Here is a 115,343-nt window from a genome sequence, read left to right on the forward strand (position 1 = left end):
CCAGGACGAGACGCGGCGACTGCGGCTCCAGCGCATCTTCAGACTCGGAGGGCGCGGAGACCTGGCACGCCAGCGCCATCAAGAGGGGAACCACGAACAAGGACAACCCGAGCGCGCGGGCAGGCCGGGGAGAGCGGAAGAAGGGGGGCATGGTGCCCGCCAAGGTGCGTGCTCTTCTCTTGCTGCCTAGGGGCCCGGAAGCATGGCGTGGCTGCTCACGGGTGAGCGCAATCAGTGCGCTTCCAGTCGCTCGCGCAATCGGGCGACCACCTGCGCCTGCGAGGCGCTCAGCGCGGGACTCACGTCCACCGGGTAGGGAGGACGTGCCGGCTCCAGCCGCCGCATCTCCCGTGGCAGGCGTGCCAACTCCTCCCGCGCGTGAGCCCGGAGCGCCGTCAGCGGTGGAGAGGCGCCCTCCTGCCGCAGGCCCGCGTGCATCACCCGCCGCAGCAGGGGACGCCCCGGGAGCACTTCGTCATGACACGCGAGCACGTCCCGCCTCGCCACGCCGTCCTGCTCCTCGCGGAACACCTGCTTGCGTCCGGGCAGCAGCACCTTGCCCGGTGACAGCTTGAGCCGCCCCCGGCCCGCGTACTCCACCAGCTTGTAGGCCATGTCCAACGCGGGCGCGTCCTCGGACACCCCCATGGCCGTTCCCACGCCGAAGGCGTCGATGGGCGCCTGATGCGACAGCAGCCGCGCCACTTCGTCCTCGTCCAGACCGCCGCTCGCGAAGATTCGCACGTGTTGCAAACCCGCGGCGTCCAGCAGCGCGCGGGACTGGTGCGAGAGCGACGCCAGATCCCCTGAATCCAGCCGCACCGCTTGCACGTGGAAGTCCGGCCCGAGCTCCCGCGCGAGCGCCACCACCTTCCGTACTCCTTCGAGCGTGTCGTACGTGTCCACCAGCAGCGTCGTGTCTGGGAAGCGGTGGACGTAGGCCCGGAAGGCGGCGAGCTCGTCGTCGTGCGCTTGGATATAGCTGTGCGCCAGGGTGCCCGACACAGGGATGCCATAGCGCTGCGCGGCTTGGAGGTTGGAGGTGGCGCTCACCCCAGCGACATAGGCGGCACGTGCCACCTTGAGGCCCGCGTCCTCGCCATGCATGCGCCGCACGCCGAAGTCCACCACGGGCCGGTCACGCGCGGCCTCCACCACCCGCGCCGCCTTCGAGGCCGCCAGCGTCTGCAGGTGCACCTGGTTGATGAGATACGTCTCCACGAGCTGCGCCTCTGGCAGGGGCGCCACGACCTCCAGGAGCGGCTCCTGCCCGAAGACGGGCGTGCCCTCGGGCACGGCGTGAACGTCGCCGGTGAAGTGGAAGTGCTCCAGCCAGTCCAGCAGCCGCCGGGAGAAGCGCCCCAGTGACTCCAACCAGGCGAGCTCACCGGGAGAGAAGCGGAGTGTCTCCAGATAGGTGAGGGCCTGCTCCAGGCCGCACGCCAGCAGGTAGTTCCGGTGCGCGGGCAGGCGGCGGACGAAGAGGCTGAAGGCCGCCTCCTCGTGGAGCCCCTCCGCGAGGTAGGCGTCCACCATCGTGAGCTCATAGAGGTCCGTGAGGAGCGCCGGCACCATGGGTTTCCCTCCCTCCGCGCACCGTCATGAAGGTATTGCCGCGCGCGCCGAGGAGAGCGCACGGACTCGATGGCGCTCCCAAGCCGGTCTCCCCGCAGGCCGGAGGACACCGACACGGCGAACCGCGCCGTCCCGGTGTCCCCTGGATGCGACCTTTCAGCCCGCGCACAGCACTGGCGCGCGCACCCGCACCCGGTGAGGCAGGGTGCGCCTCACGGCGTGTAGACCTCCGCGGACTCCTCATCGATTTCGGTGTTGGGAGGCGTCCCGGCGATGAGCGCCCTGCCGTCAGGCAGCGCCGTCACCGTGTAGCCAATGCGAACGATGGCCGGCGCGGGGGCCATGCTCCACGTGCCCGAGTCCGGCGCATACAGCTCCGCCAGCGACGGGGCCACGACGAGCACCCTGCCATCGGCCAGCCGCACCGCCGGGCCTCCGATGGGTTCGAGGGGGGCGCCCGTCAGGCACCAGGTGTTCAGGAAGGGGTCATACAACTGCGCCGTCTTGCCCCCCGCGACGAGCACCTTGCCATCGAACAGCACCACCGGTTCGCTCCCCACGGGCGCGAGCGGAGGATGGGCCAGGCTCCAGGTTCGCGTGGCCGGGTCATACAGCTCCGCCTCGGTGACACCCACGGCGAGCACCTTGCCCGTGGGCAGCAGCGGCGCGGTGGAGAAGTGGGGTTCGGCCATGGCGCCCGCCGGGCTCCAGGTTCCCGTGGCCGGGTCGTATACCTCCGAGGACGTGAGGTAGCCGTTGATGTCCTCGCCTCCCGCCACGAGCACCTTGCCGTCCGGCAGCAGCGTCGCCAGTTGCCTGGAGCGGCCCTGGGCCATCGAGCCTGTCCGGGTCCAGGTGTTCGTGGTGGGGTCGTACAGCTCCGCCCCATTGGAGAAGCCCTCGACGCCCTCCAAGCCTTCGCCTCCCGCGACGAGGACCCTGCCGTCGAGCAGCAGGGTCGCTGAGTGGAAGAGGCGGCGCGCGTTCATGGGCGCGCCCGCGCTCCAGGTGTTCGTGGCCGGGTCGAACAGCTCCGTCGTGTCGAGGTAGAAGCTCCGTTTCTGCGCGCTTCCTCCCGCGATGAGCACCCTGCCGTCCTGAAGCAGCGTCGCGGTGTGGCCCCACCGGGGACCGCCGCCCATGGGGCCGGTCGGATCCCAGTGGCCCACGAGCGTGCAGTCCGGCAGCCCCTCCACCGTGAAGCTCCGGCTGGTCGTGAGGTCAAAGGCATTCGTCACGGTCACGGTCACGGTGGGAGTCGTGCCCGGGCGGATACACGTGGGCGCCGTCCAGGTGACGCGGCTGTGGGTGCCCAACTGCACGGGAGTGCCTGTCGTGCCGACACTGGAGTCCCACGCGAAGCTGAGCGTGGAGCCCTCGGGGTCGCTGGCCACCACTTCATACGTGAGCACCTGGTCCGGGCTCGCCGTGTCCGAGGAGCGGTAGGAGCGGACGATGACGGGCTCGAGGTGGTTGACCGGGGGCGTGCTGGTGACGCACAGGGCGACGGTGCCCGTGTTGTGCCCGCCACGTCCGTCGGACACGGAGACGCTCAGGCGGCAGTTGTTGCAGGCCTCGGCCGGCGCGAGCGAGGGCGTGAAGCGAGCGGTGCTGGAGACCGCGTCGGTCCAGGTTCCCGCGCACGACGCGCTCCAGGCGTACGAGAGCGAGTCCCCGTCCGGATCCGACGCCGTGACGGACACCGTCGTCGGTTGTCCGACGACGAGCTGCGTGGGCGCGGCGTCGAGCGAGGACACCTCCGGTGCGCTGTTGAAGGAGATGGACAGCTCGGCTTCGCCCTCGCCTTCGGGCAGGACGTTGACGACCAGGATCGCGCTGGAGGCCAGGCCGCGCGAGTCCGTCACGGTGAGCGTCAGCGTCTGGATGCCGGTGGACATGGGCGCCGTCCACGAGGTGAAGCGCTCGGTGGTCGACGCGAACGTGCCCGCGGTGGCGCTCCAGGCGTAGGCGATCGTGTCACCCGGGTTCGGATCCTGCGCTGAGGAATGCAGGGAGACGGTGCCTCCGGCAGTCACGGTGCTGGGGTAGGCCACCACGAACTCGATGACGGGCGCTTCGTTGTCGAAGGGCGGCGGAGGATGGAGCTGCTGGAGGGTGATGGCGACGAAGGTCGTCTGGTTCGCCAGGATGGTGACTCCGGAGGCGGAGCCGGAGAAGAGCAGGGTGCCGGAGGCGTCATAGGCCCGCGCGGCGAAGGCGCGGTCGGTGCCCGCGGGGATGTTGCCGATGGTGCCGCCCCACACGCCGTTCGTGGGCGCCAGATCCACCCAGACAGAAGGAATGTCCGGCCCTCCCGAGGCGACCGCGACGCGGGCGATGGTGGAGGAGAGGGATTGGGGCACCGAGACGGCGAACCGCGCCGTCCCGGTGTCCCCCGCGGAATTACCACAGCCCGCGCACAGCGCTGCCGCGAGCACCAGTATCAGGTGAAGGCCTGCTCTTTTCATGTTCGTCCCCCTCGCCGCGAGCGTGAGGCTCGCGAAGCAGTCGCGGTGGATGAGAGGACTTGGGACGGAGATGCGAGGAGTCTCACCCTGCCTGCGACCGGATCGACTATCCAGGATGGATGGCATTGCCGCCATGACCCGGACAGGTGGTTCACCGTCCTTGGGCTGACGACCAGAGCGCCTTCGCGTGCATCTGGCGCGGCGTGTCTCAGGACGTCGTCAGTGGGAAGCGCAGATCAGGCCCACGCAGTTGCCCGCGCCATTGTCTCGCGCGACGTTTCCTCCTCCGTCGAACGCGGTCGGCGCGAAGAGGCCATAGCCCGTGTTGCCCAGGGCGACGTTGCTGCGCACCGTGGGCTTGCCGGGCACCTGGACCCGGAGGCCATCGCCGTCGTTGCTCAGGAACTGGTTGCCGCGGATGATCCCCGTGAGCACGACGGGGACCTGCCAGTCGCGGCCGGACAGCGTCAGGCCGTCCGCGTTGCCGAAGAAGGTGTTCCCGTCGAGGTAGACCGTGTCGGCGGCCGCCTGGAGACCCGACCCGTTGTTGACGACCTGCGAGTCGATCATCGAGAGCTTTTGCGGCTGCCACACGGGCACCTCCGGCGGCGCGAGCGCGGTGTTGTTCGAGATGAGCGTGTTCTCGAACCGCATCTCGTCGCATTGGCGGAAGCCGCCGTCGTTCGGGATGGTGCTCACGGAGGCATTCCACGCGATCGTGCTCGACCTGACGCGGACGCGGCCCTGCCGGCAGAAGACGGTCAGCTCGTTGGACGTGAAGGTGGAGTCGAGGACGTCGAGGTCATGGAAGTCCACGTACATCGCGGTCCCGTTCTGGGTGAAGACGGAGGACCGCACGTCGAATAAACCGGTGGATCCGTCGGGTTCACCGTCCAGCCCGACCAGGTTCCCCCTCAGGCGGCATTCCGTGATGAGGAACCGCATCTCGGTGACGCCGTTGTAGATGGCGGCTCGGTTGTCCACGAGCTCCAGTTGGTGAAGACGCAGGTTCCGCACTCCCGAGGATTCGGTGGTCGCGACGCCATGGCCGAAGCCCTCGATCGTGCCATTGCGCACCGTGCTGTTGGTGTCGACCGTGATGCCGACAGACTCAATGTTCTCCGGTCCGGTGCGGCGGATGGTGTAGCCGCCCAGGTCGAGGACGACGCCTTCTCCGGAGACCCGGAGCGCGTAGGGGGCCGTGCCCGGACAAGAGAGGTTGTGCGTGAGCTTCGTGTGATGGGTGATCGTGTCACCGCAATGAATGGTGGTGCCGCCGCTGGCCTGGACGGCGGGCGCCCCCATGATCAATGTGGCCGTGGCGACGGCGACGACGAATCCATGCGTCCGCTGCATGTTGCCTCCCTTGGCCGGAGGAGTCCGGCCGTAGGCGGACAGGCTAGGCATTGCGCTTCCGATGGCGTCCCGCCCGGCAGTGGTGGCGCGACCGCCGCGGAGTAACGGTCTGCCTGCGTGGGAGGGTGGGGCGGCGCGGGCACGGACCGCGAAAGGGGGCCAGGAGGCAGGCGTGACGCCGTGAGGCCGCGCTTCCCCGGAGGGCTCCCTTGTGTCCCGCCCCCGCCATTTCCATCTCAGATGGGATCCCATTCGCGGAGAGCGCCATGCGCAGGTTCTTCGTCCCGATGTTGCTCATGCTGAGCCTGCTCGCTGCTCCGGCGCTGGCGGGTGACGTCGTCCATCAAGAGACGGGGCTGACCTTCTCGCTGCCTGAATCGTGGTCGGCCGGCCAGGACGGCGACGTGCTCATCGCCACGAGTCCGGACCAGAAACTCTCCATGGTCTTCATGGTGACGGACATCCGCGCGACGGAGGACCTGGTGGCGGACGTCACCCGGGAGATGGGCGGGAAGCTCCGCGATGTCGTTCTCCTGAGCGAGCCCGAGGCGCGGCGGGTCAACAACCTGATTCAGACCCATGCCGAGGGCACGGGCACCTGCTCCGATGGAACGACGTGTGACTGGGACCTCACCCTCGTGTCCGGCGCCCGGCGCAACCTCCTCGTGATGACCCTGGGGGACCTCACTTCCCGGGAGGCGACCGTCCACGAGGTGTACGAGTCCATCCGGACCGAGATGTAGCGCGCGAGGGGCTTCCGAGCCTTCCTGCCCCCACGCGGACCCATGAAGATCCATCACCTCACGGTGGCCGAGTGCCTGCACAGCCTCGACAGCCGCGAGGAGGGGCTGGCCAGCCCGGAAGCGGCGCGCCGCCTGCACGAGTTCGGTCCCAACCAGGTCTCCCATGCCCGGCAGGAATCGCTGGTGCGCCGCTTCCTGCATCAGTTCACCCACTTCTTCGCGCTCGTGCTCTGGGCGGCCGCGGCCCTGGCCTTCGTGTCCGCGTGGCAGGAGCCCGGCCAGGGCATGGAGACGCTGGGGGTCGCCATCCTGTGCGTCATCTTCGTCAACGGGGTGTTCTCCTTCGTCCAGGAGTACCGCGCGGAGCGGGCGCTCGCGTCGCTGCGCCGGCTGCTGCCCGCTGAGGTGAAGGTGCTGCGCGACTCACAGGTCGGTCTGCTGCCGGCTTCCTCGCTCGTTCCTGGTGACGTGCTCCTGCTGGACGAGGGCGACCAGGTGCCCGCGGACGCGCGCGTGCTGGAGACGCATGGCGCGCGGGTGAACAACGCCACCATCACCGGGGAGTCCGTGCCGGAGCTTCGCGAGGCCGGGCCCAGCGGTGAGGAGGAACTGGTCCACAGCCCGAACGTGGTGTTGGCGGGCACCTTCCTGACCACCGGGCGGCTGCGGGCGCTCGTCTTCGCCACCGGCATGCAGACGGAGTTCGGCCGCATCGCCCACCTCACGCAGGCGACGCCCGCGGAGCTGTCCCCACTTCAGCGGGAGATCGTCCGGCTGGGCCACATCGTCGCGGTGCTGGCCATGGCGCTCGGTGGCGTCTTCTTCCTCATCGGCCGCGCGCTGGGACTGCCTCCGTGGGAGAACCTGCTGTTCGCCATTGGCATCATCGTGGCCAACGTGCCCGAGGGGCTCCTGCCCACCGTCACGCTGGCGCTGGCCATGGCGTCGCAGCGCATGGCCCGGCGCAACGTCGTCGTGCGCGACCTCGTCTCCGTGGAGACCCTGGGCTCGGCGACCGTCATCTGCACCGACAAGACGGGCACCCTCACCGAGAACCGGATGGAGGCGCGCGCCCTGTTCGTCGCCAGTGGCCGCCATGACGCCTCGCCTCAGGCGCTGGTCTCGCTGGGTGCCTCGTACCCGCGCCTCTTCGAGGGCGCACGGCTGTGCCACATGCTCCAGGAGGTGCGTCGTGACGGGGCGCCTGTGCTGGCGGGCGATCCGATGGAGGTCGCACTGGTGCACATGGGCGCACGCGCGCGGCCGGGCCCGCTGGAGGCGAGGCGCGAGGACGAGCTGCCCTTCGACCCCGAGCGCAAGCGCCTCTCCACCGTGCACCGCATGCCGGAGGGGCGCTTGCTCCACACCAAGGGCGCGTTGGAGTCCGTGCTGGCGCTGTGCCGGGAGGTAGAGACGGAGCAGGGCGTGCGCCCGCTGACGCCAGAGTTGGCTGGACGATTCCGCGATGAAGGCGAGGTGCTCGCACGCGAGGGGTTGCGGGTGTTGGCCTTCGCGTACCGGCGTCTGCCGGATGGGGTGTCGCCGTCGCACTGGGAGGAGGGGCTGGTGCTCTCCGGGCTGGTGGGCCTGGAGGACCCCTTCCGCCCGGAGGTGCCGGCGGCCATCCAGCGGTGCCGCGAGGCGGGCATCCGCGTCATCCTCGTCACGGGGGACCATCCGCGCACGGCGGAGGCGGTGGCGCGGCAGGTGGGGTTGGTGCGGACGGAGCGGCCGGTGGTGCTCACGAGCGCGGAGCTGCGGAGGCTTTCGGACACGCAACTGCAACTGGCGCTGGACGCGCCCGAGGTGCTCTTCGCCCGCGTGGCCCCGGTGGACAAGCGGCGCGTGGTGATGGCCCTCAAGCGCAAGCGCGAGGTGGTGGCCGTCACCGGAGACGGCGTGAACGACGCGCCCGCATTGAAGGAGGCGCACATCGGCATCGCCATGGGACTGGCGGGCACCGACGTGGCTCGCGAGGCCGCGGACGTGGTGCTCGCGGACGACAACTTCGCCAGCATCGTGGCCGCGGTGGAGGAGGGGCGCGCCGTCTACTCCAACATCCGCAAGTTCCTGACGTACATCCTCACGTCCAACGTTCCGGAGATCGTCCCCTACCTGGCCTTCGTGCTGCTGCGCATCCCGTTGCCGCTGAGCATCCTGCAGATCCTCGCGGTGGACCTGGGCACGGACATGCTGCCGGCGCTGGCGCTGGGCGCGGAGCCGCCCCATGCCCGGGTGATGCACCAGCCGCCTTCGGACTTCCGGAGGCGGCTGCTAGATGCGCCGCTGCTGCTGCGCGCGTACCTCTTCCTCGGGGTGATGGAGGCAGCGGCGGGCATGGCGGCCTTCTTCTTCGTGCTGGGGCGCGGCGGATGGAGCTACGGCGAACCGCTGGCGTGGAACGCACCGCTGCACCTGCGGGCCATGGCCGCATGCCTGGGGGCCATCGTCGTGATGCAGGTGATGAACGTGCTGTTGTGCCGGACGGAGCGCGCGCCCACGTTCTCCGTGCGGCTGCGGGACAACCCGCTGCTCTTCGTGGGCGTGGCGGTGGAGCTGCTGCTGCTGGGCTTCATCGTCTACACGCCGTGGGGCAACCGCGTCTTCGCCACGGCTCCGCTGCCTGGTTCGCTGTGGCTCTTCGTGCTGCCGTTCGCTGTTGGGATGCTGGCGCTGGAGGAGGCGCGCAAGGCGTGGACTCGCCGCGTCCGGTGGCGCCGCGGCGGCAGGGGAGGGCTCCCACGCCGGGCGGTGAAGTCCCCTGTCCGCGCCCATGCGTAGATCTCCAACACAGGGCCTCAGGAGGAACCCACCATGAGCACCGCCGCCCCCGCTCCCGCGCCCCATCGTTTCGGTGGCCGCTTCATCATCGCCTTGGGCTTCATCACGCTGGGCGTGCTGTTCCTCCTCTCCCAACTGGGGGTGGGGGGCCTGGGCTGGTTCCTTGGCACCTGGTGGCCGCTGCTGCTGGTCGTTGTCGCCGTGGGCAACCTCGTATCGAGCGGCGGCAGGAGCCTGGGCGCGCTCATCCTGCTCATCGTCGGCGTGACGCTTCAGCTCGACGCGCTCGACTGGTTCTCGGTGAACGTCTGGTCGGTGGCCTGGCCGATCCTCATCGTGGCCATCGGGATCCGCATGCTCGTCGAGCCGCGCCTGCGCAACCAGCCGGCTTCGGGCGCAGTGGCCTCCAATACGCGGACCGTCGTGACAGGCGAGCGGGCCTCCGTCGTGGCCATCATGGCCGGGCGCAACGAGCGCGTCCTGTCGAAGGCGTGGGCAGGCGGTGAGGTCACCGCCGTCATGGGCGCCGCGGTGCTCCACCTGGAGGGGGCGCTGCCGGTGGAGGAGGGCGCCCACCTCCGGACCACCGCCGTGCTGGGTGGCATCGAGATCTTCGTGCCCCGGCACTGGGAGGTCGCGGTCCATGGCACGCCCCTGCTTGGAGGCATCGACGACAAGCGCCACCCGGAGCCTCCGGCGGAGGGCATGCCACGCCCGAGGCTCATCATCGACGCCACGGCCGTGATGGCTGGCGTCGAGATCAAGGACGCGTGACCCCGGGTGTCACGCGGAGGGGAATCCCGTCACCTTGCTCGCGGGAAGGGCTTCCAGAGGTAGGCCTCCAAAGCCATCAGGAGGTCGTCCGCCATTTTCAGGGCGTCGGGCCGCCAGGGGGTGGTGAAGCGCGCGTCCATGCTCGTCTGCCGGATGTGAGTCAACCATGTATGCACGTCCCGCTCCGGATAGCCCGCTCCCATCGCGGCCTCGTACAGGAGGGAGTACTCCCGGAGGAGGTAGGTGCTGAAGGTGAGGGGATCATCCGAGCCCACCGCGATGGGCACGGGAGGTGGCGCGCCTTCCTGCACCTGCGGTGGAAACAGTCGCAGGATGGGGTGGTTGCGCAGGTCCATCAGGTTGCCGATGAGCAGGTTGCTGGACGGGTTCACCTCCACGACGATGCCCCGGGCGCCCACGCCCCGGCGCATGCCGTCCTGGACGGCGCGCAGCGCCTGCACCTCCGAGGAGTCCAGGGCAACGTCGACCAGGTGCTGCCCACGCCGGTAGACCGCTTCATCCTCACGGTAGTGCTCGAGGAGGTGGCAGACATGGACGGCCTGGTGCACTTCGTGCCAGCGCAGGCGCCCGAGCGCGCGGGTGAAGGTGGTCAGCCCCAGGTCCCGGTCCTCTCTTCCCACGGGCCAGCACCAGAGCTGATGCAGGACATGGTGGGCCTCGGCGAGCACCGCGGGTGGGATGGCTCTTCCGAAGATGAACTCGGACAGATCCCGGAGGGTGTTCTCCACCTTCGGAGTCCGAGAAGGGGGCGCCTCCGCGCGAAATTCCGGCGGCATCCGGTACTGGCTGTACAGCCGCCACTCGAAGACCAGGTCCCACAGCCGGTCCTCGGCGGGCATCATCACGGTCCCCACGGATTCGGCCCATTGCTGGGGCTCGAGCCCCAGCGCGATGGCGTGGCCCAGGCGCCCACCGGTGCGATCCAGCAAGTACTGGGTGCACTCGTAGATGCGGCGCAGCCCCTCCATGAGGTGGCGGAAGTCTTCTCCCACGTGGGCGGTCATTCGCAGCGGTGGAGGGTGGCGCGCGTGGGCGAACCCGGGGGCGCATGCGGCTCCCCGGCGAACCGCGCGGTACAGGGGCGCGAGCACCCAGGTGGGCACGCTCAGCTCATCCGCGGCCACGTCCAGCCCGCGCACCAGCCACGGCAGCTTGGGAATCCTCCGCAGCAGCTCCACCAGCGAACGGACGTGCGCGGACTGTTCGACGAAGTAGCCCGCGAAGCGCCCGCCCAACTGGCGCGGGTGGAGTGCCTGCGGCTCGGCATGGGTCTCCATGCCATAGGCGAGCGGGCGGCCTTCCTCCCAGGCATGTCTGGGGTCCCGCTCCTTCTTCAGGAGCACGACCACGCCGAACTCGGGTGGGCTCCCCGCGGTGTTCCCGCTGCTCAACTTCTCCAGCACACGCCGCCAGGAGTAGGTCAGGGCCCACAGCTCCTCGGCCAGGAGGGAGGGAGTCTTCCTGGAGCCCGTGCGTATTTCGAGGGAGGCAATGGACTGGCCTCCTCCCGCCACGTCATAGGACGCCTCGGAGCGAACGGAGCGCAGCGGGCCCGTCGCCAGATGCAGTCGCCCGGAGAAGCGGATGAACCACAGCAGGCCCGCGGTCATGGGCCGCTGCACCAGGCTGCGGTAGGTGATGCAACGGATCCGCATCACCTGCCAGAAGAGTCGGGTGAAGGCGTCGTCCTCCGGGGCCTCCGGCTCGTGGGCACGGGTGTCGAGCCGGGCCAGGCCATGGCGTATGAGCCATCGCTCCCCGCCATTGGGGGTTCGCAACCGCAGCCGGACGGCGATGGGGTCGCACCGCCTCCAGACGTCCTCGATGGTCGGAGGAGGCTCGACGTTGTTCTGGAGCGCCATTGGGTGGAGGTCCGCGTAGAGGCTCCGCAGGGGCTCTAGGTCCGGCAAGAGATCCTGGGAGCCGCTCGCCAGGGAGTCCAGCGTCCGCACCAGCACCCGCCGCCGCTGGTACTGCCAGGCCGACGCGCTCGCCAGCTCCCGCAGGAACTCCGGCAGGGATCTGTTCTGGCCGCGCAGGAGGTACTCAGCAAGCACGCAGCGCGCCACCGCGGCGGCCAACAGCCATCGCAGGAACAGCGTTCCATCACCAAAGGGGAGGTTCGGCCCCCGCAGCACCTCGTGCTCCAGCGAGGGGTTCCCCAGCGCTGACAGCAGGGCGGCCCACAGGAGGGGAAAATCCATGCCCGCGCCGATGTGGTGGTGGATCTCCGCAACGCCCCGGTCCAGCAGTTGGCGTATCAGGAGGGGGGGATCGATGTTCACCCGAAGCGGAGGAGGTTCCTCCCGCACCGCGGAGAGGAGCAGATCCTCCGGCATGGCGAAGAGGAGCCAGCGATAGTGGGTGAGGGCATCCACCGCATCGACATCCGTGCGCAGAGCGATGTCGGTGACACCGGGACGGCGCTCCAGATGTGCCTCGGCCAGGGCACGCAGGTAGCGGGCCATGGGCACGCGGTGCAGGCCGCGCCGCCCCTGGTCCCGGCTGGACGTGGCGAACCAGAACTCGTCTCGCAGGGCGACGAGCCGGTCCAGGGACCAGCCGCTGGCATGTTCCGAAAGGCGCTGCTCGCACTCCCGCCACAGGTCCGAGGTCCGCTGTCTGTCCTTCCGGGAGTCCGGCGCGGGCTCCAGCGTGATCAAGCCATCCGTAAAGGCCTTCTCGCTGGTCAGTGGAAAGCTCGCCACTTCGGCTCGCATATAGGCTTCGGGAATGCTCCGTGGCGCTACCGCGCCCAGTGTCCTGCCCTGTCCGGAGTGCATCATGGCGGCTCCGCTTCCTGGGCGAGTTCCTGCTTCCAGTTTTCATCCCTGGGCATCAGCTCCTGGAGTTCATGGGGTGTCAGCAACTGGAGCACTTCGAGCTTGCGACCTTTGCGGTAGTTGTCGTGGTCCACGGTCCTGAACCAGGCCCAGAGCACCTGATTCAACCACTGGCGCTCCCGGAACCTTGGCCGCATGGGCCGTCCGGTTTCCTTGAACAGGCGTTCGTAGGAGGCGGAGCAGGTGGCCCGCTCACGCACCAGGAGCTCCCGGTTCCGGGTCAGAAGATGAAGGTGGTTCTCCCAGAAATTCAGCAACGAGTTCCAGCCCGTGTCGTTCATTCCACCCCCATCCCACGCCAGCAGGCGTGAGAGCAGGGGGGATGGCGCGAACTCCGGAAGCATGAACAGGGGAAGAGACTCTTCCAGCCATTGCCCCCCGATCCAGCTACGGTCGTAGTGTCTGCATTCAGCTTGAACGAACCGGTAGAACTCGCCCACATGACGGCGGACGCGCTGTTCGTAGGCCTCCAGCGGATTCGTCTCAATCCCCCCCTGTTCGGTCAGGGCGTCACTTGCGAAGAGGGTCCCCTTCCAATCCCACTTCCCCCGTTGCGGCCCCGCGATCGAGCAGAGGTTGTCGACCCATGCCGCCTGGACGAAGCGGAAGCATGACTCCGCGAAGCGGAGATGGGACCTGTCCGTCCGCGCGAAGGCCTTCTTCGCCCTGAAGAGCGCGGCCTTCCACTGCACGGTGAAGAGCATGAAGTCGAAGTAGGTCTCCCATCTGGGAAGAGTCCATGGAAACTCAATCTGCACGTGGGGTTCGAGAGCGGAGTGCTCCACCCAGAGCTCATGCAGTGTCACCACGAGGTCGGGAGTCATCTCCTGGGCGCTCGCGGTTTCGACCAGGACCCGGGGCTCCTCCTCCTCCGACAACATCAGCACGTCGTGCAGGAGCATGAACCAGCCCGCGACATCCGGAGGGAGCGGGACGGAGCGACCGGGCGATTCGAGGTCGTCCAGCCTGAGGATGAGGTCGCCGAAGCGGCGCAGGTGGAGTTGACGGCTCAACACCCTGCTGCTGGACAGGTCCTTCTTCCAATTGCGACTGCCATCCAGCCGTACCTCCTCTTCCTCCCAGCGGGGCCACTCCACCACGTCCGCCAGGGTGGTGCGTTTGTCCTTGCGAACGGGTTGCCCGGTGAGATCCAGGAAGATCTTGTGCCGGTTGTTCCGCCGGATGATGCGGTTATGCAACTGCTCGCTTGCCCAGGCTGGCAAGTCGCTCTCGTCAATGGCACGGCGAAGCATGAGGGTCGCCACCGTGACTGCCCCATCCCCCGCCTCGCCCCCATCGTCTTCCTGGCGCCGCCACTCGCGGTAGAGGGCGTGCCAGAGGTCTTGCAGGGTGCGCGCTGGGATTGAAAGCGCCAGCCTGGCTGCGTACGTGAGAACAGGCGCCTCTATTTTCTGGCCTTCTTGAGGGGTCGGGGACTGTTCTTCCAGGCTTCGGTCTGCATCCTTGCTCTTTTCCCTGAGGTGGGTGTCTTGCTCATTGACCTGGAGGGACTCGTGGTATGCCTTTGACACCTCGCCATCGAGCCGTTTGTGGATATCGAAGAGCGCGGAGAAGTGCTCCAGTTGTTCCCCCCGGCTGGACTCTTTCCTATGTGGCAGTTTGAGCCCATCCAGCAGCTTATGGAGGCTCGGCCGCGCATCAGAGTCATGTGTCTGATCGCCGGGACCGTATGGATACCACCAGGCGCGATCCGGGCTGACGGTGTCGAGTTCGATCCGATAGCTGGGGGGGAGTGCCCGGCGGAGCGTGGTGGCGGCCTGGCGACGGGCAATGGCGATTGATTCCGCTTCCCCGCTTGCACCAATGCCTGTCTGGCCCAAGGTGATGAGCTCCTTCTGGAAGGAGCGCTCCATGAAGAGCTGGAACTCCTCCGCGCCAGCCGCCAGGACGAACCAGATCCTCCGGCTGGAGACCATCCGGGTGAGCTTCACGATGCTGTAGAGGTGATCGATGCTCCGGTCCACATTGTCGATGGGGAGCACGAGGAGCACCTGCGGGCCGCCCGCGGAACCGAAGCGGGGGATCGACAGTGTGCGGGACACCTCCTCCATGGCCATGCGGAAGTGTGGCTGGAAGTCCGTGAAGGTGTCGGACGACTTGATCTGCAGCTCCGCGCGCGTGCGGTCATCCGTGGACCGGATGGCCTCCCACATGAGGGTGGCGTCCTGGACGAGCCGGTCCAGTTGGCCCCACGCCTCCTCCGCACTCTCCTCGAGGAGGGAGGAGTGAGATGACGACGTGCCTCCGTGGACGGAGCCGCCGGTTTCGGACTGGCCGAGCGCGGCGCTCACGCGGACCAGGAAGGTCGCCAGCAGGTTGGCGTCCGCGTGAAGCGGCTCCAGATCGAGTGGATCCAACCAGATGACGCGCTTTTCGATGTCCTGGAAGAGCTGCGCCAGAGGATCCAGCTCCGGCTTCACGTCCTCCAGCTTGCGACTCCCGTAGAGAAAGGTCCGCCAGTCCTGGAGCGCCTGCGCGGCGCTGAGCAGGACGGTGGTCTTTCCAGTACCGCGTTCGCCGGAGATGAGAAGGCTGGTGGAGAGGTGCTCGTCCTGGTTGGGTTGGGTGCTGGTGTCGCAGGCGGCCCTCAGCCACGCGATGAGATCACGGAGGGCATCCTGCGTTGGAGGCAGGAGCTCGTCCCATCGGTAGGCCTTGGCCTCGGGGATGGGGGTAGGGCTGAACAGAGAGGACGGTCGGTTCTTCTTTGGATCCGGTGCCATGCAGGAACCATGGCAAGTGGTGCAACCCCGTGAACCAAGCGGGGAGTAGGGCGAAGCTAGGAACGCCCGGAGTTGGAATACCCATGCGTTCCCTGCCAGGGGCGCTGGCGAAAGTCGCGGGTTCCCCTGTTCGAAGCCAATGGCTACTCAAGGGCTGTCCAGCGAGGGGCCGCTCACCCAGGAGCAGTCCTTCATCCTCCAGCAGTGCATCCAGAGGTTGACGCGGGCCTGGGTAAGCATTGACCGCCCCCCGAGGCAGCCCTGAATACAGTCATCCAGGTCATGAGCGCTGTGATGCTGGTGTTCATCTTCGGAATAGCCCTGGGCCGCTACCAGAGCTACTTCAGGGACATCAACGAAGGCAGCATCCTGCTCTTCAGCCTGCTGGGCGCGGGTGGGGCCATCATCTCCAACATGATGACGAAGGATCCCTTCATCTTGTCCGTGGGGCCCACGACGCGATACTTCGTCTACTACCTGTTCGCCAAGCCGGTATTGGGTGGCTTTACCGCTGCTTTCATCTATCTCCTGGTCAAGTCCGGGGATTTCCTCGCGAAGCCGCCCTCGCCGTTCCTCATGGGCTGCATCGCGGTGGCTGCGGGCTTCTCCGGCGACCGGCTCCTTGGCGCGACCATGGACAAGGTGATGGCGAACCTCTTCAAGTCCTCCGAGAAGGCGCTCGTCAAGCCCGAGGCATTCGCCAAGGGCGAGTAGCGCCGCGTCAACCATCCGTTTCTCGCAGTCTCATGGATACAAACTCAGGAGGAACGGGTCGTAGGTGTCCGGCGTGGTGGGCTGGAGCGTCCCCGTGCCGAAGTCCACCGGGCCACGGAAGCCTCCTGTCACGGCGACCTCTCCCTCGCGCGAGACGCCCAGGCCCGTGAAGAGCGTGGTCTCCTCCGGGAAGGTGCGCACCCAGTCGCGCGCTCCCTCCACCCGGTCGTACTTGTTGACGAAGGCGTACAGGGAGGAGTCGGGGGGCAGTGGGCCCGAGCCCACGTTGTCTCCCGGCATGGCCGTACCGAGCACCGTGACGCGATCCTCGTGGTCGGAGCGCACCTGGGAGACGAGCCAGCCCAGCTTGTGGCCCCAGCGGTCGTCTCCGTCGCGCGTCATCGCGAGCACCATGCCCGTGCTGCCCACCGCGCGCCCGATGAAGGTGCGCCCGTCGAACGTGAAGCGGCCCGTGAACCGGCCCACGGGCATCACTCGGTTGCCGTGCACCGCGATGTCGTTGAACCGGGTGAGGGCGGTCGCGCCCTTGAGCGTGCGCGACCAGACATGCCGCCCTGACGCGCTGAAGCGGGCCACCACGGCCGTCTCCACGCCCGGCGCGGACGGCCGCAGCGCGCCGCCTCCAAAGTCCGTCGCTTCGTCGAAGGAGCCGGCGATGTAGAGGTCGTCCTGCTCGTCGGTGGCGACGCCCCCCAGGAAGGCGGTGGCCGGCGAGGCGAAGACGCGGTCCCACAGCCAGGCCCCGTCGCGGGTGTACTTCACCAGGAAGGCGGAGACAGGCCCCGTGCTGCGCGGGCCTCCACCGAAGTCCGCTGGCCCCTCCACGGCGCCCGCGAGGATGACCTGGTCCTTGCTGTCGACGGTCAGCCCGGGCGCCCCGTCGTAGTTGCCTCGCAGGGTCCGCACCCAGCGCACCTCTCCGTCGCGCGTGAACTGCGCCAGGAAGAAGCCCGTCACCGTGACGCCTCCGAGCACCACCGGGTGGGAGGTGTTTCCTCGCACGGTGATGTTGCGCTGATGGTCCGTGGCGGCGACCTCGAAATAGGTGTCCGGGAAGAGGGCTCCCTCCGCCGCGCCATAGCCGTGGGACCAGAGCAGCCGCCCATCGCGCGCGTACTTCACGATGAAGGCGTTGTGCCCGGACTCCGCGGCGACCGCGGGCAGCGCGCCGCCGCCGAAGTCCGGTGCACCTTCGTACGTGCCGACGACGATGTTGGCGCCGTCCCGGTCCGTGGTGACGTCACCCGGCAGGACGTTACCTCCCGGTGAGCCCACGCCCCGGCGCACCCAGCGCGTCTGGCCCCCGGCATGCCGCGTGTCCAACGAGGCCTCGGAGCTCCGGGCCCGGGCCGTTTCCACGGGCTCCAGACCACACCCCGTGGCCAGCGTCACGCCCAGCCCCCACCCCATGATGACCCACGCCCTCATGCCCGTCATCGTCGCCTCCGGACCGCTGGTACCCGCGCCCGTGGCGGGCGCGGTGCGGTAAGGAGGGTTGGCAATGCCAGCCGCCCTGGACACCCGTGCGGAGGTCGCACGGGCGTGTTGGCGTGCCTTGAAGGCGGACGGGGATGTCGGGCCGCTTACGCCTTGCCCTTCGTCGCGCCCCCACCAATCTGGATGCGTTTGGGCTGGACCTCGGGACGCTTGGGGATGTTCAGGGTGAGCACGCCGTCCTTCAGCTCCGCGTTGACGTGGTCCACGTCCACACCCTCCGGCACCGTGAAGGTGCGGCTGAAGCTGCCGTGGCTGCGCTCGTAGGTGAAGAAGCGCTCGCCCTCCTCGCGCTTCTCCTCCTCACGCTTGCCGCTGATGGTCAGCCGCTGTCCGGTGACGGAGATCTCCACGTCCTCCTGCTTCATGCCCGGCAGGTCCGCCTTGAAGACATAGGCGTCCTTCGTCTCCTTCACATCGAAGTCCGGGGTGAGCGCCCAGCCCTCCTCACCTCCTGGAATCATCCTGCGCAGCAGCGCCGCCGGCTCCCCGTGGAGCAACTCGTGCATCTGCGCGAACGGGTCCCACGTCTGCTCGCTGCGCGCGAGCTCCCGCGCACGCCGGATGGGAAGCAGTGCCATGACTCATCTCCTCGCTCATGCCGTACGCCGCGCGGCATGCGCGGCGGGCCTCATGCTCCACGGAAACGATGAATCGCCACGTCCGTGATGCAACGGGGTGGGGCGGCTTCGCCCGGCGCCTGGTCCTCGCGCCGCCCACAGAGGGGCTCATCCCCACTGGAGGACGAGTGCCTCCTCTCCCTCCAGCACCACCCGCGTCCGGGGGCCCAGCCGGCGTGCCTCCCGGTCCATGACGCCACACAGCCATTCGGCGTCTCGCAGTGCGGCGCGGTGGGGCCGGAGTTGACGCAGTTGCATGGGACGCATGCGCAGGCTGACGAGCTGGCCGCTCATCGGGTCCACCGACGCCAGGTACATCAAGGCCAGGTCGGGTCGGTAATCCTCGTGGCCGTGGATGCCCTCGTAGTCGTTCAGGAAATCACCGCACCCATGGAGGATGAGCTTGCCCTGGTGGACCTCGATGCCTCGGGGGTGGTGCGAGGAGTGACCGTGGACGACGTCCACGCCGGCCTCCTCGATGAGCGCATGGGCGAAGGCCCGCCGGACCTCCGGCACCGTGTAGCCCCAGTTGCCGCCCCAGTGGATGGAGGCGATGACGACGTCTCCCTTGCGCTTGATGGACGCCACCCGTTCGCCCAGACGCCGCGCCGTCGCGAGGGACAGGTCGGGCAGCAGGTCCACGCCCGGCCTGTCCCTCCCCGCCGCCCATTCCGGCGGAATGCCGCTGCTGTCGTCTCCGCACGAGAACACGACGACCCGCCTCCCAGGTCCCACCTCCAGGCAGGCGGGCCGACGGGCCTCCTCCAGGTCTTCCCCCAGCCCCGCGGTGGCGACTCCCAGCTTTCGGAGCGTGGCGAGTGTCTCCGTCAGCCCCGGGTAGCCCCAGTCGAGCACGTGGTTGTTCGCCAGCGCGCAGCAGTCGATCCGGGCCGCCGTGAGACAGGCGGCGTTCTCGGGGTGCATCCGGTAGTGGATGCCCTTGTCGGGCCACCACTGCTCGCTCGTGGTGATGCTTGTCTCCAGGTTGATGAGCCGGATGTCGGGCGCGGCCGCATCCAGTGCGGCGAGCGCTTCCCCCCAGATTTCTCCGAAGCCGACGGGCTTGCGGATGGGGCCGCTGTGCTCCTCGGCCAGCGCGACGTAGTCCCGGGCGTCTTGGAGATAGGACTCGTGGATGCCGGGTGGAGCGGGGTGGGGCAGGACCTGATCAACGCCCCTGCCGGTCATCACGTCGCCGCACAGGAAGAGAGAGATCGCCCGAGCTGGCTGGAAGTCCGCGTCCATCTTTCGCTCCATCACACGCTTCCCCTGGAGAACGATGCGGCCCGCGACCGACAGCGGACAGGCCCAGGCAAGGGCTGGCGGGGCCTGGGCGTTGCGCCGCCTGGTCAACAGGTGGGCGGCCCACGGCCTGGCTCCAGCTTCAGACCTCGCCGCCTTGAATGCCCAGCTCGCGGTACAGCGGCGCCAGCGCCTGCTCCAGCAGGGCCTGGTGCTCCGGGTCGAGCGCGCCCTGACCGCTGCCCACCTTCCCCTCGCGGATGAAGCTGCCACGCTCCGGCCTGCCCCGGAGCGGGTCGAAGCGGTGTGTGTTCCGCTTCATGTAGTCGAAGCTCGTCTTCTCCAGGATGCTTGGAAGCCACGCGTCCTCCAGCCGCAGGCCCAGGAACGTGGCGATGCGCCGGCACTCGCGCTCCCGGTTCGCGACCAGGTCCGCGTAGCGCACGTGCAGGACGTTCGGGTCCTGGCGGTGCGGCCACCACGACCGCAGATGCGATGACCAGCCGTTGTGCCGCAGCGCCCCCTGGAGGTACTGCGCGAAGTCCTGGCTCCCTCCCTGACGGAGGACCTGCTGGTGGTAGTAGGAGAGCAGGCTGTCGGAGGCCGCACGCGTGACGTAGAGGATCCGGCTGCTGGCCGGGGGCCTCAAGAGCGCGTGGTTCTGGTGCGTCTTGATGATCCGCGGCGACGGCAGCGCGGCCAGCAGCGCCCGGCCCTCCGGCTTCGTCCCCAGCGTGTCCAGGAAGGGGGAGACGTCCTGGATGTGTTCGAACTCGCCGCGTCCCTCGTGCAGCAATTGAAAGACAATCTGTTGCATCCACGTCGTCCCGGCCTTCGCCGCGGTCGCGACATAGATGTCGCCGGGCAGCGGCTTGAGCAGGACGTACCGCGCCCGGAACCACGCGTAGGCCCCCCGCAGGCCCGCCCATTGGTACTTCAGCCGGAGCCTCCACCCAGGCTTTGTTCGGGAAGCGCGCGGCTTGGCGATGTTCACTCGGTCCCCCTGGCAAGTGTTCCGGATAATCTAGATAAACTTGTTTAGTTGGCGTTGTTGGATTTTGTTGATTTGTCTCCCAGCCACCAGTCAGGATGGCGCCTCTCCGGAGACACGAAGCCATGCCGATGGATCCCCGAGCCGCGAGTTTGATGGCGCTGAAGAACTGGGCGCAGCAGCGTGAAATCGAGCCCGCGAAGATCGCGCGTCTGGTGGAGGGGCTGTCCTCGGCGGAGGTCCGCGGCGCGCCGCTCCAGAACCCCGTGATGATGTGCCCGGGGCTGGAGGCGAAGCCTTGGCACGACCCCCAGCGCTACGCCTTCGTCGCGGCGCTGGAGCAGGCCTTTCCCGCCATCCGCGCGGAGCTGCTGGAGCAGTACGGCAGCCTGAGCACCCACCCCGAGTCCCGCATGCTCGCGGTCCGCGGCAAGTGGGACACGTTCTACTTCTTCAACACGGGCCACCGGTTCGCGGAGAACCAGGCCTCGTGCCCCAACACCACCCGGGCGCTCTCGCACGTGCCGGGCATCGAGGTGGCGGGGATGGCCTACTTCTCCGTCATGGCCCCGGGGACGCAGGTGAAGCCCCACTGCGGCTTCACCAACACCCGCATCCGGTGCCACCTGGGGCTCGTCGTTCCCCCGGACTGCGAGATGCGCGTCGGCAGCGAGACGCGCGGCTGGGAGGAGGGGCGTTGCATCGTGTTCGACGACTCCTTCGAGCACGAGGTCCGCAACGACTCCGACCGCTTCCGGGCCGTCCTCCTCGTCGACACCTGGCATCCGGACCTCAGCGAGGTCGAGCGTCAGGCGCTCACGTTCCTCATGTCGTCCTGGAAGGCCTTCCTCAACTGAGCGGAGGGCCGGCGCCGCGCTCAGGCCGGCTGACGCCGGCCCGGCATGCGGTTCGCCACGAGGAAGAGCGGGTCGATGCTCCGCACCCGCTCCTCCGGAGGCAGCGTGCGCAGTTGGCGCGTGACGAGGTGCAGCTCCGTGCAGCCCGCGATGAAGCCGTCCACGTCGTGGGTGCGGACCAGCCGCTCGCACAGCGCGGTCGCCTCGGTGGCGTCCCCGTGCTTCTTGAGCCGGTAGATGACCTCGTGCAGCTCCGCCTGCTCCTCGGGGGTGGTCCAGTGCAGGTGCGGCTCCGCCGCGCGCCAGCGCTCGTTGCGCTCGAAGACGCGCGCGGTGCGCGTGCCCTGGCTGGAGAGGATGAGCCAGCGCTTCCCGGACGCGATGACCTCGTCGAGCACCATGTCCACGAGGGACACCGTGAGCTCACGCAGCGCGGGGGAGACGTATCCCAGGAAGTGATGCATGGTGACACATGCAATCACGATGCGCTGGGCGCCGAGCGACCGCAGCCGGCCCATGACGCCTTCGAGCCACCGCACGACCGCCGTCTCCTCGCCTCGCAGGATGGCCTGCGTGCGATCCGGCACGTTCGGGTAGGACAGGAGGATGCACGCGGGCCCCTCCTGCTCCAGCTCGAAGGGGTTCTCCTCGTAGATGGTCTTCAGGAACTCCGCGGAGGCCAGGGGCCCGAGTCCTCCGACGATGCCCAGCAGCTCCCTGGGAGCCGGGACCCCGTCGACGTCCCAGGCCGGTGTGCGGATGGGCTGAACTGGCGCGATGTCCAAGGAGTGGCTCACGGGAGATCCTAGCTGGCTTGTTTTACAATATTTCCAAGATAAAAGCACCTGATAAACCGGATTGGGCGTTCTCACGCCCGAAAGTGCTCCATGGCCACCATCGTCCTCGCGCCCCTGCCCGTGCCGGGTCACGTCAATCCCAGCCTGCGAATCGCCCGGTCGCTCCAGGGGCGGGGGCACCGGGTGCACTACCTGGGCATCCTGGAGCTGGAGGACGAGGTGCGCGCGGAGGGCTTCGAGTTCACGCCCCTGTTCGCGGACGTCTTCCCCAAGGGGAAGCTGAGCGAGCTGCGCGCGACGGCGGCGCGGCTGAAGGGCCCCCGGCTCTTGTGGTTCCTGCGCACCCAGGCCGCTCGCTTCAACCAGGCCCTCCAGCGGATGGTGGACGGGGAGGTGGATGACACCCTGCGAGCGCTGCGGCCGGACCTGCTCATCTGTGACGAGAAGCTCCGGCACCTGTCCGTCATCGGGCATGGCCTGGGCATCCCGGTGCTCCAGATGAACGTGACGATTCCTCCGGAGCTCATCCCGCGCGAGGCCGGGGCGGAGCGGGGGCCGGGGCGCGGCGGCGCGATGCCGGGCGAGCGGCTCCTCACGGCGCTCGGGTTCTTTCCGCGCCTGCGCCCCTCGCTGCTGGCGCTCGCGCGCAAGCACCACTATCCGCTGAAGGAGGCCCGGGGCATGCCCGCGCTGGATCGCGCGCTGTCTCCGGAGCTGCTGCTGTGCCCGCGCGAGTTCGCGGAGGTCCGCGTGCCGAGCGCCCCGGGCGAATACTGCTACATCGAGCCGTGCATCGACCGCGACCGCCGCGAGCCCGACTTCCCCTGGGAGCGGTTGAGTGGGGAGCGTCCGCTGGTCTTCTTCGCGCTCGGGACGCTCGCGGCGACTTCCGCGCACAACCTGCGCATCCTCCGCGAGGCCTTCCTGGCGGCGGGGCGGCGTCCGGACCTCCAGTTCGTCATCGCGGTGGGTTCGTCGATGGAGCCGTCGATGTTCGACGTGCCTCCCGGGGTCATCGCCGTGAAGGTCGCGCCGCAACTGGGGCTGCTGCGCAAGGCGGCGGTGATGGTGAACCACGCCGGCACGAACAGCGTGAAGGAGTGCATCGCGTTCGGCGTGCCCATGGTCTCCATCCCGCTCCAGTTCGATCAGCCGGACATCGGGCGGCTGGTCGAGCTGCACGGGGTGGGCCGGACCATCGCGCCCCGCGACTTCACCGCGGATCGCCTGCTCGCCGCGCTCGATGGCGTCCTGAAGGATCCGGCCTGCAAGCAGGCCTGTGAGCAACTGCGGACGCACTTCCTCCACTCCGAGCAGACGCGCGAGGCCGCGGGCCCCATCGAGGCGTTCATCGGCCGGCGAGCGCATGGAGGGCCGGCTGCCTCGGCTCAGCCCCAGGCAACCGGGAGCTGACACCTCACTGTCACAGAACCCGGAGTTGCGGAATCACGACATTCCAATATCGTGATGCCGTCATGTCGGCCGCCATCACGTCCTTGGAGGTCCGTTCCGCCACCCGCCTCTTCAAGGCGCTGGGGGACGAGACGCGCCTGCGCATCGTCGCGCTGCTCAGCCACGGGGAGCTGTGCGTCTGCCACTTCGAGTCTGCTCTCGGTCTGACGCAGTCGAACACCTCCCGCCAGCTCGCCGTGCTCAAGAACGCTGGCGTCGTCGAAGCGCGCCGTGACGCGAGCTGGGTCTACTACCGGCTGGCCCCGCAGATGGACGAGGTGTGCAAGGCGCAGCTCAAGGCGCTGGTCGCCGCCTTCTCCAGGCACGACGTGCTCCGCGAGGACGTGGCGCGCCTCCTCAAGACCCGCGGCCCCAACGCCTGCCGGTAGCTCACGGACCTCTTGCCCCTTTGCCCCTGTTCCCCATGACCGCCGCGCCCTCTTCCAGCATCGTCAAGAAGCTCTCCGTCATCGACCGGTTCCTGCCGGTGTGGATCTTCGCCGCCATGGGCCTGGGCATCGGTCTGGGCCGCGCCTTTCCGGACCTGGGTGCCCGGCTGGACAAGGTGAAGCTGGACACCGTGTCGCTGCCCATCGCCATCGGCCTCTTGTGGATGATGTACCCGGTGCTGGCGAAGGTGCGCTACGGCGAGCTGGGCCGGCTGCGCACGCGCGGCAAGCTCTTCACCCTCTCGCTGGTGCTCAACTGGCTGGTGGGGCCGGTGCTGATGTTCGCGCTGGCCTGGCTCTTCCTGCCGGACCTGCCGCACTACCGCAACGGCCTGGTCCTCATCGGGCTGGCGCGCTGCATCGCCATGGTCCTCATCTGGAACATGCTCGCGTGCGGCAGCAACGAGGTGGCCGCCGTCCTGGTGGCCCTCAACTCCATCTTCCAGATTCTCTTCTACTCGGTGCTGGGCTGGCTCTTCCTCACGGTCATCCCGGGCTGGCTGGGCGCGGATGTCACCGCGTTCGACGTGTCCATGGGGAGCATCGCCAGGAGCGTGCTCATCTTCCTGGGCGTGCCCCTGGTGGCCGGAGCGCTGACGCGCGTCGGCCTCACCCGGCTCAAGGGCGAGGCGTGGTACGAGCAGCGCTTCCTGCCGCGCCTGGGCCCCACCGCGCTCGTCGGCCTGCTCTACACCATCGTCCTGATGTTCGCGATGCAGGGCGAGAAGATCACCCGCCTGCCGCTGGACGTGGTGCGCATCAGCATCCCGCTGGTCGTCTACTTCGCCGTCATGTTCACCAGCGCCTTCATGCTCTCGCGCCGGCTGGGCTTCAGCTACGAGGAGACGGCGTCACTGTCCTTCACCGCGGCCGGCAACAACTTCGAGCTGGCCATCGCGGTGGCGGTGGGCGTGTTCGGCATGGCCTCGGGGGAGGCGCTGGCGGGGGTGGTCGGACCGCTCATCGAGGTGCCCGCCCTCATCGCGCTCGTCTACCTGTCGCTGTGGCTCAGGCGGCGGCTCTTCCCCGAGGCCCGTGACGCCGTGCTGCCCCGCCGCTTCGACAACACCTCGCCTCCTCCCTCGGGGTCCTCGCGATGAACACGGTCATCTTCGCCTGTGTCCACAACGCCGGCCGCTCGCAGATGGCGGCGGCCTTCTTCAACGCCCTGGTGGACCCGGCCAGGGCGCGTGCCGTCTCCGCCGGGACCCAGCCCGGTGAGCGCGTTCATCCCGAGGTGCAGGCCGCCATGGCCGAGGTGGGCATCGACCTGTCGGGGGCCCGGCCCCAGCGCCTCACGGACGAGCTGGCGCAGGGCGCTCAGTGGCTCATCACCATGGGGTGCGGCGACGCCTGCCCGTACGTGCCGGGGTTGAAGCGGGGTGACTGGCCGCTGGAAGACCCCAAGGGCAAGCCGGTGGAGCGCGTGCGCGAGATTCGCGATGACGTGCGCGCCCGCGTCATGGCGTTCCTGGAGCACGAGGGCTGGGCGCGCCGGGCGGATGGAGCCCGGAGCGTTTGAGTCATCCCCCTGGCTGGGGCTGGGACTCACCCCGGGCTTGATGGGCTGCCAGGGCGTGGAGCCGCTCCAGCCCGACAGGCTCCCGGGCCATCCACGGGACGAGCGCGACACGTCGGGCATGGTCGCGCACGACCCGAGCCACCTGCTCGGCCTCGGCTCGCATCCGCTCGCGCAGCAGCGCGTCCTGGCTGCCGGTGGCGAGCAGGCTGTTGTTGATGATCCACGCCCACGGCTCGATGCCCGCGCGGCGGAGATCCTCTTGCAGGTGCGCGGCCTCCGACACGGGCGTTGTCTCGGGGAGCGCGACGAGGAGGACGCGGGTGTAGGCCGGGTCGCGCATGCGCATCAGCGGGGTGAGGAGCTTCAGGTGCTCTGGCGGCAGGTTGCGCGTCAGTTGCCGGTGGTAGGCCCCGGTGGCGTCCAGCAGGAGGAGCGTGTGGCCCGTCGGTGCCGTGTCGAGCACCACGAACGAGGTGCGCGCCTCGGAGACGAGATGGGAGAACGCGTGGAACACGGCGACCTCCTCGGTGCAGGGGGAGGCCAGGTCCTCCAGCAGCAGGGCGCGGCCCTCGTCATCGAGCTCCGCCTCCCTGCGGCGCAGCGTCTTCTCGATATACTCCTGGGTCTCGGCGCGGGGGTCGATCCGGCTCACCTGGAGGTTCGGAAGAGAGCCTTCGAGCGTCGAGGCGACATGCGCGGCCGGATCCGTGGTGCTCAGGTGGACGGAGTGGCCTCGCGTGGCGAGCTCCGCGGCGATAGCGCAGGCGAGCGTGGTCTTCCCGACGCCGCCCTTGCCCATGACGAGGATGAACCCATGGCCGGGCGCGGCGAGCTCGTCGATGAGCCCCGAGAGCGAGGCCGTGGGGTGGGGCGGGGGCGCGGTGATCCCGCGCTCCGGAGGCGGCTGGAGGGAATCGTCGAGCAGGGCGCGGAGGTGCTCGATGCCGAGCATGTTGAAGGCCCGCAGCGGCACCTGCTCGGCCGGCAGTGAGCGGAGCGCTGGCGGCATGCGCGCGAGCGCGGCTTGCTCCCGCTCCCGGATGGCCAGGGCGATCGGATCCGACGAGGCCGTGGGCCGGAAGACGCCGTTGATGACCAGGCGCTGGTGGACCAGCCCCAAGGCGCGCAGCTCGGCCGCGGTTCGCTCCGCCTCCTGAAGCGCCGCGCGCTCCGGCCGCGTGACGAGCACGACGGTTGTGAGCTGGGGATCGGCGAGGGCGGCGAGGGCCGTGGAGAAGCGCTCCCTCCGCATCGTGAGCCCTGAGTGGGGCCCGAGGCAGGAGGCGCCGCGGGTGTTGGTGTCGAGGAAGTCGGTCCAGGCCCGGGGCAGGCTGAGCAGGCGCAGGGTGTGGCCCGTGGGGGCCGTGTCGAACACGACGTGCTCGAACTGCTGGCGCCACGTGGCTTCGAGGAGCCCGGCGAACTCGTCGAACGCGGCGATCTCCGTGGTGCAGGCGCCGGACAGCTCCTCGCGGATCTTCTTCACCTCCGTCTCGGAGGCGTGCCCGAGGAAGGGCGCGAGGACCCGCTCCCGGTAGGCGTCAGCGGCGGCTTCGGGATCGATGTTGAGCGCCATCAGGCCCGGGACCCCGGGAACGTCCCTGGGCTGGCGCGACAGCTCGACGCCCAGCATCTCGTCGAGATTGGAGGCCGGATCCGTGCTGACGAGCAGCACGCGCCTGCCCGCATCCGCCAGCCGGATGGCCGTCGCGCAGGCGAGCGAGGTCTTGCCCACTCCGCCCTTACCCGTGAAGAACAGATAGGGGGTTCCGGAAGCTGTCGGTGGCATGCGGAACGATGGCGCATCCCCCCTGGATGGAGGAAGTGCGGCACCGGCCCATGGAGAGCAAGGGCGTTCGGCTGGCCGTGCTCTCCCTGGGACTCCGCCTGCCGCGCCCCCTTACGGCGTGTCGTCTCCGGGCAGGGCGAGCGCCGAGCCAGGTCCTCGCCGCGGAAGCTCGCTCATGCGCCGCGTGGGTGCCTGCGTGATGGCGTCGATCAGCGTCTGGAAGTCCTCCGCCATGGCCGCGATGCGCTCGGGGGCGAACAGGTGGGCCCTGTATTCGAACGTGCCTCCCAGGCCCGCCGCGTCCTCGACGACGTTGAGCTTCAGGTCCGTCAGGGACTGTTCGCGCTGGAGCGGGACCACGGAGACGGTCAGGTCCGCCACGGGGGCCGGGCGGTGCTGCTCCACGGCGGTGAAGGAGAAGCCGACCTGCCACGGCGGTGGCATCCTCGCCGCCAGTTCGACGTGCGGGAGGCCCTGGTGCTGGAAGGCCTCCAGGTACGTGCCCCGGACCCGGCGCAGGACGTCCACGAAGCCGGGGTCTCCCGTCAGGTCCGTGCGGACCACCAGGTAGCCCGCGAACATGCCCGGCAGCTTCTCCAGCTCCGGACGCGGGCGGTTCGCGTGCGAGAAGCCAACGCAGACGTCCTCCTGATCCGCGTCCCGCGCGAGCAGCACCTGGAAGGCGGCGAGCAACAGCACGAACGGCGTGACGCCTTCCCGCCGGCAGAGCGCGCGCAGGGCCCTGGCCTGCTCGGGCGTGAGCTGGAACGGATGGGCGGCGCTCCCACGGGCTTCGTCACCCGTTCGTGCCGGACGGTAGGGGAGCGCCAGCGCGGGGATCGGCCCCGCGAGCTTGCGGCTCCAGTACGCGCGCAGGGACTCCAGGGCTTCGTCCTGGAGCCAGGCGTGTTCCCAGCGGGTGAAGTCCCGGTACTGCAACGCGGGCTCGGGGATCCGTGAGGGCAGGCCCTGACGGTGCGTGGCGTAGAGCTCCGCCAGCTCCCCGAGGAGCAGGCCCGTGGACACGTAGTCCGTGATGGCGTGGTGCTGGTTGATGAGGAGCAGGTGCTGCTCCGCCTCCAGCCGGTAGAGCCGGGCCCGGAACACGGGGCCCCGCTCCACGTCGAACGGCAGGCGCAGCTCCTCGTCGATCCTCCGCGATGCCTCGGCCTCGCGGGCTGGTGCTGGCAGCTCGCCCAGGTCGGTGACCTGGAGCCGTGCCTCTCCGTGCGGAGCGATGCGCTGCATGGGGATGCCGTCGATGCGGGGGAAGGACGTCCGGAGGATTTCGTGGCGCCGGATGAGCTCGTCGAGCGCCTCGCTCAAGGCGGCGGCGTCGAGCGGACCTTCCAGCCGGAACACCGCCGGGGTGGAGTGCGCGAGGTCCTCCGGGCCCTTCGCCGGATCCGACCAGTACACCTGCTGCCGCGTCGACAGGGGCAGCAGCTCGCACGCGGGCGTGGGCGTGATGGGCGGGAGGCTCGGCCCGGCCGTGCCCCGGAGTGAATCGATGTGCGCGGCGAGGGTGGCGATGGTCGGCTTCGCGAAGAAGTCCGTCAGCGACAGCTCCAGGCCGAAGATGCCGCTCATGCGCGTGGCCGCCTGGGTGGCCATGAGGGAGTGGCCGCCCAGCTCGAAGAAGTCGTCGTCCACGCCCAGGGGCGCGCCCTGGAGGACGTCGCTCCACACGCCCGCGATGAGCTCCTCGGTCGGAGTGCGGGGCGGGGTGCGCTGGCGCGTCCCCTGGTTTCCGCTGACCGCTTCGGGCTCCGGGAGCGCCTTGACGTCCAGCTTGCCGTGCGGCGTGAGCGGCAGCGCGGCGAGGGGCACCCACGCGGACGGCACCATGTAGTCCGGGAGCCGGCCCTTCATGAACGCGCGCAGCGGGTCGATGGCGGTCGAGCCTTCGTCTCGCGCGACGAAGTAGGCCACCAGCCGCTTGCCTCCCGATGGATCCGGACGGGCGACGACGCAGGCCTCGTCCACGCCGGGGGCCTGGGCGAGCACGGCTTCGATCTCCCTGGGTTCGACGCGGAAGCCGCGGACCTTCACCTGATCATCCGCGCGGCCCACGAACTCCAGCTCCCCGGACGCGAGCACCCGCACGAGGTCTCCCGTGCGGTACAGCCGCGCTCCGGGCGTGGTCGCGAAGGGGGACGGAACGAAGCGCTCCGCCGTGAGGTCCGGCCGCTCCAGGTAGCCGCGCGCCAGCCCCGTGCCTCCAACGTACAGCTCGCCCGTGCTGCCCCGGGGGACGGGGTGGAGGCGGGCGTCGAGCACGTACAGCCGCACGTTCGGCAGCGGACGGCCGATGCTCGGCCGCTCGGCGTTCACGTCCGGGCTGATGCTCGCGCACACCGTCACTTCGGTGGGGCCGTAGGCGTTGAGCAGGCGCCGGCCCGGCTTCCACCGCGCGGCGATCTCCGGCGTGCACGCATCGCCCGCGGAGATGACCACCCGCAGCGTGTCCAGTCCGGCCGGATCCAACTGCGCCAGCACCGGCGGCGTGAGCGTCACGGTGGTGATGCCCTCGCGCTGGAGCAGGTTGCGCAGCGGTGCCCCCGGCATCAGCGCGTCGCGCGGGGCCAGGTGGATGCACCCGCCGCCCACGAGCGTGGCGAAGACCTCGGAGACGGAGGCGTCGAAGCCGAGCGCCGCGGCCTGGAGCACCCGGCTGCCGGACGTGATGTCGAACGTGGCCGCCTGGGCCAGGGCCGTGTTGCACAGGCCCTGGTGGGTGAGCAGGACGCCCTTGGGCTTCCCCGTGGAGCCCGAGGTGAAGATGACGTAGGCCAGCGCGCCGGGGGCCACCGCGACGTCCAGCGGCGTGTTCGGGTGGCGCGCGATGCCCGCCCACTCCGTGTCCAGACACACCGGCAGCTCGGAGCGCAGGGGGAGCTCGTCGAGCACCGCGGCCTGCGTGAGGAGGACGGAGACCGCCGACTCCTGGAGCAACAGGGAGAGTCGCTCGGTGGGATAGCCGGGGTCGAGCGGGACGAAGCCGCCTCCGGCCTTCAGCACGCCGAGCAGCGCCACCACCAGCTCCAGCGCCCGCTCCATGCAGACGCCGACGCGCACCTCGGGGCCGACGCCCAGCCCGCGCAGGTGGCGCGCGAGCTGGTTGGAACGCCGGTCGAGCTCCGCGTACGTCAACGCCTGCCCCTGGAAGGACACCGCCAGCGCGTGCGGCGTGCGGCGCGCCTGTGCTTCGAAGAGGGCGTGCACGCGCAGGTCCGCGGGCAGCTCCGCGTCCGTGGCGTTCCATTCGACGAGCAGTTGGTGGCGCTCCGCGTCCGCGAGCACGGGCAGGGCGGCCAGCTTCATGTCCGGCGCGGAGACCGCCGCCTCCAGCACGCGCTGGTAGGCCTGGGCCATGCGGGCGATCGTCGCCGCGTCGAAGAGGTCCGTGCTGTACTCCCACACGCCGACGAGGCTGCCCTGGAACTCCTCCAGCACCAGGGTGAGGTCGAACTTGGAGGAGTCGTTCTCGAACGCCACGCCGCTCAACGTCAGGCCGGGCAGCTCGAGCTCCGTGAGCGGCTGGTTCTGGAGCGCCAGCTTCACCTGGAACAGCGGCGTGTGCCCCAGGCTGCGCTCCGGGTTGAGCGCGCGGACGAGCTCCTCGAACGGCAGGTCCTGGTGCGCGTAGGCCTCCAGCGAGGCCTCACGCACGCGGCGGATGAGCTCGCGGAAGGCCGGGTCTCCGCCCAGGCGTCCGCGGATCACCAACTGGTTCACGAAGAAGCCGATGAGGCCTTCCATGTCCGCGTGGTTGCGGCCGGCCACGTCGGTGCCCACGGTCAGGTCCTCCTGGCCCGTGTAGCGCGCGAGCAGGGCCTGGAAGCCGGCCATGAGGGTCATGAACAGCGTGGCGCCCTCCGCGCGGCTGAGGCCCTTCAGCGCCTCGACGAGCGCAGGCGGCAGCGTGGCGCGGTGGTGCGCGCCCCGCAGGCTCTGCGTCAGCGGGCGCGGCCGGTCGGTGGGCAGCGCCAGCACCGGCGGGACGTCCGCGAGCTGCCGCCGCCAGTAGTCGAGCTGCGCCTCCAGCACGTCGCCCTTCAGCCAGCCGCGCTGCCAGGTGGCGAAGTCCGCGTACTGGAGCGCCGGCTTCGGCAGGGGCGAGGGTTGCTCCGCGACGAAGGCGACGTAGAGCGCCATCAGGTCCCGGACGAGGATGCCCCGCGACCAGCCGTCGGAGATGATGTGGTGCATCACGAAGACGAGCACGTGCTCCCGCGCGGACATGCGCAGCAGCGACACGCGCACGAGCGGCCCGCGGGCCAGGTCGAAGGAGCCTCCCGCCTCGTCGCTCACGTAGCGGAGGACCACCTCGTCGAGCTCCGGCTGGGGCACGTCCGACAGGTCCACGCGCGCCAGCGGGACGTCCAGGTCCGCGGCGATGTGCTGCACCGGCTCACCGTCCACCAGCTCGAAGGTCGTGCGCAGGCTCTCGTGCCGGCGGACGATCTCCGCGATGCAGCGCTCGAGCACGCCCGCGTCGAGCTCGCCGTGCACCCGGATGGCGCCGGAGATGTTGTAGGCCGCGTTGCCGGGCCGCATCCGGTCCACCACCCAGAGGCGCTTCTGCGCGAAGGACAGCGGCAGCGCCTGTTCGCGCGGGACGGGGACGATGGCCGGCCGGTCCACGCCCGCGCCCAGGCGCTGGAGGCGCTCGTCGATGCGCTCGGCCAGGGCCTCCACGGTGGGGTGCGCGAACAGCTCGCGCAGGGGCAGCTCCACGCCCAGGGCCGCGCGGATGCGCGACACGGCCTGGGTCGCGAGCAGCGAGTGTCCGCCCAGGTCGAAGAAGCTGTCCTGGACGCTCACGCGATCCACCGACAGGAGCCGCGCGAAGAGTCCGGCGAGGATCTCCTGGGTCGGTGTCCTCGGCGCCACGACGGGCTGGTCGCCGCCGGCACCTCCGCGCCGCCGGGCCGCCGTCGCCGCGGGCATGAGCGCCGCGCGGTCCACCTTGCCGTTGGGCGTGCGGGGCAGGGCGTCCACGGTGATGAAGGCGGACGGGAGCATGGGCTCCGGCAGGCGGGCCGCGAGGAACGCGGTCAGGTCGCTGTCGCCGGGCGCGCCCGTGTCGCCGGGGACGACGCAGGCCACGAGCCTGGCTCCGCCGTCCTGTTCGGGGAGCGCGAGGACCACGGCCGCGCGCACGCCGGGGTGCCGCGTGAGCGTGGATTCGATCTCACCCAGCTCCACGCGGTTGCCGCGCACCTTCACCTGGTCGTCACGCCGGCCGACGAACTCCAGCGTGCCGTCCGCGCGCCAGCGCCCGTAGTCGCCCGTGGCGTAGAGCCGCGCGCCCAACCGGTCCGGGCCGGGGTGGGGGACGAAACGCTCCGCGGTGAGGTCCGGCCTCCCGAGGAACCCGTGCGTCAGGCCCTTGCCGCCGATGTGGATGTGGCCGACGACGCCGGTGGGCACGCGCTCGCCCGACTCGTCGAGCAGCAGCACCTCCGCGTTGTCGATGGGCCGCCCCGCCGGCACCACGCCCAGGACGTCCTGGGGCGTGGCCCGGTGGAACGTGCTCGTCAGCGTGCACTCGGTGGGGCCGTACTGGTTGACGATGCCCACGCCCGGGCCGAACACCGCGCGCGCCCGATCGACGTCCGTGGCCAGGAGCCGCTCACCACTGCACAGGATGACCCGCACCGTGCGCAGGTCGCGCGGGCGCGTGTCCGCCGCCGCCAGCAGCAGGCGGAGCAGGCTGGGCACCACGCTGGGCAGCAGCGTCACGCGGTGGTGCTCGATGGTGGCGAGCAGTTCCTCCGGGTCTCGCCCGCGCTCGCCCTCGGCGAACACGACGGGGACGCCCATCAGCACTGGCGCCAGCATGTCGCGCAGCGAGGCGTCGAACGAGGCCGAGGCGAGCTGCAGGGCGACATCCCCCGGGCCCGGCTGGTACGTGCGCTCCAGATAGCCCACGTAGTTCAGGATGCCGGCGTGGTGGCAGATGATGCCCTTGGGCCTGCCCGTGGAGCCGGACGTGTAGACCAGGTGCGAGACGTCGTCGCCCTGGACGGCGACCGGCTGGAAGCCTTCGGTGGACGCGCTGGCGATGCCTTCGATGAGCACCGCGTGGCGCCGCCAGGCCTCCGGGAGCTGCTCGCGCCGGGGCCCGTCCGTGACGACGACCCGGGGGCGCGCGTCGTCGAGCATGTACGCGATGCGCTCCGGCGGATAGCCCGGGTCGAGCGGCACGTAGGCGCCGCCCGCTTCGAACACGCCCAGCAGGGTTGAGAGCAGCTCGGGCGAGCGGGGGAGGAAGACGGCGACCGGCGTCCCGCGACGGACTCCGAGCCGTGCCAACTCGGCGGCCATGCGCCGGGCGTCGCGCGCGAGCTCCGCGTAGCCCACGGTGCGTGCGCCCATGATGGCGGCGGGCGACGCCGGTGCGCGCTCCACCTGGCCGTGGAAGCGCTCGAGGATGGACCGGGGCGACGGGGGCTCGCGCACGCCCGACTCCAGGCGCTGGAGCTCGCGGCGCTCGGCCGTGGACAGCAGGGGGACTCCGTCCACGCGCTGTTCGGGCCTGGCGACCACGGCCTCCAGGAACGCGCGCAGGTGCTCCAGCAGGCGGTGCGCGGTGGCGGCGTCGAACAGCGCCGTCGCGTAGCGCAGCGTGCCCCGCAGGCCGCTGGGGATCTCCATGAAGGACAGGCTGAGGTCGAAGCGGGCCGCCTCCTCCGCTCCTGCGAGCGGGCGCAGCGTCAGGCCTCCGGGCAGGGCCAGCTCGGGCACCGGCGCGTTCTGCAGGATGAGCAGCACCTGGAACAGGGGCGACCGGCTGCGGTCGCGCGGGGGCGCCAGCGCCTCCACCAGCTTGTCGAAGGGGATGTCCTGGTGCGCGTACGCGGCGAGCGTCACCTCGCGCACGCGGCCCACGAGTTCGCGGAACGTGGGGTTGCCCGACAGGCGCGTGCGCAGCGCGAGCGTGTTGATGAAGAAGCCGACGGTGCCTTCGAGCTCCTTGCGGTTGCGTCCCGCGATGGGCGTCCCCACCACGACGTCGTCCTGGCCCGAGTGCCGGGCGAGGACCGCCTGGAAGCCCGCGAGCAGCACCATGAACAGCGTGGCGCCTTCGCGGCGGCCCAGCTCCTTCAAGCCGTCCGTGAGCTCGCGCGGCAGGTCCAGCGGCTGGCTCGCGCCGTCGTAGGACGGCGTCGCCGGGCGGGGACGGTCCGTGGGCAGCTCCAGCGCCGGAGGGGCTCCGGCCAACTGGGAGCGCCAGTGCGTCAGCTCCGCCTCCAGCACCTCACCCTGGAGCCGCTCCCGCTGCCAGCGCGCGAAGTCCGCGTAGCTCCGGGTCAGCTCCGGCAAGCGGGGCCGCCGGCCCTCCGCGAAGGCCGCGTAGAACTCCGCCAGCTCTCCGATGACGAGGCCCAGCGACCAGGCGTCGAACACGCTGTGATGCACGGTCAGGGTGACGACGTGCTCTCGCGCGCCCAGCTTGATGAGCCCGGCGCGGATGAGCGGCCCGCGCTCCAGGTCGAAGGGGCGGTGCCCCTCCGCTTCGGCGACGCGGCGCGCTTCCCCGGCCCGCGCGGGCTCCGGGAGGTCGCGCAGGTCGGTGATGGGCACCTCCAGGTCCAGCCGGGGCGCGATGACCTGGAAGACCTGATCGCCGTCCTCCACGAACGTGGTCCGGAGGGATTCGTGGCGGGCCACCAGCGCCTGGAGGCTGCGCACCAGCGCACCCACGTCCAGGTCTCCGTCGCACTGGAGCGCGGTGTGGATGGAGTAGACCGACGTGCCCGGCTCCAGGCGCTCCCAGAACCAGAGGCGCTGCTGGGCGAAGGACAGCGGGGCCCTCGTGGGGCCGGTGGCCGCGACGGGGGACATGGCCGGCTCGGTCGGCGTGGCGTGGTCGCTTGTGCCTCGGCTCGCGGTGATGGCCTGGGCGAGCCCCGCCACCGTGGGCGTCTCGAACAGCGTGCGGATGGGCAGCTCGACCCGGTAGGTCTCTCGCAGCCGTGACAGCAACTGCGTGCCCAGGAGCGAGTGCCCGCCGAGCTCGAAGAAGCTGTCGTGGATGCCCACCGGCGTCACGCCGAGGAGCTCCTGCCACACCTCCGCCAGCTCCTTCTCCAGCGCGTCGCGGGGCGCCACGTAGCCGGTGGGCAGCTCCGGCCGCGCGTGCGATGCGGCGCCCGCCAGCTCCCGCTTCGGTGCCGCCGGTTGGGTCCACGTGGCCCTGCGCGCGGCGAGGTCCCCCGTCGACACGGCCCAGCGACGGACGTCTCCCGCCAGCACGCGCCGGAACGCGGCGACTCCTTCCGCCAGGGTGAGCGCCATCCGCTCAGGTTCGAGCGCGTCCTCCTCACTCCAGCCGTCCCAGTCCACGCTGAACCAGGGCGTGTCGTCGCTCCGTGCCTGGCGCGCGGCGAAGGCGTCCAGGAATAGGTTGGCCGCCGCGTAGGCCGCGAACCCGATGCCGCCCAGCACCGCGGCCAGCGACGACTGCAACAGCACGAAGTCCAGCGGCCGGCCTCGCAGGGCCTGCTCCAGGATCCGCGTGCCTCGCACCTTCGCCTCGAACTGCTCCGCGTGCCGCGCCTCGTTGGCTTCGAGCGTGGGCACGTGCGCGCTGGCGCCCAGGCTGCCCGCCGAGTGGATGACGCCGTGGAGCGCGCCGAAGCGGGCCTCGGTCCGTGCGAGCACCCGCGCCATGTCCTCCGCGTTGCCGACGTCCGCGCGGAGCACCAGCACCTCGCCGCCGCGTCGCTCCAGTTCGCGCAGGTGGCGGATGCGCTGGGACGTGGCGTCCTCCGGGGCGTGCGCTCCGAGCCAGGCGTCCCACTCCTCGCGCGCGGGAAACGCGGACCTGCCCACGAGCACCAGCCGGGCCTGGAACGCGGTGGCGAGCTCCTCGGCCAATGCCATGCCGATGCGCCCGAGGCCGCCCGTGAGGAGGTACACGCCCCGCTCGCGCAGCAGGCCCGTGCCCGGCTCGGGTGGACGCGCGCGCTCGTACGTCTCCGTCCAACGTCGGCCGCTCCGGTACGCGATGACCGGCTCGGTGGCCTCCGCCCGCAGCTCCTGGGCCAGGTGCTTCGCGAGCCGCGCGTTCCCCAGCTCGGCGGGGTTGAGGTCGATGGCGCGCACGCGCAGCGCCGGGAGGTGCTCCTGCGGCAGGACGCGGCATGCTCCCACCAGGAGCGCGCTCTCGGGCTGGAGGGCCTCCTCGCCCGTGACGTCCTGGGCTCCCGAGGTGATGACGCTCAGCTCGACGGCGTCCGCCGTCCCCCTCGCGTGCAAGGCCTGCGTCAGGTGGAGCAGGTCGTGGAACCCGCGCACCGCTTCGTCCAGGGCCGGGCTCTCGGCGCGCACGTTCCCCAGGTGGAGGATCCGTTCGGGCTTCCAGCCTTCGGCGTCCAGGTCCGCGAGAAGCCGTGCGTAGGCCTCCGGCTGCCCGGGCGGCAGGGTGAAGTGCCGGGGGCCCTGGCGGCTGAAGGCGCCCGCCGTGGTGACCCGGACGACGTCCTCGCCCGCGGTCTCCAGGTGGTTCGCGAGCGCGGGTCCCACGGTGGCGTCGAGGAACACCAGCCAGCGCGCGGTGGACGTGCGCGGAACAGGCGGGGCCGTCTGCTTCCAGCCCGGGACATAGAACCAGTCAGCCAGCGCGCCTTCCTTGCGCGCGAGCCCCGGGGAGGCCGCGCGCGCGAGCTGCGGTGCGCTGGCGGGACGCGCGTCGATCCAGTAGCGCTCCCGCTGGAAGGGATAGGTGGCCAGGGGGAGCCGGCGGCGGTGCTCCGCGGGCTGGAGGCCGTTCAAATCCAACGCGGCTCCGGCGAGCCACAGTCGGCCCACGGTCTCCAGGAAGCGCTCCCGGTCGGAAACCGTCTCGCGCGGATGGCGCAGGGTGGACAGGAGCGTGGGCTGCGGCTGCCCCGGTGCCCGTGCCGCCTGCCGCACCAGCGCGCCGAGCGTGGTGCCCGGGCCGACCTCCAGGAACACGTTCGAGGGATCCTCGATCAGCCGCTGCACGCCGTCCGAGAAGCGCACGCCCTGGCGCAGGTGCTCCACCCAGTAGCCCGGATCCGTGGCCTCCTTCTCGGTGATCCAGGTGCCGGTGAGGTTCGAGACGAAGGGCCGGCGCGGCCGTGACAGCTTCACGCCGCGCACCTTCGCGGCGAACGCGTCGAGGATGGGATCCATCATCGCCGAGTGGAACGCGTGCGACGTGTGCAGCCGGCGGAAGGCGACCTTGCGCCGGGTGAGCACCGCCTCCAGCGCCTCCACCATCTCCGTGGGCCCCGAGGCCACGCAGAGCGCGGGCGCGTTGACCGCGGCGATGAAGAGCGCCGGGCCCAGCAGGGGCCGCAGCTCGGCCTCCGGCAGCGCGACGGACACCATCGCGCCCTCCGGAAGCGACTGCATCAGTTGACCGCGCGCCGCGACCAGCGCGAGCGCGTCATCCAGCGACAGCACCCCCGCGAGGCACGCGGCGACGTACTCGCCCACGCTGTGGCCGAGCATGCCCTGGGGCGTCACGCCCAACGCACCCCAGAGCTTCGCCAGCGCGTATTCGATGACGAAGAGCGCGGGTTGGGTCACCTCGGTCCGGGTGAGCCGCGCCTCCGCCGCCGCGGCGTCCGCGTCCGGTGGCGGGAACAGCACCTCGCGCAGGTCGAAGCCGAGCAGGGGCTTCAGGCGATTGCAGCAGTCGTCCACGTGCTTGCGGAAGAGCGGCTCGGAGGCGTGGAGCTCCCGCCCCATGCCCACGTACTGGCTGCCCTGACCGGGGAACAGGAACACGACGGGGCGCGTGGAGGACTCCTGGACCTCCGTGCGCAGGCGCTGCGCGCCGTCCGGTGCCTGCGCGCCGAGCACGGTGAGCGCGTCGTTCGTGTCGCGGCAGAGCAGCACGCGGCGGTGCTCGAACCGCTGGCGCCCCACCTGGAGCGTGTGGGCCACCTGGGCCAGCTCCGCTTCCGGGTGCTGCTCCAGCCAGGCCCGGAGGTTGTGCGTGGCGGCCTCCAGGGCCGGAGCGGTGCGCGCGGACAGGGGCAGCAACTGCCAGGGCCGGCCGGGCGCCTTCGCCGGATCCCGGGGAGGCGCCTCCTCGAGGATGACGTGCGCGTTCGTCCCGCCGATGCCGAACGAGCTCACGCCCGCGCGCAGGGGCGCGCCGTCCGCTGTCCACGGGCGCAGCGTCCCGTTGATGAAGAACGGGCTGTTGCCCAGGTCGAGCCGGGGGTTGGGCGTGTCGGTGTGGAGGCTGGGCGGCAGCTCGCGGTGCTGGAGGGCGAGCACCGTCTTGATGAGGCCGGCGATGCCCGCGGCGGCGTCCAGGTGCCCGATGTTGGTCTTCACCGAGCCGAGCGCGCACCGCGCCGTCGCGCCGGGCTTGAGGCGGGAGCGGAAGGCCTTGGCGAGCGCCGTGACCTCGATGGGATCGCCCAGGGGCGTGGCCGTCCCGTGCGCCTCCACGTAGGTCACCGTCTCCGCGGGCACGTCCGCCAGGCCCAGGGCCTCGGCGATGACGGCGGACTGTCCCTCGACGCTGGGGGCGGTGTAGCCCAGCCGCGCCTCGCCGTCGTTGTTGATGGCGGAGCCTCGGATGATGGCGAGGATGGTGTCGCCGTCCGACAGCGCGTCCGCCACGCGCTTGAGCACGACGACGCCCGCGCCCGAGCCGCGCACGGTGCCCGCGGCCCGCGCGTCGAAGGTCCGGCAGTGCCCGTCCGGCGAGACGACGCCGCCCTCCTGGTAGGGGTAGCCGGTGCGCTGGGGCGTGGCGATGGACACGCCGCCGGCCAGGGCGACGTCGGATTCACCCGTGAGCAGGCTCTGGCACGCGAGGTGGACCGCGACCAGCGAGGACGAACACGCCGTCTGCACCGCGATGCTCGCGCCGCGCAGCCCCAGCTTGTGGGAGACGCGCGGCGGCAGGAAGTCCTTGTCGTTGCTCAGCGTGACCTGGAACGTGCCCATCGCCTGGAGGACGTCCGGGCGGGACAGCAGGTTGCTGTACATGTACGACGACGGCCCCGCGCCGCCGAAGACGGAGACGAGCCCGCGGAACGCACGGGTCGCGTAGCCCGCGCGCTCCAGCGCCTCCCAGCAGACCTCCAGGAAGACGCGGTGCTGCGGGTCCAGCACCTCCGCGTCGCGCGGGCTGAAGTCGAAGAAGCCCGCGTCGAAGCGGTCCACGTCGTCCAGCACGAAGCCCGCGCGCACGTAGCCGGGCTGCTGGATGCGGGCCGGGTCCGCGCCGTCCGCGATCATCTGCGCGTCGGTGAACTCCGTGCGCGCCTCCACGCCGCGGCGCAGGTTGTCCCAGAACTGCTCGAGCGTCGAAGCCTGGGGGAACCGTCCGGCCATGGCGATGATCGCCACGCCTTCCGGACGGGATGCGGAGCGCTCGGAAGTGTCACTCATGGGAATCCTCGGGGTCGCCGTCCAGGTCGGACTCGGCGGGGTCGGCGCGGCCTCGGCGGCGGGCCTGTTGCCGTGAGAGCAGGGCGCGTCGCGTGTCGAAGCGCTCCTCGTCCGCGGCGGCGGTCTCCGTGGCGGGGGGCGCGGCCTCCGTGGCGCGGCGCAGGTGGGCCGCGAGCGCGGCCACGCTCTGGTGCTGGAACAGCTCCACCAGGGGAAGCTGCATGCCCAGCGCGCCCTGGAGCTTGCTGTGGATCTTCACCAGCGACAGGGAGTTGCCGCCCAGGTCGAAGAACCCGTCGTGCAGGCCCACGCGCGGCACGTTGAGGACCTCCTGCCAGATGCCAGCGACGGTCCGCTCGATGTCGTTGCGCGGCGCCTCGTACGGGGTCGCCGTGCCCAGTTGCCCCACGTCGGGGGCGGGCAGCGCCTTGCGGTCCAGCTTGCCGCTCGACGACAGGGGCAGGGACTCCAGCGCCACGAAGGTCGCGGGGACCATGTACTGCGGCAGCCGCCGCGACAGGTGCTCGCGCAGTTGCGAGGCCTGGAGGTCCTGGCCGCTGCTCACGACGTAGGCGACCAGCCGGCGGGTCCCGGCGTCCTCGCGCACCACCGCGGCGGCGTCCTTCACGGCCGGGTGCTCGCGCAGCACGGACTCCACCTCACCCAGTTCGATGCGCAGGCCGCGCAGCTTCACCTGGTCGTCGGCGCGGCCCAGGTACTCCAGCTCGCCGTTGGCGCGCCAGCGGACCACGTCGCCCGTGCGGTACAGGCGCGCTCCGGGCTCCTGGCCGAACGGATCCGGGATGAACCGCTCCGCTGTCAGGTCCGGACGTCCGCCGTAGCCGCGGGCCACGCCCGGTCCACCCACGAGCAGCTCGCCGGCCACGCCCACGGGGACGGGCCGCAGGCGCGCGTCCACCACGTACACCCGCACGTTCGGGAAGGGCCGGCCGATGGTGGGTGCCTCGGGGACCACGGCGTCGTTGATGGAGGCGCAGATGGTCACCTCCGTGGGGCCGTACGCGTTGAGCAGCTTCCGGCCACGGCTCCAGCGCCGGGCCACCTCGGGCGGGCAGGCCTCGCCGGCGGAGATGACCGTGGTGAGGGCGGGCAGGCCCTCCGGATCGAGTTGCGCCAGCACCGACGGCGTCAGCGTGACCGCCGTGACGGCCTGGTCCTTCAGCACCGCGTGGAGCGGAGGTCCGGGCAACAGGGCCTCGCGCGACGCCAGCACCAGCGTCGCTCCCGCGAGCAGCGTGGCGAAGACCTCGCACACGGACGCGTCGAACCCGATGGGGGCGAACTGCAGCACGCGGCTCTCCGGATGGAAGCCATGCGCCTGAACCGCCGCGAGCGCCGTGTTGCGCAGGCCGCGATGCGTGAGCAGCGTGCCCTTGGGCCGGCCCGTCGAACCCGACGTGTAGATGAGGTACGCCAGCGTGTCCGCGTGGAGGGCGCTGGATGGAGCCGTGTCCGGCATCCCCTGCGTCAGCGGCGCGCCGGGTTCGAGCACGTGCACCGCCACGCCCAGCGCGGTCAGGTCCTTCGCCAGGTGCGGCTGCGTGAGCGTCAGCCGGGCCCCGCTGTCCTCGAGCATGTACGCCAGACGCTCGCGCGGGAAGCTCGGGTCGAGCGGCACGTACGCGCCGCCGGCCTTGAGCACCGCGAGGATGCCCACCACCAGCTCCACCGAGCGCTCCAGGCACAGCGCGACGCGGACCTCGGGGCCCACGCCCAGGCCGGCCAGCCGGTGCGCCAATTGGTTCGCCCGCCGCTCCAGCTCGCGGTAGCTCACCCGCTGGTCCTGGAACACCAGCGCGGTCGCGTCCGGCGCGCGCGCCGCCCACTGCGCGAACCGCTCGTGCGCGAGCCCGTCGGGGAAGGGCACCGCCGTGGTGCTCCAGCCGGTGAGGACGTCACGCCGCTCGGACTCGGAGAGCAGGTCCACGGAGGACGGACGCCGCCCCGGATCCGCGAGCACGCCTTCGAGCAGCGCCACCAGGTGCGCGTCCATCCGCTCGAGCGTCGCCCGGTCGAACAACTGGGTGTTGTACTCCATGGCCCCGGTCAGCGCGCCGTCCTCCTCCATGAGCGTGAGGCTCAGGTCGAAGCGCGCCGTGGGCAGGTCCGGCTCCAGCGGCGCCACCGCCAGCCCGGGCAGCGCGAGCGTCGGCTGCGCCGTGTTCTGGAGCGCGAACAGGACCTGGAACAGCGGGGTGCGGCTGAGGTCGCGCTCCGGGTGGAGCGTCTCGACCACCTTCTCGAACGGCACGTCCTGGTGGGCGTAGGCGCCCAGCGTGACGTCGCGCACGCGTCCCAGCAGCTCACGGAACGTGGGGTCGCCGTCCAACTTCGTGCGCAGCACCAGCGTGTTGACGAAGAAGCCGATGAGCGGCTCGGTCTCCTCGCGCGTGCGCCCCGCGATGGGGGAGCCCACGCTGACGTCGTCCTGTCCCGCATACCGGCCAAGCAGGGACTGGAAGGCGGCGAGCAGCGTCATGAAGGGCGTGACGCCTTCTTCACGGCTCACGGTGCGCACGCGCGCGGACAGCTCGGCGGACCAGCGGATGCGGTGGCTCGCGCCTTGGGAGGTGCGCACCGGGGGACGCGGACGGTCCGTGGGCAGCTCCAGCGCGCGGGGCGCCCCGGACAGGCGGGCCTTCCAGTAGGCGAGTTGCGCCTCCAGGACTCCGCCCTCCATCCATTGACGCTGCCAGAGCGCGTAGTCCGCGTACTGGATGGGCAGCGGCGCGAGCGCCGGGGCCTCCGCGCGAAGGCGGGCCGCGTAGAGCGTGGCCATCTCCCGCACGAACACGCCCACGGACCAGCCGTCGGAGATGATGTGGTGCATCGTCATCATCAGGACGTGCTCGTCCGCGGCGCACTCCATCAGCACCGCCCGGAGGAGCGGCCCGCGCGACAGGTCGAACGGCCGGCGCACCTCCTCCGCGCACCGGCGCAGGGCCGCCTGCTCGCGCTCCTCATGCGTCCCCTCCAGGCGCACGCGTTCGAGGATGGACGGGAGGTGTCCGGAGATGACCTGGTGGGGCATCCCTTCCTCCATCGCGAACGTGGTGCGCAGGCTCTCGTGGCGGCGCACCACTTCCGACAGGCTCCACTCCAGCGCGTCCACGTCGAGCGGCCCCTTCAGCCGCGTCGCCTGGGAGAGGGTGTAGTTCGCGCTGCCGGGCTCCAGCCGGTCGAGGAACCACAGGCGCTGCTGCGCGAACGACAGCGGCAGCCGTTCTCCTCGTGGCATCACCGCGAGCGCGGGGATGCCGGGCGCTCCCTGCTCCCGCTTCAAGACCTCCAGGCGCGTGGCCAGGTGCTCCGGCGTCGCCGCCTGGAACAGCTCCCGCAGGGGGAGCTCCACGCCGAAGGCGCCGCGCAGCCGCGACACCAACTGCGTGGCCAGGAGCGAATGTCCGCCCAGGTCGAAGAAGCTGTCGCGGATGCCCACGGTCTCCACGCCGAGCAGCCGCGAGAAGAGGCCCACGAGGATCTCCTCCGTGGGGGTCCTCGGCGGAGCGGCGCCTTCGACGCTCGCGAAGGCGCGCGCGTCCGGGGCGGGCAGGGCCTTGCGTTCGACCTTGCCGTTGGTGGACACCGGCATCGCGTCCATCGCGACGAACGCCGCGGGCACCATGTATTCCGGCAGCCGCTCGAGCATCCAGTGCCGCAGCCGCGCCGCGGACGGCACCGCCTCACGGCCCACGACGTAGCCGATGAGCCGGCGGTCTCCGGCCACGTCCTGCACCGTGACGACCGCCTCCCTCAGCGCGGGGTGCGACCCGAGCACCGCTTCGACCTCGCCCAGCTCGATGCGGAAGCCGCGGATCTTCACCTGTCCGTCGAGCCGGCCCAGGAACTCCAACCGGCCGTCGGTCCGCACGCGGGCGCGGTCGCCCGAGCGGTACATGCGCGCTCCGGGCGGACCATGCGGATCCGGCAGGAACCGCTCGGCCGTCAGGTCCGGACGGCCCAGGTAGCCCTGGGCGATGCCGCCGCCCGCGAGGAACATCTCCCCCGGGACGCCGGCCGGCACCGGACGCAGGGACGCGTCCAGGACGTAGACGCGCGCTCCGGAGATGGCGCGGCCGATCGTGGGCAGCCCCTCCTCGGAACCCTCGGGCGCCACGACGTCGCAGGTGGCGAGGACCGTCACCTCGGTGGGGCCGTACACGTTGAGGAAGCGGTACCGGGCCCCAGCGGGCGGGCGCCGGCGCAACTGATCTCCACCGACGCTGATGACGCGGAGCTGGTGGTGCTCCGGCAGGCGCTCTCCGAGGACGAGCTCCCCGAGCGCGGTGGTGAAGAACACCGTCTGGATGGCGGCGTCCGCGAGCCAACGCGCGATCGCCGCGGGATCCGCGCGCACCGCCTCCGGGACGATGACCAGCGCCGCGCCGGCCGCCAGCTTGGGCCAGAGCTCCAGCACCGACGCGTCGAAGGCCGGAGAGGCCAGCACGGCCGCGCGGTCACCGGGTCCCACGGGCATGTCCCGTTGATGCCAGTCCGACAGGTGGGCCAGCGCGCCATGGTCGACGGTGATGCCCTTGGGGACGCCCGTCGTGCCCGACGTGAAGATGACGTAGGCGGGCGAGGACGGCGGCGGATCCGCGGGCAGTTCGCCCGACGTGGCCTCGGCGCCGGGCGCCGTGCCCTCCGCGAAGATCACCCGCAGCGACGGCGGGATGCGCGCCGCGTGCGCCGGGGTGGTCACGACGGCCGTGGCCCGCGACTCCGCGAGGATGGTGTGGAGCCGCGTGTCCGGCAGCGTGGGCTCGAGCGGCATGAACACGCCTCCCGCCCGGAGGATGGCCAACTGCGCGACGACCATCGCCGCCGAGCGCTCCATCAGCACCGCGATGGGACGAGTCGCGCCGGGAGACGGACGCGGCAGCACGCGCGCCAGGCGCGTGGCTTCACGGTCGAGCTCGCCATAGGTGAGGACGTGCTCGCCGTCGATGACCGCGGGCGCGGAGGGCGTGCGCTCCACCCAACCCCGGATGCGCGGGAGCACGCCGGGGGAGGCGGGGACGGGGAGGGCGGTGGCCTCGGCGGGACTGGACGCGAGCGCGCGCGTCAACTGGGAGAGCCGTTGCTCCGGCGCGGCCACGATGGCCTCCAGCAGCACGCGAAGCTGCGCCGCCATCCGGTCGATCGTGCCGGGGTCGAACAGGTCCGTGTCGTATTCGATGACGCCGTCGAAGCCGCCCGGTCCGTCACGCAGTGACAGCGAGAGGTCGAACTTGGACGCCTGGCTGCCGGTGGGCAGCTCCCGGAAGACGAGCCCGGGGAGCGCCAGCTCCGCCGTGGACGCGTTCTGGAGCGCGAACACCACCTGGAAGAGGGGCGGGTGGCTCAGGCTGCGCTCGGGCCGCAGCTCCTCGACGAGCTTGTCCAGCGGCACGTCCTGGTGGGAGTACGCCGCCAGCGTCACCTCGCGCACCCGGCCCAGCAGCTCCTGGAACGACGGATCGCCAGCGGTGTTCGTCCGCAGGACCAGCGTGTTCACGAAGAAGCCGATGAGGCCTTCGATCTCCGCGCGCGTGCGTCCGGCGATCGGCGTGCCCACGCAGAAGTCGTCCTGGCCGGAGAGGCGCGACAGCAACGTCTGGAACGCCGTCAGCAGCACCATGAACGGCGTGGCGCCCTCGCGCTGGCCAAGCGCCTTCACCCGTTCGGACACGTCCTGGGGCAGGGCCAACGGGTGGATGGCGCCGCGGTAGGCCCGAACGGGCGGCCTCGGACGGTCCGTGGGCAGCTCCAGCAGCGGCGGCGCTCCCGCGAGCGTCTTCCGCCAGTAGTCGAGCTCCGCGTCGAGCACCGGCCCCTCCATCCACTGCCGCTGCCAGGCCGCGTAGTCCACGTACTGGAAGGGGAGGGGCGCGAGGGGCGAGCCGCGTCCCTGCGTGAAGGCCTCATAGAGCGCCGCCACTTCGCGGATGAGCACGCCGGTGGACCAGCCGTCGGAGATGATGTGGTGCAGCGTCACCAGCAGCAGGAACGCGCGGTCGTCCCGCTGGAGCAGCGTGACGCGCAGCAACGGCCCTCGCTGGAGGTCGAACGGCGTGCGGCCCTCCTCCGCCATCAGGCGGGCTTCCTCGGCGGCGCGATCCGCTGGAGGCAGCCCGCGCAGGTCCACGTGGCGCAGCGGCGCCGTGGCCTCCGGGGAGATGACCTGGACCGGCTGGCCCTGCTCGGCGCGGAACGTCGTCCGCAGCGCTTCGTGGCGCTCCACCAGTGACGCGAAGGCGCGCTCGAGCGCGGCCACGTCCAGGTCGCCGTCGATGCGCACCGCCGCCGGGATGTTGTACGACGCGCTCCCCGGCTCTAGCTGATCCATGAACCACAGGCGCTGCTGGGCGAACGACAGGGGCAGCACGCCGTCGCGGGGGATGCGCGACATGGCGGCCCACCGGGTGCCGGTGCTGGCGCCGATGGCCCGCTCGACGTGTGCTGCGAGCGCGCTCACGGTGGACGCTTCGAAGATCGTCCCCACGGGCAACTGGATGCGGAAGGCCGCGCGGATGCGCACGGCCGCCTGGGTCGCCGTCAGGGAGTGGCCGCCGAGCGCGAAGAAGTCGTCCTCGCGGCCCACGCGCGCCACGCCCAGCACCTGGGCGAGGATCTCCGCGAGCCGCTCCTCCACGGGCGTCGCGGGAGCGACATAGGCCGCGCCCGGGGTGGCCAGGTCCGCGTCCACGGCGGGCAGCGCCCGGCGGTCCACCTTGCCGTTCACGGTGAGGGGCAGCGCCGTCAACGACAGGAACGCCGAGGGCACCATCGGGTCCGGGAGCCGGGTGAGCAACCAGCGCCTCAGTTCCAGCGGATCCGGCATCGTGTCGTGGGGCACGACGTACGCCACCAGCCTGCGGTCTCCGTCCACGTCCCGGACCGCCACAGCCGCTTCACGCACCGCCGCGTGCTCCGCCAGCACCGCTTCGATTTCGCCCAGCTCGATGCGGAAGCCGCGCACCTTCACCTGGTCGTCGATGCGGCCCTGGTACTCGAGCTGCCCGTCGGCGCGCCAGCGCACGATGTCGCCCGTGCGGTACAGGCGCTGTCCGGGCGTGGAGGCGAACGGATCCGGCACGAAGCGCTCGGCCGTCAGGTCCGGACGCTGGCTGTAGCCGCGCGCGACGCCCGCGCCGCCGATGAACAGCTCGCCCGGGACGCCGACCGCCGTGGGGGCCCCGTGCGCGTCCAGCACATACAGCCGCGTGTTGGCGATGGGGCGGCCAATGGGGACCGCGCTGTCGAAGCGGGCGTCCGGGCCCACCTCGAAGGTGCAGCAGCCCACCACCGTCTCGGTCGGGCCGTACTCGTTGATGATGCGCGTGGCCGGCGCGCGCTTGCGCCAGGACGCGAGCGCCGCGGACGTCAGGGCCTCGCCGCCCACGACGAAGCAGCGCACCCGGCCGGCGACTTCCACGTCCGACAACTGCGTCTCCAGGAGGGAGAGCTGCGTGGGCGTCAGCTTGACGATGGAGCGGTCCATGCTCGAGCGCAGCACCTGCGCCAGCCCCTCGCCGGCGCGGCCCTCCGGCACCAGGACGACGCGTCCTCCGGCCATCAGCGGCGTCAGGAGGCTGGTGATGGTCAGGTCGAAGCCCAGCGGCGAGTGCACGGGAGCCCCCGCGCCCGCCGCCGCGTCGTACGCGTCACGGCTCCACGCGAGGTAGTTCACCGCGCCCCCGTGCGTCACCATCACGCCCTTGGGCCGGCCGGTGCTCCCCGACGTGTAGAGGACGTACGCCAGTTGCTCCGAGTCCACCGTCACGCCCAGGTCCGCGCCGTCCTCGGAGGACAGGTCGGTCTCGTCCAGGCACAGCGTGTACCCGTTGATGCCCGGCAGCGCGCCGCGCAGATCGGAATGCAGCACCAGGGCCTGGGCGCCGCTGTCCTGGAGCACGTAGGCGAGCCGGTCGTGTGGGTAGCTCGGGTCGATGGGCACGTACGTGCCGCCGGCCTTGAGCACGCCGAGCACGGCCACCACCAGGTCCGGGGTCCGCCGCAGCGCGAGCGCCACCCGGACCTCCGGTCCCACGCCGCCGCGCCGCAGGACGCGCGCGAGCTGGTTCGCCCGCGCGTTCAGTTGGGCGTACGTCAGCAGCTCCGCGCCGGACTCGACGGCCACGGCGCCGGGCGTGCGTCGCGCCTGGGCCTCGAAGAGGGCCGCCACGTGCGGCGCGGGCGCTGACGCCGTGGCCGTGTCATTCCAGGTGTGCAGCAGGTGGCCGTACTCGTCCGCGTCCAGCAGTTGGCTGCGCTCGTAGCGCTCCTTCGGATGCAGGGCCATCCGCTCCAGCGTGCGCAGGTAGATGCCGGCGACGCGGTCCAGCTTCGCCGCGTCCCAGTCCTGTCCGTGGCTGCGCAGCGTGAGCTTCACGTCCTGCGATTCCGGATCCACGCTGAACGTCGTGTCGAGCGGCAGGTCCAGCCACGACGTCTCCCAGTACGGCTCCACCAGCCGCACGCCCGGGATGCCCGTCAGGCCCGCGGAGACGTGGAAGTGGACGAAGTTGAAGAGCGCGTCGAACAGGGGACGGCCGCCCAGTTGCTGCTGGAGCCGCGCCATCGGGTAGCGCCGGTGGGGGGAGAGCGCCTGCTCGCGAGCGAACACCTCGCGGACCAGCTCCACCCAGGTGCCGCCCCCCAGCTCCAGCGCGAAGGGCACGCTGTTGAGGAACAGGCCCAGGACGCGCTCGCCGTCCGTCACCTCCGGGCGTCCGTTCACCACGAAGCCCGACACCACGTGGGACGACCCGTCCAGCACGCCACGCACGCGCAGGTGCGCGGCGAGCAGCACGCTCTTGAGCGGCACCACCGCCTGGTGGGCCAGCGCGCGCAGGCCCTGGGCGACGGAGGCCGTCAGGGGGAACTCGCGGAACAGCAGTTGCCCGGGGCCCTGCGCCGGGGAGCGGGGCGCGACGTTCGACCTCGCGCGCGACACCTGCGCCAACTGCTCGCGCCAGTACCGCTGGGCCGCTTCCGAATCGAGCGTCTGGCGCTCGAGCGCCACGAACTCGCGGTACGCCGCCGCCAGCGGCGGGACGGGCGCCTCCACCCCCTGGCGCGCGGCCAGGGCCTGGGGGAGGAACTCCGCCAGGAGCGAGGCGAAGCTCCAGCCGTCCAGGATGGCGTGGTGGAAGATGACGGAGAGCTGCACCGTCCGTTCCGTTCGCCGGTGGAAGCCGAAGCGGATGAGGGGCGCCTGCTCCCAGGTGAAGGGCCGGGAGCGTTCGCGCTCCAGCCACGCCGTCAGGTGGCGGTCCTGCTCCGCGCGGGAGAGGGCGCTCAGGTCCTCCACGTGCAGCGGCACCTCCACCTCGCGGTGCACGAACTGCAAGGGCACGTCGTAGTGCGCCAGGTCGAACGAGGTCCGCAGCACCGCGTGGCGCATGGCCAGCTCGCGCAGCACGCGCCGCAGCGTCACGGGCTCCAGGTCCACCTCCAGGTGGAAGCTGAACGCGTCGTGGTAGAGCGCGGTCTGCTGGCTGTACTCGCTCTGGAAGAGCATGCCCGCCTGGAGCGTCGCCAGCGGATAGGCGTCCTCCAGGTCCGGGGGCAGCCGTGCGCGGTCGGACTCGGAGAGCAGCGCGAACGGCGCATGAGTGGCCGCGTCCGCCGCGGCCCGCACCTGACCCTGGAGCGCTTCCGACATCGCGCGGACGGTCTGCTTCTCCAGCAGCGTCGCCACCGACAGCTCCAGGCCCCGCTCGCGGCAGCGCGCCACGTACTGGATGGCGCGGATGGAGTCGCCGCCCAGGTCGAAGAAGCTGTCGTCGATGCCCACCCGCGCCACGCCGAGCAGCTCCGCGCCCACGGCGCAGAGGATCTCCTCCGTGGGCGTCCGGGGGGCCTGGTAGTTCGTGCCCAGCTCGGGGCGCTCGCCGTCCGGGGCCGGCAGCGCGCGCCGGTCCACCTTGCCGTTGGCCGTGAGCGGCAGCTCCGCGAGCGTCACCAGCGCCGCCGGCAGCATGTGCGCGGGCAGCTTGTCCGCGAGGAACGCGCGCACCGCGTCGATGGTCAGCGTCCGTCCCTCGGTGGGCACGACGTAGGCCACCAGGGACTTCTCCCCGGCGATCTCCCGCACCATCACCACGGTGTCCTGCACCGCCGGATGCCTGCGCACGGCGGTCTCGATCTCTCCCGGTTCGATGCGGAAGCCGCGGACCTTCACCTGCTGGTCCACGCGGCCGAGGAACTCGAGCGTGCCGTCCCGGCGCATGCGGCACCGGTCGCCGGTGCGATACAGCCGCGCGCCCGGCTTCGTCCCGAACGGATCCGGCACGAAGCGCTCCGCGGTCAGCGCGGGCTGGTGCAGGTAGCCATGCGCCAGGCCGTCTCCCGCGGCGTACAGCTCGCCGGGCGCGCCGATGGGGACCTGCTCCATGGCGGCGTCGAGCACGTAGACCCGCGTGCCCGGGATGGGCCGGCCCAGGGGCACGCCCGCGCGGAGGTCCTCGCGGGGTGGGACCGGGAAGCAGCAGGTGAAGGTGGTGTTCTCCGTGGGGCCATAGCCGTTGATGACCTGGCAGCCCGGGTGCGCCTCCAGCACCCGCGCCACGTGCGGAGGCGACAGCACGTCACCCCCGGCGAGCAACTGCCGCACCGGCGCCAGCGCTCCCAGGTGCGAATCGACGACCTGGTGGAAGAGGCCCGCCGTGAGCCACAGCGTGGTGACGCGCTCACGCGCGATGAGCCCGGAGAGTGCGTCGAGCGACAGCGCCTGGGGCGGCGCGATGATCAGCCGGGCGCCGTTGAGCAGCGCTCCCCAGACCTCGAAGGTGGACGCGTCGAAGGCGAGCGGCGCCAACTGGAGCAGCGTCTCCTCCGGTGACAGGCGCACCCAGCCCGGCTCGCGCACCAGCCGGAGCACGCCGCGGTGCGGGACCGCGACGCCCTTGGGCCGCCCCGTCGAACCGGAGGTGAAGAGGACATAGGCCTCGGACTCCGCGCCCACGCCGTGCTCGGGGGCGTGCACGGGCCTGCGAGCGATCACCGCCGCGTCCGTGTCCACGCACACGAAGGGGATCCACTGCGAGGACAGGCCGTCCGCGATCTCCGACGTCGTCACGATGGCCGCGGGCCGCGTCTCCTCCAGCAGGAAGCCCAGGCGCTCCGGTGGATCGTTCGCGTCCAGCGGCACGTAGGACGCGCCGGCCTTGAGGATGGCCACCAGCGCCACCACCAGGTCCAGCGACCGCTCCAGCGCGAGCGCGACCCGGGCCCCGGGCCCCACGCCCTGCGCGCGCAGGTGGTGGGCCAACTGGTTCGCGCGGCGGTCGAGCCCGCCGTAGTCGAGCGCCTGGCCCTCGAACACGAGCGCCACCGCGCCCGGGGCCTCCGCCACGCGCTGTTCGAAGCACGCCGGGATGGACAGCGCGCGGGGGACTTCGAGCACCGGGCCGCTCCAGGCCGCCAGTTGCTGGAGCTCACCGGGAGGCAGCATGGGCAGCGCGGAGATGCGCTGTCCGGGGGAGGCCACGGCGGCGTGGGCCAGGCGCAGGAAGTGCTGCCACATCCGCTCCATCGCCTCGCCGTCGAGGACGTCGGTGTTGTACTCGGCGACGACCTTCAGCGCGCCTTCCTCCGGCGTGAGGATGAAGAGCAGGTCCCAGCGCGCCAGCCCGTTGCTCTCGCCCTCCATGAGCTCCAGCGAGAGGCCCGGCAGCCGCATCGCGGGCATGGGGGCGTTCTCCAGCACGAGCTTGGCCTGGAAGAGCGGCTGACCGGTGGTGGCGCGCTGATCGCGCAGCTCCTGCACCAACCGTCCGAACGGGGTCTCCTGGTGCTCGTAGGCATCCAGCGCCACCTGCCGCACGCGCGCGAGCAGCTCCCGGAAGGTGGGCTGCCCGGAGAGCCGCGTGCGCAGGACGAGCTGGTTGGTGAAGAAGCCGATGATGCCTTCGAGCGCCTCGTGCTCGCGGCCCGCGATGTCCGTTCCGACGACGATGTCGTCCTGCCCCGTGTGCCGCTGCAACAGGACGTCGAACAGGGCGAGCAGCACCATGAACAGCGTGGCGCCCTCGGCGCGCGCGAGCGCCTCCAGCTCCCCGGTCAGCTTCGCGGGGAGGGTGAAGCGCCGGCCGTCGCCGTGGAAGCGCTCGCCCGGAGGACGCGGGAGATCCGAGCGCAACTGCAACGTGGGGAGCTGGTCCAACTGCTTGCGCCACCAGCCCAGGTTCTCCGCCAGCGTGCCGGACTCCAGCCAGCCGCGGTGCCACGCGGCATAGTCCGCGTACTGGAACGGCAGGTCCGGCAGCGGCGAGGGCTGGCCCTGGCTGAAGGCGCCGTAGACCGCCGCCAGCTCGCGCAGGAACACGCCGCCCGACCAGCCGTCGGAGACGATGTGGTGCAGCGTCAGGCAGAGCACGTGCTCCTGCTCGGCCAGGCGCACGAGCACCGCGCGCAGCAGCGGGCCCTGCTCCAGGTCGAACGGGCGCACCGCCTCCTCGCGCGCCACCCGGCGTGCGCCGGCCTCGGCCTCGTCGCGCGGGCGATCCGACAGGTCCACCACCGGCAGCGCCGGATGGGACGCGGGCTGGATGACCTGCACCGCGTGGCCCTCGTCCTGGCGGAAGACGGTGCGCAGCGCCTCGTGCCGGCGGATGAGCTCGGCCAGGCCCTGCGCCAGCGCCGGCAGGTTCAACGTGCCGTGCATCCGCACCGCGGCGGGCACGTTGTAGAGCGGCGAGCCCGGGGAGAGCTGGTCGGCCAGCCACAGCCGCTCCTGCGCCAGCGACAAGGGCAGGGGACCGGTGCGAGGCAGCGCGGTCAGCGCGGGCACGACGCGGCGGGGCTGGGTGTTCGCGTCGATGTGACGGGCCATCGCGGCCACCGTCGTCACGTCGTTCATGAAGGCGCTGAGGGGCAGCTCCACCCCGAACGCCGTGCGGAGGCGCGCGATCACCTGCGTGGCCATGAGGGAGTGACCCCCCAGGTCGAAGAAGTCGTCGTGGATGCCGACGCGGTCGGTCTTCAGCACCTCCGCCCAGAGCGCGGCCACCCGGTGCTCCGTGTCCGTCGTGGGCGCGGCGAAGGTCCCGTCCTCCGAGGTGCTCTGCGCGCCCGGCGGCGGCAGGGCCTTGCGGTCCAGCTTCCCGTGGGAGGTCAGCGGGAGCACCTCCAGCGGCACGAAGGCCGAGGGGACCATGTAGTCCGGCAACTGGGACTCCAGCGCCTCGCGCAGGCTGCGCGCCACGTCGGACGTGGCCACCACGTAGGCCACCAGGCGGGGATCGCCCGGGTTGTCCTCGCGGAGGATGACCGCCGCGTCGCGCACGCCCGGCCGGGCACGCAGCGCCGCTTCAATCTCCCCCGGTTCGATGCGGTAGCCGCGCAGCTTCACCTGATCATCGACGCGGCCCACGTACTCCAGGCCCCCGTCAGGCAGCCGGCGCACGCGGTCACCCGTGCGGTACAGCCGGCCGCCGGGGACGCGGGAGTAGGGATTCGGCACGAACCGCGCGGCGGTCAGGTCGGGCCGGCCCAGGTAGCCGCGCGCGAGCCCCACGCCCGCGACGCACAGCTCCCCGGGGACACCCACCGGCACGGGCCGCAGCCCCGCGTCCAGCACGTACACCTGCACATGGGCCAGCGGCCGGCCGAGCGTGGGCCGCTCCGGATCCACGTTCGGGTTGAGCGTCGCGCAGACGGTGACCTCCGTGGGGCCGTAGGCGTTGACGAAGCGCAGCCGGTCCGCCCAGCGCAGCGCGAGCTCTGGCGTGCACGCCTCGCCGGCCGTGAGCAGCGTCTGGAGCCCGGTGGCCTGGGATGGATCCAACTGCGCCAGCACGGACGGCGTCAGGGTGACGACGGTGATCTCCTGCTCGCGCAGGGTCTGCTCCAGCGGCGCCCCCGGCATCACGGCGTCCCGGGGGGCCAGCACCAGCGCCGCGCCCGACAGCAGGGGCGGGAAGATGTCCGACACCGCCGCGTCGAAGCTCAGCGCGAAGAACTGCAACAGGCGGCTGCCCACGCCCAGCCGCATCATCGCGGCCGTCTCGCGCGCCGTGTTGCACAGGCCGCGGTGCTGCAGGAGCGTCCCCTTGGGACGGCCCGTCGAACCCGACGTGTAGATGACGTACGCCAGCGAGCCGCTGGTGGCGCCACCCTCCAGGTCCTCGCCGGACTCCCGGGCGCACAAGGACTCCACGTCCTCGATGCACAGCGCACGGTCATCCCGTCCGCCCAGCCGGGGGAGCAGGGCGTGGCGCGTGAGCACCCGCGGCGCGCGCGTGTCGTCCAGGATGAAGCCGAGCCGCTCCGGGTGCTGGGCCGGGTCGAGCGGCACGTACGCGCCGCCCGCCTTCAGGATGGCCAGCAGGCCCACGACCATGTCGAACGAACGTTCGAAGCACAGCCCGACGAGCGTCTCCGGGCCCACGCCCTGTTGCCGCAGCACGCGCGCGAGCCGGTTGGCCCTCGCGTTGAGCTCCCGGTAGGTGAGCGTCTCGTCGCCGAGACAGAGCGCCGTGGCGTCGGGTGTGCGCGCGGCCTGGGCCTCGAAGAGGCGATGCGCGCAGCTCTCGTCCGCCTCTCCCGTGCCGGTCTCCGCCCACTCCACGAGGAGCCGGTGGCGCTCACCGGCCTCCAGCATGTCCAGGCTGTCGAGCGGGGCATCGGGCTGGGACACCGCCGCGGTGAGCAGGCCTCCCAGGTGCGCCACCAACTGGCGCACCGCCGCGACGTCGAACAGGTCCGTGCTGTACTCCAGCCGGCCCCGGAGCCCCGCCGCGCTCTCGGACAGCGCCAGGCGCAGGTCGCCCTGGAGGAAGTGGCTGGGGAGCTCCCACTGCTGGAGGGTGAGGCCCGGCAGCGGCTGCGTGGCGAGCGGATCCGGAACGATGGCCAGCACGTGCTGGAACAGCGGCGAGGCGCCCGGGTGGCGCACCGGCCGCAGCGCCTGCACCAGCTTCTCGAACGGCAGGTCCTGGTGCGCGTAGGCCCGCAGCGTCACGTCGTGCACGCGCGCGAGCAGCTCCCGGAAGGAGGCCAAGCCCGACAGCCGCGTGCGCAGCACCAGCGTGTTGACGAAGAAGCCGATGAGGTCCCGCGCCTCCGGCCGGTCGCGGCCATGGACGGGCGTGCCCACGACGATGTCGTCCTGCCCCGAGTAGCGGCCGAGCAGCAGTTGATAGGCCGCCAGCAGGACGACGAAGGGCGACACGCCCTGCTCCCGCGCGAGCCCCTTCATCCGCTCCAGGAGTTCGGCGGAGAGGCCCACCTCCACGCTGGCGGCGCGGTGCGTGGACGTGGACGGCCGGGGCTGCGCCACGGCCAGGTCCAGGACCTCGGGAGCGCCCTCCAGCTCGCCGCGCCAGAAGCCGAGCAGCGTCTCCAGCTCGGGGCCCTGGAGCAGCTCCCGCTGCCACGCGCCGTGGTCGGAGTAGCGCAGCGTCAGCTCCGGCAGGGTGGCAGGGCGGCCCTCGGCGTGCGCCGGGTAGAGCACCGCCAGCTCCCGGACGAGCACCTCCATGGACACGCCGTCCGCGATGATGTGGTGCATCGTGAGCACCAGCACGTGCTCGTGTTCTCCGGTCCGGAGCAGGACCGCGCGCAGGAGCGGCCCCGTGCCCAGGTGGAAGCCCTGGAGCGCCTCCGCGTCGGCGCGGCGCTGGAGCTCCCGCTCACGCGCGGGCGCGGACAACGCGCGCAGGTCCGCGGTGCCGAGCGTGAAGGACGCCTCCGGAGAGATGCGCACCACGGCCGCGCCCTCCGCCTCCGCCGCGTGGAAGGTGGTCCGCAGGGTCTCGTGGCGGCGCACGACGTCCTGGAACGCGCGCTCCAGCGCGGCCGGCTCCAGGGGGCCCTGGAACCGCACGGCCGCGGTGATGTTGTACAGCGCGCTCCCGGGCTCCAACTGCTCCAGGAACCACAGCCGCTCCTGGCCGGGGGACAGGCGCGGCGGCGTGTCGTCCGCCCGGCGCGCGATGGGCGCGGGCAGGGGGCTCGCGGACCGGCGGCGCTCGTGGATCAGGACCGCCAGCTCGTGGAGCGTGGGCCCCCGGAGCAGCTCCTCCATGCGCACGGCGACGCCCGCGCCGGTCTCCAGCGCGTGCCCCAGCTCGATGGCGCCGAGCGAGTCGAAGCCGAAGCGGGTGATCGGCAGATCCCCGTCGAGCGCGCCCGACGCGAGGCGCAGGCTCCGGGCCATCGCCCCCCGCAGCCACGCCGTGGTGTCGGCGAGTGACGCGTCCGGTGCCAGCAGGGCAGGGGCGGACGGCGCCGGGGTGGCCGCGGTCACGGCCTCCTCGCGCCACGCCGTCACCACGGGCAGCTCATGGGCGAGGAACGCCGCGCGGGTGCCGCTGCGCTGGATCTTGCCGCTGGACGTCTTGGGGATGCTCCCGGGCTCGATCAGCACCAGGGCGTGGAGGGGCACCTCGTGCAGCTCCGCGAGCCGCTGGCGGACCCGCGCGGTCACCTCGTCGGGATCCGTCATGCGGCGCGGATCCACCTCCTGGACCACGACGAGCCGCTCCTCGCCGTCCACGTCCACGGCGAACGCGGCGGTGCAGCCCGGACGCAGCGCCGGGTGGCTCTGCTCCACCGTCTGCTCCAGGTCCTGCGGGTAGACGTTGCGCCCCCGGAGGATGATCAGGTCCTTGAGCCGGCCGGAGACGAACAGCTCCCCGTCCGCCAGGAAGCCCAGGTCCCCCGTGCGCAGGTACACCGTGTCGCCGCCGCCCGCCACGCGGCCGTGGAACGCGCGGGCCGTCTCCTCCGGGCGCTCCCAGTAGCCCCGGGCGACGCTCGGACCGTGGACCCAGATCTCCCCCACGCGGCCCGGCGCGCACGGCTCGCACGTCGCGGGATCCACGATGCGGATCTCCTGGTCGGGCAGGTTCCCGCCGGAGCCCACCAGCAGCGGACCGCTGGCATCCTCCCGGGCCTCGCCCCGCGAGAGCGCGCCGGAGTCGAAGGGACGGTGGACGGGGAACACGCCCTTCTTGCCGCCGGAGACGATGAGCGTCGCCTCCGCCAGGCCGTAGCACGCGTAGAGCGACTCCGGCCGGAAGCCCGAGGGCGCGAACGCGTCCGTGAACCGCGCGAGCGTCTCCGGACGGATGGGCTCCGCGCCGCAGAACGCGACCTCCCAGCTCCGCAGGTCGAGCGCCGCGCGCTCCTCCGGCGTGCTCTTGCGCACGCACAGATCGAACGCGAAGTTCGGACCGCCGCTGATGGTGCCCTTGAACCGGGACACCGCCTCCAGCCACTTCATGGGGCGCCGCAGGAAGTCCAGCGGCGACATCAGCGCGACGGGGAACCCCGCGTACAGCGGCTGGAGGATGCCGCCGATGAGCCCCATGTCGTGGTACGGCGGCAGCCAGATGACGCCCGTGGAGTCCTGGCGGCTCTCGAACGCGTGGGAGATGAGCCCCAGGTTGTGCAGCAGGTTGCCGTGGCTGAGCATCACGCCCTTGGGCGTGCCCGTGGAGCCGGACGTGTACTGGAGGAACGCCAGCGCGTCGCTCGCCACGTCCGCGGGCCGCCAGTCCTGCCCCGTCTCCTCCGGCAGCTCGTCCGTGGCCACCCAGTGCAGCGCCTTCAGCTCCGGCGCCTGTTCGAACAGCATCTCCGCGAACGACGCGATGAACGACGTGGTGAGCACCACCGTCGCGCGCGCGTCCTCGATGATGGAGCGCAGCCGCGGAAGCGTCCGGCCCAGCCGCATCGGATCCGGCGGATAGGCCGGGACCGCGATCCGCCGCGCATAGAGGCACCCGAAGAACCCCGCGATGTACTGGAGCCCCGGCGGATACAGCAGCACCACCCGCGCCCCCGCCGGGCTCACCGCCTCCAGCGCCGCGCCAATGCGCCGCGCCCAGCGGTCCATCTCCCCCCGCGACATCGTGACTTCAGAGCCGTCTTCCTCCAGGAACGTGTAGAGCGGCGCCTCCGCGCGTGCTTCCGCCCGCTGCCGCAGCAGCGCGACGAGTGACGGAGTAGCACTGCAATCCACGTGAAGTTTGACAGACATGTTTTTCACGATTTATTGGTAGGTATGGAGTACGACGGAGCCCGGGTCCGGGGGCGGTCCAGGGCCGTGGCGTGACCGTCCGCGCTCCCACGGGGAGGGAGGCGGACGGCCCGCGAAGGCATGGGCGAAGGTGTTCCCGGGCACCCGACGGGGACGGGTGACCGGGGTGGAGCGTCGCGGGCCAGCGGCCCTTGTGACGTGAGACGGGACTGCCTACTGGGCCGACACGACCTGCTGCGTGAGCGCCGGGTCAGCGAGGATGTCCGCTTCGTTGAAGAGGACGGTGCGCCACTGCTTCTGGGAGAAGCGCTGGGTCTGGTCCGTGAAGTAGGGCGAGGCCGGGTCGCCGGACTGGCCGTAGGTGAGCAGGGCGCGCGCGTCCACGCCGGTCGCGGTGTACGCCAGCGCCAGGATGAAGCTGGAGCCGTTGCTGACGACGTAGCCGTTGGTGCTCAGGCCCGTCTCCCCGTTGAGCACCGTGCCCCGCGCGGGGACGGGGTCGACGAGCGAGGACTGGAGCGTGCCGGAGATGGCGACGTTGGCCACGCCGTCGCGGTTGTGCCCGCCGTGGATGGGGATGCGCAGGCCGGCGCGCGGCGCGAACTGCACGGTGCCCAGCGGCGCGTCCACGGCGATCTTCGCGGTGCCCAGCAGCGTCACGGCCTGCGCCAGCTTCACGAGCGCCGGGTCCTCACCCTGCGCGGGCGCGGGCGTGAGCGTGCTCGGCGTGGTGAAGGGGGCGTTCAGGTCGAAGGCCGTGTCGAAGAGGGTGCCCTTGTTGAGCAACTGGTTCACCGGATACGTCCCGATGAACTCGCGCCACAGCACCGCGCCCACGCTGTCCGTGTCGAAGCGGCCGTTCCACGCGGCCAGCACCGCGCAGGCCTGGGTGAGGTCCACCGTCTTGCCCTGGTACGTGGCGGACGGCGTGCGCTGGCAGCGCTCCACCAGTTGCGGGCGCAGCAGCTCCGCCACCGAGCTGCGGTTGTTGAGGATGGCCGCCTGGAGCTCCTCGAGCGTGAACTTGCCGTCCGCGCCGGAGGCGCCGTCCGCCGACTGCTCGGTCAGCATCACCAGGTTCATGCGCGAGCGCGGCTGCTGGCTGCGGCGCGCGGGGCCGTGCAGCGGGGAGTAGCCCTCCAGCGGCTGCGCCGGGTTGGTGAGCCAGTAGCTGTCGTTGGCGTTGTAGGTGAAGTCGCGGCGCGCCAACTGCGGCACCTGGGCGAAGGGCACCAGGCCGGGGCTGCGGGCGCCGGGGGCCTCCACCCACGCGTTGACGGAGGTGCTGCCGTCCAGCAGCACCAGGTTGAGGTTGCGGAAGAACAGCGTCGCCACCGGATCCGCGCCGGAGATGGCCTGCTGCCACGCATCCAGCGCCGCGGTGCTGAGGTTGGGCGTGGCCGCGGCGTCCGTGTACCAGGCGTTGCCGTCGCGGTCCGTGGCCAGGGTGTTGACCCAGGGGATGCCCTGCACGGTGGCGAAGGCGTCCTTGAACTCCTGCAGGTTCCTGGCCCGGTTCATCGCGTGGAACTGGGCCAGCAGGACGGTGTTCTCCAGGTTCGCGTCCCGGTAGGTGTACGCCACCTGCGCCGTCCAGTCCGTCACGCCCGGGATGGCGAGCATGGGCCCGAAGTGGCTGCTGTAGAGCGTGCGCGAGACGTTCGTCAGCGAGCCGTCCGGCAGCCGCACCAGGATGGTGTGCGTGCGCGAAACCATCTCGCGCTCCTGGCCGTCGTACGTGTAGTGCGTCGGCTTGCCCGGCACGAGCTTCAGCCGGTACAGCGTCATCCGCTGGCCGGCGGACACCGTGTGCGTCCACGCGACGTTGTCGTTGAAGCCGATGAGCACCCCGGGCACGCCCACCAGGGACGCGCCGTAGACGTTCATCACGTCCGGCACGGTGAGGTGGCTCTCCCACAGCCGCAGCTCACCCTGCCAGGGGAAGTGCGGGTTGGCCACGAGCATGCCGTGGCCGGTGGCGGAGCGCTCCGCGCCAATGGCCCAGCCGTTGCTGCCCAGGTCGTGGTCGCGAAGCTGCTGGAAGGCCTGCGGCGGCGGCACGTCGATGTGCTGCCCGCCGGTGACCGTGGGCGGCTGGGCGTTGGTCACCGCCGCGACGAACTGGTAGCTGCTCGAAAGCAGCGCCAGGCTGATGTGGTACGCCATCAGGTCCACGTCGTCGATGGGCCTCACCCACGCGGCGTTGGCGCAGGCCGCGGGGCGGGCGGCGGGCTCCACCTGGGACAGGTAGTGGTTGTAGCCGGCGACGTAGCCCTGGATCATCGCCCGCACGTCCTCGGGCAGCGCCGGCAGCGCGTCCTTCGCGCGCGCGTGGACGCCCAGCGCGAGGTAGCCGAAGTCGCTCGCCACGTTCGCGTTGCCGGCGCCCGGGCCCAGGAACCGGGCCCGCTCGCTGCGCACCTTGAGGATCTGATCCGCCAGCGTGCACACGTTGTCCTGGGCGAACGCGTAGCCCTGGCCGAAGGCCGCGCTGCCCAGGGTCTTCGCCGTGATGTGCGGGACGCCGTTGCCCGAGCGCCGGATCGTCGCCTCGTAGCGGGGCGCCGGCTCCGGCGCGGGCGGCGACTCCGGCTCGTCATCGTCGCAGGCGGACGCACCCAGCAGCAGCGCGAGCGCGAGCGCACGATGCCTCCAGGGGCCGCGACGTGGGGAGTGCGAAGGTGCTGCGAAAGAAGGCCTCGGAGAGCGGGCAGGGGGCATCGCGCGCGGAGGATAGGAAAAGCTGATTCACAAGGTCAAATTGACCAGCCGTGATTCTGAGCCATTCCTTTGGAACTGAATTAACTTGTTATCCGAGACAAATAGGATGTGACGCGTCGGCCTGCGACAGGGGCTCAGGCGACCTGTGGGTGGACGTCGTCACCGGGGGCCTTGGGGGGGTGTCCCCAGAGCGCGGCGGGCGGCTCGGCGAAGCCGTCCGGCACGGCGTGGATGCCGTAGACGCACTCGTGCGGCGAGCCGCCCTCCAGCTCCAGCAGCCGCTCACAGCTCCCGGCGTCCAGGTCCACCACGTAGAGGGCCGCGGGCCGCTGGCTGCCCACGAGGAAGCGGTTGCCGCCGAACGGCGCGAGCCCCCGGACGAAGGGCGGGTCGCCGGGGATTTGCACGTGCTTCGTCCAACTCCCGTCACACGCTTGTTGCACGAGCCGGTTGCCGTGGGTGTCGTTGTAGACGAGCGTGTCCGCGTGCCGCAGCAGGTTGTGGTTGGGCCGCATGATGCCGTCCTGGCGGGCCACGACGCGCGCGGGCCCCTGGTCCGGCAGCAGCACGCCCACCCACGAGGACGTGGTGAAGCTGGAGGCCATGAAGCGCAGCGCGAAGAGGCTGGAGGGCCGCGCCGCCTGCTCCTTCTTCCCCAGGCGCCGCTGCAGCGCGCCGGGCAGGTCGAACCACCACTGGATGCGCCGCGAGGCGCGCGAGGGCACGAAGCCGAAGGACAACAGCAGCCCCTCCGGACAGCGCGCCACGCTGTTGACGTGGACGAAGTCGAACGCGGCGGGCAGCTTGCGCGGATCCCGGTAGTCGTCGCACGGCTCGCCTTTCAGCGCGTCCAGCAGGTTCAGCTCCCGGGCCAGCGCCGTGTCCTCCCGCCAGCTCCAGGTGCGCAGGACGGCGCCGTCCCAGCCCAGCTTCATCACCACGTCCGACGCGCTGGCCGTGACCCAGACGCCATCCGGCTCCACCAGGATGTCGTGCACCTGCCCGAGCAGCGGATGTGTCAGCTCCCCCACCTGCCTCCACGCGCGGTCGAAGACATAGAGGCGGTCCGTCACCGACACCACGATGCGCTCCCCATCCCCGCTGATGCCCCGGGCGCCGCGCAGCCCGCCGCGAGGGTTGGGATCGAACGCGCGAAACGGCGACTCGGGGATGGGCCACGTCGCCAGCACGCGCCGCTCCTTCGCGCTGACGAGCCGCACGGAGCCGCTGTGCGCGCCTGGCTCGGTGATCCGGATGATGCTGCTGACCAGGAGGCGCGTGTCGTTCATGTCGAAGGTGGGCGGGCCGCCGGGCCCTGACGGAGGAGGTGCGCTCTTATAGGCGATTTCGGGAAGAGGTTTTCTTTCTTGTATTGCCTGCCTCTCGTTGACCGCGCGAGTTGCGTCATGGAACCATCCCGGCCCCTTCACAGGTGAAAGGCAGGTCGCAGCGTGAATCCCGGGATTGATCTCGCATCGCAGGTGTCCTCGCTGGCGGCCCGCTTCCAGGGCTTCCTTCGGATGGAGCCCTCCGCCGCGAACCCCGCCATCCTCGGGTGGATCCAGGAAGTGGAGACCCTGAGCGGGATGCTGACGGACGGGGCCGTGGCCCGGCTGGGGCCGCACGCCGCCTCGGTGGACAACCTGAAGCTCACGGTGCGCACCGCGCTCACGCGGCTGCTGGACTTCAACTGGGTCAGCCCGGAGGTGAAGACGGCGGTGCACGGGTATCTGGAGCGCAACCCGGCGGCGCGGCAGGTGGGCAAGTACCGCTTCTCCTCGGACTGGATGTCCAACTGCGAGGCCGAGTGGCGCGAGACGCTCGCCCCGCTGATGGGCGCCCCCGGCGTGCGCGCGCTGGAGATCGGCAGCTTCGAGGGGCGCTCCTCGCTCTGGCTGCTGGAGAACGTGCTCACGCACCCCACCTCCCGGCTGACCTGCGTGGACCTGTTCCAGGGTGACGCGGCGAAGCGGTTCGACGAGAACCTGGCGGCGAGCGGCGCGGCCGACCGCGTGGAGAAGCGCGCGGGCCTGTCCGGCGTCGTCCTGCGGCAGCTCCCGCCGGAGCCCGTGTACGACTACATCTACGTGGACGGCTCGCACGAGGCGTATGACACGCTGGAGGACGCGGTGCTGTGCTTCCGGCTGCTCAAGCCGGGCGGCATCATGACCTTCGACGACTACGGCATGGCCACCGCGCAGCTCGCGAACTACGACAGCATCGACCGGCCGGACATCGGCATCGACGCGTTCGTCTCCGCCGCCGCGCGCCACCTGAAGGTGGTGCGCAAGGGCTTCCAGCTCACCGTGCGGAAGCAGCCGGCGTAGGCGCGGCGGTCCGGCCCCCGGGCGCCTGGAGCAACTGCTCGATGGCGTCCGCGGCCGAGGCGTTGCGCTCGCTGTCATGGAAGCGCTCGCGCAGCGGCTCCATGGCCTTGCGCCACCGGGGGTCCCCCACCAGCGCGTCCAGGTGCCGCAGCATCTGGGACGCGTCCAGTGTCTTGGGCGGGCAGTGGACGCCCAGGCCGCGCAGCTCCACCTGGCGCGCCACCGCCGGCTGGTCGAACGCGAGCGGGACGACCACCATGGGCACGCCGAAGTAGATGCACTCCTTCACGGTGTTGAAGCCGCCGTGGGTGATGGCCACGGCGGCGCGCTCCAGCAACTGGAGCAGCGGGGCGTGCTTCACCGCCACCACGTTGGAGAGCGCGTCGAAGCGCTGCGTCTCGTGGGTCGGGTTCACCGCGAAGACGAACTGCCATTGGGGCCGGGCCCGGGCGACCTCGAACATGGCGTCCAGCACCCGCGTCTCCAGGGCGCGGCTGTAGCCGCCCATGCCTCCCAGGGAGAAGAGGACGAGCGGTTTGTCCGAGGCCAGGCGCTCCCAGGGGAAGTCGGACGGAGGGCGATCCAGGTCCACGCTGGGCCCCACGTAGAGGTACGTGGAGTCCACGCTGCCGGAGGGCTCGGCGAACTCGCGCGGGGCGAGGATGAGCTCCGGGATGCCCCGCACGAGGATGGGCTCGGGCTCCGTGGCCAGCTCCTCCACCGGGTAGCCGTAGCGCTGGGCGATCCGCGCGTTGCGCTTGCGCATCGCGGGCGCCACCCCCAGCAGCTCCATCACGGACAGCAGCGTGTGGACGCCCACGGCGCGCACCCGGCGCGGGAGGGCGGTGGCGGGACGGGCGAGGAACGGGTGGACCAGTTCGCGCGGGATGGTGACGTTGAAGAAGACGGCGGGCACCTGGCGGCTGCGCGCCACCATGGCGGGATAGGGCAGCATGGAGTCGCACACGACGACGTCCGGCCGCGTGCGCTCGAAGAGGTCGTCCAGCGCGCCGTCGCCAATGGCCTTCAGCGCGTCATCCACCCGCCGCGAGTACTGGCGCAGCTTGCGCACGTGCTCCAGGAAGCCGCGGGCCCCGAAGGCGTGGAAGCTGCCCTCGGGGAACTGCGCCTCCAGCACGGGGAAGAACTCGAACCCGGCGCGCAGCACCAGCTCCCGGGCATCCACGGGGCCCGCGTACACCACGTGGTGGCCGCGCTCGCGCAGGGCCCGGGCGGCCTTGAGCGTGGGGTTGACGTGGCCGTGGCTGGGGTAGGGGGCGATGAGGACGTTCGCCATGGCAGGAGGCCGCGTCAGTCCGGCAGGGAGGTGTTGCTCGCGATGGCTTCGTCCGCGGCGCGGGAGAGCTTCTCGAACACCGCCTTCGTCTGCTGGAAGCGGGCGGCCCAGGGGGCGTTGGGCAGGAAGCCGAGCCGGCCGAAGAAGGCGTGGAAGCGGGCCTGGAACGCGGCCTTCTCCGCCTCGGGGGCGTCGTTCTGGATGACCATCAGGGCCAGGAAGTAGAGGCCGAAGAACCAGAACATCGACTCGCGGTGGCGCCCGGCGTCGATCATCTCCCGCGTGCCTTCCAGGTAGGCGCCCCGCAGGTGCGCGCGGAGCTTGAAGCCGTAGGGCACGTCGCCCTTCTTCACCTCCACGGCGCGGTCGAAGGCCCTCATGAAGTCCGCGAGGTAGCCCTCCACCTCCTGCCGGGACAGGTCCGCGCAGCCCAGGAGCGCCAGGCACTCCTCGTGGAGCGCCGCGTGGCCCTGCCGCTCCAGCAGCTCCCCCGACAGGACGTAGCACTGGCGGACGGTGATGGGCTTCAGGTGGGACAGCGCCACGAGCCCCGACAGGTACACCATGGCGGCGTGGAAGTTCAGGAGCATCCGGGGGATGGCCCCGGCGCCGGCGTCCTGCAGGGCCTGCTCCAGGTGGCCCAGGACGGCGCGCCGGTGGGAGTCACAGCGGGCCTTCACCCAGGTGCGGCGGGGGAACTCCCGGGCCACCTGTTCGTGCAGCGTCTGGAAGGCGCCGGTGGGGTCCGCGAGGATGCGGCCCTCGCGCACGTTGTCCGCGTGCTCCGGGTTGGAGACGACGGCCTCGAACTTCTGGAACAGCGCCGCGTCCAGCACGGAGCACTCGACGATGACGCCCTTGTGGAGCATCTCCAGGCGCGACGCCCGGGCCTGCTCCGCGTCGCTCGTGGCGATGACGAGGTCCACGTCACGCCACGCGCTGAAGGGCGTGTCCAGCGGGAGCGACGCCATGCGCCCCGCCACGTAGGCCCCCACGAAGCCGGGGATCCGGCTGCCTTCGGTGTCCACCCAGTGCTTCGCGTGCTCGAGCGCGTCCCGGACGATCATGGTGTCTGGCTCCGATGCCTCGGGGTTACAGGGCTTCGGAGGGCCTGTCAACGCAAGTCGCTGATACATGGGAGTGACGGATTATCAAGACATCCCGGCTCGCGGGGCGCGGTCGCGATTCGAGCTGCGATGTGGTGGGCGCGGGCGTAGTGGCTGAGCCAGACCTTCGGGACTTTCGTACCTGGGGGATAAGGCGCGTTTCCGTGCGTTACACTGGAGTGCAGGGGCCTTCGCGTCAGTGGGCCAGGGGGTTGGACAATGCGCGTTGAAGTCCTGCTCGGGTGCGTGGTCCTCCTCTTCACCGGCTGCGCATCCGTGCCGCACGCGTCCGGAAGGACGCTGAGTTACACGTCCTCCACGGCCACGGACTCTCCTGGGGCGTGGGCACGTCCCGTTCGCACGGAGGCCAAGGCGGACGTCTGGGATCGGCTGCTGACGAACGCGGGCCTGGAAGCGCGGGACGAGCGCCCTCTGGGAGGGGGGCTGAAGCCCGCGCAGGCCGCGCGTCTGCTGGAGGTGCTGCTGGGAAAGCCCGTCACGTTGAGCACCTTCCCGCCTCGCATGGCCGTGGGCTTCATCCTGCGCGAGGTGATGGAGGGAGGCGAAGTCACGCGGCAGGAGCTGTTGCGGCGGGTGGAGCGTTTCTCCCGGGAGCAGATCGCGGTGCTGCGACCGGATGGCGCTCTGGCGTGGGCCCTCACCGGGCGCACACAGCAGAAGGTGGCGACGGTCGAGTGGAAGGACGGCGCCTTCCGAGCGCATGGCTTCGAGCTGGGCCGCTTCTACAGCGGCAAGGGGGGTGTCTTCCGGACTGTGGACGCGCGGCTTCAGGCCTCGGATTGGCGCCCGCTGGCCGAGGTGTACGACGACGCGGATGTCATCAACCGCACCCTGGATGGAGCGGAAGATGCGTTCGTGGAGCTGTACCACGCGCTGGGCCAACTGCTGACGCGCCCCGTGGACAGCATCGCAGGGCTGAGCAACCTGCCAGCGGGTGTAGCAGCGCTCATCACTTCGTCGCCCATGTACTGGGAGCGCTTCCAGTCCATGACCCGTGGCGAGCAGATCCGTGAAGTGTCGCGGCTGACGACGGGCCTGATCATGACAGGGGGCGCGGCTTCAGCCACGACGCGGACGCTGAAAGGGATGGCGCTGGGCGCGGAGGCCACTGCGCCGGTGCTCTCGCTGTCGGCGGAGGGCGCGCTGGCGTTGGAGCGCGTCGCGGTGCCTGCAGGGCGCGCGGCGGCTGCGCTGAGCGGCGGACCCGGTGCGGCCGTCATCCTCCAGCGGGCGAACACGACCGGCAAAGGCGCGGCTCCGTCCAAGGGCCCCGGACAGTGGGCGCCCGCCAACGAGTCGATGTCTCCGCGAGCCAGGGGCTACCAGGAGCAGGTCACAGGGCACACTGCGGATGAGGCGTATTGGGTCGGTGGTACGAGCACGAAGGTTGGAGGCGTCAAGTTCGATGGGTTCAGGGACGGCGTGCTACTGGACGCCAAGGGGCCCGGATACGCTGCGTTCTTCGAGGACAATCTCGCTCCCAAGGAATGGTTCAGGCTTTCGGGCAAGGCCCGGGAACTCGTGAATCAAGGCCAACGACAGGTCGACATCGTCCGTGGAATGGGCATTCGGATTGAATGGCACGTAGCCGAAAAGCATGCGGCAGACTCCATTCGGAAATTGCTAGAGAACAACAATGTGACGGAGATCATCGTCATCCCCACGCGAGTGCGCACATTGAACCCTTGAGAGCTGCACTTCATGACGAACTACGCTGAATCCGGGACCTATCCAGAGACGTACTACGTTGGGGCCTACTGGGGGCCACGACGAGAGTCTCCCGAGGAGTGCGCTCAGCGAGCGGCAACCTTTCTCAACCTCCTGGCCGCGTGCGACCCGTTACTGGCGAACTGGAACAAGATTCCCAAGCCGCGCGGTAAGGGGCGCAAGACGCCCCTCATGCCTCCCGACCTGCCCACCCTGACGGAAGCGTTTCGGCGTGGCGTCAACCGCGAGCCAGGTGGGCCGCCCTTCGAGCACCTGGGGCTGACGGTCAGCGCATACAACGATGGCACTCGTCAGGACTTCATGGCCGTGGATATGACCTGTGGAGGGTACGCACAGGGCAACTCCAACGTGTGTGTCCTGTCACTCCCGTCGAAAGGGGAGAGCGCGGAGCGCCTGCTCACGGCCTCCATGCTGACGGCCGTGATGCGCAGCATGGCGCTGGCCTGGGAGCCCGACTGGGCCGTGGCCATGTCCGATGCGTATCGGGAGATGGACGGCAGGCAGGGCAAGGACGACCCGTGGCTCGGCTGGGTGACGTACCTCCCCAGTCACCGGGGCAAGGTGCCGCCATTGCCTGCCCCCGTGCGCATCGAGCCCGTGGAGGACCGAGGCTCGTTGATCATCCTGACTCCAGAGCGATTCACCGTGGCCAACCCCGAGCACCTCGAACTGGCGCGGCGGGTGCGCGAACTGCTGGCCCGGGCGGGACTCATGAGATCCGCGGCGTCCTGAAAGGGGACGCGCGCCCGAAGAGGCGGAAGAGGACCGGCACGACGAGCATGTTGAGGAAGGTGGAGGACAGCAGCCCTCCCAGGATGACCACGCCCATGGGGGCCTGGATCTCGTTGCCTGCTTCGCCTCCCGCGATGACCAGCGGCACCAGGGCCAGCCCCGCGCACAGCGCCGTCATCAGCACGGGCGCCAGACGCTCCAGCGAGCCCTGCACCACGGCCTCCGCGAGCCCCTTCCGCTCCACGGTCATCAGGTGCTCGTAGTGGCTCACCATGAGGATGCCGTTGCGCGTGGCGATTCCAAACAACGTGATGAACCCCACCAGTGACGCCACGCTCACCACGCCGGAGGTGAGCGCCACCGCCAGCACCCCGCCGATCAGCGCCAACGGCAGGTTGATGAGCGTGAGCAGGGCGTTGCGCACGGAGCCGAAGGCCACGACGAGCAGCATGAAGACGCCGACCACCACGCCCACGCTCAACCAGCCGATGGTGCGCGTGGCGGCCTCCGCGCTCTCGAACTGTCCCCCGTAGTCCACGTAATAGCCCGTGGGCATCGGCACCTCGCGCGTGATGCGGGCGCGCAGCTCCTCCACCACCGTGGACAGGTCGCGCCCCGCCACGTTGGCCTGCACCACCATCTTGCGCTGGACGCCCTCGCGGCTGATGGTGTTGGGGCCTGTCTCCCGCGTGAGGCTCGCCAGCATCTTCAACGGGATCCGGTGGCCCGTGGGCGTGTCGATGGGGGTCGCCGCGATGGCGTCCAGATCCTCTCGGGAGGCGTCATCCAGGCGCACCGCGATGTCCACCACGCGCTGGCCTTCCAGCACGGTGCCGACAGTCTCTCCGGCGAAGGCGCGCTCCACCGCTTCGGCCACCTCTCCTGAAGTGAGTCCGTAGCGGGCCACCGTGTCGCGGTCCGCGCGGATCCCAATCTGGGGGATGTCCACCTACTGCTCGATGGCCACGTCCACCGCCCCCGCCGTGGTCTCCGCCACCTTCTTCACCTGCTCGGCCAGCGTGCGCAGTTGGTCGAGGTCATCGCCGTACACCTTCAACGCGATGTTGGCGCGGGTCCCCGACAGCATGTGGTCGATGCGATGGCTGAGCGGCTGGCCGATGGTGACGATGACACCCGGGACCTGCGTCAGCGCCTTGCGAAGGGCCTCCAGGAGCTGTTCCTTGCTTCGCGTTCCCCGGGACAAGTCCAGCCCCACGTCCAGCTCCGCCGCGTTGACGTCCTGGGCGTGCTCGTCCAGCTCCGCGCGCCCCGTGCGCCGGGAGGTGGAGGTGACCTCGGGGAAGGACAACAGCACCTCCTCCACGCGCCGGCCCAGCCGGTCACTCTCCTGGAGGGACGTTCCCGGCAACGTCACGACGTTGAGCGTGAGCGTGCCCTCGTTGAACTCGGGGAGGAACGCGCGCCCCAGGAACGGCACGACGGCGAGCGTGGCCACCAGCGCCAGCCCCGCCCCCGCGAGGATGGCCCGGGGATGTACGCGAGCCCCAGCGGAGCCAGCATCCGCCCCTCCAGCCCTGACAGGAAGAAGAGCGGCAGGAAGACGAGGATGATGATCAACGTGGCGAAGACGATGGAGTGACGGACCTCGATGGAGGCCCGGTAGATGACCTCCAACATGGGCTGCCGCTGGTCCTCCGGCAGGTGCGCGTTCTCCCGCAGACGGGCCTGTTCAACGCCGCTGCCGTGAAGATCTGCCGCAGGCGCCCGGATCCAATGCTGTGTCCCATTGGATCTGGCAGCCGCGCGCAGAGAGCACCCCTGCGCGAGTGTTGGCGATGCTAGCGTGCCCATCTGGGAGGTCACGCATCCTTGCTCCAACCTTTCAGATTGGCCCTTGCGCTTGCGCTCGCGTGGGGAGCTGTGGCGCACGCCGAGCCATCACCTGGGGGCCGTGTCAGACGGGAACGGCCTGTCACCGTCGCGGGTACCGCGGGTGAACCCCTGCCCGTGGTCCACATCGCCCAGGACTCACCGACGCTGCTCTTGTTCCCCGCTCCGATTCAGCGGAAGTCCCTCACCTTCGATGAGTCGCGGATCCGCGTCCTGGATGCGGGGGAACGGTCGGTCATCGTCCAGGCCGTGTCCGACCTCCGGAAGGACGAGCAGCAGGAGATGGGGGTCTTCTTCGTTGACGGCAGGGCACCCGCGCGGGCCGCCTTCGTGCTTGTGACCGACCCGGCGGAAGTGGACACGCGGATCGATGTGCAGCGACCGGAGGCGCCGAATACGGCCTGCCAGCCCATCCAAGCCCCGGCGCCGAAGCCTGAAGACTTCGTGCTGCTCGGCTACGTGGACAATGAAGGGGTCACGACGTCCATAAGCCAAGGACAACGGCCTATGCAGGGGCTTGCGTTGGAGTGGCTCACGGCTTTTCGGGGCGCGGGTTGGATTCTGGCGGACATGAAGATCGTGAACCACTCCAACCAATCCGCATGGTCACCCCAAGACGCGATGTTCCTGGGGCGTGTGGGCGTGCCCCTGCGGGCGCGACTCGTGACAACGAAGCCGGGGCCTATTGCTCCAGGCGAGGGCAGGCGCGTGCTTGCGGTCGTGGAAGTGCCAAAGACGGAAGCGGACCTCATCTTCACCCTGGAAGTGCGCGGGGATGATGGGCGTCGTTTCACGATTCCGGGCGTGCGTTTCCCGAAGCCCACCGCAGGAGATGCCCGATGAGCGCGACGTTGCTCAACCCTCCTCCGGGTTCCTTGATTGACGGGTGGCAGGTGGCCAAACCCCTGGGGGCCGGAGGTTTTGCCCGCGTCTTCCTGGGGGAAAAGAGCGGTCGGCACCGTGCCATCAAGCTGGCTCAACACCGGGAGGCCAGCGGCGACTTCAAGCAGACCCATGCTCGGACGCTGCGGGAGTTGACGGTGCTGCTCATGCTGGAGCACCCCAACATCGTCCGACCGCAGGGGCATGGCTTCGCGGAGAGCGGCAACCTCTATCTCGCGCTCGACTACGTAGACGGTTGGACGCTCGCGGAGTGGGCCGAAAGAAAGCATCCGACCGTGCGCGAAGTCCTCGGCGTCTTCGAGAAGCTCGCGGGTGCGCTGGCTTACATGCACGGCCGGAGCATCCTGCATCGGGACCTGAAGCTGTCCAACGTGCTCATCCGTAAGAGCGACGGCGAGCCCGTCATCATCGACTTCAGTTGCGCGACCTATACGCTCGCCAAAGACCTGACGGACGGGGGCTTGCCTCCGGGCACGGACCGCTACCGCGCGCCCGAGCAGTTCCAGTTCCTGCGCGAGCACAAGGACGAGCAGCGAGCCCGCTACGCCTTCCAGGTCGCCGACGAAATCTTCGCGGTCGGCGTCATGCTCCACGAGTTGCTGACGGACCCGCGACCGACGGAGTTCCGTCCACGCTTCGATTTGAACAATGCGGCCTTTCCTCCGCCGTCGCCTCGCTCGGCGAATGCGCGGGTTCCAGAGGCGGTGAGCGACCTCATTGAGAGCATGCTGGCCCAGGATCCCAAACGGCGTCCGGTGGATACCGAGGCGTTGCGCCGCGAGTTGGCGGAACTCCGGGCTGACCCCAGCGCTGAATACGACGTGCCGGGGCATCCGCCATCGGAACAGCGTCACGGAGTGGTGGCCCCCACGGTACTGGCGTCGCCCTCTGCCCCCCGGTCCCTCAAGCGACACGTCGCCCGGGTTGAGCGCCCGCGAGGCCGGGGCCGGTGGCGTGCGATTTTCGCTGGCGTTGTCGCGATTGTCGTTGTCGCGCTCCTTTGGCGCGCCTCGATGGTCGTCTCCTGGGCCCCTGTCGAGCCGCGCGTGGCCTCGGGTGAGCGCTCTTCCGTCGCTGCTCGTTCCGCACCGCCCGAGACAACCCCTCCTGCTATGTCCACCCCCAGCCCCTCGCCCATGACGACCCCGGGGCCCTCAATCGCCGCTGCTTCGAAGGAAGGTTCAATCGTGAAGACCCCGCAGACTGAAACGCCGCCCCCGGGCCGCACACCTCGCATGACGAAGAGGGCCGTTGCCGCCGTCGAGTGCGCGTCGCTGTCGCTCGCCGCCGCTCTGATGGCGGGTTGCCCCGGGGCCCAGATCCGGCCCGAGTCCTTCACCTGTCCGGCAGGCGCGGAAGAGGCAATGCGGGAGCAGCTTCACTGGACATACAGCGACATCTTCTCCATCCGACTCGACGACCGCCAACCAGAAGAAGAGGTGTGGTTCACCGCTGGCGCGGAGGTCGTGGGGGCGGTCCCGAAAGGACATGGCTCCGATAGACAACAGGCGGTCGCCCCGCCTGGGACGCGCTTTTACGGCAAGGCCTATTACCTCTCCGACAAGATGGGGCGTGCGGATGGGCCGGCGCTCGTCGTCCGGTATGACCGCGTGAAGCTTCCGGGGCAGGACGAGTACCCCATTTGCGTCGTGGCGGAGATGAGGGCCACGGGGTTCAAGGACGGCAAGGTGGAGGCGTTCAACCGCAGTGGCGGTCGTGTCGTGCGCCGCTGGCCCTGACCGGATCGGGGACGTATTGGGTAGGTGTTCGATTGGGGCCCCTTCTCCGCAAGCGCGACATGACCTCCCAGGGTCGTTCCGTTTCTTCCCATCCCACGGGTAACGTCCCCGTGACGCGTTGGTTTGAATGCCTGCGCGAGTGGAGGAAAGCGCATGTCGGCAAGTGAGTTCAGGCTTCCACGCGGGGCCATTCTCTTCACGCGGGACGGCTTCCAGTACGAGTTCCGCGAAGACCTGGGAGAGGTCCACCACGGGTTGAGCCTCCTGTTGGCCCGGCGCCGCACTCCCGAGGGCAGCATCCGAGGCAAGGTGCTGCTCAAGGCGGTCGGCGTTCCGAATCTGACGGAGCTGCCCCGCGTCAGGCGTGCGCGGACGAAGCTGGAAGAGCAGGTGCGCCTCGCGACGTACCTCGACCATCCGGCCATTCTTCGCGTCCACGGGCTGCACAAGGCGGAAGGGTGCTGGTACGTCATCACCGAGCATCCGTCAGGCCACAGCATCAGCAACCTGCTGACGCTCGCCGGGGAGTGCGGTCGCCGGTTCTCGCCCCTCTTCGCGCTCCATGTCGGGGCTCGCGTCGCGGAGGCCCTGGAGCATGCCCACGATGCGCAGGATGAGCGGGGGCGCCCCCTCAACATCGTCCATCGGGCGCTCGACGTGGAGAACCTCTTCGTCGATTGGAACGGCGATGTGCGGATCTCCGACTTCGGGCTCACCCTGTCGGACCTGCCAGGCCGCGTTTCGTCCACGGTGCGTCGGCCGCAGGGGGATGCCTTCTACTCGTCCCCGGAAATGCTCCTGACAGGCCGCGTGGATTCGCGTTCAGACCTCTTCGCCCTGGGCAATGTCCTGCTTGAACTCGCGACGGGGAAGAACATCCTCGATGCCCCGGATGACTTGACCGAAGAGGCGAAGAGCGCGCTTTCGGTCCGGCAACGCAGGCGCGTTCGGCATGCCATCAAGCGGGCTCAGCTTGCGGGTAGCCCGCCGATGGTGGCGGATGCCATCTGGCGCGCGGCGACCTACACACAGGCGGACCTGGAGGCATTGACGGAGCCGCTTCCGCAGGGGTTGCGCGTGACGCTGCGCAAGCTCCTCCAACCCCGCCCCGACGCCCGCTACCAGACGGCGTGCGAGCTGGCGGCGGACCTGCGACGGTGGCTTGGAGAGGGAGCCGCCTACGGCAGGAAGGAAGCAGTGGCGGAGCTGCACGAGATGGCGAAGCGATCCCGCGAAGTGATGATCGAACTGGGCATGCGGCGCCCTCGGGGCCCCCAGGTGTCCCAGGACGAGATCAGCACGAACTAGCCTCCCGGATGCCCCGGCGCATGTGCCCCCGGTGTGCCCCTCCAGCGTGGATTGAAGGGGCACAGCCGGGAACAGAACGGCATGGCGTCCCAAGCGAAACCAGGGCGGCAGGTGGGTCACCGCGCGTCCTGCGTGAGGTTTCCTGCCGACCTGGCGAAGGGGACGCTCCCCTTGGCGAACCCAAGGGGAGTGGTGGCCGCGTCGGACCGGTGGCATAGGCTGCGCCCCCAACAAGGAGCGGGCCATGTCGTACATGCTGGTGGTGATGCAGACGGGGGGCGGGAAGCCCCAGACGGCGGAGGAGAAGCGCGTCGCGGCGGACCGGATGGAGCGCATGCGGAGCTTCGGGGCTTCGCTCCAGGCGCGCGGCATCCTCCAGGCGGCGGACTCCCTGCGCTCGGACGCGGAGGGCGTCCGGGTGGAGCGGCGCGACGGGAAGCTCAGCTTCAGCGACGGGCCCTTCACCGAGTCCAAGGAGATCATCGGCGGCTTCTTCCTCATCGACGTGAAGACGCGCGAGGAGGCGCTGGAGCTGGCCACGCAGTGCCCCGCGGCGGAGTGGTCCACCGTCGAGGTCCGCCAGAGCGGCCCCTGCTACGAGCCGTGAGCAGGGCCGCGCGCGCCATGGCCTACGGCGCCGTGGCGCGGTCGCGGCACAACTGCAGGTAGCGCCGGATGAGCTGGAGCCGCGCCCGGTCGAAGGCCTCGCCGTCGTCGGGGACCGCCCAGGCGTGCGGGATGAGCTTCCGGGCCACGGCGCGCGCATACGCCGGGTCTCCCGCGTCACTCACCAGCTTCAGCCATTCGTAGTCCTGCATGCCCTGCCGGATGAGCTTCATGCGCATGGAGGGCAGGGGGATCTCGGTGGTGCCGCCGATGATGGAGGGCAGCCCCGGATAGAAGAGCGTGCCGTCACCGTTGCCATTGAAGCGGAACTGCGTCGTCCACGCGGTGTAGAGCAGGCCCACCGTCTGGTAGTACAGCTCGCCGCTGGCGCCGTTGATGAAGTCCAGCCACTGCATGCCGCGCGCCTTCGCCGCCGAGCGGTCCACCATGTACGAGGGCCAGCCCTGGCCGGGCTTGTTCTCCGGCGGGGGCGGCTCCGAGGCGGAACAGCCGTGGCTCGCGCAGCTCTGGTACAGCCACAGCTCCCGGTGGGGCAGGTCGAGGAAGTCATCGTACTTCGGGCGCTGGTCCCCCACGTAGGGAGGCTGGGTTCCGTCGATGAAGTTGACCAGCACGGTGAGGATGTCGATCTCCTCCAGCAGCCCGTGGGCCTCCACCTCGGTGACGGTGCTGGTCAGCAGCGTGCGCAGCTTCGGGGCCGCCGTGCGGGTGAGCTCGGCCCGGGCCGCCACGGCCTCCCAGGTGGTGCCGTAGGGCGGCTCATCCCCCACGTAGTCGAAGGAGCGTGACAGCCAGCCGCGCGCCTCCGCCTCCGTCTGGAACTCGGTCAGGGCCGCGCCGTTGGCCGGCCCCAGGTACTGCAACGCCGTCATGCGCGCCCCGGGCAGGCGGTTGGGGGCGGTGCCGTCGAGGAACGGCCCCCAGCGCTCATTGAACGTCTCGTAGTCCGGCAGGTCCCACGTGGGCAGGTTCACCTCGCGGGGGAAGGCGCTCGCCAGCGTGAGGCGGTGCTCCAGCGCCATCCGGTGGAAGAGCTTCAGCAGGCGCACCTGGGTGTCCACGGGGCACACCGGATCTCCGGTGAAGGCACGGCACACGTGGGGCGGCCAGAGCAGGAAGGCGCTGCGCAGCGAGGACGTGCTCGGCAGGCGGGCATCCACCACCTGGAGGCGCACCTCCACTCGCGACGTGAAGCCGTCACCCTTCACGGAGACGGCGCCGCGGTAGTTGCCGGGGCGCGCGTGGGGCGGCACGTGCACGTCCACCCAGATGGCGCGGGATTCGCCCGCGGGCACGTCGAAGGGGAAGGCCAGACGCTTCTCGCCGACGACCTCGTCCACGTCCGGCACCAGGCCATCCGGCCACCGCCCGGGGGTGGTCCCCGGAGGCGTGGGTGTCGTGATGTCCAGGAGCGCTTCCCGGTAGAGCAGCAGGTCCCCGCCCTGGATGCGCGACCGGGGCCCGAGGAGCTCCGGCAGGACGGCGCTCACGCCCCGCAGGCCCGAGCGGCCTCCGTGAAGCACCACCTGGAACGACACGAACTCGTTGCGCGCGGCGGTCAGCGACACGGAGCGCTGGACGCGGGGAGGCGTCTCCGGGCGCACCTTCACCATCGCGCTTTCGCCCCAGACGGCCGGACGCGACGGATGCGCCCAGGCAACCTGGCTCCCCAGCAACAACACACAGGCGAGTCCCAGCTTGAGGAGTTGCATGGCATCCCAGGCTGGGATTTGAGAGGGATTGCGGCAAGCCGTCCCCCGGTACCAGCGCCCGTAGGGCATCCGACACCGGCGGGCATCCGGTCTGCCCTCCGGTACGACTCGGGCCATGGTGGCGGCGCCGGGGGGGGCCGTGGGTTGCATCCGGCCGCTGGCGTGCGCTGCGTCCTGGGGAGGAGGACGCGCGCGGGGACACCTCGCCAACGGGACGTGCGACTGGACGCACGGCCGCGACGTCCGGGGAGGCACCATGTCGCTCGCAAGGTTCTGCCGCAAGCCGGTGGCCATCATCCAGCCCACGCAGAGCGTGTCCGAGGCCGCGGAGGCACTGCGCGACCAGCACGTGGGCGCGCTCGTCGTGGTGCAGCAGGACCTGCGTCCGGTGGGCATGCTGACGGACCGGGACATCGTGACCCGGGTGCTGGCCGCACGGAAGGACCCGGCCGCCACCCCCGTCTCGGATGCCATGTCGTCCCGGCCCGTCGTCGTCCGTCAGGAGGACTCCATCGACAGGACCCTCTTCGCCTTCCGGCAGCACCGCGTGCGCCGCCTGCCCATCGTGGACGAGCAGGGACACGTGGCGGGGCTCGTCTCGCTCGATGACCTCTGGGTGCTGCTGTCCGCGGAGCTGGACCAGACCGCCGCCGCCGTTCGCGACAACCAGGGGCCCTGAGCCCGGTCATCCCGGGACCGTGCCACGGCGCCGCTTGGAGGTGCTCCGCGCCAGCGCCAGCAGCTCCACCACCTCCTCGTCGGGCACCTGGAGGAAGTCGCGGTACCACTGGCCGATCGCGGACATCGACAGGGTGGAGCACTCGCACACCACGTCATCCACCAGCGGCTTCAGCTCGTTGAGCGTCAGGGTGTCCGCCACGGGGACGGCGAGGACCAGCCGCCCCGGCCTCCTCGCGCGCAGCGCCTGGAGGGCCGCCCGGACGGTGGCTCCGGTCGCGATGCCGTCATCGACGAGGATGATGCGCCTTCCCTCCACCCGCGACGGCCTGGCCTCCTGGCGGAAGCACCTCACGCGTGCGTCCACCTCGGCGGTCTTCTGGCGGATGGCTCCACGGAGGTCGTCCTCCTTGAGGGCCAGCTCGTCCATCAGCTTCCGGTTGAGGAAGATGACGCCTCCCTCCGCCACCGCCCCCAGGCCCAGCTCCGGGTACTCCGGTGCGCAGAGCTTTTTCACCACGCAGACATCCAAGGGGGCGCCCAGCGCCGCCGCCACCTCGTAGGCGACAGGGACGCCGCCCCGGGGCAGCCCCACGACGAGGGTGTCCTCGCCCGTGTAGCCGCGCTCGAGCAGCCTCCGCGCCAACCGCCGGCCCGCATCCACACGGTCCTCGAAGTACAGGGGCTGCTCCCCCGAGCAGGAAACAGGCATGGCGTGCTCTCCCGAAAGTGACCGTGGCATCCGGAACAAAGTGGGGCCCGCTGCCGGCCGTGGCAGGTCACGAGGTGCCATCCCCCCTCCGGCCCGCTGGCGACCGCGCGCCGAGGCGCTTGCGCAGCAGATGGAAGGCCCACAGGCCCACGAGGATGCCGGCCGCGCCCAGGCCCAGCAGCACGGAGGTGCGGCGCTCCAGGACGCTGGCGCCCAGGTAGACCGTGCCCACCGCGTAGGGGAGCTCCGCCAGGGCGAGCACGGCCAGGTAGCGGCGCAGGCCATAGCGCGCGAGCCCGAGCACGTAGCCCGGGATCTCGGAGGGGACGGCGAGCTGGAAGAGGAGCACCACCCCGAAGGGCGTGCGCCGGGAGATGCGCTCCTCGTAACGGGCGAGCAGGCTGGCGGAGGTGAGCCTGCGGATGACGGGCCTGCCCCATGCGCGGGCGATGCCGTACGCGCACGCGCCGCCCAGCATCCAGCCCACCCAGAGCAAGAGCGCGCTGATCGCCTTTCCCCAGGCCTGGATCGCCACCGGCAGCAGCAGCGCGCTGGAGAAGAAGGCGAGCATCGCCGACAGGGCGGAGAGGATGACGAAGAGCACCGCGCCCCACACCGGATGCGTGGAGATGATCGGCGCGACCGCGTCGACGACCTGGCGCAGGCGGGACTGGAACGCCTCCGAGGACGCGAGCAGCGCCAGTCCGACGAGCAGCAGCCCCAGCAGGAGCGCCCGGCCCCACATGGCGGGGAGCCCATGACGCTCGCCCTGGGGTTGGGAGGAGGGGTTCATGGCCTTCAGGCGCGCAGCGCGTCCAGGATGGACAGACGCGCGGCGCGCAGCGCGGGCAGCAGCCCGCCCAACAGCCCCATCGCCGTGCCGAACAGCAGCGCGCCCAGCAGGATGGCGGGGGTGGGGGAGAAGCCGAAGCTCACCGCCGCGAACGTCTGGAAGTTGAGCGTGCGGATGTGGATCCACCGCGTGGCCAACGCGCCCAGCGCGCCCAGCACGCCTCCGGCCGCGCCCAGCATGGCGGACTCCACCACCACGCTGGCCAGCACGCTGCGCCGCCGGAAGCCCACCGCGCGCAGCATCCCCAGCTCCGCGACGCGCGTCGCCACCTGCGCGTACATGGTGATCATCGCCCCCAGCACCGCGCCCACGCTGAAGACGAAGGACACGAAGAGGCCCAGCACCCGGATGAAGGCCGCCAGCCCGCTGGCCTGATCCGCCCAGTACTTCGGCTCCGGCTTGGCCTCCAGCGTGAAGCGAGGGTTGGCGTCCACCCGCTTCACGAAGGCGTCCACCTCCGCGGGCGAGCGCAGCCGCACCACCGCGGAGCTGAAGTCGTCGCGGCCGAACGCCGTGCCCAGGCGCATGGCGTCCGCCCACACCTCGGACTCGAAGGCGCCGCCCCGGGCGGCGATGACGCCCACCACCGGCCAGCGCTGCCGGGCGAACCGCAGCTCCCCTCCCAGCGTGGCCTCCGGTGACGTCCCGACGAGCGAGCGGCCCAGCACCACCTCGTTGGTGCCCGGCCGGGGCCTGCGCCCGGCGACGAGCTGGACCTCCGGCCGCGCCTCGAAGCTCTCCGCGCTGATGCCTCGCGCGGACGTGTTCATCGCCTTCGTGCTGCCGCTGGGCAGCGTCAGCAGCACCACCCGCTCTCCGGCCACCAGCGGCTGGCCGTCCGCCCCGGACGCCACCTGGGGCTCCGTGGCGAGGATGCGCACCGCGTCCCGCTCCATGCCGCTGACCAGCTCGCTGGTGGCCCCTTTTCGCAGCACCACGACGTTGGACGCGTCCCCTCCGGAGGCCAGCGCGGACTCGATGCCGTTGGCCAGCATCAGCACCGCGGAGAAGACGAAGACGACGAGCCCCAGCCCCACCACCGTGAGGCCGGTGGACAGCCGGCGCGCCCACAGGCTGCGGGCGTTGTAGAAGAGCGGCACCATCGCTCAGGCCACCTTCCGCAGGCCTTCCGCCACAGGAAGCCGCACCGCGCGCAGCGCCGGCCCCACGCCCGCCAGCAGGGCCACCGCCACCGCCGCGAGCGCGGAGACCCAGAGCGTGTGCCAGCGCGTGAGGTGGTCCGGCATGGGGCCGAACCGCGAGGCGATGAGCTTCGCGAAGAGGCTCACCAGCACCGGCGCGGCCGTCACGCCCAGCGCCGCCGAGCACAGGCCGATGAAGGAGGACTCGGCCAAGACGAGCGCCACCACGGTGCGCGGGCGGAAGCCCAGGGCTCGCAGGGTGGCGATGTCCCGGGTGCGCTCGCGCACGCCCATGGCCAGCGTGTTGCCGATGACGAGCAGGATGATGAGCAGGATGACGGAGGACACCACCCGCACGGCGGTGACGATGGCGGAGGACATGGCCACGAAGCCCAACTGGAAGGCCTTCTCGCTCTCCGTCTTCGTCGGGTAGGGGCTGTTGTCGAACAGGTGGTCGATGGCCGCCGCCACCTCGGCCGAGCGCGACGGGTCGTCCACGCGCACCGCGTAGATGCCGACCTTGTCCTTCATGGCCTCGGTCAGCCGGTCGCTCTCGTTGAGGCAGCGGTAGCCGAACACCAGCGCGGTGGTGTCCACGCCGGGCCGCGCGCCTCGGTAGATGCCGTGCACGTTGAACGTCCAGTCGCCGGGGTAGAGCTGCCCCTTGAGCGTCACCCGGTCCCCCGCCTTCCACCCGAAGCGCCGGGCCAGTTGCTCCCCCACGAGCGCGCCGCATGGGTCACCGCGGAAGGCGGCGAGCTGCGCGGGCGGGACGATGAACTCCGGGAAGACGTCCAGGAAGGTGCGGGCGTCGATGGCGAAGTTGGCGAAGAAGTCCTTCTGCGTGTCGCCCAGCGTGCCGCCGAACCACTCCTGGTGCGTGACGGAGGTGACGCCCGGCAGCGCGGCGATGCGCGCGTAGTAGGACAGCGGCAGCGGCTGGGTGAAGGACACCTTGTTGCGGACGATGAGCCGGTCCACCTGCGCGGCCCGCGCGTTGTAATAGAACATGTCGACGACGGTGCTCAGGAAGATGAAGGCCGTCACGCCCACCGCGCCCGCGAGGACGGTGAGCGTCAGCCGCAGCGGGTTTCGCATCAGGTCGCGGCCCGCGAGTCCCACGTAGTTCACTGGAGCACCCCCTTGTCCAGGTGGTGCACGCGGCCCGCGCGCTCGGCGGCGTGCGGGTCGTGCGTCACCATGACGAGCGTCTTGTGCAGGTCCCGGTGGAGCACGCCGAAGAGATCCAGCACGGCCTCCGCCGCCTTGCGGTCCAGGTCCCCCGTGGGCTCGTCCGCGATGATGAGGTCCGGGTCGGAGACGATGGCGCGGGCGATGGCCACGCGCTGCTGCTCGCCGCCGGACATCTGCGGCGGGCGGTGGCCCACGCGGTGGCCCAGCCCCACCAGCTCCAGCGCCGCGGCCACGTGCTGGCGCCGCTCCCCGCGCGTCAGCGGCGTGAGCAACAGGGGCAGCTCCACGTTCTCCGCCGCGGTGAGCACGGGGATGAGGTTGTAGAGCTGGAACACGAAGCCCACGTGGGCGGCGCGCCAGTCGCTGAGCTCCCGGTCGTCCATCTCCGCCAGGTCCCGGCCGGCCACCTCGACGACGCCCGTGGTGGGCCGGTCCAACCCGGAGACGAGGTTGAGCAGCGTGGACTTGCCGGAGCCGGACGGACCCATGAAGGCCTCGAAGGCGCCGGTGCCGATGGTCAGGTCCACCCCGGCCAGCACGGGCACCTCCACCGTGCCGCGCCGGTACGTCTTGGACACGCCCTGGAGGCGCACCATGGGGGCCGTCGCGGATGGCGCATCCAGGCTCATCCGCCCCCCGCCTGCACCTTCACGCGCCGGCCGTCGCGGAGGCGCTTCGGATCCGGGGCCACGACCACCTGCGTGCCCGCGCCCGGCCCCTGCGTCAGGGAAACCTCGTCCCCCACGCGCTCGCCCACGCGCACCGGCTGGCGCGTGGTCCGCCCGTCCTTCACCACCCACACGGCGGCGCCCTTCGCGTCGCGCACCACCGCGCTGGCGGGCACGCGCGGCGGCTGTCCTTTCGCGGCCAGCTCCCCGGGGGGCAGCGGCTGGCGGAGGAAGGACACCTTGGCGCCCATGTCCGGCAGCGCGCCCTGGGGGACGGACTGGAAGCGCACCAGCACGGTGGCGGTGGCCTTGGAGCGGTCGATGGCGGGGCGCACCGTGGTCGCCGTCCCCGGGAAGGCGCGCTCCGGCATGGCGTCCAGGAAGATGAGCGCGGGCTGGCCGATGCGGATGCGTGAGAGCTGCTCCTCGCTGACCTCGGCCTCGACCTCCAGGGCGTTGAGGTCCACCAGCTCCACGATGCCGCCCAGGTTGGTGCCGGTGAGGGCGGCCGGCGCGAGCACCGCGCCCTCGTTCGCGAGCTTCTTCGACACGGTGCCGTCGAACGGCGCGCGCACCACGGTGTGCGTGAGCTGGAGGCGGGCCGCCTCGCTCGCACGGCGGGCGACGGCGAGCTGCGACCGGGCCTGGTTGAGGGCCTCCTCCGTGGCGCGGCCCGCGGTCTCCACGTCCAGGAGCTGGGCGCGGGGGATGACGCCCTGACTGGCGAGGTTGCGCGTGCGCTGCGTGGTGCGCTCCGCGTTGAGGGTCTGGGCCTCGGAGGCGGCGAGCTGGGCCTCGGAGGCCCGCACCGCCGCCTCGGCGCGGTCCAGCACCACGCGGGCGTCCCGGTCATCCAGCCGGGCAATCACCTGGCCCTTGCGCACGGCCTCGCCTTCCTCCACGGCGACCTGCACGAGCTGGCCCGCGACGAGCGGCGCGATGACCGAGCGGCGCCGCGAGTCGACGTAGCCGGAGGCGGACAGCTCCGTCTGCTGCTCGCCGGGGAGCGGCTCGCGCACCTCGGCCACGCGCACGGTGGGCGCGCGGCGCGCCACCAGGGCCGCCACCAGGACGAGCACCCCCACCAGGAGCCCGGCGGGGATGAGCCAGCGCAGCCTGCGCCGCCGCTTCACGGGAGCGGCGGAGCGGTCGATGCGCAGGGCGCTCAACGCGGTCTGGGACTGTGCGTCGGCCATGGCACCTCCCGGCCCGGACTCCGGGACCTCGTGGATGAGGGTAGGGAGGCGGAGGGCGGGGTGCCACGAGCGAGGCGCCGCTCGCCGCCGCGCCCCGGCTACTCCACGTGCTCCACCTGGACGGCCGTGACCTTGTAGTCGGGCGTATGGGTATACGGGTCCTGATGCGGTCCGATGACGGCGTTGATGAAGGTCTCCGCGGTGTGGAAGGTGGTGAAGAGCTCGCCGGGCCGCAGTCCTTCCGCGCGGCGCATGGGCAGCACCGCCTCGCCATGGCGGCTGCGCACCCGCACGCGCGCGCCCTCCTGGAGCCCCAGCCGCTCCGCGTCCGCCGGGGCCATGTCCAGCCAGTCCCCGGGTTGGAGCCGCGCGTGGGGCGTGCGTGACGTCATGGTGCCCGCGTTGAACCCATACAGCCGCCGGCCCGTCATCAACACGAAGGGGAAGTCGTCCGAGCGCGCCTCCGGCGACGGCGTGTAGCCGATACGGCGCAGCGCCGCCCGTGGGCCCAGGGAAAAGCCACGGGTGTGCAGCACCCGGGTGCCCGGGTGCGTTTCGTCAGGGCAGGGCCACTGGAGACCGCCGCGCTCCAGCCGCGCATATGACAGACCCGCGCCCACGGGCCACACGCGCCGTACCTCGTTCCAGATTTCTTCCGGAGAGGTGAACGCGAAGCCCTCGGGGTGTCCCAGCGCGCGCGCCGCACGGCAGAGGATCTCCCAGTCCGGCAGGGACTCTCCCATGGGGGGCAGCGACGCGCGCACCCGCTGCACGCGCCGCTCGCCGTTCATGAACGTGCCGTCCTTCTCGAACGACGTGCACGCGGGCAGGAAGACGTGGCCCAGGGCCTTCGCCGTCTCGTTGAGGAACAGGTCCTGCACCACCAGCAGCTCCAGCCGCTCCAGCGCCTCGCGCGTGGTGTTCGCCCCCGGGTTGGTGAGCAGCACGTCGTAGCCGAAGGCCCACAGCGCCTTGAGCCGCCCGCCGCGCGCCGCCTCCATCATCCGCATCAGATCCATCCCCGGCGTGGAGGGCAGGGGCGCGCCCCAGGCGTCCTCGAAGCGGGCGCGGTGCTCCTCCAAGGGGACGTAGCCGGTGAGCTGCCCCGGCTCGCAGCCCATGTGCGCGGAGCCCTGCACGTTGTTCTGTCCGCGCAGCGGGTTGACGCCCATGCCCGGCCCGCCGAGGTTGCCCGTGAGGAGCGCCAGGTTCACCAGCGCCATGACCGTCTCCGTGCCCTGCACGTGCTCCGTCATGCCCAGCCCGTGCACCATCATGGACGGGCCGTGCGTGGCGTAGAGGCGCGCGGCCTTCCGGAGGTCCTCCGCGTCCACCTCGCACAGCCGCGCGGCGCGCTCGGGCGTCCAGTCGCGGATGAAGGCCTGGAAGTCCTCCACGGCGTCCACGCGCTCGCGCAGGAAGTCCGGGGCGCACAGGCCCTCGGTCACGATGACCTGGGCCAGCGCGTTGAGCAGCGGCACGTCCGTGCCGGGCCGGGGCCGCAGGTGCACGTCCGCGTAGCGCGCCAGCTCCGTGCGCCGCGAGTCGATGACGATGAGCTTCGCGCCCCGGAGCGCCGCCTGCTTGATGCGGGCGCCGACGACGGGGTGGCACTCCGTGGTGTTGCTGCCCGCCACCAGCAGGGTGCGCGCGTGCTCCACGTCCTCGAAGGAGTTGGTGGCGGCGCCCGTGCCCAGCATCCGCTTCAGCCCGGCGGCGCTGGGCGCGTGGCACACGCGGGCGCAGCAGTCCACGTTGTTCGTCCCCAGCACCACGCGGGCCAGCTTCTGCGCCAGGTAGTTCTCCTCGTTGGTGGCCCGCGCGGAGCCCAGCATGCCCACCGAGTCCGGGCCGTGCGCGTCCCGCAGGCGGCGCAGGCGCTCCGCGATGAAGCCCAGCGCCTCGTCCCACGAGGCCCGCCGCCAGCCGCCCGCCTCGCGCAGGAGCGGCACGGTGACGCGGTCCGGCGCCGTCACGAAGTCGAAGGCATAGCGCCCCTTGGAGCACAGGTGGCCCCGGTTGGACGGGCCCTCGCGGGAGGGGCGCACGGTGACGATGCGGCCGTCCCGCGTGCCCACGTCCATCTCGCAGCCCACGCCGCAGTAGGAGCAGATGGTCCGCGTCCATGCTTCCGGCCAGCCCCGGTCCAGCAGGGTGCGGTCCTCCAGCGCGCCGGTGGGGCAACTGTCCACGCACGCCCCGCAGGACACGCACGAGCTCTGCCTCAGGTCCGGCCCGTCCGGGAGGATGTGCGTCGCGGCGCCGCGGTTCCACACCCGCCAGACGAACTGGCCCTGCACGTCGTCGCAGATGCGCACGCAGCGGTAACAGTGGATGCACTGGGACATGTCCACGTGGAGATACGGGTGCGAGTCGTCCAGCGACTCCGGCCGGGGTGCGCCGCGCACCTCGTCCTCCAGGCCGTACTCGCGCAGCGCGCGGTGGAAGGGCTTGTCCGGATGGCGCTCCACCGCTTCGGCCGGGTACTGGGCGGCCAGCAGCCGCAGCAGCACCCGGCGCTGCGCCTCCACCTGGGGGCTGCGCGTGCGCACCTCCATGCCCTCCACGAGCGGAGTGGTGCAGGCGGCCACCGGATGATCGCAACCCCGCACCTCCACGATGCACGTGCGGCACGCGCCCACCGGCGTCAGGCGTGCGTCGGCGCACAGCGCGGGGAGGGAGATGCCCAGGGACTCCAGCGCCTCCAGCACGGTGCCGGGCGCGCACTCGTGAGGCTGACCGTCGATGGTCACCCGAAGCATGCCTCCACCTCCTCCCGGTAGTAGCGCAGCACGCTCCGGGCGAACTCCCCCAGGCCGATGCCGTGTCCACACAGGCTGGTGAGGCGCAGCGCCTCGGCGACCTCCTCCCAGTCCGCGGCGCCGGCACGGGGGGCGGCGCCGGTCTCCAGCACGCGCGCGAAGAGCTGCTCGACGTGCCGGGCCCCCATGCGGCACGGCGTGCACCTTCCGCACGACTCGTACGCGCCGAAGGAGAAGACGTGGTGCACCAGCGCGGCGATGGACGTGTGCGTGTCGAAGGCCACCACGCCGCCGTGCCCCACGGAGGCGCCCACGGCCCGGAGCTCCTCGAAGCCCAGCGGGGTGTCCAGCAGCCGTGGCGGGAGGATGCCCGCCAGCGGCCCTCCAATGAGCACGCCCTTCAGCGGTCCGGTGCGCAGCCCGCCTCCCAGCTCCTCCACCACGGTGCGCACCGGCGTGCCCAGCTCCACTTCGTAGAGCCCCGGGCGTTGGAAGAGCGAGTTGAGCGACAGCACCTTCGTGCCCCGGCTGCCTGGGATTCCCAGCGCCGCGTAGGCCTCGCCGCCATGGCGTGCGATCCACGGGAGGTTGGCGAGCGTCTCCACGTTCTGCACCAGCGTGGGCTGGCCGAACAGGCCCGCCTGGGCGGGGTAGGGGGGCCGCGCGCGCACGAAGGGCCGGCGTCCCTCCAGGGCGTTGAGCAGCGCCGTCTCCTCGCCGCACAGGTAGCTGCCGCGCCCCACCTCGATGGAGATCTCGCAGGAGAACGCGCTGCCCAGGATGCGTGGCCCCAGCACGCCCTCGCGGTGGGCCTCGTGCAGGGCCACGTGCAGCGCGCACGCCGCCAGCGGGTACTCCTTTCGCACGTAGATGACGCCCCGGCGAGCGCCCACCGCGTACGCCGCCAGGAGCAGGCCCTCCAGCACGGCGTGGGGATCGTCCTCCATCAGGAAGCGGTCGATATAGGCCCCGGCGTCGCCCTCGTCCGCGTTGGCCACGACGGTCTTCTGTTCGCCTGGCGCGGCGGCCACCGCGCGCAGCTTGCGTCCGGTGGGGAAGCCCGCGCCTCCCCGGCCGCGCAACCCGGACTGCTCCACCTGCGCGATGAGCGCCTCGGGGGGCGAGGACAGCGCCTGCTCCAGCGCCGCGTAGGCGCCCTGGCGGGTGGCCTCCGGCAGGTCGCGCGCTCCGCCTTGGGCGACGCGCCCCAGCGTGATGGCTTGCGGTGCCCGGACGTGCACCTCGGGGCGGGCGTCCTCTCCCGTCACGGACGGTGCCCGGTAGCACTGGCCCAGGCAGTAGACGCGGGTGTCACCCGAGGTGGCCTGCCGCCAGCGCACGGCATCCAGGTGGCGCGCGACGAAGCAGGCGGTGCCATGGCAGGCATGCGTCCCCAGGGGGCCGGGTCCGAGGTGATAGAAGGATTCGAGTTCGGGTGTGTGCCGCCCTGGCTTCATGCGCCGCCTCCTCCCGCAACGGTGTGCACGTCGCGGGGCTCGGACTTCGCGCCCGCGCTGCTTCCTCGGCGTGACATCCCTCACCACTCCAGGGTGATTCGCACGGTGCGGCCCCAGGGCCATCCTCCGGGGCCATGGCAACGACACCGGACAGCGCCCCGGGCGCGCGCACGCCGTACCTGCCCACCCCCCTTCCGGAGGCCCGGGCCTTCGAGTGGGCGCAGTTGCTGACCTCCACCCGCGAGGGACTCGGGAAGCTCTTCTCCTGGCTGGAGGCCGCTTGCGAGAACAGCGCGCGAGTCGCGGGCCACGAGAACGAGCACCTGTCCACCAGCCTCCTCATCTCCGGTGACCGTGGCTCCGGGAAGACGACCCTCCTGCTCAGCGCCGTGCAGGCCCTGACGGACTCAAAGCACTTCGTCGGTGACTCGGGGCACGAAGTCGAGCTGGCGCGGATGCTCGAACGGCTGGAGCGGCGCATCCACTGGCTGGAGCCGCTCGACCTGGAGCCCGTTTCGCCCAATGCCAACCTGCTGGCCACGCTGCTGGTCCGCGTGCGGGCCGCGCTGGACGAGCAGCGGCACGTGAAGGGCGCGCAGGGTGAGTCCGCGCGATGGTCCTCCTCCATCCTGGAGGAGGGCGCGGAGGAGACGTGGGGGAAGCTGGATCACCTCATCCGTGACGCGTCGTTCATGTGGGAGGACATCCCGGCCACCACCGATGCCCGCGTGCGCGCGGAGCAGCAGATCCGCGCGTCGGAGATCTACGCCAACTTCCAGACGCGCTTCGCCGAGGCCATGGAGGACGTGGCCCGCACGCTGGCCATGCCGCGCTTCGGTCCGTCCGGGGGGGACCAGGTGCTGCTGGTGCTGCCCATCGACAACGTCGACCGCAGCATCGAGCACCTCTACAACATCGTGAAGCTCACGCGCATGGTGGCCAGCCGCCACCTCTGGTTCGTGCTGGCCGCGGGCCACCAGGAGTTCCAGCGCTTCATGGAGCGCTCCTTCCAGAAGGAGTTCATCGTCTCCGGACAGGCCGGCATCGGCGTGAGCGATCAGGAGGAGACGCTCGCCATCGCCCGGCGGCAGGCCGCCACCACGCTGCGCCGGGCGCTGCCCCCCAGCTACCGCATCTCGCTGAGGCCGGTGGAGCCCTACGAGGCCTGGCACTTCACCGTGGAGGGAGGGAAGAGCGAATCCCTGGGCCAGCTCCTGGGACGCATCGACTTACCGGGAAGAGCGCGGAGCGGGGAACCGCTGCTGAAATCCCTCGCCGCCCTCTTCGACCTGAAGCATCAACTCCAGGCCGACGTGGCGCGGGCCTACCGGGACGCCGTCGCCGCCGATGACGGTCAGCAGGCGCACGAATCCAGCGCGCTCAAGGACGAGCCGATCCTCACCCACGCCGGCAGGAACGCCCTCAGGCTGCCCGCGCGGACCCTGCAGGACCTCTGGCATGCGGTCCGGCGTGAGGTCCATGGACCTGGCTCATCGACCCCTGGCTTCAGCGCTCAGGAGCAGGGCGGGGCCGCGGTCCGGATCGCCAAGGACATGCTCCGCAACGCCATCGACGAGAGCGACCTGCCGGCCTGGGCGAGCGAGCAATTGCTCCACCGCATTCTCCGGCATGACGACCAGGGACGCGTCTTCCTGGACCTGACCGGCAAGCCCGTCCGTCGCGTCAAGCGCACCAGCCTCCATGGCGTCCTGCGGGGGATCCCCGGCGACCTGGACGGAGACGGACCGCAATCGCACGACCGGCTGCTGAGCACGGAGATCCACCTGCGCCGCTTCCACGACGTGGTGCTGGTGTTGAAGGAGCTGACGGGAGCCGGCCGCGAAGCGCCGATGCCCGCGAACGTCGCGGGCTGGTTCATGATCCTGCATGACGTGCTGATGCTGTTCGAGCAGCCCCGCGTGCTGAGCGCGAACGTGACGCCCTTCGAGATGAGCCCGGAGATGGTCGTGACCGTGCACGAGCTCTGGGTGGAGCACACGAACGGGACGCCGTTCGTCCAGGTGGACTCCTGGTGGACGCCTCCTTCGTGGAGCACCTTCATCGAGTTCGCCATCCTCACCGCCCAGTGGCGCGCGTTCCTCGGTCAGCTCCCCCTGGAGTTCCTCAATGACTCCCAGGACGCCAACCTGCGCGCCCGCCTCATCCAGGCGGCGTGGGTGGAGAACATCTGCTCCGTGGCGGGCGATCCGTTGGGCCACTGGCATTGGAAGGGGGACCCCGGCGTCATGTCCGTGCTGAAGCCCGAGCTGAGTCAGGCCAGGGTCACGGATTACGAAACGCGGGTGCGCCAACAGGTGGAGCAACTCGTCTCCCACTGCGCCAAGGGCAGCGCCGTGTATGGCCGGGAGTGGACGGCGCGGGTCTGGCTGCGCAACACGCTCCCGCTCCAGGTCCTGCCGGAGTTCGCGCTCGCCTCCGATGCGCGGGACCTGCTGCCGTCGCCGGCTGGAGCCCCGGGTGCTGGCTCCGGGTGGGATGCCCTGCTGAAGGACTGGCGTGCCCAGGGGATCCGGTTGGCGGCGCTCCGGCGCCAGCGGGTGCGCGAAGCGGTGCACTTCTCCAATACGGCCGAGTCGCTCCGGAGCGCGCTCGGCGCGGACGGCGGGCCTGCTTCGGCCAGGTATCAGGAGTGGCTCGACACCGTGGTGAACGCCTGGTTCGCCGTGGTGGACCACATGGGGGATCCGCTGGCGGAGGTGGTGCCGGGGCTGGACGCCTCCCGCATCCAACTGCACTCGTGAACCAGGACGGCTCGCGCCCACCCGCCGGCAGTCTGGCCCCCCGCCGCGTCCCGGAGGCGTACGTGCGCGCGGAGGTCGCCAGCTTTCCGCTGACGAGCATCGAGGCCTTCCGCTCGGCGGTGACGGAGCTGGAGCCGTCTCCGGACGCGAGCGATGACGGCTCCACCTGGGCGCTCTGGCGCGAGTGCGAGAAGCGCCTGTCGGAGCACGCGAGCGGCTGGTCGCTGGATCGGATCATCGCCGTGCGCGACGCGTTCTGGTTCCCGTCGCGAGGACACGCCCGCCACCGGCAGTCCCCACGCCAGGGCGTGTCCATGTTCCACTACCTGCGCAACCTGGCGGACACCCACCTGGAGCGGCGGCCCGGCGTCACGGTCATCTTCCAGGGCACGGGCGCGGAGGCGGTGGAGGCGCTGACGCACTACCGCTGGCTGACCTTCGCGATGCCGGAGGACCTGCTGCTGGCGGCCGTGCCGGTGGAGCCGCCTCCCACGCGCGTGGACATCGAGCCGCCCCTGCTGGTGCGGCACCTGCTGGATCGCGGCGTGGCGGAGGTCCACCACCACGTCGGCGCGGGCATGGACTTCCCGCTGCTGTGGGCCTCGCTGCTGTCCGCGGTGGGGGATCCGGAGCTGGATGCGAAGTCGCTGAAGGGGCCCGGGGTCCCCTTCGAGGACGGGGAGCGGATGCTGTGCTGGCTGCTGGCGGCCGCGGTGACCCGCTGTGTCCTCGCGGAGCTCCTGCTGCGCCGCGAGACGCCCCTGCTCCTGGACTTCGTGCGCGGCCTCTCCGAGTCCCGGGCCTGGCTGCCGCAGCGCAGGCGCGTGCTCGCGCGGACGTTGGAGGCGCTCTCCAGGGGCCGCGCGGAGGTGCTCCCCGACCTGTATGAGCTGCGCGGCCTCTATGAGGATCTGCATCCGCTGGCGGCCCACAACGTGACCGAGCCCCCGGCCACGCTCGACGAGGTGTGGCGGCGGTGTGATCCGATCGCGCTCCGGCTGCGGCTGGACACGCCCAATGGAGGCGAGCGCTGGCTGGTGCGCTCGGGCCTGAAGCACCTGGCGGCCCTGGAGCACACGGGCCTCCAGGACGTGCACTTCGAGCGCCTCTTCTGGCAGGTCCAGCGCGTGCGGTGCCTCAGCTACCGCGCCTACGTGCAGCGGCCGCTGACCGCGGGGCTCCAATGGTTCATCCGCTTCTATGGCCGTCCGCGCGCCATGAAGGGGCCCCTGAGCGCCGTGCGCGCGGAGGTGTCGTACGCGGTGGCGGGCGGGGATCAACCCATCGCCGCGCTGGAGGTGCGCACGAGCCCCTCGGACGACCCCATCCGCATCGCGGAGGAGCTGACCTCCCTCACCCGGTCATGGCGGGGCGTGCTGACCCGGACGGGGGAGCGCGTCGCGGATGGGCGGTCGCCGGAGTTCGGCGTGGTGATGCACCTCATCAAGGACCGGGACCCGAGCCACCACTGGGCGCAGGGACAGCCGCCCGCCCACGGCATGGGGACGTACGCGGAGCCGGTGCCCGAGCGGCGCGTGCAGTTGGGCGGGCGCTATTCGGACTACTTCGCCGCGCAGTCCGTGCAGGTGGAGGCCCTGGTGGACCTGCTGCGGGCGGTGCCGCTGTCGCTCTGGCTGGTGCGGGGACTGGACGTGGCGTCGGACGAGCTGAGCGTGCCCACGTGGGTGCTGGCGCCGCTGTACCGCTACATCCGGTGGGGCGCCGCGCGCGCCGCGGCGAAGCGGGAGTCACGGGGCGCGCCACCGCTCAAGCTGACATCGCACGTGGGCGAGGACTACCGGCACCTCATGGAGGGCCTGCGCCGCATCTACGAGAGCGTGCACTACCTCCTGGACCGCACGGGAGGGCGGCTGGGCCACGCCACCGCGCTGGGCGTGGAGCCCGGGGCGTGGGCCGAGTCCGTGGGCGCGGTGATGATGCCGGCCGAGGACCGGCTGTGGGACCTGGTCTTCGAGTGGCGGCTGTACAGCGACTACCGGCTGCCCCTGGCGCTGTCCGCGGAGGCCCCACCCGGACGGCCGCAGCGGGTGGAGAACCTCCTGCGCGAGCTGTCCGAGGCCGTCTTCGGCAGGTGCGTGGCGCCGCACGTGCTGGCCGAGGCGCACCACGTGCTGCACAACCTGTGGTGCCCGCCGCTGGCGCGCGACGAGGGAGGCGTGGGCCTGGACGCCTTCAGCCGGGCCTTCCGCCGCCTCAACTGGAGCCGGGTGCTCAACGCCGCCCACGTGCGGCGCGTCCTCATGGCCTACCGGGAGGACGAGCGCGTGTTCCAGCGCGGGCAGCAGTTGGTGGACATCCCGCTGGACGCATCGGAGATCGCCACGCTCCGGTCGGTGCAGGCCGCGATGCGCCGGCACGTGGGCGCGCGGGGGACCGTGGTGGAGGTGAACCCGTCCAGCAACCTGCTCATCGGCAACCTGCTGGACCTTCGCAACCACCCCATCCTCCGCCTCAATCCCCCGTGCGCCGAGGAGGGCGCGCCGCCGCCCGTCCCCATCGCGCTGGGCGCGGACGACCCGGTCACGTTCTCCACCTTCCTGCTGCGCGAGTACTCCCTGCTGCACGAGGCGGCGCGCAGCGCGGGCTACTCCGAGCGGCAGGTGCACGAGTGGCTGTCCAACATCCGCCAGACGAGCATGGACGCGCGCTTCACCGTGCCGTGGAGGCCTGGCGCGCTGCACATGGCGGACGAGCTGCTGGAAGCCCTGGCCCACTTCACCCGGAGGGCCGTGCGCCGGGATGAGGCCCACGCGCCCGCGTGAGCGTCACTGCGCCTCCGGGAGCGGCTCGGAGGGAGGCACCGGGGGACCGGGCGGAGGCAGCACCTTCTCCGACTGGCCCAGGAGCTTGCTCAGCACCTTGTCCATGACGGAGCCCAGGAGCCTGTCCGCGGACCAGCCCGCGACCACCGCCAGCGCGACCATGGTGAAGAAGGCCGCCTGGTTGTCGTTCACGACGATGTGGAGGATGGCGGAGCCGGTGTCCGCGCTGCTGGAAGCGTCCCGTGTTTCCACGGACAGCAGCAGGCGGGACCGCTCCAGGAAGAGGAGCATCAGCGCCGCGAACGCGCCGATGACGGGCTTCACCATCAGGTGGTAGGCGAAGTAGCGGCTCGTCGCCCCCGTGGCGACGACGAAGCGCTCCTTGGACAGCATGTTGGAGGCGATGGCCCCGGAGGCCCCCGCGAGGCCGATGAGCAGCAGGCCCTTTCGCACCAGGGTATGGGGCCAGTCCTCGACGAAATTCTGGGACAGCAGGAAGGCGGAGACGATGAAGACCCCCAGCAGCATCAGCGTGCTGAAGACCTGCAGGGAGACGTTGATGGAGAGCTGCCAGAACGTCTTGTCCACCTGCTGGTTGACGGTGTCGAGCGCGCCGCGCAGCACGTGGCGGCAGTAGCCAAGCTCCTCCCCGCCGAGGGGCGGGGAGGTGGAGGCGCAGCAGCCGTCCGTGTCCAGCCGGGCGAGCCTGCGCACACAATGGGGCAGGGGCCCGTTCCTCCTGTCCGTGCCGAGCCAGAGCGCGGCTCGCGCGTCCGTCACCCGGCGCTCGAACTGCTGCTGGATCTCCAGTGCTCGCGGCACCAGCATGGCCTGGGGCATCACGAGCAGCAGCAGCCCGTCCACCTCGTGGAGGACCTCCCAGAAGGTGAAGGACCAGCGCCGCGTCGGCTTGTCCAGACAGCGCCGGGCGACTTCCAGCTTTTGATCGCATTGGGCCAGGATGGCTTCGCTACCGGCAATGCGCTCCGAGCCCTTCCGGCACAGCTCGATGAGCGAGGCGTTGCTCTCCAACCTGGCCCATAGCAACTGGGTGGCCGAGCCAAACCGACCCTGACGCCGCAGGAGTCCCGCGCGCTTCAGCAGCTCCGGGAGCGGAGGGTCGGGGAACGTGTCGGTGGCCGCCATGAAGCACTCATGGCCACGGCGCGAGCTGGTGACAACCCACTGCGTTGCGCGGCGCGTCAATGCCATGCGTCACCGTGCTTAGACCGCTAGAGTTGATTAGCTGGAACAGGTGCTGATACGCCCGGTGAACCTCCACCCGGAAAGGTGCACTGCATGTCGCGTCGCTCCCGAATTGTCTCAAGATTTCTGTCTTCACCGCTGCTCGCGGCCACGTCGCTCGCGCTGGCCTGCGGGCCCGTCACCGACGAGCCGCCCGCTCCCCCGGAGGCGCCCGCGCAGGCGGCCCAGCCGCTGGCGGTGAGCGGCTTCGCGGAGATGCACCACCACATGTTCGCGGAGGAGGCCTTCGGCGGCGGGTGGTTCCACGGGAGCCACACCGGCACGCTGGCGAGCTGTGACGGCGGCATGCCGGAGAGCGACCACGCGCGCGTCCGCATGGACCTGCGGGACATGCTCAACCTGTGTCCCAACGCCGGCAGCGTGAACCTGAGCGGCATCCCCATCCTGTCGGACGTCTTCGGCGTGGGCGGCGCGGTGGCGTCGGAGGTCATCGGCCAGGTGGAGGGCACCGAGGGCGACACCGGCCTGCACCTGGGCCGCATGGAGACGCCCACCCAGTGGCCGCGCTGGGACACCATCGCGCATCAGCAGGCGTGGGAGGGCTGGCTCAACAAGGCCCGCCAGGGCGGCATGTCCCTGGTCATGGTGTCGCTGGTCAGCAACGAGTTCCTCTGCAAGGCGCTGCCGTACCAGAACCTCAAGCGGCCCTGTGACGAGATGATGGACGTGGACGTCCAGCTCCAGATGGCCCGCGACTTCGACGCGCGCACGGACTGGGCGGAGATCGCCCTGTCGCCCGCGCACGCCCGGCAGATCATCTCGCAGGGCAAGCTCGCCATGGTGCTCTCCATCGAGTCCAGCAAGCTCTTCGGCACCAAGGACTGGCGCGCGGAGCTCAACCGCGTCTATTCGCTGGGCGTGCGCTCGTTGCAGCCGGTGCACCAGTTGGACAACCGCTTTGGCGGCGCGGCCCCGCACAACGCCATCTTCCAGGTGGCCCAGTTCCTGGAGAACTGTCACATCGACACGGACTGCGGCCTCACCGGCAACGGCTTCACGCTGGGCTTCGACGTGGACGCCAACTGCAAGAACACCAAGGGCCTGACCGCGGACGGCCAGGCGCTGGTCCAGGAGATGATGAACAAGGGGATGCTCATCGACATGGCCCACATGTCCGAGAAGAGCGTCCAGGACGCCTTCGCCCTGTCCCAGGCCCGGACGTACTACCCGCTGTTCATCTCCCACGGCCACTTCCGCGAGGTGATGAACCCGGACCTGGCCGCCAACGAGAAGACGACGCCGTCGTGGGTGGTCCGCTACGTGCGCCAGACGGGCGGCATGTTCGGCCTGCGCACCGCGCACGACGAGACGCGCAACTACAACCGCACGCCGGTGGCCAACAACTGCCAGGGCTCCACGCGCTCGCTCGCGCAGGCGTACGAGTTCGGCCGCCAGGGCCTCAAGGTCAACATGGGCTTCGGCGCGGACCTGAACGGCTTCATCCAGCAGACGCGCCCGCGCTTCGGTGACTTCGGCGCGTGCTCCGCGGGCTTCCGCGCGGAGGCGGACGCGCAGGAGGAGCAGCAGCGCGTCTCCGGCCCGCCGCCGCTGGGCACCGACTTCGACGTGTACGGCCTGGCCCACGTGGGCCTCCTGCCGGACGTGGTGAAGGACCTGAAGCAGTTGGGCGTCAACACCACGGGCCTGGAGGGCTCCGCGGAGACCTTCATCCGGATGTGGGAGCGCGCCAACGGCACCCGCACCGGCATGGCGGACGCGGCGAACGACATCGACACCGGCGGCGTCGACCCCTACGTCGCCAAGGCTACCCGCGAGGCGGCGTACCCGAAGCTCTGCGGCAAGGCCTACGCCCCCAGCACCAAGCTGGTGTCGGAGACGTGCCGCTTCGACCAGGAGTGCAAGTCCAACCAGTGCAGCGCGTTGGACGCCTGCGGTGACATCCCGGGCGTCTGCACCTGCTCCACGGACTCGCACTGCGCCTCGAACCAGTTCTGCGGCTGGGGCACCAACGACGGCAAGTGCGTGAACAAGCGCCCCAAGGGTTCGCTGTGCTCCTCCGGCCGCGAGTGCCAGTCAGGCAAGTGCTCCTGGCTGATGTGCACCTGAGCCACCCGTGATGAACCGGCCCCCGGGGTCCTTGGATCCCGGGGGCCGGATGCTTCGCCTGGCTCAAGCCAGCTCGCGCAGCACCTCGCCCGCGGCGGCGATGGTGTGATCGATCTGCTCCACGGTGTGCACGGCGCTGATGAAGTTCAGGTCGCGGCGCAGGAGGACGCCCCGGCGGGCCATGCCGGCCTGGAAGGGGATCATCTTCTCGACGTGCTCGGGGACGACCTTGTCGAAGCGGAAGAAGGGCACGGCGTCGTAGCCGATGACCTCCAGGGTGGAGCCCGCCTCGCGCGCGTGGGCGTTGATGCCGTCGCGCAGGCGCCTGCCCAGGCTGGCGATCTGCTCGATGTAGGGCGTGCGGCGGTACTCGTTGATGACGGCCTCGCACACGGCCAGGGAGAGCATCTCGCCGCCGAAGGTGGTGGACACGTGGAGCTCGCCCAGGCGGCTGAGGAACTTCTCCGGGCCGGCGATGGCGGACAGGGGCATGCCCGCGGCGATGCCCTTGGACAGCGTGACGAAGTCCGCCTGGAGGTCGAAGTACTGCTGCGCGCCGCCCAGGGCGAGGCGGAAGCCGGTGACGACCTCGTCCAGGACGAACAGCACGCCGTGCCTCGCGCAGGCCTGCTTCACCTGGAGGAGGAACTCGCGGGTGACGGTGCGGTTGTAGGGGATGGCCAGGAGCACGCAGGCCAGGTGTTCGCCATGCTGCTCCAGGTGCTGGAGGAGCGCGGGCTCGTCCTGGGGCGTGAAGAGGGGCAGGCGCGTGGTGAGCCTCGCCACCGTCTGGGGCACGCCCGGGGTGTCGTGCATGAAGTGGTCGTGCCAGCCGTTGTAGCCCACGGTGACGATGTGCTCGCGGCCGGTGAGGTGGCGCGACAGGCGCACGGCGGCGGAGGTGGCGTCCGCGCCCGTCTTGAAGAAGCGGGCCATCCGCGCGCCGGGGATCACCTCCACCAGCGCCTTCACCGCGGAGACCTCCACCGGCGTGGGCAGCGAGTGGAGGATGCCCTCCGCCAGGTGCCTGCGAAGCGTCTCCACGACGGCCGGGTGGTTGTGGCCCAGCATGTTGGCGCCCAGCGCCTGGATGAAGTCGATGTACTCCTGACCGTCCGCGTCCTCCACCAGGGCGCCATGGCCCCGGGTGAGGAACACGGGGAAGGCGCCGGGCGCGAAGTGGTCCGGCTTCTTCATCATCGTCTGGGTGACGCCGGGCACCCACCTGCGCGCCTCGGCGAGCAACTCGTTCGAGCGCTCCAACTTGAGCTCACCCTCGATGGGGCGGGGCAGGGACGGGTGCCGGGACGTTGTCTGGGAGGTCGCCATGTCGTGTCGCGAGGGGGAGACTGGCAATGATGGTCATCACCCTGGAACTCAGGGAGTCAATGGGAAAGCGGTTTCTGTGACACAAGCGTCTCTCCGCGGCCTCGCGCCGTGGGTCCAGCTTGACGGGTCGCGAGTGGAGCGGAAGGGTGGACGCCGAGCGCAGTCCGTCCCCTGTCCGTTCCCTCCAAGGAGTCGATGGTGAAGAAGCTCGTCAATGCGCCGCGCGCGGTGGTCCAGGAGATGTTGGAGGGGTTCGTGGCGCTGGCGCCGGGGCAGGCGCTGCTGGAGGGGGAGACGGTGGTGGTGCGCGCGGACGTGCCGGCGGCGCTGGGGGCGAGGAGGGTGGCGGTGCTGTCGGGCGGCGGCAGCGGCCACGAGCCGGCGCACGCGGGCTACGTGGGGACGGGCATGTTGCACGCGGCGGTGGCGGGGGACGTGTTCACGTCGCCCAGCTCGGACGCGGTGCTGGCGGCGATCCGCGCGGTGGCGGGGACGGCGGGGGCGCTGCTCATCGTGAAGAACTACACGGGGGACCGGCTCAACTTCGGGCTCGCGGCGGAGCTGGCGCGGGCGGAGGGGATCCCGACGGAAGTGGTGGTGGTGGCGGACGACGTGGCGCTGCGGGACACGGTGGAGCCCGAGCGGCGCCGGGGCATCGCGGGCGTGGTGCTGGTGCACAAGGTGGCGGGGGCCGCGGCGGCGGCGGGCGCGTCGCTGGCGGAGGTGGCGCGCGAGGCCACCGAAGCGGCGGCGGCGCTGGGCAGCATGGGCGTGGCGCTGGGGCCGTGCACGGTGCCGGCGGCGGGCAAGCCGGGCTTCACGTTGGGGGAGGCGGAGGTGGAGCTGGGGCTGGGCATCCACGGTGAGCAGGGCGTGCGCCGCGTGGCCTTGCAGCCCGCGGACGAGCTGGCGGACACGTTGCTGTCCACCATCGTGGAGGACCGGAAGGTGGGGCGGGGCGACCGGGTGGTGTTGATGGTGAATGGGCTGGGAGGCACGCCGCCCATGGAGCTGGCCATCGTGACGCGCAAGGCGCTGGCGTTCCTGGCGGACCGGGGCGTGGCGGTGGAGCGTGCGTGGCAGGGCACGTTCCTGTCCGCGCTGGAGATGCCGGGGTGTTCGCTGACGTTGATGAAGGTGGATGACGCGCGGCTCGCGCGGTTGGACGCGCCGACGGAGGCGCCAGCGTGGCCGGGACGGGGGCAGGTGGTGACGCGGCGTCAGGTGGTGCGCGCGCGCGCCGCGCTGCCGACGGTGGAGGGGCATCGGAAGCCGCAGCCGGTGATGGCGCAGGTGCGCGCGGCGGCGTTGGCGGTCGCGGACGCCTGGGACGCGGCGGAGGCGAGGCTGACGGAGCTGGACAGCAAGGCGGGGGACGGAGACCTGGGCCTGAGCCTGGCGCGCGGCGCGGCGGCGATCCGCGCGTTGCCGGAGGGGGCGTGGGCCACGCCGTCCGGGGCGTTGACGGAGCTGGGGCAGGCGCTGCGCCGGAACATCGGCGGCAGCTCCGGGCCGTTCTACGCGACCGCGCTGCTGCGGGCGGCGCGCTTCCTGGCGAACAAGCCGGCGGACGCGGCGGCCTGGGCGAAGGCGTTCGAAGCGGCGGCGGAGGCGGTGTCGGAGCTGGGCGGGGCGAAGCCGGGAGACCGGACGATGGTGGACGCGCTGCACCCGGCGGCGGCGGCGCTCATGCGCGCGGTCCGGGAGGGGAGGACGCTGGGGGAGGCGTGGGCGGAGGCGACGCGCGCGGCGGAGCAGGGCGCGGAGGCGACCGCGAGCATGTCACCGCGACTGGGGCGGGCCAGCTACCTGGGAGAGCGCGCGAAGGGCGTCCCGGACGCGGGGGCCGTGGCGGTCGTCATCTGGATGAAGGCGCTGGGTGAACGCGCGGGGTGACGCGGCGCCAGCGTGCTACCCGGGAAGCCGAACGGGCGACCCACGGCGCGCGGGGCGCCGGGCCGGGAGCACGTCGATGAGGGATTGGGCTTCGGGCCAATCGTCGCCGACAGGGGCACCAACGCCGCGAGCGGCGCCTTCGCGCTCAGCCGCTTCCAGGGCACCTCCTCCGGGACGGCGAGCACCCCCGGCTCAGACGACATCGTCGGCCTCGCGCCGCACCAAGCGCTCGCGCAGGGCGTCCGCGGTCTCCCGCGTCAGGCCAGGAATCTCTCCGTCCGCGCCGCTGCCCGCGGCCGTGTAGATCTGCAGGCGCGCGAGCCCCAGTGAGCGCTCGATGGGGCCCTGGTGCACGTCCACGTGCTGGATGCGCCCCGCGGGGATGGACACCACCTCATGGAGGAGCACGCCGTGGGAGATGACCAGATCGTGCTCGCGCAGCGCCCAGCCCCAGCGCTCGTGCGCGCGTTGCGGATACCACGCCGTCAGCACGCTCAAGCCGAGCACCACCGCGCACGGCAGCAGGAACGGCCAGCGCTCGTTGCCCGCGAAGCTCAACACCAGCGCCACGGCGAACGCGACTCCACCGTAGAGGCCCATGCGCAGCAGCGCCCGGATGCGGAACAGCGTGAGCGCTCCACGAGGGAGGCGTTCCAGCGTCGGCAGTGGGGCGGTCATGGGGGCCTCCGGGGGAGGCCTGAACCTACTCCATCAGGCCCGTCAAGAGGACCGCCGTCCTCAGGCGGGGGCGCTGGCGGCGTCCTGGGAGAGCACCTCGCGGAGCTCCGCGATGGTGACGGAGAGGAGCACGGTGTCGCTCACCGAATGCACCAGGCGCGTCGGCACGTAGATGCGCCCCGCGTGGAAGTAGTTCCAGTAGACGCCGAACTGCTCGGACGCCTCCGACGTCAACTTCACCTGGATGGAGTCGATCTTCCAGGTCTCACTGTCGATGGACAGGGTCTCCACGTTGCCGAGCGCCTGTCCTCCGGCCGCGACGACCATGCGGCCCTGGGCGACGCTTTCCGCGAATTGCATGGGGCTGTTCCTCCGTTCATCGACGAAGGTGGGGATGCCGCGCGCGGAGTGCCGCCATCTCCGGGCGGCGGACGGTTCTCCGCATGCCTGCCCGGTGAAGCAGGCGTGAGGCGCGGGAGCGTCATCCCCCGTGCGGCGCCGCGTCAGACCCCCGCGGAGAGCTCCGCGGGCGCCTCCCGCTCCTTCTGGAATGGCCGGGCGTCCCGGGGCAGCGCCAGGCTGAAGGTCGTCCCTTCGCCCGGCTCGCTCGTCAACTCGACCCTTCCTCCATGGGCCTGAGCGCATCCCCACACCAGGGTGAGTCCCAGGCCCCAACCGCTCGACAGCTCCTTCTGCGCGGAGCGGGTCCGGAAGAAGGGCTGGAAGATGTTCTGCTGATCCCCACGGGGAATCATCCGGCCGTGGTTGTGCACGGAGACGCGTGCTCCCGCGTCGGTCGACGTGACGGTGAAGGTGACGGGGCGGTCGGCCGCGCCGTACTTGATGGCGTTGGTGCCCAGGTTCCACAAGGCACGGCGCAGCTCCTCCGCGCTCCAGATGCCCTGGACGTGTCCGTCCGCCTCGAGCACGAAGCGCTCACCATGGAGGGCCGTCAACTCCTCGACGACGTCGCGGGCAATCGCTCCCAGGTCGCACGCATCGAGCCGGAGGGGCAGGCGCTGGCCCGCCTCGATGCGGTTGGCGTCGAGGAGGTCCCTCACCATCTGGTCCGTCCGGTCGATGTTCCGGGTGATCTTCAGCGCCAGGTCGCGCCGCGCATCCAGCTTCTCCGGAGTGCGCAGGAGGGTCTGGGCCCCCATCTTCGCCGCCGACAGGGGACCGCGGAGATCATGGGCCAGGATGGTGACGAACTGCTCGCGCCGGCTTCGTTCGGCCTGGAGCGCCTCGACCTTCTCCTGGAGGTTCGCGTACAGCCGGGCGTTCTCCAGGTGGACGCTCAGGTGCTGGCCCAGGGTCTGGAGCCGCTGCTTCTCCTGGAGCGTGAACTCGCGGGTGGCCGTCAGGCCCACGTAGAGGACGCCGATCAGCGCGTGATGGGCGGGGAGCCGGACCCCCAACAGGGAGTGGATGCCTCCCCCGCGGAGGGACTCACCCACCACGAGCTCCGTGGTCCCCGCGTCCCAGAGCGAGCAGGTCTCCTCACCCGCCGCCGCGATGGTCCCGGCGAAGGTCGACAGGTCCATCGAGGCCGCGTAGCGCTCCAGTTGCTCATGCGCGCGCCCCGCCGAGGCCGCGGTGACCAGCCGCTCGTCCTTCGGCTCGTACAGGAGCAGGGCCGCGCTCTGGGCTCCCATGGCGTCGAGGATCACCTCGAGCAGCTCCGTCAGTTGTTTCCGGCTCCCCGGCCCGTCCAGCCCCGGGGATTCACTGGCCACCTTCTGGAGGAGCCGCAGGTAGCGCTTCTCCGTCTGCTCATCCTCCAGCAGGTATCTGCTGAAGAGGTCCGTGACGGCCTCCATGGCCGCATGCAGCGTGGTGAAGAGCCGCGCGACGTCCGCGACGTCGGGCTGGGCTTCAGGAGGCGCGGCGGACCACGCCCGGCAGATGCACCGGCCCAGGAGGGCGAACTCCTCGACGACCTCGGCCACGTGGAAGCCCTGGCGAAGCCGTGCGGAGACATGACTTTCGACGTGCCGCAGTTGCTCGCGAGTCGCCGAGCCATTCGACGCCTGGCCTGTGGCGAGGGAGGCGAGGTAGCGGGGCATGACGTTCCTGAACTCGGGCCCGTCCAGTCCCCGGGCGGACGCGGTCTGGGTCGCCTCGCCCACCCAGCACCGCAGGATGTCGGGGTGTTGGCTCCGGATGAACTCCGCGACGGTCGCCATGGCTCTTCCCTTGTCGCCCGAGCGGCGGCTGGCGGGCGACGCTGAATCGATGCGGGAAAGGTGGGCATCGCCGCTGGCGCGGGCGATGGGAGCGATGCCCGGGCCCCACGCCAGCGCCTCCAGGCGGGCGCAGGCGGCCCCTGGCTGGCCCCTCAGACGTCGATGCCGTCCCGGCGAAGTTCGTCCGGGTGGGCGAGCTGCGCCAGCGTCCCCTTCGGCGGCGCGTACCAGCCGGGATCGCCCTCTCCGTCCAGCCGGTCGCGCACCTTGAGGATGGTGAACATGCCTCCCATGGTGATTTCGTCGTAGGGGCCCTTGCCGCCGACCATGGGGATGGAGTTCGAGGGCATGGGCATGTGGTGCATGCCGGCCATGTCCCCCATGCCCGTCTGGCCCATCGTCATGTAGCCGGGCAGCAGCGGCCGCACCTTGGTGTCCAGGTCTCCGGGCTTCACGCCCACCATGTTCGGGATGCCGTGACCCATCTGGTTCATCACGTGGTGGGTCATGTGACAGTGCATCGCCCAGTCACCGGGTTCGTCCGCCACGAACTCGATGGTGCGCGTGCTGCCCGTGGGCACCAGCACCGTCGTCTCCGGCAACTGCGCGCTCGCCGGAATGCGGCCACCGTCCGTCTCCGTGATGCGGAACTGGAAGCCGTGCAGGTGGATGGGGTGGTGGTCCATCGCGCTCAGGTTGCCGAAGCGGATCCGCACCCGCTCGCCCTTGCGCACCACCAGCGGCGCCGTGCCCGGGAACGCCTTCGCGTTCATCGTCAGGATGTTGAAGTCCGTCATCTCGTTGGGGTCCGGCCGCCGCGTCCCCGGGTCGATGCGCCACTCGTGCAGCATGATGGCGAAGTCGCGGTCCACGCGCGGCCCCACCGGCCTGCGCGGGTGGATGATGAACAGGCCCACCATGCCCAGCGCCATCTGCGTCATTTCATCGTGGTGCGAGTGATACATGCACGTCCCCGCCTGCCGCACCGTGAACTCGTAGCGGTACGTCTCGCCCGGCGCGATGGCCTTCTGGTTCAGCCCGCCCACGCCGTCCATGCCGCTGGGGAGCAGGACGCCGTGCCAGTGCACCGTGGTGGACGCGGGCAGCCGGTTCGTGACGTAGAAGCGCACGCGGTCGCCCTCCACCACCTCGATGGTGGGCCCGTGCACGTGGCCGTTGTAGCCCCAGCACGTGGCCGTGAGGCCGGGCGCGAACTCGTGCTCCACCTCCTGGGCCACCAGGTGGAACACCTTCACGCCGCCCACGTTCTTCCACGGCAGCTTCGCGCCGTTGGGCACGACGACGGGGCGGTAGCCGCGGCCCGCCTCGCCGCCCGCGTCCGCCATGGACCCTTCGCGCGGAGCCTTCGCGCCGGGTGCGCTGGGTTGCGCCTGGGCGGAGCGGCCGTGCATCAGCAGGGCTCCCGTCGCCAGCGTGGCTCCGGTGCGCGCGAGCAGTCCCCGGCGCGTGAGGCCGGGGGAAGACTCGGGGGTTTCGGTGGGGCCCTGGGTTTCGTCAGTGGGATTCATGGTGCTCATGGGTGGGCTCGGGAGAAGGGGTGGGGGTGGGCGCGGGAGCGGGAGCGGCGGTGGAGGGCAGGCGTCCCCCCACGAGGCGCTCCAGGTCGGCCCGCGCCATCCAGTAGTCGCGGACCGTCTCCAGGTACGCCCTCCAGGCCTCCACCTGCTCGCGCCGAGCGATGAGGAGGCCGGGAAGGCCGATCTGCATGGCGTTGTACTGGCGTTGCGACTCCTCGAGGATGGTGGTGCGCAGCGGGAGCACGACCTTCTGGTAGCGCTCCGCCATGTTCCGCAGCGTCACCAGCTTCGCCCTGGCCGCGCGCACCTCCGAGCGGGCGTTGACCGCCAGCTCCATCAGCCGGCTCTCGCCCTGGCGGTGCTGCGCCTCCAGCTTCGCGATGAGCGCCTGACGTTGATCGAAGATGGGCAGCTCCAGCGACAGCGTGGGGCCCAGCAGCCGCGGCCCGTTCGCGTCCTGGTGCGTGTGCACGCCCACCTCCACGCGGCCGAAGAAGCGCGTGCTGCGCGCCAGCTCCAGCGCGTTCCACAACAGCGACGTCTGCTTGCGGGCCGCGTCGATGTCCAGCCGCTGCCGCATGGCAAGCGTCTCCAGGTGCTCCAGCGAGGACTCGGCGGCGGGGACCTCCGGCAGCTTCAGCGTCAGCTTCCACTGGACCCTCTCGCCGTACAGGCCCATCAGGCGGGTGAGGTGCTCACGCGCCTCCACCAGCGCCAGCTCGTCCTGCTCCAGCTCCAGCCGCGCCTGCTCCAGCGCGGCCTGCTCGGTGGCCAGCGCCAGCACCGTGATGTTGCCCGCGGCGCGCTGCCGCTGGGACAGGTCCGCCGCCGCGTCCGCGGCCTGGTACACCTCGCGGCGCAGCGCGACCAGTTGCTGCCGCGCCTGCACCTCCGTGAACGCCTGGCGGACCTCCGCCGTGGTGGCCAGCGCCTCGTGCGCGACGCGCAGCGTGTCCGCGAGGAACTGCTCCTTCGCCACGCGCTTGCGCAGGGGGAGCGTGAAGAGGTCCACGAAGCTCTGGACGATGGAGAACTCGTGCTCGACGCCGCCCTCCGAGGACAGCGGGAAGCCGATGCTCCCGTCGAAGGACGGGTTGGTGAGCAGCCCGGCCTGCACCATGTCCGCCTGGGACACGCCCAGCTCCTCGTACGTCCCCTGGAGCGCGGGGTTGTTGAGCAGCGCCACCTCCACCGCGCGGTCCGACGTGAGGTCGCCGGCCAGCAGGGCGTCCAGGTGTTGCTGGACCTGGGCGTCCTCCGGCGTCCCCTGGTTCCAACGCGTCTTCAAGCCCGTCCGCTCCTCCACGAGCGCCGCCACTTCCTGGTGACCGCGCTCCTTCTGGATGGACGCGCAGCCACCGAGCAGCAGAACCGCGAGGAGCCAGGGGGATTTCCAATTCACACGAGACCTCGAGAAGGGATGTGTCCGTACGGCAGCCAGGGCACCGGCGCCTGTCGAGCAAGGGCCGGGCCAGGGCGTCAGGTATCGCAACCCCATGGAATGACAGCGTCGGAAGCAACACGCTCGCATGGGCGCTTCGTGCCAGGTGTGACCGCGCACGTCACACTGTGATGCGCGGCGCGGCGTCCAGGCCGGGGGCCTCCAGCCGCCCCACGCCGGGGAGGAAGCGCCCCACGCGCGCCGCGTAGCGCTGATAGGCGGCGCCGTGCAGGCCGAGCAGGTGGTCCTCCTCCAGCCGCACCTGGAGCGACACCAGCAGCACGTAGTCGAGCCAGCCCATCACGGTCCACGCGCTCGGGGCCGCGAGCGCCATGCCCGTCACCACGACGAGCATCCCGCTGAAGATGGGGTTTCGCACGACGCCGAAGAGGCCCCGCGTCACCAGCTCCGTCCGCTCCGAGTCGATGCCGATGCGCCACGACGCGCCCATCTCCACCTGGGCCCGCACGGTGAAGGCGAACCCCACGGCCACCAGGGCCCAGCCGCTCCACCGGAGCGCGTCCGGCACGCGCCACACGCCCAGCGCCTGCTCCCCGAAGGCCAGGTGCGCCGCGCTCCAGAGCACGATGGCCCCCATGAACAGCGCCATGCCCGCGCCGATGACGCGCTGGAGCGGCGGGCCGGAGCGGTGCAGCACCAGCGCCGGGCGGCCCGTGCGGCGGCGCAGGCGCACCGACGGCAACACCATGGCGAAGAGGAGGAAGGCGAGGGTGGCGGCGGGCAGGGCCGGCCGGGTGAAGGTGGCGACGTCCATGGGTGACCTCCCACTGCGTTCACCCCCGCTGACGCCCGGCCCCGCGCGCTCTTACAGCGGATTCTTCACGCGGGCGCGCAGTCGCAGTCCACGCAGCCCTGCGCGCAGCAGTGGCCGCACAGCTCCACCAGCCGCGCGCCCAGGGCCTTCCGGGCGCGGTGCAGGCGCACCGCGGCGTTGTTGGCGGAGAGGCCCGCCTCCTTCGCGTACGCGGCCACGGTGAGCCCCTCCAGGTCCACCCGGCGCACGGCTTGCGCGTACTCGGGCTTGAGCGTCCCCGCGAGCCCCGCCACGCACCCGCACACCGTCGCCTCCAGGCCGCTCGCGTCCTCGGTGGACAGGGGCTGCTCGTGGGCCAGCGACTCCAGCGTGGAGACCTCCCGCTGGCCCCGGCGGTGGCGGTCCACCAGGGCGTTGCGCAGCAGCCGGTAGAACCAGGCCACCGCGCTCTGCTCCTCGCGCAGCGCGCCCCCCTGTTCCATGCCCTTCACGAACGCGGCCTGAAGCACCTCGCGCGCCGCCTCCTGGCTCCCCACGCGCGGCGTGAGGAACGCGAGGAACGCGTGGTGATGGCGCAAGAGCGCGTCCATGGCTTCGGGCGACAGGCTCATGCCGCGGGCCTTCTAGCAGCCCTGCGCGCCGCGAGGCGCTCCTGGAACCCGTGCACCAGCGCGTAGAACGTGGGCAGGGCCAGCAGCGTGAAGAGGGTGGACGTGACGAGCCCGCCCACCATCACCACCGCCAGGGGACGCTCAATCTCCGTCCCGTGCAGCGGCAGCACCAGCAGCGGCAGGAGCCCGAGGATGGCCGTGCCCGCGGTCATCAGCTTGGGCCGCACGCGGCCGAGGCTCGCCTCGCGCACGGCCTCCGCGAAGGGCCTGCCCCGGTGCATCAGGTCCTTCGTCTGCGCCACGAGCACCAGGCCGTTCTGCACCGCGATGCCGAACAGGCCGATGAGGCCCACCAGGCTGGAGACGTTCCAGGTCTCGCCCGCGAGGAGCAGCGCGAGGATGCCGCCCACGAACGCGTCCGGCAGCGTGGCCAGGATGACCAGCGCCTCCGCCACGGAGTCCAGCGCGAGGTACAGCAGGACGAACACCGCCAGCAGCGCCAGGGTGATGGCCACGGTCAGCGCCTGCGCCGCGCGCTCCTGGCTCTCCACCTTGCCGCCCACGTCCACGAAGTAGCCCGTGGGCAGCTTCAACTGCGCGGCCAGCAGCTCCCGCACCTCCGCCGCCGTGCTGCCCAGGTCGCGGCCGGACACGCCCGCCTCCACCGCGATGCGCCGGCTGCCCGCCTCGCGGCGCACGCTCCCCGCGCCGGAGGTCTCCTCGATGGTGGCCAACTGGCTCAGCGGGATGCGCGTGCCGTCGTGCCCGTCCACCAGCAGGTTGCGGATGGCGTTCACGTCCCCCCGGCGGTGGTCCGCCAGCCGGAGCACCAGGTCGTAGCGGCGCTGGCCCCGCCAGATCTGCGCGGCCTCCTCACCCACCAGCCCCACGCGCACGGCCCGGATGACGTCCCCGGGCGTGAGCCCCACGCGCGCCACCGCCGCGCGGTTCACCGCGACGCGCAACTGGGGCAGGCCGCTCAGCCGCTCCACCCGCAGGTCCTCCACGCCCTCCACCTTCGCCATCAGCGCGCGTGCCTTCTCCGCGAGCTGCGCCAGGGTGTCCAGGTCCGGCCCGAAGACGCGCACGGAGAGGTCCGCGGGGCTGCCGCCCAGCCCCTCGTCGATGCGCATCCCCAGCGGCGTGGTGAAGAGCACCGACACGCCGGGCACCTTCTCCACCGCCTCGCGCATCCGCGACTCCAGCGCCTCGCGGCCGCCCGTCGAGTCCTTCTTGAGGACCACCAGCACGTCGGACAGGGTGTGGGGCATCGGGTCCTCGGTGCGCTCGGCGCGGCCGGTGCGGCGCACCACGTCCTCCACCTCCGGGAACCCGCGCAGCACGTCCTCCACGCGGTGGTTGAGGCGGTCCACCTCGTCCAGGGACGCCTCCGGGGGCAGCACCGTCTGGAGGAGGAAGGCGCCCTCGTCCAGCCTGGGCATGAAGTCGCTGCCCACCAGGAAGGCCAGGCCCAGCGCGGGCACGGTGATGGCCAGCGCCACCACGCGCACCAGGCCCGCGTGGCGCATGCACCGGTCCAGGAGCGGCGCGTACGCGGCCTTCACCTTGCGGATGAGCCACACGTCCTCCTGCGAGTCCTCGCGCGGCGCGCGTAGGAACAGCCCCGACACCACCGGCACCAGCGTGAGCGCCAGCGCGAGCGACGCGGCCAGGCACGCCACCACCGCCGCAGCGAGCGGCTGGTACATGCGGCCCTCGATGCCCGTCATCGCGAAGAGCGGGATGAACACCGCGACGACGATGAGCGTGGCGAAGGCGATGGGGCGGCCCACCTCCAGCGCCGCCGCCAGCGCCTCTTCGCGCACCGGGCGGCGGCCCTTGCCCTCGCGCAGGTCGTGGATGACGTTCTCCACGACGATGATGGCCGCGTCCACCAGCAGGCCCACCGCGATGGCCAGCCCGCCCAGCGTCATCGTGTTCAACCCGATGCCCGCCGCCTTGAGCAGCAGCCCCGCCAGCGCCAGCGACAGGGGCAGGGTGAGCGTGACGATGAGCGCCGCGCGCCAGTCCCCCAGCAGCAGGAAGAGCACGCCCACCACCAGGAACGCGCCCAGCAGGATGGCCCGCCCCACGCCTCCCAGCGCGGAGCCCACCAGCTCCGACTGATCGTAGACGACGCGCAGGTGCACGCCCGGCGGCAGCGAGCGGCGCAGCTCTTCGATGGCCGCGCGAACGCCTTCGGCCACGCGCACGGTGTCCGCGCCGAACTGCTTGCTCACGCGGCAGCTCACCACCTCGCCGTCCAGCCGGTGCGCCATGCCCCGGCGCACCGCGGGGGCCTCGCGCACGTCCGCCACGTCCCCCAGCAGCACCGGCGTCCCGTCCCGCAGCGCGACCACGGTGTTGTTCAGGTCCTCCACCGTCTCCGCCCGGCCCACCGCGCGCACGGCCCACTCCATGGGGCCCTGCGTGACGAAGCCTCCGGCCGCGTTGACGCTGGCGCCCTCCAGGCCGTGCTGCACCTCGTCCAGGGTGATGCCGCGCGCGACCAGTTGATCCGGATCCAACAGCACCTGGAACTGGCGCAGGTAGCCGCCCAGCCGCTCCACGCCCGACACGCCGGGCACCGCCAGCAGGCGGTTCTTGATGTCGAAGTCCGCCAGGTCGCGCAGCGCCATCAGGTCCGCGGTGCCGGGCTCCGCCTCCAGCGTGAACTCGAAGACTTCGTTGAGCCGGCCGGTGAGGCTGGACACGAGCGGCGCGTCGGTGCCCAGGGGCAGCTCGCCCTCCACCTGCGCCACGCGCTCCGCCACGTACTGGCGGCTGCGGAAGTAGTCCGCGTCCGGTTCGAACTCCACCGTCACCTGCGTGACGCCCAGTTGGGACGTGGAGCGGATGCGGCGCACCTCGGGCAGGCCCGCCAGCGCCACCTCCATGGGGATGGCCACCGCCGTCTCCAGCTCCTCGGCGCCCATGGCCGGGTTCTGCACGATGACGTTGAAGATGGGCGCGGACAGGTCCGGGAACACGTCCTGGCGCAGGTTGCGCAGCGCCACCGCGCCAAAGGCCGCCATCGCCAGGACGATGAGCACCGTCAGCCCGGGCCGGGCGAAGGACGCGCGGAGGATGCGCCCCGGCAACGTCTCGCGGGGATCAGTGGCCATGTTCATCGCCTCCGCCCTGGGACTTCTCCACTTCGGCCTTGAGGAGGAACGCGCCCTCCACCACCACCTCGTCGCCCACGGAGAGCCCCTTGAGCACCTCCACCTGCGTGCCCAGGCTGCGGCCCCGGCCCACCTCGCGCTGCTCGAAGACGCCGGCCTCCGGCGTGGGAAGGAAGACCACCCAGCCGTTCGCCAGCCGCTGGAGCGCTGGCGCCGGCACGGCCGTGAGCGTGGCGCCCGGATCCCCCAGCGGGAGGGACGCCGACGCGGACATGCCCGGCCTGAGCAGCCCCTTGCCGTTGTCCAGCTCCAGGCGCACGGGGATGGTGCGGCTGCGCGGATCCACCTGCTGTCCCACGTGCCCCACCTTCGCGGCGAACTCCTGGCCCGGGAACGCGGCCAGGGTGACGCGCGCGTCCGCGCCGGGCTTCAGGCGCACCGCGTCCCGCTCGAACGCGTGCACGATGAGCCACAGCGACGACAGGTCTCCGACGCGGAAGAGCGGCTGGGAGGGATCCGCCATCTGCCCCAGCCGCGCGGTGCGCTCCACGACGGTGCCGTCGATGGGCGCCTTGAGCACGAAGCCGGACGTGCCATCCCCTCCGGGGCCGCCCGCGCCCAGCGCCGTGAGCGCGGCCTTCGCGGCGGCGACCTCCGCCTCGGCGGCGGCGGCGTCCGCTTCAGCGGCCTGCGCGTCCTTGCGCGCGACGATGCGCTCCTCGGCCAGCGTGCGCTTGCGGTCCGCGGCCTGACGGGCGGCGGCGGCGCGGGCCTGGGCGGCCTGGAGGTCCGCGCGGGCACGGCCCAGCTCCGGACTCTGGAGCTCCGCCAGCCGCTGGCCCTGCTTCACGGCCTGGCCCGTCGTCACGGCGACGGAGGCCACGCGCGCGGAGACCGGCGAGGCCACCTCCGCGTAGGCGTCCTCGCTGAAGGTCAGCTCGCCCAGCGCGGTGACGCTCTCTCCGCCCGGGCGGGCCTCCACCTTCTCGGTGGTGACGCGCAGGTCCCGGAGCATCTCCTGGGGGACGTGCACGTGGATGACGTCCCCGGACTCGACGTGGAGCTTCTCCGGGGCCGCCTCGTCGTGGCCGTGTTCGTGCGCGTCGTCGTGTTCGGACCTGGAGGACTTGCAGGCGGTGAGGCCCACGAGGACGGACAGCAGCAGCAGGGTGGGCTTCATGGCAGGACTCCCGTCTCGACTTCCAACTGCACCCGGGCCAGGGCCAATCGCAGCAGGCCTTCCAGCCACGCGGCCCGCGTCTCCAATGTGTCGCGCCGGACGAGGAGGAAGGCCGCGAGGTCCATCTCCCCGGCGTCATAGGACCGCTGCGCCAGCGCCTCGTTGTCATCCAGGAGCGGCAGCACCTGCTCCAGGTCCCCGAGGGCGGCCAGGCTCGCGCGGTAGCGGTGGCGCGCGGCCTGGACCTGGGCGGGCACGACGGTGCGCGCGGCGGCGAGCTCCTGTCCGGCGCGGCTCGCCTCCGCCTCGCCCACGAGGCGCGCCTCCTGGCCGCGGGCGAAGAGGGGCAGGGGCACGCTGAGCGTCCCCAGGAACACCGTCTCGTCCGCCTCCTTCTGGTAGCGCGCGCCCACCGTCACGTCCGGCAGCACCTGGCGCCGGCCCAGCGTCGCGGCGGCCTCCGCCTGGACCTGCTCCTGCTCCAGCGCCACCAGGTCCGCGCGCGCTCCCGCGCCGTCCGGCACGTCGCGGACCGGCGCCCGCGCGAGCGACCACAGGTCATCGTCGTAGGTGGCCTGGGGGCTCGCGCGCTGGCCCACGCGCGCCTCCAACTCCTCGCGCAGCGCCTGGACCTCGCCGGTGGCGACCTGGACCTCCGCGCGGGCGCGGGCGTGGGCCACCTTCGCCACGTTCACGTCCACGGCCGGGACGTCACCGGCCGCGTAGCGCCGCTCCGTGGCCTGGACGGTGCGCTCCGCCGCTTCCGCCGCGGCCTCCACCAGCTTCCGCCGCTCCCGGGCTTGCAGCAGGCGGAGGTAGGCGGCGGCCACGTCCCCCAACAGGAGCCGCTCCGCGTCGCGCAGGCGGGCTCCCTCCAGGGACAGGCCCGCGCGCGCCACCTCGCGCCGCAGGCCCTGCTTGCCGCCCAGCTCGAAGGGCTGCGCCAGGCCCACCGCGAGGTCCAGGCCATGGTCTCCCGTGGGGAGCCTGCGCGAGCCCACCTGGACGTCGAGCTGGGGGTTCTCGCGCAAGAGCGGCGCGGCGCTCGCCAGGGGCCCCTGGGCGGCGCGCACGCGGGCCCGGGCCTGGACCAGCGCCGGGGCGTGCTCGCGCGCCAGGGCGAGGGCGTCCTGGAGGGAGATTCGGGAGGGATCCGCGCCACCAGGGCGCGGCCAGAGGATGACGGCGGCCAGCCCGAGGGCGGCCGTCGCGGAACGGATGGGCACGGAAGAGGACCTCTTGCGGAAGGCGGGCCGCGCGCACCCATGCACCCGGGCAGGAGGCCGGGCACACCGGTGGCGGGGCGCGAGCGAACGACGGCGGACGCGAGCCTTAAGCCAGAGGGACTATGGGGGGATGGAGGATGTCGTCCGCGTCGGCGGAGGACGGCTCCAGGGCTTCGGGGGTGATGGGGGGCTCCCGGAACAGGGAGTCCACGAGGCCCGGCAGCGGTACGGCGACGGCCAGGGGCCTGACGTGCGAGCAGCAGGCGCAGTCCACGCAGGTGGGGGCGCACTGGCCCTGCGCGTCGTCATCCGCGCAGCCCGTGAGGCACGTCTCCGCCTGTTGCGCCGGCCCGAAGGCGTGCGCGAGCCCGCCCCCGATGGGAGCGAGCAGCAGCAGGCAGAGGAAGAGCCAGAGTCGGAGCACTGGAGCGGTCTTCTAGCACGCCCTGGCGGAAGTGCACACGCGACGGCAGGGCGGGCGGCGCGGGGAGCGCTGCTCAGCCGCCAATGCCCTTGCGCAGCCGGGACCAGTCGAAGTTGGCCGCCGGGTCGTCCTTGCGGCCCTTGGGCACGGCCACGTCCTTGTGCCCCAGGATGTTCTTCATGGGCACGTCGTACTCCTGCTTCAGGTAGCCCACGAGCTTCGTCAGCGACTTGTACTGCGCCTCCGTGAAGGCCGTCTTGCCGCTGCCGTCGTTGACGATCTCGATGCCGATGGAGCGCGCGTTCACGTCCGTGGGGACGCCGTGCAGCTCCCCCTTGCCCGCGTGCCAGGCGCGCTTGTCGTCACCGACGAGCTGGTAGATCTTCCCGTCGCGGTCCAGCATGTAGTGCGCGGACACCTTGCTGTCCTTGTTGCGCATCCACGACAGGTCCCCGGAGCCGTTGTTGGTGCCGGTGTGGTGCAGCACGATGGTGTCGATGTCCGCGCCGTTGCGCGAGTCGCTGTTGGGCGAGGGCGCGCTGATGACCGCCGGCTTGGTGAACTTCCCCGGCTCCGTGGGCGGAGGCGTCGTCGTCTTGAGCGCCTTCGTCAGCGCCGCCGCCGTCTGCGGCCCGTAGTAGCCGGTGGCGGAGATCTTGTGGGCCGTCTGGAACTTCTTCACCGCCGCCTCGGTCTGCGGCCCGAAGGAGCCGGCGCCCGTGTTCATCTGCGCCTGCGTCATGTAGCCCAGCTTCACCAGCCCCTGCTGGAGCTGCTTCACCTTCGCCCCGGAGTCCCCCTTGCCCAGGCCGGCCGGCGGCGCCGTGAGGGCCGTGGACGCGGCCGCCGCGCGCGTGGGAGCGGCGGTGCGGGGCGCGGTGGCGGCGGTGCTCGCGGGCGCGGTGGCGGTGGCGCGGGGGGACGTGGCGCGGACAGTCATGGTGAAAGATTCCAGGAATAGTGGAGAGCTGTTGCTTTCGCGATTATCGGCGGCGTGGGCGGGAAGTTGTGTGACGGACGTGTTCCATCAACTGCCGGTGGCGCGGCGCGGAGGCTCGGCGCGTCCGGCCGCGTCCGTGCGCACCTGGGAGTACGGATCCAGCGGATCCCCGCCCAGCGCCTCCAGTGACACCGGGGTGCCCAGGCCCATGCGCCGCGCGTGATCCAGCAGCAGGCGCGTCACCACGTGGTCCTCCAGCGCGTGGCCGGTGGAGTCGAACACCGTGTTGCGCTCGCGCCAGCCCTCGAACTCCTCCGGCTGCTGCACCACGGTGGCCAGGTCCGGGCCAATCTGGTCCGGGTGGAGCTGCTGGCACTCGCCCTCCAGGCGCGCCTGGGCGGGGAAGTCCGGAACGACGAGGCTGCGCCGCAGGAGCGCCAGCGGCAGCTCCGCCTTGCCCGGCTGGTCCGAGCCCACCGCGTTGACGTGCGCGTGCGGCCGGAGCGCGTGGCCGGAGATGACGGCCCCGGCGCCCGGCGCGACGGTGGTCGCGGTGCAGAGGATGTCCGAGCGCAGCTCCAGGTCCGGCAGCAGCGTGGGCCGCACGTCCAGCCCCAGGAACGCCACGCGCCGCACGAAGGAGCGCGCCGCGTCCGGATCCACGTCGTGCACCAGCACCTGCTCCAGCCGGAACACGCGGCTGAGCGCGTGCAACTGGGACACGGCCTGCGCGCCGCAGCCCACCAGCCCCAGCACCCGGCTGTCCGGGGACGCCAGGTAGCGGCTGGCCACCGCCGACGCCGCGCCCGTGCGCAGCGCCGTGGCGAACACGCCGTCCATCACGGCGACCAGGTGGCCCGTCCGCGCGTCATAGACGCTGTGGGACGCCACCAGGGTAGGCAGCCCCGAGTCCCCCCGGTTGCCGGGGAGGGAGGCGGCCACCCGCACGGTCAGGCTGTCCCCGCGCCGCAGGGCGGGCATCCAGCCCATCGTCCCGGAGGGCCGCGGGTCGCCCGCCACCTGGAAGCCCTCCCGCTTGGGCACCTGGAGGACGGACTCGTCCAGCTCCCGCAGCGCCACGGTGAGCGCCTGGATGAGCTCATCCATCAGGACGTCCAGCCCCACGCCTTCCACGAGCGCGCGCAGGTCTGTGGGGCCGAGCAACAGGGTGCGGGGAAGCGGGGGCGTCATGCGCGCGGAGTCTACGCCCCTGACAGGAATTGCAACGGGTCAGTTTTGATTACGAATTCCTGTCTTGCTGTGGCTTTTGAATACAGGTGCAGGGAAGAAGGCGGCGAAGGGGCCGTGTTGGAACCGGGCGCTCGACATCCGGCGGCTCCGCGTGGCCCCGGCCTCGTGCCCGCACCCCGAGCCGCACCACCCTCAACGCCCGAGTGAACGCCTCCTTGAAGCCCTCCGTTCCCAGGACGCCCGTGCTCACCGCCGTCTCCGATGTGTCCGCCCACCCCCGCGCCGATGAGGCGCCTGATGCTCCCCGCGCGCGCGTCCTCCTGGTGGACGATACACCGTCGAACCTGCTCGCCCTGGAGGCCATCCTGGAGCCGCTTGGCCAGCAGGTGGTGTCGGTGCGCTCCGGCGACGAGGCGCTGAAGGCGCTGCTGCTGGACGAGTACGCGTGCGTGCTGATGGACGTGCAGATGCCGGGGCTGGATGGCCTGGAGACGGCGCGCCTGGTGCGCACCCGCGAGCGCACGAGGCACCTGCCCATCCTCTTCATCACCGCGCTCAGCCGGGAAGCGGCCTACGTCACCCGGGGCTACGAATACGGCGCGGTGGACTACCTCCTCAAGCCCGTGGACCCGGACATCCTGCGCGCCAAGGTGTCGGTGTTCGTGGAGCTGTACCTGCGCGGAGAGAAGCTGCGGCAGCAGGCGCTGGAGCTGGCGGAGCGCCGTCGCGTGGAGGAGGAGCTGCAGCGCGCGACGGAGCTCGAGCAGCAGTTGGTGGGGATCGTGGGGCACGACATCCGCACGCCGCTCTCGGCCATCCTCGCCACGGCCCACGGCCAGTTGTCGCGCGAGCTGCTGCCGGAGGCCCAGCGCAAGGCCTTCGAGCGCGTGGCCCGGGGCGGCGAGCGCATCCAGCGCATCGTGGACCAGTTGCTGGACTTCACCCGCGCGCGCGTGGGCGGCGGCATCCCGGTGGTGCCCGGCGCGGGAGACCTCAACGAGCTGTGCCGCAAGCTCGCGGACGAGCTGCGCGCGGCCAGGCCGGAGCGCTCCATCCTGTGCGACTTCGCCCGCGACAGCCTCCCGGGCGTCTGGGACCTGGACCGGCTGGCGCAGGTGGTGGCCAACCTGCTGGACAACGCGCTCAAGTACAGCCCGCCGGACACGCCCGTGCGCCTGCGCACCTATGAGCAGGGCGCGGACACCGTCCACCTGGAGGTCCAGAACGCCGGGGCCCCCATCCCCGCGCACGTGCTGCCCACGCTCTTCCAGCCCTTCCGCCGCGGCGACGGCCCGGGCCAGCGCGAGAGCCTGGGCCTGGGGCTCTACATCGCGCGAAGCATCGTGGAGGCCCACGGCGGCACCCTCCGGGTGGAATCCACCCCGGACGCCGGTACGATCTTCTCGATGTGTCTTCCGCGTCAGGCTTTGGTTGAGCCGCGCGCGCACTCCGCCTGCGCGGGCTTCGCCGAGCCGATGACGGCCTGAAACACAAGGCCGTCCGCGTCACGGACAAGAGATTGCAGTCCCGGCTGATTACTCCATGGC

General features: G+C 71.2%; 65 protein-coding genes and 1 pseudogene (1 of these 66 running past the window's edge). 22 read left to right on the forward strand and 44 right to left on the reverse strand.

Annotated features, from left to right (window positions below; all coding sequences use genetic code 11):
• From K8556_RS01345 to K8556_RS01360, 4 genes are all read right to left on the reverse strand, one after another.
• Nucleotides 1–151: the start of a polysaccharide deacetylase family protein gene (locus K8556_RS01345; RefSeq protein ID WP_223738207.1), read on the reverse strand. Its footprint begins 1,286 nt before the window's first position; the window shows 151 of its 1,437 coding nt (coding positions 1–151); the start codon lies at nucleotides 149–151; its stop codon lies beyond the left edge, outside the window.
• 80 nt (nucleotides 152–231) lie between these two features.
• On the reverse strand, nucleotides 232–1,575 hold the full coding sequence (locus K8556_RS01350) for a nicotinate phosphoribosyltransferase (protein WP_223738208.1): 1,344 nt from the start codon (nucleotides 1,573–1,575) through the stop codon (nucleotides 232–234).
• Nucleotides 1,576–1,787: 212 nt separating this feature from the next.
• Complete coding sequence (locus tag K8556_RS01355; RefSeq protein ID WP_223738209.1) at nucleotides 1,788–4,043, reverse strand: kelch repeat-containing protein; 2,256 nt, start codon at nucleotides 4,041–4,043, stop codon at nucleotides 1,788–1,790.
• Between the two features lie 219 nt (nucleotides 4,044–4,262).
• Entirely contained in the window at nucleotides 4,263–5,399 is a 1,137-nt protein-coding gene (locus tag K8556_RS01360) for a right-handed parallel beta-helix repeat-containing protein (RefSeq protein WP_223738210.1), read from the reverse strand.
• A 266-nt stretch (nucleotides 5,400–5,665) separates the two neighbouring features.
• Here K8556_RS01360 and K8556_RS01365 point away from each other — a divergent pair, with 266 nt between their 5' ends.
• The 3 genes from K8556_RS01365 to K8556_RS01375 are packed head-to-tail and all read left to right on the forward strand — an operon-like array spanning nucleotide 5,666 to nucleotide 9,697.
• Nucleotides 5,666–6,142 carry a hypothetical protein gene (locus K8556_RS01365; protein ID WP_223738211.1) on the forward strand — a complete coding sequence of 159 codons (477 nt, stop codon included), beginning with the start codon at nucleotides 5,666–5,668 and terminating at the stop codon, nucleotides 6,140–6,142.
• A gap of 42 nt (nucleotides 6,143–6,184) precedes the next feature.
• Nucleotides 6,185–8,923, forward strand: a complete 2,739-nt coding sequence (locus K8556_RS01370) for a cation-transporting P-type ATPase (protein WP_223738212.1) — start codon at nucleotides 6,185–6,187, stop codon at nucleotides 8,921–8,923.
• Between the two features lie 33 nt (nucleotides 8,924–8,956).
• Nucleotides 8,957–9,697, forward strand: a complete 741-nt coding sequence (locus K8556_RS01375; protein WP_223738213.1) for a LiaI-LiaF-like domain-containing protein — start codon at nucleotides 8,957–8,959, stop codon at nucleotides 9,695–9,697.
• A 29-nt stretch (nucleotides 9,698–9,726) separates the two neighbouring features.
• On the opposite strand, the gene K8556_RS01380 is transcribed toward K8556_RS01375, so the two are convergent.
• A complete protein-coding gene (locus tag K8556_RS01380; protein WP_223738214.1) occupies nucleotides 9,727–12,381 on the reverse strand; it encodes a hypothetical protein in 2,655 nt (884 codons plus the stop codon).
• Between the two features lie 119 nt (nucleotides 12,382–12,500).
• Entirely contained in the window at nucleotides 12,501–15,305 is a 2,805-nt protein-coding gene (locus K8556_RS01385; RefSeq protein ID WP_223738215.1) for a hypothetical protein, read from the reverse strand.
• A gap of 282 nt (nucleotides 15,306–15,587) precedes the next feature.
• Between K8556_RS01385 and K8556_RS01390 the strand changes: the two genes are divergently transcribed.
• Nucleotides 15,588–16,019 (forward strand): hypothetical protein, encoded by a 432-nt coding sequence (locus K8556_RS01390; RefSeq protein WP_223738216.1) that lies wholly within the window; start codon nucleotides 15,588–15,590, stop codon nucleotides 16,017–16,019.
• A gap of 30 nt (nucleotides 16,020–16,049) precedes the next feature.
• On the opposite strand, the gene K8556_RS01395 is transcribed toward K8556_RS01390, so the two are convergent.
• The 4 genes from K8556_RS01395 to K8556_RS01410 all read right to left on the reverse strand — a co-directional run bounded on the left by K8556_RS01395 (nucleotide 16,050) and on the right by K8556_RS01410 (nucleotide 20,390).
• Entirely contained in the window at nucleotides 16,050–17,477 is a 1,428-nt protein-coding gene (locus K8556_RS01395; protein ID WP_223738217.1) for a hypothetical protein, read from the reverse strand.
• A 146-nt stretch (nucleotides 17,478–17,623) separates the two neighbouring features.
• Nucleotides 17,624–18,115, reverse strand: a complete 492-nt coding sequence (locus tag K8556_RS01400; RefSeq protein ID WP_223738218.1) for an Hsp20/alpha crystallin family protein — start codon at nucleotides 18,113–18,115, stop codon at nucleotides 17,624–17,626.
• Between the two features lie 147 nt (nucleotides 18,116–18,262).
• Nucleotides 18,263–19,411, reverse strand: a complete 1,149-nt coding sequence (locus K8556_RS01405) for a CapA family protein (protein WP_223738219.1) — start codon at nucleotides 19,409–19,411, stop codon at nucleotides 18,263–18,265.
• A 127-nt stretch (nucleotides 19,412–19,538) separates the two neighbouring features.
• Nucleotides 19,539–20,390: a sulfotransferase domain-containing protein gene (locus K8556_RS01410; protein ID WP_223738220.1), complete on the reverse strand. Its 852-nt coding sequence runs from the start codon at nucleotides 20,388–20,390 to the stop codon at nucleotides 19,539–19,541.
• 128 nt (nucleotides 20,391–20,518) lie between these two features.
• Here K8556_RS01410 and K8556_RS01415 point away from each other — a divergent pair, with 128 nt between their 5' ends.
• Nucleotides 20,519–21,244 carry an aspartyl/asparaginyl beta-hydroxylase domain-containing protein gene (locus K8556_RS01415; protein WP_223738221.1) on the forward strand — a complete coding sequence of 242 codons (726 nt, stop codon included), beginning with the start codon at nucleotides 20,519–20,521 and terminating at the stop codon, nucleotides 21,242–21,244.
• A 20-nt stretch (nucleotides 21,245–21,264) separates the two neighbouring features.
• Here K8556_RS01415 and K8556_RS01420 read toward each other — a convergent pair whose 3' ends face one another.
• Nucleotides 21,265–22,041 (reverse strand): amino acid racemase, encoded by a 777-nt coding sequence (locus K8556_RS01420; protein WP_223738222.1) that lies wholly within the window; start codon nucleotides 22,039–22,041, stop codon nucleotides 21,265–21,267.
• A 90-nt stretch (nucleotides 22,042–22,131) separates the two neighbouring features.
• Between K8556_RS01420 and K8556_RS01425 the strand changes: the two genes are divergently transcribed.
• The 4 genes from K8556_RS01425 (at nucleotide 22,132) to K8556_RS01440 (ending at nucleotide 25,464) form a co-directional block, all read left to right on the forward strand.
• Nucleotides 22,132–23,454 carry a glycosyltransferase gene (locus K8556_RS01425; protein WP_223738223.1) on the forward strand — a complete coding sequence of 441 codons (1,323 nt, stop codon included), beginning with the start codon at nucleotides 22,132–22,134 and terminating at the stop codon, nucleotides 23,452–23,454.
• Between the two features lie 62 nt (nucleotides 23,455–23,516).
• The gene (locus tag K8556_RS01430; protein WP_223738224.1) at nucleotides 23,517–23,882 is read left to right on the forward strand and encodes a helix-turn-helix transcriptional regulator; all 366 of its coding nucleotides are present in this window, start codon (nucleotides 23,517–23,519) and stop codon (nucleotides 23,880–23,882) included.
• Nucleotides 23,883–23,917: 35 nt separating this feature from the next.
• The gene (gene arsB / locus K8556_RS01435) at nucleotides 23,918–25,042 is read left to right on the forward strand and encodes an ACR3 family arsenite efflux transporter (protein WP_223738225.1); all 1,125 of its coding nucleotides are present in this window, start codon (nucleotides 23,918–23,920) and stop codon (nucleotides 25,040–25,042) included.
• Nucleotides 25,039–25,464 (forward strand): low molecular weight phosphatase family protein, encoded by a 426-nt coding sequence (locus K8556_RS01440; protein WP_223738226.1) that lies wholly within the window; start codon nucleotides 25,039–25,041, stop codon nucleotides 25,462–25,464. Before arsB ends, K8556_RS01440 begins: the two co-directional genes overlap by 4 nt.
• Nucleotide 25,465: 1 nt before the next feature.
• Here the strand turns inward: K8556_RS01440 and arsA are convergent, their stop codons facing one another.
• From arsA to K8556_RS01465, 5 genes are all read right to left on the reverse strand, one after another.
• Entirely contained in the window at nucleotides 25,466–27,253 is a 1,788-nt protein-coding gene (gene arsA, locus K8556_RS01445; protein ID WP_223738227.1) for an arsenical pump-driving ATPase, read from the reverse strand.
• Nucleotides 27,254–27,364: 111 nt separating this feature from the next.
• Nucleotides 27,365–39,649: a non-ribosomal peptide synthetase/type I polyketide synthase gene (locus K8556_RS01450; RefSeq protein WP_223738228.1), complete on the reverse strand. Its 12,285-nt coding sequence runs from the start codon at nucleotides 39,647–39,649 to the stop codon at nucleotides 27,365–27,367.
• A complete protein-coding gene (locus K8556_RS01455) occupies nucleotides 39,642–57,644 on the reverse strand; it encodes a non-ribosomal peptide synthase/polyketide synthase (RefSeq protein ID WP_223738229.1) in 18,003 nt (6,000 codons plus the stop codon). The genes K8556_RS01450 and K8556_RS01455 overlap by 8 nt, the downstream gene beginning before the upstream one ends.
• Before the next feature lie 213 nt (nucleotides 57,645–57,857).
• Nucleotides 57,858–60,365 (reverse strand): acylase, encoded by a 2,508-nt coding sequence (locus tag K8556_RS01460; RefSeq protein WP_223738230.1) that lies wholly within the window; start codon nucleotides 60,363–60,365, stop codon nucleotides 57,858–57,860.
• Nucleotides 60,366–60,499: 134 nt separating this feature from the next.
• Nucleotides 60,500–61,654, reverse strand: a complete 1,155-nt coding sequence (locus K8556_RS01465; RefSeq protein ID WP_223738231.1) for a YncE family protein — start codon at nucleotides 61,652–61,654, stop codon at nucleotides 60,500–60,502.
• 162 nt (nucleotides 61,655–61,816) lie between these two features.
• Between K8556_RS01465 and K8556_RS01470 the strand changes: the two genes are divergently transcribed.
• Nucleotides 61,817–62,692 carry a class I SAM-dependent methyltransferase gene (locus K8556_RS01470; protein WP_223738232.1) on the forward strand — a complete coding sequence of 292 codons (876 nt, stop codon included), beginning with the start codon at nucleotides 61,817–61,819 and terminating at the stop codon, nucleotides 62,690–62,692.
• Here the strand turns inward: K8556_RS01470 and K8556_RS01475 are convergent.
• The gene (locus tag K8556_RS01475; protein ID WP_223738233.1) at nucleotides 62,667–63,989 is read right to left on the reverse strand and encodes a glycosyltransferase; all 1,323 of its coding nucleotides are present in this window, start codon (nucleotides 63,987–63,989) and stop codon (nucleotides 62,667–62,669) included. The two genes, K8556_RS01470 and K8556_RS01475, sit on opposite strands and share 26 nt — an antisense overlap.
• 14 nt (nucleotides 63,990–64,003) lie before the next feature.
• Nucleotides 64,004–65,056 (reverse strand): hypothetical protein, encoded by a 1,053-nt coding sequence (locus K8556_RS01480; protein WP_223738234.1) that lies wholly within the window; start codon nucleotides 65,054–65,056, stop codon nucleotides 64,004–64,006.
• Nucleotides 65,057–65,314: 258 nt separating this feature from the next.
• Here K8556_RS01480 and K8556_RS39375 point away from each other — a divergent pair, with 258 nt between their 5' ends.
• A complete protein-coding gene (locus K8556_RS39375; RefSeq protein ID WP_223738235.1) occupies nucleotides 65,315–66,805 on the forward strand; it encodes a Tox-REase-5 domain-containing protein in 1,491 nt (496 codons plus the stop codon).
• Nucleotides 66,806–66,817: 12 nt separating this feature from the next.
• Nucleotides 66,818–67,576 (forward strand): immunity 52 family protein, encoded by a 759-nt coding sequence (locus K8556_RS01490; RefSeq protein WP_370639873.1) that lies wholly within the window; start codon nucleotides 66,818–66,820, stop codon nucleotides 67,574–67,576.
• On the opposite strand, the pseudogene K8556_RS01495 reads toward K8556_RS01490, so the two are convergent.
• Nucleotides 67,554–69,032, reverse strand: a pseudogene (locus tag K8556_RS01495) (efflux RND transporter permease subunit). The gene K8556_RS01490 and the pseudogene K8556_RS01495 overlap by 23 nt on opposite strands.
• Complete coding sequence (locus K8556_RS39655; RefSeq protein ID WP_223738389.1) at nucleotides 68,948–69,388, reverse strand: efflux RND transporter permease subunit; 441 nt, start codon at nucleotides 69,386–69,388, stop codon at nucleotides 68,948–68,950. The pseudogene K8556_RS01495 and the gene K8556_RS39655 overlap by 85 nt, the downstream one beginning before the upstream one ends.
• Nucleotides 69,389–69,406: 18 nt before the next feature.
• On the opposite strand from K8556_RS39655, the gene K8556_RS01505 reads away from it, so the two are divergent.
• The 4 genes from K8556_RS01505 (at nucleotide 69,407) to K8556_RS01520 (ending at nucleotide 73,984) form a co-directional block, all read left to right on the forward strand.
• Nucleotides 69,407–70,270 (forward strand): DUF2381 family protein, encoded by an 864-nt coding sequence (locus K8556_RS01505; RefSeq protein ID WP_223738237.1) that lies wholly within the window; start codon nucleotides 69,407–69,409, stop codon nucleotides 70,268–70,270.
• Nucleotides 70,267–72,069, forward strand: coding sequence for a serine/threonine-protein kinase (locus K8556_RS01510; RefSeq protein WP_223738238.1), 1,803 nt, complete (start codon nucleotides 70,267–70,269; stop codon nucleotides 72,067–72,069). The genes K8556_RS01505 and K8556_RS01510 overlap by 4 nt, the downstream gene beginning before the upstream one ends.
• A 153-nt stretch (nucleotides 72,070–72,222) precedes the next feature.
• Nucleotides 72,223–73,377 carry a protein kinase gene (locus tag K8556_RS01515; protein WP_223738239.1) on the forward strand — a complete coding sequence of 385 codons (1,155 nt, stop codon included), beginning with the start codon at nucleotides 72,223–72,225 and terminating at the stop codon, nucleotides 73,375–73,377.
• 244 nt (nucleotides 73,378–73,621) lie between these two features.
• Complete coding sequence (locus tag K8556_RS01520; RefSeq protein ID WP_223738240.1) at nucleotides 73,622–73,984, forward strand: YciI family protein; 363 nt, start codon at nucleotides 73,622–73,624, stop codon at nucleotides 73,982–73,984.
• A gap of 22 nt (nucleotides 73,985–74,006) precedes the next feature.
• On the opposite strand, the gene K8556_RS01525 is transcribed toward K8556_RS01520, so the two are convergent.
• Entirely contained in the window at nucleotides 74,007–75,716 is a 1,710-nt protein-coding gene (locus K8556_RS01525; protein WP_223738241.1) for a glycoside hydrolase domain-containing protein, read from the reverse strand.
• Between the two features lie 256 nt (nucleotides 75,717–75,972).
• Between K8556_RS01525 and K8556_RS01530 the strand changes: the two genes are divergently transcribed.
• The gene (locus tag K8556_RS01530) at nucleotides 75,973–76,395 is read left to right on the forward strand and encodes a CBS domain-containing protein (RefSeq protein ID WP_223738242.1); all 423 of its coding nucleotides are present in this window, start codon (nucleotides 75,973–75,975) and stop codon (nucleotides 76,393–76,395) included.
• Nucleotides 76,396–76,401: 6 nt separating this feature from the next.
• Here the strand turns inward: K8556_RS01530 and K8556_RS01535 are convergent, their stop codons facing one another.
• The 8 genes from K8556_RS01535 to K8556_RS01570 all read right to left on the reverse strand — a co-directional run bounded on the left by K8556_RS01535 (nucleotide 76,402) and on the right by K8556_RS01570 (nucleotide 86,378).
• Nucleotides 76,402–77,106, reverse strand: coding sequence for a phosphoribosyltransferase (locus K8556_RS01535; protein WP_223738243.1), 705 nt, complete (start codon nucleotides 77,104–77,106; stop codon nucleotides 76,402–76,404).
• Nucleotides 77,107–77,173: 67 nt separating this feature from the next.
• The gene (locus K8556_RS01540; protein ID WP_223738244.1) at nucleotides 77,174–77,899 is read right to left on the reverse strand and encodes a TVP38/TMEM64 family protein; all 726 of its coding nucleotides are present in this window, start codon (nucleotides 77,897–77,899) and stop codon (nucleotides 77,174–77,176) included.
• Nucleotides 77,900–77,904: 5 nt separating this feature from the next.
• Nucleotides 77,905–79,062, reverse strand: a complete 1,158-nt coding sequence (locus K8556_RS01545) for an FtsX-like permease family protein (RefSeq protein ID WP_223738245.1) — start codon at nucleotides 79,060–79,062, stop codon at nucleotides 77,905–77,907.
• Nucleotides 79,063–79,065: 3 nt separating this feature from the next.
• Nucleotides 79,066–80,232: an FtsX-like permease family protein gene (locus tag K8556_RS01550; RefSeq protein WP_223738246.1), complete on the reverse strand. Its 1,167-nt coding sequence runs from the start codon at nucleotides 80,230–80,232 to the stop codon at nucleotides 79,066–79,068.
• Nucleotides 80,229–80,924 (reverse strand): ABC transporter ATP-binding protein, encoded by a 696-nt coding sequence (locus K8556_RS01555; RefSeq protein WP_223738247.1) that lies wholly within the window; start codon nucleotides 80,922–80,924, stop codon nucleotides 80,229–80,231. Before K8556_RS01555 ends, K8556_RS01550 begins: the two co-directional genes overlap by 4 nt.
• Complete coding sequence (locus K8556_RS01560; protein WP_223738248.1) at nucleotides 80,921–82,159, reverse strand: efflux RND transporter periplasmic adaptor subunit; 1,239 nt, start codon at nucleotides 82,157–82,159, stop codon at nucleotides 80,921–80,923. The genes K8556_RS01555 and K8556_RS01560 overlap by 4 nt, the downstream gene beginning before the upstream one ends.
• Before the next feature lie 98 nt (nucleotides 82,160–82,257).
• A complete protein-coding gene (fdhF, locus tag K8556_RS01565) occupies nucleotides 82,258–84,921 on the reverse strand; it encodes a formate dehydrogenase subunit alpha (protein WP_223738249.1) in 2,664 nt (887 codons plus the stop codon).
• A complete protein-coding gene (locus K8556_RS01570) occupies nucleotides 84,909–86,378 on the reverse strand; it encodes an NADH-quinone oxidoreductase subunit F (protein WP_223738250.1) in 1,470 nt (489 codons plus the stop codon). Before K8556_RS01570 ends, fdhF begins: the two co-directional genes overlap by 13 nt.
• 134 nt (nucleotides 86,379–86,512) lie before the next feature.
• On the opposite strand from K8556_RS01570, the gene K8556_RS01575 reads away from it, so the two are divergent.
• Nucleotides 86,513–89,140 (forward strand): hypothetical protein, encoded by a 2,628-nt coding sequence (locus K8556_RS01575; RefSeq protein WP_223738251.1) that lies wholly within the window; start codon nucleotides 86,513–86,515, stop codon nucleotides 89,138–89,140.
• 62 nt (nucleotides 89,141–89,202) lie between these two features.
• Complete coding sequence (locus K8556_RS01580; RefSeq protein ID WP_223738252.1) at nucleotides 89,203–91,923, forward strand: hypothetical protein; 2,721 nt, start codon at nucleotides 89,203–89,205, stop codon at nucleotides 91,921–91,923.
• 3 nt (nucleotides 91,924–91,926) lie between these two features.
• Here K8556_RS01580 and K8556_RS01585 read toward each other — a convergent pair whose 3' ends face one another.
• The gene (locus K8556_RS01585) at nucleotides 91,927–93,069 is read right to left on the reverse strand and encodes a hypothetical protein (RefSeq protein ID WP_223738253.1); all 1,143 of its coding nucleotides are present in this window, start codon (nucleotides 93,067–93,069) and stop codon (nucleotides 91,927–91,929) included.
• A 153-nt stretch (nucleotides 93,070–93,222) separates the two neighbouring features.
• On the opposite strand from K8556_RS01585, the gene K8556_RS01590 reads away from it, so the two are divergent.
• Nucleotides 93,223–95,256: a membrane dipeptidase gene (locus K8556_RS01590; RefSeq protein ID WP_223738254.1), complete on the forward strand. Its 2,034-nt coding sequence runs from the start codon at nucleotides 93,223–93,225 to the stop codon at nucleotides 95,254–95,256.
• Between the two features lie 63 nt (nucleotides 95,257–95,319).
• On the opposite strand, the gene mxcL is transcribed toward K8556_RS01590, so the two are convergent.
• Entirely contained in the window at nucleotides 95,320–96,585 is a 1,266-nt protein-coding gene (mxcL, locus tag K8556_RS01595; RefSeq protein WP_223738255.1) for a myxochelin B biosynthesis transaminase MxcL, read from the reverse strand.
• 198 nt (nucleotides 96,586–96,783) lie between these two features.
• On the opposite strand from mxcL, the gene dhaL reads away from it, so the two are divergent.
• Entirely contained in the window at nucleotides 96,784–98,481 is a 1,698-nt protein-coding gene (gene dhaL / locus K8556_RS01600) for a dihydroxyacetone kinase subunit DhaL (protein ID WP_370639875.1), read from the forward strand.
• Between the two features lie 192 nt (nucleotides 98,482–98,673).
• Here dhaL and K8556_RS01605 read toward each other — a convergent pair whose 3' ends face one another.
• The 13 genes from K8556_RS01605 to K8556_RS01665 all read right to left on the reverse strand — a co-directional run bounded on the left by K8556_RS01605 (nucleotide 98,674) and on the right by K8556_RS01665 (nucleotide 113,796).
• A complete protein-coding gene (locus K8556_RS01605; RefSeq protein ID WP_223738257.1) occupies nucleotides 98,674–99,159 on the reverse strand; it encodes a PH domain-containing protein in 486 nt (161 codons plus the stop codon).
• Nucleotides 99,160–99,219: 60 nt separating this feature from the next.
• The gene (locus tag K8556_RS01610) at nucleotides 99,220–99,519 is read right to left on the reverse strand and encodes a PRC-barrel domain containing protein (RefSeq protein WP_223738258.1); all 300 of its coding nucleotides are present in this window, start codon (nucleotides 99,517–99,519) and stop codon (nucleotides 99,220–99,222) included.
• A 143-nt stretch (nucleotides 99,520–99,662) separates the two neighbouring features.
• On the reverse strand, nucleotides 99,663–101,345 hold the full coding sequence (locus K8556_RS01615) for a GAF domain-containing sensor histidine kinase (protein ID WP_223738259.1): 1,683 nt from the start codon (nucleotides 101,343–101,345) through the stop codon (nucleotides 99,663–99,665).
• 152 nt (nucleotides 101,346–101,497) lie between these two features.
• On the reverse strand, nucleotides 101,498–102,883 hold the full coding sequence (locus K8556_RS01620) for a multicopper oxidase family protein (protein ID WP_223738260.1): 1,386 nt from the start codon (nucleotides 102,881–102,883) through the stop codon (nucleotides 101,498–101,500).
• Nucleotides 102,861–104,285, reverse strand: coding sequence for a TolC family protein (locus K8556_RS01625; RefSeq protein WP_223738261.1), 1,425 nt, complete (start codon nucleotides 104,283–104,285; stop codon nucleotides 102,861–102,863). The genes K8556_RS01620 and K8556_RS01625 overlap by 23 nt, the downstream gene beginning before the upstream one ends.
• A 160-nt stretch (nucleotides 104,286–104,445) precedes the next feature.
• A complete protein-coding gene (locus tag K8556_RS01630) occupies nucleotides 104,446–105,099 on the reverse strand; it encodes an isoprenylcysteine carboxylmethyltransferase family protein (RefSeq protein ID WP_223738262.1) in 654 nt (217 codons plus the stop codon).
• 65 nt (nucleotides 105,100–105,164) lie between these two features.
• Entirely contained in the window at nucleotides 105,165–105,710 is a 546-nt protein-coding gene (locus K8556_RS01635) for an RNA polymerase sigma factor (protein WP_223738263.1), read from the reverse strand.
• A complete protein-coding gene (locus K8556_RS01640) occupies nucleotides 105,707–108,835 on the reverse strand; it encodes an efflux RND transporter permease subunit (RefSeq protein WP_223738264.1) in 3,129 nt (1,042 codons plus the stop codon). The genes K8556_RS01635 and K8556_RS01640 overlap by 4 nt, the downstream gene beginning before the upstream one ends.
• Nucleotides 108,825–110,015 carry an efflux RND transporter periplasmic adaptor subunit gene (locus K8556_RS01645; protein ID WP_223738265.1) on the reverse strand — a complete coding sequence of 397 codons (1,191 nt, stop codon included), beginning with the start codon at nucleotides 110,013–110,015 and terminating at the stop codon, nucleotides 108,825–108,827. Before K8556_RS01645 ends, K8556_RS01640 begins: the two co-directional genes overlap by 11 nt.
• Nucleotides 110,012–111,241, reverse strand: a complete 1,230-nt coding sequence (locus K8556_RS01650) for a TolC family protein (protein ID WP_223738266.1) — start codon at nucleotides 111,239–111,241, stop codon at nucleotides 110,012–110,014. Before K8556_RS01650 ends, K8556_RS01645 begins: the two co-directional genes overlap by 4 nt.
• Before the next feature lie 106 nt (nucleotides 111,242–111,347).
• Nucleotides 111,348–111,665 carry a hypothetical protein gene (locus K8556_RS01655; RefSeq protein WP_223738267.1) on the reverse strand — a complete coding sequence of 106 codons (318 nt, stop codon included), beginning with the start codon at nucleotides 111,663–111,665 and terminating at the stop codon, nucleotides 111,348–111,350.
• A 73-nt stretch (nucleotides 111,666–111,738) separates the two neighbouring features.
• Complete coding sequence (locus K8556_RS01660; protein WP_223738268.1) at nucleotides 111,739–112,605, reverse strand: N-acetylmuramoyl-L-alanine amidase; 867 nt, start codon at nucleotides 112,603–112,605, stop codon at nucleotides 111,739–111,741.
• Between the two features lie 87 nt (nucleotides 112,606–112,692).
• Nucleotides 112,693–113,796, reverse strand: a complete 1,104-nt coding sequence (locus K8556_RS01665; protein WP_223738269.1) for an ornithine cyclodeaminase family protein — start codon at nucleotides 113,794–113,796, stop codon at nucleotides 112,693–112,695.
• 215 nt (nucleotides 113,797–114,011) lie between these two features.
• On the opposite strand from K8556_RS01665, the gene K8556_RS01670 reads away from it, so the two are divergent.
• Nucleotides 114,012–115,283, forward strand: coding sequence for an ATP-binding protein (locus K8556_RS01670; RefSeq protein WP_223738270.1), 1,272 nt, complete (start codon nucleotides 114,012–114,014; stop codon nucleotides 115,281–115,283).
• Nucleotides 115,284–115,343: the final 60 nt, after the last annotated feature.

The sequence above is a fragment of the Corallococcus sp. AS-1-12 genome (assembly GCF_020036995.1).
GTDB lineage: Bacteria > Myxococcota > Myxococcia > Myxococcales > Myxococcaceae > Corallococcus.

Excerpts from the sequence above, each read along its gene's own strand:
- mxcL (WP_223738255.1), bottom strand. The coding sequence starts at position 96,585 with ATGGCGACCTCCCAGACAACGTCCCGGCACCCGTCCCTGCCCCGCCCC.
- K8556_RS01415 (WP_223738221.1), top strand. The coding sequence starts at position 20,519 with ATGGATCCCCGAGCCGCGAGTTTGATGGCGCTGAAGAACTGGGCGCAG.
- K8556_RS01400 (WP_223738218.1), bottom strand. The coding sequence starts at position 18,115 with ATGGCACTGCTTCCCATCCGGCGTGCGCGGGAGCTCGCGCGCAGCGAG.
- K8556_RS01460 (WP_223738230.1), bottom strand. The coding sequence starts at position 60,365 with ATGCCCCCTGCCCGCTCTCCGAGGCCTTCTTTCGCAGCACCTTCGCAC.
- K8556_RS01610 (WP_223738258.1), bottom strand. The coding sequence starts at position 99,519 with ATGCAATTCGCGGAAAGCGTCGCCCAGGGCCGCATGGTCGTCGCGGCC.
- K8556_RS01545 (WP_223738245.1), bottom strand. The coding sequence starts at position 79,062 with ATGGTGCCGCTCTTCTACAACGCCCGCAGCCTGTGGGCGCGCCGGCTG.
- K8556_RS01630 (WP_223738262.1), bottom strand. The coding sequence starts at position 105,099 with ATGGACGTCGCCACCTTCACCCGGCCGGCCCTGCCCGCCGCCACCCTC.
- K8556_RS39655 (WP_223738389.1), bottom strand. The coding sequence starts at position 69,388 with ATGGGCACGCTAGCATCGCCAACACTCGCGCAGGGGTGCTCTCTGCGC.
- K8556_RS01390 (WP_223738216.1), top strand. The coding sequence starts at position 15,588 with ATGAGCGCTGTGATGCTGGTGTTCATCTTCGGAATAGCCCTGGGCCGC.
- K8556_RS01395 (WP_223738217.1), bottom strand. The coding sequence starts at position 17,477 with ATGACGGGCATGAGGGCGTGGGTCATCATGGGGTGGGGGCTGGGCGTG.
- K8556_RS01355 (WP_223738209.1), bottom strand. The coding sequence starts at position 4,043 with ATGAAAAGAGCAGGCCTTCACCTGATACTGGTGCTCGCGGCAGCGCTG.
- K8556_RS01510 (WP_223738238.1), top strand. The coding sequence starts at position 70,267 with ATGAGCGCGACGTTGCTCAACCCTCCTCCGGGTTCCTTGATTGACGGG.
- K8556_RS01535 (WP_223738243.1), bottom strand. The coding sequence starts at position 77,106 with ATGCCTGTTTCCTGCTCGGGGGAGCAGCCCCTGTACTTCGAGGACCGT.
- K8556_RS01555 (WP_223738247.1), bottom strand. The coding sequence starts at position 80,924 with ATGAGCCTGGATGCGCCATCCGCGACGGCCCCCATGGTGCGCCTCCAG.
- K8556_RS01480 (WP_223738234.1), bottom strand. The coding sequence starts at position 65,056 with ATGATCGTCCGGGACGCGCTCGAGCACGCGAAGCACTGGGTGGACACC.
- K8556_RS01490 (WP_370639873.1), top strand. The coding sequence starts at position 66,818 with ATGACGAACTACGCTGAATCCGGGACCTATCCAGAGACGTACTACGTT.
- K8556_RS01455 (WP_223738229.1), bottom strand. The coding sequence starts at position 57,644 with ATGTCTGTCAAACTTCACGTGGATTGCAGTGCTACTCCGTCACTCGTC.
- K8556_RS01475 (WP_223738233.1), bottom strand. The coding sequence starts at position 63,989 with ATGGCGAACGTCCTCATCGCCCCCTACCCCAGCCACGGCCACGTCAAC.
- K8556_RS01450 (WP_223738228.1), bottom strand. The coding sequence starts at position 39,649 with ATGAGTGACACTTCCGAGCGCTCCGCATCCCGTCCGGAAGGCGTGGCG.
- K8556_RS01375 (WP_223738213.1), top strand. The coding sequence starts at position 8,957 with ATGAGCACCGCCGCCCCCGCTCCCGCGCCCCATCGTTTCGGTGGCCGC.
- K8556_RS01575 (WP_223738251.1), top strand. The coding sequence starts at position 86,513 with ATGGCAACGACACCGGACAGCGCCCCGGGCGCGCGCACGCCGTACCTG.
- K8556_RS01615 (WP_223738259.1), bottom strand. The coding sequence starts at position 101,345 with ATGGCGACCGTCGCGGAGTTCATCCGGAGCCAACACCCCGACATCCTG.
- K8556_RS01570 (WP_223738250.1), bottom strand. The coding sequence starts at position 86,378 with ATGAAGCCAGGGCGGCACACACCCGAACTCGAATCCTTCTATCACCTC.
- K8556_RS01465 (WP_223738231.1), bottom strand. The coding sequence starts at position 61,654 with ATGAACGACACGCGCCTCCTGGTCAGCAGCATCATCCGGATCACCGAG.
- K8556_RS01665 (WP_223738269.1), bottom strand. The coding sequence starts at position 113,796 with ATGACGCCCCCGCTTCCCCGCACCCTGTTGCTCGGCCCCACAGACCTG.
- K8556_RS01425 (WP_223738223.1), top strand. The coding sequence starts at position 22,132 with ATGGCCACCATCGTCCTCGCGCCCCTGCCCGTGCCGGGTCACGTCAAT.
- K8556_RS01385 (WP_223738215.1), bottom strand. The coding sequence starts at position 15,305 with ATGGCACCGGATCCAAAGAAGAACCGACCGTCCTCTCTGTTCAGCCCT.
- K8556_RS01540 (WP_223738244.1), bottom strand. The coding sequence starts at position 77,899 with ATGAACCCCTCCTCCCAACCCCAGGGCGAGCGTCATGGGCTCCCCGCC.
- fdhF (WP_223738249.1), bottom strand. The coding sequence starts at position 84,921 with ATGCTTCGGGTGACCATCGACGGTCAGCCTCACGAGTGCGCGCCCGGC.
- K8556_RS01560 (WP_223738248.1), bottom strand. The coding sequence starts at position 82,159 with ATGGCCGACGCACAGTCCCAGACCGCGTTGAGCGCCCTGCGCATCGAC.
- K8556_RS01350 (WP_223738208.1), bottom strand. The coding sequence starts at position 1,575 with ATGGTGCCGGCGCTCCTCACGGACCTCTATGAGCTCACGATGGTGGAC.
- K8556_RS01660 (WP_223738268.1), bottom strand. The coding sequence starts at position 112,605 with ATGACTGTCCGCGCCACGTCCCCCCGCGCCACCGCCACCGCGCCCGCG.
- K8556_RS39375 (WP_223738235.1), top strand. The coding sequence starts at position 65,315 with ATGCGCGTTGAAGTCCTGCTCGGGTGCGTGGTCCTCCTCTTCACCGGC.
- K8556_RS01530 (WP_223738242.1), top strand. The coding sequence starts at position 75,973 with ATGTCGCTCGCAAGGTTCTGCCGCAAGCCGGTGGCCATCATCCAGCCC.
- K8556_RS01515 (WP_223738239.1), top strand. The coding sequence starts at position 72,223 with ATGTCGGCAAGTGAGTTCAGGCTTCCACGCGGGGCCATTCTCTTCACG.
- arsB (WP_223738225.1), top strand. The coding sequence starts at position 23,918 with ATGACCGCCGCGCCCTCTTCCAGCATCGTCAAGAAGCTCTCCGTCATC.
- K8556_RS01430 (WP_223738224.1), top strand. The coding sequence starts at position 23,517 with ATGTCGGCCGCCATCACGTCCTTGGAGGTCCGTTCCGCCACCCGCCTC.
- K8556_RS01405 (WP_223738219.1), bottom strand. The coding sequence starts at position 19,411 with ATGGAGCGAAAGATGGACGCGGACTTCCAGCCAGCTCGGGCGATCTCT.
- K8556_RS01640 (WP_223738264.1), bottom strand. The coding sequence starts at position 108,835 with ATGGCCACTGATCCCCGCGAGACGTTGCCGGGGCGCATCCTCCGCGCG.
- K8556_RS01370 (WP_223738212.1), top strand. The coding sequence starts at position 6,185 with ATGAAGATCCATCACCTCACGGTGGCCGAGTGCCTGCACAGCCTCGAC.
- K8556_RS01590 (WP_223738254.1), top strand. The coding sequence starts at position 93,223 with ATGTCGCGTCGCTCCCGAATTGTCTCAAGATTTCTGTCTTCACCGCTG.
- K8556_RS01525 (WP_223738241.1), bottom strand. The coding sequence starts at position 75,716 with ATGCAACTCCTCAAGCTGGGACTCGCCTGTGTGTTGTTGCTGGGGAGC.
- K8556_RS01440 (WP_223738226.1), top strand. The coding sequence starts at position 25,039 with ATGAACACGGTCATCTTCGCCTGTGTCCACAACGCCGGCCGCTCGCAG.
- K8556_RS01620 (WP_223738260.1), bottom strand. The coding sequence starts at position 102,883 with ATGAGCACCATGAATCCCACTGACGAAACCCAGGGCCCCACCGAAACC.
- K8556_RS01635 (WP_223738263.1), bottom strand. The coding sequence starts at position 105,710 with ATGAGCCTGTCGCCCGAAGCCATGGACGCGCTCTTGCGCCATCACCAC.
- K8556_RS01585 (WP_223738253.1), bottom strand. The coding sequence starts at position 93,069 with ATGGCGGCCACCGACACGTTCCCCGACCCTCCGCTCCCGGAGCTGCTG.
- K8556_RS01365 (WP_223738211.1), top strand. The coding sequence starts at position 5,666 with ATGCGCAGGTTCTTCGTCCCGATGTTGCTCATGCTGAGCCTGCTCGCT.
- K8556_RS01645 (WP_223738265.1), bottom strand. The coding sequence starts at position 110,015 with ATGAAGCCCACCCTGCTGCTGCTGTCCGTCCTCGTGGGCCTCACCGCC.
- K8556_RS01360 (WP_223738210.1), bottom strand. The coding sequence starts at position 5,399 with ATGCAGCGGACGCATGGATTCGTCGTCGCCGTCGCCACGGCCACATTG.
- arsA (WP_223738227.1), bottom strand. The coding sequence starts at position 27,253 with ATGCCACCGACAGCTTCCGGAACCCCCTATCTGTTCTTCACGGGTAAG.
- K8556_RS01520 (WP_223738240.1), top strand. The coding sequence starts at position 73,622 with ATGTCGTACATGCTGGTGGTGATGCAGACGGGGGGCGGGAAGCCCCAG.
- K8556_RS01605 (WP_223738257.1), bottom strand. The coding sequence starts at position 99,159 with ATGACCGCCCCACTGCCGACGCTGGAACGCCTCCCTCGTGGAGCGCTC.